Origin of the sequence: Rhizobium sp. R693, from assembly GCF_002211315.1 — a bacterium.
Lineage (GTDB): Bacteria > Pseudomonadota > Alphaproteobacteria > Rhizobiales > Rhizobiaceae > Rhizobium.
This window is the reverse complement of record NZ_LOKY01000023.1, coordinates 283,459-398,801: the sequence shown is the minus strand read 5'-3', so window position 1 is coordinate 398,801 and position 115,343 is coordinate 283,459. Positions and strand designations below refer to the sequence as shown.

The following is a 115,343-nucleotide window of genomic DNA, read 5'->3' as shown; positions in this document are numbered from 1 at the left end:
GCCTGATCAGCGATATTTCCGACGCCTCCCGCCTCGATGCCGAATTGGCGCGAGTCGATGCAGGCTCGGTCGATCTGGAAATCCTGCTTCGCGATCTTATCGACGTGTCGCGACAGATCCGCAGTCGCAAGAAAGAAGTGCAGATCGAGTTCGCCATCGAGCGCAAACCGGGCGTCAAGACACGCTTCGTGGTGAACGGCCACGACCTCCGGATCGGACAGATCGTTACCAATCTGATCGAGAACGCGCGCTCTTTCGTACCGGAGCATGACGGCAGGATCACCGTGCGGCTGGTCAGAACGCGCTCCCGCTGCATCGTTTACGTCGAGGATAACGGACCGGGCATTCAGGCGGAAAACATCGATCGCATCTTCGAGCGCTTCTATACCGATCGGCCTGAATCTGAAGGTTTCGGCCAGAATTCCGGCCTCGGTCTGTCGATCAGCCGCCAGATCGCCGAGGCTCATGGCGGTTCGCTGCGCGCAGAGAACATCATCGATCCCGAGAGCGAAAAGCTGCTCGGAGCGCGCTTCATCCTCGCCCTTCCCGCCAATACGACCGCATGACCGCCGCCCCTTCGAACATCCACGCAACCGCTATCGTCGTCGGCAGCACCGGTCTTCTTTTCATGGGCCCTTCGGGATGGGGAAAGTCGATGCTCGCCTTTGCCTGCATCGCCGAAGCCCAGCGCATGGGTATGTCGGCGATACTCGTTGCCGACGACCAGGTGCTGGTCTCGACACAGGCTGGAGCCGTGATGGCCACCTGCCCTGCCCCGATAGCCGGTTTGATCGAGTTGCGCGGCACTGGCATCGTGCAAGTGCCGCACGTCGCAAGCGCCGTCATGCACTATGCCATCCTGCCGGGAAGCGTGTCCGGAGAGAAACGACTGCCGCCCGAGGGCGAGCGAATGACTATTGTCGACGATATAGATCTGCCGGTCATTCGGTTGCTGGCTAATACTCCGGTACCGCTGGCGGCATTGCTGGCAAAGGCGCCGGATATCGGACGATAATGCCTGCGAAATCGGCAAATCCCGCCTGAAAAGTCGTATTTTTGTCTTGCACTTCGACTTTTCATCGCCAAGATGTGCCCCCACGGTGGACGCGATTGCTGCATTGCGATATTGGGCCCACCGTTTGCATACGCCACTAGGAGCAGTAATATCATGATCGGACTTGTGCTTGTCACTCATGGCAAGCTGGCTGAAGAGTTTCGTCATGCGGTCGAACACGTCGTCGGTCCTCAGAAATTCATCGAAACGGTCTGTATCGGTCCCGAAGACGACATGGATCAGCGACGGCAAGATATTCTGGAAGCAGTGTCCCGCGCCGACGACGGCCACGGAGTCGTCATCCTGACAGACATGTTCGGCGGTACTCCCTCCAACCTGGCAATATCAGTTATGAGCAGTGGCCACACCGAGGTCATCGCCGGTATGAATCTGCCGATGCTGATCAAGCTTGCAGGCGTGCGTGGCGAGAACAACATGGAAAAGGCGCTCGTCGAGGCCTCTGAAGCTGGACGGAAATACATCAACGTCGCGAGCCGCGTCCTTAGCGGCAAATAGTGAGCACACCGCGCCCCATGACGGCACTGTCCCGAGAAATTCTGATCATCAACAAGCGCGGACTGCACGCACGCGCTTCGGCAAAGTTCGTTCAACTCGTCGAGAATTTCGATGCTGCTATCACCGTTTCGAAAGACGGGATGACGGTCGGTGGGACTTCGATCATGGGATTGATGATGCTGGCGGCGAGTCCTGGTTCAAGCGTCCTTGTTTCGGCAAGCGGCAACCAAGCAGCACAGGCGCTTGATGCGCTTGACGAGCTGATCCAGAACCGGTTCGGTGAGGAAATGTGAGCTCCCTTCGGCTCATATAAACATATAAAGACTTCTTTATATCATTATTGCCTTCGCCATAGAAGCCTGCTAAACGGCCAGCATAGCCGCGCATGCCGCGTGGACGCTATCCGGCGCATACACGTGCGCTTTCGAATTTTGAGCCGCTTTTCAGCCTGGAGAACCCAATGAGCACTGAAAAAGATTATGTCGTCGCCGACATCGGCCTCGCGGACTTCGGCCGCAAGGAAATTACGATCGCAGAAACCGAGATGCCGGGCCTGATGGCCTGCCGCGCAGAATTCGGCGAAGCAAAGCCGCTGAAGGGCGCGCGCATAACCGGCTCGCTGCACATGACGATCCAGACGGCCGTTCTCATCGAAACGCTCGTTGCACTTGGCGCCGAAGTCCGCTGGGCTTCGTGCAACATCTTCTCGACGCAGGATCACGCCGCCGCGGCCATCGCCGCGTCCGGCGTTCCGGTTTTTGCCATCAAGGGCGAGTCGCTGGAAGACTACTGGGTTTACACCGACAAGATCTTCCAGTGGGCTGATGGCGGTCTTTCCAACATGATCCTCGATGACGGCGGCGACGCCACCATGTACATCCTGCTCGGCGCCCGCGCCGAAGCCGGCGAGGACGTGCTCTCCAAGCCGCATTCCGAAGAAGAAGAAATCCTTTTCGCACAGATCAAGAAGCGTCTTGCCGCTTCGCCGGGCTGGTTCACCAAGCAGCGCGACGCGATCAAGGGCGTAACCGAAGAAACCACGACCGGCGTGAACCGTCTGTACCAGTTGAGCCAGAAGGGCCTCCTTCCCTTCCCGGCGATCAACGTCAACGACTCGGTAACCAAGTCGAAGTTCGACAACAAGTACGGCTGCAAGGAATCACTGGTCGACGGCATCCGCCGTGGCACGGACGTCATGATGGCCGGCAAGGTCGCTGTCGTCTGCGGATATGGTGACGTTGGCAAGGGCTCGGCCGCTTCGCTTCAGGGTGCTGGTGCCCGCGTCAAGGTGACGGAAGTCGATCCGATCTGCGCGCTTCAAGCTGCCATGGACGGTTTCGAAGTCGTCACGCTGGAAGACGTCGTGTCTTCCGCCGACATCTTCATCACCACGACAGGCAACAAGGACGTCATTCGCATCGACCACATGCGTCAGATGAAGGACATGGCGATCGTCGGCAACATCGGCCACTTCGACAACGAAATCGAAGTTGCAGCGCTGCGTAACCTGAAGTGGACCAACATCAAGCCGCAGGTCGACCTGATCGAGTTTCCGAAGGGCAACCGCATCATCCTGCTCTCGGAAGGCCGCCTGCTCAACCTCGGCAACGCGACTGGCCATCCGTCCTTCGTCATGTCGGCTTCGTTCACCAACCAGACGCTGGCGCAGATCGAGCTGTTCACCAAGACCGGTCAGTACCAGAACCAGGTCTACATCCTGCCGAAGCACCTCGACGAGAAGGTTGCACGCCTGCATCTCGACAAGCTCGGCGTGAAGCTGACGCAGCTTTCCGAAGAACAGGCCGCCTATATCGGCGTCACGCCGCAGGGTCCGTTCAAGGCAGACCACTACAGATATTAATCGCCAGATCAATATCCACAACATCTAGAGGGCGCCGCATTGACAAATGCGGCGCCCTTATTTTTTGACACACATCTTCCCGCCGATTCCCTTCCGAAGTATTGTTTTAACACTCGATTCGTGGCCACGGACGTGTCCGTTTGCTTCGAAAATGGGATGTCTTGTCGTGATGCGGCACATTAAAGGACGGAGACATACCGCGCATGTCGGAAATGATGCACAGCCTGGTGGAACAGGCGGAGGATGGCGCTCACGCTGACTCCTGCCCGCTTTATCCAGGTGAACGGAAACCTGTCGGCAACTCAAAGACCATCGCCGAGAAGCCAGGAATACTGGCTCGTGTCGCACGGATTTTTGCTGCGGGCACCGCAATCGCATCGGTTGCGCCGCCGGTTTTCGCACAGGTCGAAGCTGAGGCTGTCGCATCTGCGCATCTTTTCACCTCGTCGCAGGTGGTCGGTCTCTCGGTCGTGATCGGTGTGATCTCCGCCGCGCTGCTTTCAACCCTCTGGGTTGTACGTCAGCGCGGCAACCTCGAAAGCGAGAGCCGCGAAATCCGCTCGGCACTCTCGGACGCACAACAACGCATCTCGCAATATCAGGCGCTGATCGCCGACAAGAATCGCCGCATCGTTATCTGGGATGGCAATGAGCGCCCTGAGCTTATTGGTCAGCTGCCGGCGGAAACCGGCGCGCCACAAGACAGCGAATTCCTTGCTTTTGGGCTGTGGCTCAAGTCGCGCTCCGCATCCGAGCTCGAGCGCGCGATCGATCGCCTGCGCGGCTCAGCTCATAGCTTCGACATGGTCGTTGAAACCCATCGCGAGGAAATTCTTGAAGCACAGGGGCGGGTTTCCGGCGGTCGCGCATTTGTCCGGTTCGTGGCGCTGAACAATCTCCGAGCCGAGCTTGCCGAGCTTAAGATCGAGCGGGACAGACTGCTGTCGTCCATCTCGGCGTTTCAGAGCATGCTCGATGCAATCGATCTGCCGGCATGGCAGCGTGATAGCGAAGGCCGGCTGACCTGGGTCAACCATGCCTACGGCGAAGCCGTCGAAGCAACCACGCCGGCGCAAGCGATCGGTGAGGGCCGGGAATTTCTGACGACCGTTGCCCGCGAGCGAATCCGCGCTGCCGCCACCACCGAGTCGCCTTTCCACGACAAGATTTCGACCGTAGTGCGCGGCAACCGCACTTTCTTCGATGTTGTCGATGTCAAAGTCCCAAGCGGCTCAGCCGGCATAGCCGTCGATGTTTCCGGCATCGAAGCCGTTCGCGCGGAGCTCGAGCGAACATTGAAGAGCCACGCCGAGACCCTTGATCATCTCGCGACCCCAGTGGCGATCTTCGGCGGCGACCGGCGGCTGCAGTTCTACAATCAGGCGTTCGTCTCGCTCTGGGAGCTCGATATCACTTTCCTCGAGAGCCGGCCCGACAACGCCGAACTGCTGGAGCGGCTACGAGCTGCGAAAAAGCTGCCGGATCAGCTGAACTGGAAATCCTGGAAGGAAGCCGCGCTTTCGGTCTACCGCGCGCTCGATACCCAATCGGACCTTTGGCACTTGCCGAACGGCCAGACGCTGCGGGTTTTCGCAACAGCGCATCCGCAGGGCGGCGCCACCTGGGTGTTCGAGAACCTGACCGAGCAGGTCGATCTTGAGACACGCTACAACACGCTTCTCAAGGTTCAAGGCGAGACGATCGACCATCTCTCGGAGGGTGTTGCCGTCTTTGGGCCAGACGGACGCATTCGCCTCTCGAATCCCGCCTTCCGTGCGCTCTGGGGAATCACCGAGGCTGAGGCGAAGCCCGGCACGCATATCCGCGCCCTTGGCGATGCATGCTCTCAATCCTATGACCGTCCAGACGGATGGAAGACCTTCGCCGAGTTGATCACCAGCTTTGACGACGAGCGCCGCTCCAGCCAGGGAACGCTCGAGTTGTTCTCGGGTCTCGTGCTTGACTACGCTGTCATTCCGTTGCCGAATGCACAGACGATGTTGACCTTCGTCAACATGACCGACAGCGTTCGCGCCGAGCGCGCGTTGACGGAAAAGAACGAAGCGCTACGCAAGGCGGACGAACTCAAGAACGACTTCGTCCAGCATGTCTCCTACGAACTGCGCTCGCCACTGACCAACATCATCGGCTTCACCGATCTGCTGCGCACGCCCGGACTCGGACCACTGAACGACCGGCAGGCAGAGTATATCGATCACATTTCGACCTCGTCTTCCGTCCTTCTGACGCTGGTCAACGATATCCTCGATCTTGCCACAGTCGACGCCGGGATCATGCACCTGAATTACTCGCCGATCGATCTCGGCGACCTGCTCGACGACGTATCGATGCAGATTGCTGACAGGCTGCAGGAAAGCGGCGTGACGCTAGAGATTACCGCCCCGGCGCATCTGGGCTCGATCATTGCTGACCCGCAAAGACTGAAGCAGATCCTCGTAAAGCTGCTTTCCAACGCCGCCAACTTCTCTCCGGAAGGCTCATCAATCGCGCTGGAATGCCGGCGCGACGGGACAGATTTTGTCTTCTCCGTCAGCGATCGTGGCCCAGGTATTTCGCAGGACATGATCGCCAACGTGTTCGACCGATTCGCCACCGGTGCAAAGAGTGGCAAGAGGGGCGGCGCAGGACTCGGGCTCTCGATCGTCGACAGCTTCGTCAGTCTCCACCACGGGACGGTCACCATCGACAGTCAACCAGGCAAGGGCACGATCGTGACCTGCCGGATTCCTTCGATCGATCTCCCGACGTCCGTCGCAGCCGAATGATGACTCCTGTCATTTCCCTCTTCCTAAAGGATGAGGCGGAAACAACCCGCTTTGGGGAGGATCTTGCGCTGGCACTGAGGCAAGGTGATTGCCTTGCGCTTTCGGGTGACCTCGGCGCCGGAAAATCTTCACTTGCCCGCGCGTTTCTGCGCGCGATGGCTGATGACGACGATCTTGAGGTGCCAAGCCCCACCTTCACCCTGGTGCAAAGCTATAACCTGCGCATACCAGTCGCGCATTTCGATCTCTACCGCCTCGGAGATCCGGCCGAACTGACCGAACTTGGCTTCGACGAGGCTCTCCAGGACGGCATCTGTCTGGTGGAGTGGCCAGAGATGGCGAGCGACGAGCTGCCGGCAGACCGGATTGCACTGAAGCTGGAGCACGAGGGCCAAGGTCGGCAGGTGACCATTGCGGCGCCGGACAAGCAGGCTGCCCGAATCCGTCGCGTCCTCGCGATCCGCGATTTCCTCGATGCCGCGGGATATCCCTTTGCGAAACGTCGTTTCCTTACCGGTGATGCATCTCTCCGCGCCTACGAGGCCGTTTATCCCGGTGATGGAAAGCGCCGCATTCTGATGGATTGGCCGCCGCTGCCGGAAGGGCCCCCGGTTCTGGACGGCAAGCCATATCCGAAGGTCGCGCATCTTGCAGAGAATGCCTATCCCTTTGTCGCCATTGCAAATGCGCTCCGGCAGGAGGGCTTTGCAGCACCGGAGGTCTACCGGGTCGACTACGACCAAGGCATTCTGCTGCTGGAGGACCTTGGCGTCGACGGCGTTCTGGACGTGCAGGGCCTGCCTATGGCCGATCGTTACCGGGCAAGCGTCGCCTGCCTGGCGCATCTCCACTCGCTGGCGATCCCGCAGGACATCCGCGTGACGGATAGCCATGTCCACCACATCCCGGATTTCGACCGAACGGCGATGAAGATGGAAGTGCGCCTCGTTCTCGACTGGCATCTCCCCTGGAAGCGTGGGGGTACTGCTGCCAGTGACGCGGAGCGCGATGAATACCTCGCCATCTGGGATGGTCTGATCGACGAATTGGAGACCTCCGAAAAAGGGCTTCTCCTTCGTGATTTTCACTCACCGAATATCATCTGGCGAGAGAATGAGGCGGGGATTGCACGCGTCGGACTGATCGATTTCCAAGATGCGATGATCGGCCCCACTGCCTACGACCTCGCGTCGATCGCGCAGGACGCGCGCGTCACGATCGCAGCCGATCTCTTCCAGCAATTGATGGACGACTATCTGACGCTACGCAGAGCACAAGGCGGCTTCGACGAGGCTCGCTTCCTGAAGAGTTGGGCCATCATGTCGGCACAACGCAACTGCAAGCTTGCCGGGCTATGGGTTCGCCTGATGCAAAGGGACGGAAAGCCGGGCTATATGAAGCATATGCCGCGCACGCTCGCCTATCTTTCCGTTGCGTTAGAACACGAAGCGCTTGCCCCCTTGCGCGACTGGCTCGTAAGGGCTGGAATAGTGCCAAGCGAATCATAATTTCTCGGATCAAATGAGCATCAAGCAAGCCATGGTCCTTGCTGCAGGTCTTGGAACCCGCATGCGGCCAATCACCGACACCATCCCGAAACCGCTCGTGAAGATCGACGGTAAGGCGATGATTGATTACGCGCTGGATTCGCTTGCGGAGGCCGGCGTGGAACGTGTCGTGGTCAATGTTCATCACCACGCCGACCAGATGCTGGCCCACCTGGCTTCCTACAAAGACCTCGAGATCATTGTTTCCGACGAACGCGAGAAACTGATGAACAACGGCGGCGGGCTTGCAAAGGGGCTGAAGCTGCTTGCGCCCGGCAAGGTGTTCGTTACGAATGCCGACCTTTTCTGGATCGGAGAGCGTCTGGGCGTTCCAAGCAATCTGACACGCTTAGCCGGATTCTTCCAGCCACAAAGTATGGACATGGCCATGCTCTGTGTAAAGTTGGAAGATACCACCGGGCATAACGGCAAGAACGATTTCAATATGGCCGGGGATGGCCGGTTGACGCGCTTTGCCGAATCCGGCCCCGGCCCGGTCGTCTATGCCGGCGCGATCGCCATGGACACATCGTTCCTCGATGACGCTCCGACCGAGCCATTCAACCTCAATCTCTATTTCGACAAGGCGATCTCCCGGGGACGGCTTTACGGCACAGTGCTCGAAGGACACTGGCTTACGGTCGGCACGCCCGAGGCGATCGGTGAAGCGGAGGAAACGATCCGGCGATACCGGACGTTTGCATGACCGATGGTCGAGCAGCACCGGCCGAGGGTTTTGACCATCCCAGCAGGGCTTCCCTTCCTGAAGACCCTTGCCGAAAGCCTCTGTGACGGCAGGCTGACGCGCCGTTTCAGGTATGATCCCGACGACCCTCTGTCGCTTTCAAAGATGACCATCTATCTGCCGACGAGGCGCGCTGCACGCGTGCTCCGCTCCGAGTTCGTCGACCTTCTTGGCGGCCGATCGGCAATTTTGCCGGTCATCCGGCCGCTTGGCGAAACAGACGACGACAGCGGGTATTTCGATGAAGCCCTGCCGGCGACTTTGGATCTCGCGCAGCCGCTATCGAACACCGCCCGTCTGCTCGAGCTCGCACGCCTCATCCTTGCCTGGCGAAACAAACTGCCGGAGATCGTCCGCAGCATCCATTCCGATTCGCCACTCGTCGCGCCCGCGAGCCCTGCCGATGCCATTTGGCTTGCGCGCAATCTTGCGGAATTAATCGACGCCATCGAGACCGAAGATCGGGATTGGAGCGAACTGTCTTGCCTGAACGCGAAAGACTATGCGCTCTGGTGGCAGCTGACCGCCGAATTCCTGCAGATCGCCAGTGCTTTTTGGCCCGAAAGATTGAACGAGCTCGGCAAGTCGTCTCCCGCGAGGCACCGCAACGCTATCCTTCGTGCGGAAGCAAATCGCTTTGCGACAGTCCCCCCGATGGGACCCATCATCATTGCTGGATCGACGGGCTCGGTGCCTGCGACAGCCGACCTGATTGCGGCGGTGGCCAGTCTTCAGGATGGCGTCATCGTGCTGCCGGGTCTCGACCTCGGCATGTCCAAAAGGCATTGGCGATTGGTGGCGCCGGAAGATCGGAAAGATCAGCTGGCGGATCCGGCAAGCCGCAGCCACTCGCAATATGGCCTCGCTCAACTGCTGAAGCGACTGAACCTTACTCGCGACGACGTGATGCCGCTGGCGGAGCCAGCCGAGGACTTGCGGCAGCGCAGTGAAATCCTCTCGCATGCGCTCTCGCCGGCCGAAGCCACCAGTGATTGGGGCACGTGGAAGGCGGGCCTGTCCGATACGGCCATTTCTTCGGCATTCGCGGACGTCTCGCTGATCGAAGCGGGCAATGAACGAGAGGAGGCCACTGCCATCGCCATCGCGCTCCGCCTGGCGCTCGAACGCCCCGGCAAGGACGGCGAGAGCCGCGCGGCATTGATCACACCTGATCGAAATCTGGCGCGCCGCGTAACCACGGAATTGTCACGCTTCGGCATCGTTGCCGACGATTCCGCTGGCACCCCCCTGTCAGCGACACCGCAGGGAACATTGCTGCAACTGCTGCTCGAGGCAACGCTTCGCCCGGGCGATCCTGTCGCCATCGTGGGCTTGCTCAAGCATCCGCTGGCACACTTCGGGCTGGAGCGCAGCGCGCTTGTCGAGGCGGTAACGGCACTTGAGCTTCTGGCGCTGCGCGGTGGCGTCGCCGACGTCGACATCGCCGCACTGGAGCCGCTTCTCGAGCAACAGTTGTTGGAGCAGGCTTTGGATCGCCATGCGCCGCAATGGCGCAAAGCGCTCCCCGCCGATGCCATCGACCGTGCGCGGGAGCTTGCCCGCCGGGTTGCCGCGGCCACCGAACCGCTGGCATCCGCGCTTGTCAGAAGCCTGCCCGAAGAACGTGGCCTGACGACCAGCTTCGCGCTTTCCGACTGGGCAAGACGCACCGGGCGCGCGCTGGAGGCGGTAGCGAGCGACGAGCGTGGCGACCTTGCCGGGCTATGGTCGGGCGAGGCCGGTGACACGCTGGCCTCAGTACTCGGCGAAGTCATCGAAACCGAAGGGCAGATCGACGCCAACGGTCCGCAGTGGATCGATATCGTCACGGCACTCTTGGCGGGACAGGCGGCAAAACCACGGGCGCTGAGCCATCCAAGACTGTTCATCTTCGGCACGCTGGAAGCGCGCCTCCAGAGTGTGGACACGCTCATCCTTGGAGGGCTGAACGAAGGATCGTGGCCGGGTCAGACGTCCAACAATCCCTTCGTCTCCCGCACGATGAAGACGGAGATTGGCCTGGAGCCACCGGAGCGGCGAATCGGCCAACTGGCTCACGATTTTGAAATGGCGAATGGGACGCGTCATCTCATCTACTCGCGCGCCCTCAGACAAGGTTCGACGCCGACGGTCGCGTCGCGCTGGCTGCAACGACTGCTTGCCTTTGGCGGTAAGGCGTTCGAAGCCGAACTCAAAAGCCGCGGTGACAGCTTTGTGCACTGGGCAAACCTGGTTGACCAAGGCGACCGACAGGCGCCCGCGCAGCGTCCAAGTCCGACGCCGCCGCGGGAGATGCAGCCGAAGTCGTACTCGTTCAGTGAAGTCGGGCGCTTGCGCCGCGACCCTTATGCGATCTATGCGCGCCGCGTTCTGCGGCTTGATCCCGTCGCGCCGTTCAACCGAGATCCTGGCGCCGCAGAGCGCGGAACGCTCTATCACAAGATCATCGACCGCTTCGTACGCGAAGGCCACGTCGCCGGAACACGCGCAGCGGAAACGGCGATGGAGATTATTCTGACCGAGCTTTTCGATACGGAGCAGCTCCCCGCGCACATTGATGCAGTTTGGCGTCCGCGTTTCCGGGAAGTTGCCCGCTCGTTTCTTGAGTGGGAGGCGGAGCGACAGCCAGGCATTCGAAGAACGCTGACAGAGGTGCGTGGCGGTGTCGAGTTGGAGCCCATCAATATCCGGCTCAGCGGCGTCGCCGACCGGATCGATATCACAGGAACAGGCACTGCGGACATCATCGATTACAAGACTGGGCATAATCCCTCGCCGGCTCAGGCACGTGCACTTCTCGATCCCCAGTTGGCGCTTGAGGCGGCCGCGCTCAACGCCGGCGCCTTCCGGGATGCGGGTAGTCTGGTTCCACAGGATCTTCTCTATGTGCGTTTGCGGCCGGGAAATCGATTCGACGTCGATAAGGTCAACAACGAGACATCGGCCAGGAGCGACAAGGCGAAGTCGGCGATGGATCTGGCCGCGGACTCGATCGACCAATTAGTAAAGTTCGTGTCGCTTCTACAGTCGGGCGAGAAGGGCTTCACCTCGCGGCTCGTGCCGGCACAACAGTTTGACTTCGGTGGCGACTACGATCACCTGGCACGCGTGTCCGAATGGTCAGCTGCCGAAAGCGAAGAGGCAACCGGCGATGAATGACGAACCATCATTGCCCGAGGACGACGATCCCCTCGCCTGGACGAGTTGGACGACGATCCAGCAATCGATTGCATCCGATCCGCAACGCTCCGCCTGGGTTTCGGCGAACGCCGGCTCCGGAAAGACTCACGTTCTGACGCAGCGCGTCATTCGGCTGCTGCTTGCCGGAGCGCGGCCGTCGGCAATCCTCTGCCTCACCTATACAAAGGCAGCGGCCTCGGAAATGTCGAACCGCGTCTTCGAGCGGCTCGCAGAGTGGGCCGTTCTGCCGGACGACGAGCTTGAAGAGCGGATCGCGCGGATCGAGGGCAAGGCGCCGGATGCCCTGAAGCGTGCGGAAGCAAGGCGGCTTTTTGCCAAAGCGCTCGAGACACCAGGCGGCCTGAAGATCCAGACCATTCACGCATTTTGCGAGGCCTTGCTGCATCAGTTTCCACTGGAAGCCAACGTGGCCGGGCACTTTTCGGTGCTCGATGATCGCGCAGCCGCAACGCTCTTGGCGGATGCACGGCGATCCCTCCTCACCGCGACGACACCAGGGGATGATTCGGCGCTCGCCGAGGCCTTTGGCTATGTCCTCAATCTCGGCGATGAATCGGGGCTGGAAAATCTGCTGGAAGAGATCATTGCCAATCGCAACGCGATCCAGACCTTTACGCGAGATGCAGAACGCAAAGGCGGTCTCGATGCCGTGCTGCGCAAGAAGCTTCGCCTTTCCGCCAATGACACGACAACTGGAATCGCCGAGGAATACTGGCCGCTTCCGGGCCTGCGCGGCAGTGTACTCGACCTGTATTTGGATGTTGCCGGCCAGAAGGGTGGCGCCAAGGCGCAGGATATCGCAGCCGGCTTAAGGTCGGCAGCACGCGAGCGCGAACCGACACGCCGCGCTTCGCTGCTGGAGAAGATCTTCCTGACTGGCAAGGGAGAACCGAAGGCGGATTCGCAGTTTGTCGTGAAGGCGATGTTGAACGAAGCGCCCGAACTCGTTGATGCTCTGGCAACGGCGCGAGCGCACGTCGTGTTGTGCCGAGATCGGTTGAAAACGGCGCGTATGTACGAGGCAACGCGCGCGGCGCTGATCCTCGCAGACCGTCTCAACAAGGATTATGACGACCTCAAGAAACAGCGCAGCCAACTCGATTTCGAGGATCTGATAACGCGGACCGCCGAGCTCTTGAACAAGAGCGATGTCGGCCCGTGGATCCACTACAAGCTCGACCAGGGCATCGATCATATTCTCGTCGACGAAGCGCAGGATACGAGCCCGATCCAGTGGAGCGTCATCCAATCGCTGGCCGAAGACTTCTTTTCAGGCGAAAGCGCCCGCAATGCGGTGCGAACCCTGTTTGCCGTTGGCGATGAAAAGCAATCCATCTACTCGTTCCAGGGCGCTCGTCCCGAGCGCTTCTCGGAGGAAAGCCAGCAGACGCGCCGGCGCGTCTCCCAAAGCGGACTCGCCTTCTCGACGGTCCGGCTTCCGCTCTCGTTCCGATCGACCTCGGATGTCCTCGCCGCCGTCGACCATATCTTCACGCCGGCCGAAAATGCTCGTGGGCTGAGCGCGACGGGCGAGCCGGTGGTTCATCGTTCCAACCGCATCGGCCACCCCGGCGCAGTCGACCTCTGGGAGATGGTCGCGCCTGAGGTGGCGATCAAGGAAGAAGACTGGACCGCACCTTTTGATGCGACGCCGGAGAGTGCCCCGCCATCCATTCTCGCGCGTCGCATCGCTCATGCGATTGGCAATCTGGTGGGTAGGGAAACCATTGTCGAGAAGGGCAAAGAGAGGCTGATCGAGGCCGGCGATATCCTCGTCCTCGTGCGCAAGCGCGACGCTTTCGTCAACGCATTGACACGTGCGCTGAAGCGGCGTGGCGACATACCGGTTGCCGGCGCCGATCGCCTGCGCCTGACAAGCCACATCGCAGTTCAGGACCTCGTGGCGCTCGGCCGCTTCCTGCTACTGCCCGAAGATGACCTTTCCCTGGCCGCGCTCATGAAGAGCCCGCTTCTCGATCTGAGCGAAGAGGACGTGTTTGCAGTTGCCGCGCTTCGTTCGGAGGGCGAGAGTGCGTGGGTGCATGTGCAGAAGTTCGCCGCCGACGGCAGTGCGCGCTTCGAGACGGCGGTCTCGCGCCTCAAGCTTTTCCTGGATGAATCCAAGAGCCTGTCGGTCCACGACTTCTATGCGCGCGTTCTCGGATGCCACGGCGGGCGACGACAATTCCTTGCCCGGCTTGGAACCGAGGTGAGCGATATTCTCGATGAATTCTTGACGTTCGCGCTCGATCACGAAAGTTCGGGCCTGCCCGGTCTGCAATCCTTCATATCGACGCTTGAGATCGAAGCGCCAGAGGTAAAACGCGAGCAGGACAAGGGTCGCAACGAGGTCCGGATCATGACCGTGCACGCATCAAAGGGCCTTGAGGCACCGATCGTGTTCCTTGTCGATGGTGGATCCAAAGCCTTCACGCACTCGCACATGCCTAAACTTCGGCTGCTGGAGCAGGAGCAGGGCGAACCGCCCATGCCAGCCTGGGTTCCGCTCGGCGATCTCAGCAACTCCCTCACCCAGGCCGACGCGACGCGCATACAGGCGTTGGCGGAACAGGAATACCGGCGCCTGCTCTACGTTGCGATGACCCGAGCTGCCGACCGGCTCACCGTCTGCGGCTATAGGGGCGTCCGGCCCAACACCGACACCTGGCATGCGATGATTTCCGCCGCGATGACAGACAGCCACCCGCACGTGTCGGCAGCGACATTTTCTGGACCGGACGGTAGCTGGGCTGGTATCGAATGGCGGGTTCCGCGAGTCGAGCGGAGCTTTGAACGGCTGGGACGCATCGAACAGACCGCCAGACAAGAGTCCATCCCGGCGGGCCTCGACAGGCCGCTGCCGTCGCGCAAGCAACTGCCTCGCCCGCTGAGCCCATCCGGTGTGGGAACGATCGTTGATGATGGGGCAGACGATCTCCTAGTCGCCTCCCCGCTTTTTGCTGAAAAAGCCAAGCCCGATCGCTCCCTGCAGAAGGGACGGCTTCTCCACCGTATGCTGCAGATGCTGCCGGACGTGCCGCATAGCGAGCAGGCGGATGCGGCCATGCGCTACGCCAGACGCGCCGCGTCTCGCTGGCCGGAGGCCGAGCGACAGCAACTGGTCGATTCAGTATTGAGACTGTTGCGTGACCCTAGCCTTGAGCCGGTGTTCTCTACCCATGCGCAGGCGGAAGTCTCGGTCATGGGCACGCTGGCGATCGGCGGAGTGGATCACGCCGTCTCGGGCCGCGTCGATCGGATGGCTGTGTTCGACGATCGCGTCGTCGTACTCGACTACAAGACCAATCGCGTCCCGCCGCAGACCGCAGAGACGATCTCTTTTGCCCACAAGGCGCAGCTCGCCATCTATCGAGAGATCCTGGCGCCGCTCTATCCTGGCAAGCGCATCGATTGCGTGCTCGTCTACACCGAAAACGGTTCCGTTCACACGCTGACGCCGGATGCTCTGGCGTCGGCGCTTGCGCAACTCGAGACAAAGTGAAATACCGGACATTGAAATTCCCGCACCGCACGCTCACATGTGCTTCAACAGGAATCCCTAAAGGAGCAGCCTATGGCTACCGTAAAAGTCGATATCAACAACTTCCAGTCGGAAGTTCTGGAATCCGCAGAACCCGTCGTCGTCGATTTCTGGGCTGAATGGTGCGGCCCGTGCAAGATGATCGCCCCCAGCCTCGAGGAACTCGCCGTCGAGTTTCAGGGCAAGGTGAAGGTCGCCAAGCTCAACATCGATGAGAACCCGGAACTTGCCGCTCAGTTTGGCGTCCGTTCCATTCCGACGCTTGCCATGTTCAAGGCCGGCGAAGTTGCTGACATCAAGGTTGGCGCTGCCCCAAAGACCGCTCTTTCGAGCTGGATCTCCAGCGCCGCCTAATTTGTCCATAAACAGAAGAAGAAGCCCGGCATTTGACCGGGCTTTTTTTATTTCGGGGGTGTGCCGTTGTCAGCAAGAACATCGCCGACGAGATAGAGAGAACCGCCGATCAGGATGCGCGGCGGATGGGCCTGTTCGAAAGCGCCTTCTTTGATTGCCTCCAACGCGTCGCTGACGGTCGACATCGGTTCCGCGACGAGGCCGGCATCATAGGCGGCATTCGCGAGGATAACCGGATCGATCATCGCGTCGCTGCCACGAATCGGCACGCAATAGACCTTCTCCGCCAAGCCCTTGAAAGCCTTGAAATAGCCCACCGGATCCTTGGTGTTGATCATGCCGATGATCAGAAAGAGCGGCCGCGGCTGCTTTTCCTCGAAATTCGCCATTGCTTCGGCGATGACTTCGCCGGCGCCGGGATTGTGGCCGCCATCGACCCAGATTTCCGCCTTTGCCGGAGCATTGGCCATCAGGTGTCCGTCGCCCAGACGCTGAAGACGACCAGGCCATTCGACCGACAGCAGCGCCTTTTCCATCATCGTTTCGGTGACCGTGAAGCCGGCAGCCTTGACAGCGCGGATCGCCGCAGCGGCATTGGCATACTGGTGGCGGCCGGGAAGCCGCGGCAGCGGAAGATCCGCGAGACCGAACTCATCCTGGTAGACGAGCCGCCCATACTCCTCGTGCGCCATGTAGTCCTGACCAAAGACGGCCGTCGGGCAGTTTAGCCGTTCGGCGGTCGACATCAGCACGTCGAGCGCGGCATCATATTCCTGCTTGCCGATGACAACGGGATGCCCGCGTTTCATGATGCCGGCCTTCTCCGCCGCGATCAGCTCAACGCGATCACCAAGGTAAGGCTGATGGTCTAGCGAGATCGGCATGATGACCGAAACGGCGGGATCGGAGATGACGTTCGTCGCATCGAACCGGCCGCCGAGGCCAACCTCGATAATGGCGGCATCAGCCGGATGCTCTGAAAACAAAATGAAGGTGACAGCCGTCAGGATCTCGAAAACAGTGATCTTCTGTCCATCATTGGCAGCCGCGACACGTCGCACGGCCTCGGCAAAAACGGCATCATCCACCAACTGCCCGCGACCGCCTGTGACACCGATCCTATAGCGTTCGTGCCAGTTTACGAGATGCGGAGAAGTATGGACATGGGCGCTGTAGCCGCCAGCTTCCAGCAGGGCGCGGCTAAAGGCCGTCACCGAGCCCTTGCCGTTCGTGCCAGCCACATGAATGACGGGCGGCAGCTTCTTCTGCGGATCACCAAGAACGGAAAGCAGGCGGGTAATACGGTCCAGGGACAGATCAAAGCCCTTGGGATGCAATCCCATGAGCTTATCGATTTCCTGCGCTGCTTCGCTCACTACGGCTTGGCCCCTTGGTATCATCGCGCGACCCGCCTAATTGGATCAGGCGCTCGCGGCTATCGCGAGCGTCCCGCTTTCCTTGTTGAGGTTTGCCGCAGGCTTCTTGGTCAGGATTTTCAGGACACGCGCCAGCGTATCCGGAATATCGTGGCGCTTGACCACCATATCGACCATGCCGTGTTCCAGCAGGTATTCCGACGTCTGGAAGCCTTCCGGTAGCTTTTCGCGGATCGTCTGCTCAATGACGCGCTTGCCGGCAAAGCAGATTTCCGCGCCAGGCTCTGCAAGATGCAGATCGCCGAGCATCGCATAAGACGCTGTAACACCACCCGTGGTCGGGTTTGTCAGAACGACGATGTAGGGAAGTCCCGCTTCCTTCAGCATGTCGACGGCAACCGTCGTGCGCGGCAGCTGCATGAGCGACAGGATACCTTCCTGCATGCGAGCCCCGCCCGAAGCAGGGAACATGACCAGCGGGCATTTTTCGGCGATGGCGCGCTCGAATGCCTTCACGATTGCCTCACCGGCCGCAATGCCGAGCGAACCGCCCATGAAGTTGAACTCATGAACAACAGCCACGAGCTTCAGGCCACGAACCTTGCCGACACCGGAAACGATCGTGTCTTCCTGCTCGGTCTTGATGCGGCTGTCCTTCAGGCGATCCGTATATTTCTTGGAATCGCGAAACTTCAGCGGGTCCTGCGCGACCTTCGGCTGGACAAGCGCTTCATAGGCACCGTCATCGAAAAGATCGGCAAGGCGAGCCTTCGCCGGCATCTTCATGTGATAGCCGGAGGCCGGAATGACCCACTTATTGTCTTCCAGATCCTTGTGGAAGACCATCTCACCCGTTTCCGGGCACTTGATCCAGAGGTTCTCCGGCACTTCGCGGCGGCCCAGCATGGAATTGATGCGGGGGCGGACGTAGTTGGTGATCCAGTTCAAGTCGAAAACTCCTGATTGACTCTTGCCAATGTGGGGAAACTATTCGGCAGCAACAAGGCGCGCCGAACGTGTACCCGTTGACAGTCCACGAACAAGCGTGGCGACGGCCTGGACGGTATCGGCGGTCGCCTTCCCATCCTTGGTGAGGCTCGTTGCCACCTGATTGACGATTGCGGTGCCGACAACGACGCCATCGGCCGAGCTGCCGATGACCTTTGCATGGTCGGCGGTCTTGACGCCGAAGCCGACGCAAACCGGCAGATTGGTATGCTGCTTGATGCGCTTGACGGCACCCGATACGAGCGAGGGATCCGGTAGCGCCGACCCGGTGATACCGTTCATCGAGACGTAGTAGACGAAACCGGACGTGTTCCGCAGAACGGTCAGCAAACGCTTCTCGTCGGTCGTCGGTGTTGCCAGACGAATAAAATTGATCCCCTTCTTGAGGGCGGGGATGCAGAGTTCGTCATCCATTTCAGGCGGAAGATCGACGACGATCAGGCCATCGATACCGGCCGCCAGCGCGTCATCCAGGAACTTCTCCACGCCATAGATGTAGATCGGGTTGTAGTATCCCATCATCACGATCGGCGTCGCGTCATCGGTCTTGCGGAAATCGGCGGCGAGCTGCAGCGTCTTCTTCAGCGTCTGGCCACTCTTGAGCGCGCGCTGGCCAGCCATCTGGATCGCCGGGCCGTCGGCCATCGGATCGGAGAAAGGCATTCCGAGCTCGATGACATCGGAACCCGCCTCCGGCAGCGCCTTCATGATGCCGAGCGAGGTTTCGTAGTCCGGATCACCGCCCATGAAATAGGTAACGAGTGCCGGCCGGCCTTCCGCCTTCAGATCGGCGAAGCGTTTGTCCATACGTGCGGTCATGACTTACTCACCCATTCCCAGAATCTTGCCGACAGTGAAGATGTCTTTGTCGCCGCGGCCGGAGAGGTTCATCAGGATGATCTCGTCCTTGCCCATCTTCGGGGCGCGCTTGATGACTTCGGCCAGTGCGTGCGACGGCTCCAGCGCCGGAATAATGCCTTCGAGGCGGGTGAGCGTCTGGAAGGCTTCAAGCGCCTCGTGGTCCATGATCGGGACGTATTCGACGCGACCGATGTCGTTCAGGTAGGAATGCTCAGGGCCGATGCCGGGGTAATCGAGACCAGCGGAAATCGAGTGGCCTTCCTTGATCTGGCCGTCGCCGTCCTGCAGCAGGTAGGTTCGGTTGCCGTGAAGAACACCGGGCGAACCCGCGGTGATCGAGGCGCAATGCTCGTCGCCACTCAGGCCCTTGCCGCCAGCTTCGACGCCGACAATCTTGACGCTTTCGTCATCAAGGAACGGATGGAAGATGCCGATCGCGTTCGAACCGCCGCCGACGGCAGCGATGACGAGATCCGGCAGGCGTCCTTCGGCTTCCAGGATTTGCTGACGAGCTTCCGTGCCGATGACGGCCTGGAAATCGCGGACCATTTCCGGATAGGGATGCGGGCCGGCGGCCGTCCCGATCAGGTAGTAGGTGTCGTCGACGTTGGTGACCCAGTCGCGCAGCGCCTCGTTCATGGCATCCTTCAGCGTGCCGTGGCCGGCAGTCACCGGCTTTACTTCAGCACCGAGGAGCTTCATTCGGAACACGTTCGGCGCCTGACGCTCGACGTCGGTTGCGCCCATGTAAACGACGCAGGGAAGGCCGAAACGGGCAGCGACGGTTGCGGAGGCAACACCATGCTGGCCGGCGCCGGTTTCGGCGATGATCCTCGTCTTGCCCATACGCTTGGCAAGCAGGATCTGGCCAATGCAGTTGTTGATCTTGTGCGAGCCGGTGTGGTTCAGCTCTTCGCGCTTAAAGTAGATCTTCGCGCCGCCGAGCTCAGCCGTCAGACGCTCAGCGAAATAGAGCGGGCTCGGGCGGCCAATATAATGGGTGCCAAGCTGCTTCAGCTCTGCCTGAAATTCCGGATCGTCCTTTGCCTTGTTCCACTCGTCCTGCAGGTCGAGGATCAAAGGCATCAGCGTCTCGGCGACGAAACGGCCGCCGTAAATGCCGAAACGGCCATCTTCGTCAGGGCCGGAACGGAAGGAATTCGGTTTTGGCGTCTGGTTCACTCTCAACTCCCTGAGGCCGTTTCGGGCTGACAGGCCCATTCGACCGCATCGAAAAACTCATCGATCATTGCCACGTCCTTGACGCCCGGCACGCTTTCGACACCGGAGGACGCATCGATCCCGGGCGCCTTTGTTATGGCGAGCGCCTCGGCAATGTTAGCTTTGTTCAAGCCACCGGAAAGCATGTAATCCACTCTGTCGTCAAGCCAAGAGAGCAGGCTCCAATCGAAGGAAACCCCGTTGCCGCCGGGTAAATCCGATCCCTTCGGAGGCTTGGCATCGAAGAGGAAACGATCGGCAATGCCGATATAGGCCTCCACTCGCTTCAGATCATCGGCCGTCCGCACGGAGAAAGCCTTCATGACCGGCAGCCCATACACCGCCTTGATGGTCAAAACGCGCTCCGGGCTCTCGTCGCCGTGCAATTGAAGAATATCGGGCTTCAAGAGTGCCACGATCTCATCGAGGTCGTCGTTGCTTGGATTGACGGTGACAGCAACGATCTTGGCTTTGCCGCGCGCCGGCTCCGCCAGCTTGCCCGCGATATCGGGCTCGACATAACGCGGGCTCTTTTCAAAGAAGATGAAGCCGATATGAGTGGCACCCCGCGCCAGGGCGCGATCGATCGTTTCGGCCGTCTTCAGCCCACAGATTTTGATATCCGGTTTCATGGCAGCGGAGTGACACGAAAAGCGCTTGGAGTCGAGCCAAATCGCGACAAAAGCTGAATTTTGCGAGGCTTTGGTCAGTCGAATTCGATGGCGTGAAGCTGGCTGCCATGGCGCTTCAACCAGGCCTTCGCCTCTTCCATGTGCGGACAGAGCTTCGTGCAGAGCGCCCAGAAGCGCGGTCCATGGTTCATCTCCCTGAGATGGGCCACTTCATGGGCCGCCAGATAGTCGACGACGGACGGCGGCGCCATGACGATGCGCCAGGAAAAGCTCAAATTTCCCTCCGACGAACAGGACCCCCAGCGGCTGCGGGTATCCTTCATGGAAATCGACCTGATCGGTGCGCTGATCGAACGGGCATGCAGCGTTGCCAGCCGTTCTAGGTCCGCCCTCGCCTCCTTTTTCAGGAAGGTTGCTATGCGGCGTCCGAGATGCTCGGGCATGCCACTGACCTTCAAGACAGGCTTGCCATCGACCACAATCGCTTCCGTCAGTCCGCGAAGGCTGCCCGTGTGATGAATATGGTGCGACACGCCACGAAAGAGGATGGTGCCTCCGTCATGCAAGCCGGAGTCCGCTGAGAACTTGGCAAGCTTGGTGAGCAACCAACCCTGATGACGGTCCAGAAACGCGTTCACCTCACGCTGAGCCAGTCCGCTCGGGATCGTCATCTTCAGAGCACGACCACCGGGTTCGATGCGCAACGTGATACGGGTCGCCCGCTCGTGCTGCTTGATCGTCAACGGCATCAGGCGGCCAGCCACATCGAGCGTCCGGGTCTCGGGCGGAGCGGGCTTCCGGGCACTGCGACGTGGCTTTGCAAGGAGCGGGAACATGGGAATTTTCTATATGATTCGCGGGAATTCTTTGCAAAGAAAAGCCGGCATCATCGATGCCGGTTCAAGTTTCAGTGCTGAACAGTGCTGGAATTAGGGAGTCTGGTATTCTGCTACCGGCCCGTTGTCGTCACGCTTGGCGTTCTTACGATCGCGCATGAAGCGGTCAAACTCTTCCTGGTCCTTGGCGCGGCGCAGCTCGCGTACGTAAGAATCGAATTCCTCACGCATCTCATCAAGCTTGCGGCGTTCCTCTTCCAGCCGGTCGAGCTCGGCCTTGCGCCAATCATCGAAAGCGACATTGCCCGTCGAGAAATGCGGGCGATAGCGGCCATGCGAACGTCGGCAGCCGGCAAAGAATCCATCGGCGGCGCTGTTGGCGTCGCGCTTGAAACCGCGCAGACGCTCCCCGAAGATGATGTAGGCGAGCATGGCGAGACCCAGAGGCCAGAAAACCACGAAGCCGAGGATCATCAGGGCAATGGTAGCCGGAGTCCAATCCGGGCGAAGCAATGCTGACTGGTTCATCGTGCGGTGTCCTCGCATTTTCCGCGTCCGGCGAGATACCGAACGCTGGAATCGATGTGGTTACACCCCTGGCCGGCTTCAAGGCGAGGCGTGTCCAAATCGGACAACGCATTGAAATGAAATCACTAATTCAGGCGACCCTAAATTAACTGGATTTTCCGCCCTTGATAACCCTCTTTACGACAGGCTTTCCTGTCCGCGCGTGTTCCTTCACGAAGTTGACGATGCGCGGCGCGATTTCCCTGCGGAAGCGAGAGCCGTTGAAGACGCCGTAGTGGCCGACATCGGGCTGCAGATAGTGCATGCGCATATTTTCGGGAATGTTGACACAGATCGTCTGCGCGGCCCTTGTCTGGCCGACGCCGGAGATATCGTCGTTCTCCCCTTCTACCGTGAGAAGTGCCACGTTGCGGATCGCAGTAGGATCGACGAGCTTGCCACGGTGGAGGAGTTCGCCCTTCGGCAGGGAGTGCTTGATGAACACCTGGTCGACCGTCTGAAGGTAAAACTCTGCCGTCAAATCCATGACGGCGAGATATTCGTCGTAGAAGTCACGGTGCTTTTCGGCCGGCTCGCCATCGTTCTTCACAAGGTGCATGAAGAATTCCTTGTGCGCTATCACGTGCCGATCGAGGTTCATCGACATGAAGCCGGACAATTGCAGGAAGCCGGGGTAGACCGGGCGCATGAAGCCCGGCTGCGGCCAAGGCACGTTCATGATGACATTATCCGCAAACCACTCCAGCGACCGTTCCTTGGCAAGCTGGTTGACAGCTGTCGGATTGATGCGTGTGTCGATCGGCCCGCCCATCAGGGTCATCGAGGAAGGCGAGAACGGGTCGTTCTCCGCTTCCATCACGGCAGCGGCCGCGAGGACCGGCACGGAAGGCTGACAGACCGCAATCACATGCGTATCCGGACCGAGGAAGCGCAGCATCTCGATGACATAGTCGACGTAGTCGTCAAAATCGAAGGTGCCTTCCGTCATCGGCACCATACGGGCATCTATCCAGTCCGTGATGTAGATGTCGGCGCTTGGCAGCAGCGCTTCGACCGTACCACGCAGCAGCGTCGCATAGTGACCGGACATGGGCGCCACGATAAGTATGCGGGGATCGGGTGCATGACCGCTTGGAACGTTGCGCGCGAAATGGAGCAGATTGCAGAAGGCCCGCGACCATACGATCTCTTCCCGCACCGCAACCTTTCGGTCGCCAATGACGGTATCGGTCAGATCAAACGAAGGCTTGCCGTAGCGACGGGTCGTACGCTCGAACATTTCGAGACTTGCCGCCACCGTACGCCCCCAGGGCGTCTGCGAAATTGGATTGAACGGATTGGCATAGACCATGCGCATGATATCGGCGAAAGCACGATATGGCGCCAATGCAGCATGGTTCAATTCATAAAGCTGATAAAACATGAGATGCGCCACCTTTCTCTAATCTGGAAGACGACGCCGATTGAAAAGGGCACGGGATTCCTTCCAACGACGTGCTGGCACCTTAACGCAGATTAACAGGTTTTTGTTGCGCAGCAACATTGCCATCCGCACCGCAAAAAGAAATGCCGAGGAAATCTCCCCCGGCATGATGGTGCGCTCGAATGTTTAATGATCGCAGAACGGACCTCAGCGATCGGCCAGGAAGGTCTGCTTTTGCGTGCCCAAACCTTCGATACCGAGCTCCACGACATCGCCAGCCTTGAGGAAACGCGGCGGCTTCATGCCCATGCCGACGCCCGGGGGCGTGCCCGTCGAGATCACGTCGCCCGGATGCAGTGACATGAACTGGCTGAGGTAGGACACCACAAAGGCTACGCCATAAACCATCGTTTTCGACGAGCCGTTCTGCATGGTTTCGCCATTAACCTTCAGCCACATGCCGAGGTTTTGCGGGTCGGCGATCTCGTCCTTGGTCACGAGCCAGGGGCCGATCGGACCGAACGTGTCGCAGGACTTTCCCTTGGTCCACTGGCCGGCGCGCTCGGTCTGGAAGGCACGCTCCGAGACGTCGTGGGAAACGCAGTAGCCGGCAACATAATCAAGCGCGTCGGCTTCGCTGACATACTTCGCTGTCTTACCGATGACGACACCGAGTTCCACTTCCCAATCGGTCTTCTCCGAGCCGCGAGGGATAAAGACATTGTCGTTCGGGCCCACGATCGCCGATGTCGCCTTCATGAAGATGACGGGCTCCGGCGGCACGGTAGCTCCGGTTTCGGCAGCGTGATCGGAGAAATTGAGGCCGATGCAGATGAACTTTCCGGTGCCGGCAACACAGGCGCCAATGCGACCCGGTGCAAGTTCGGGCAGGCCCTTCGGATCGACAGCCTTCAGCTTAGCCAGGCCCTCAGGTGAGATCGCATCGCCGCCAATGTCCGAAACGTGCGCCGACAGATCGCGGATCTTGCCATCGGAATCGAGTATCGCCGGCTTTTCGCGACCAACCTCTCCAACACGCATAAGCTTCATGACATTTCCTCCTCAGCAAGATCGACGCTTTATTGATCACCTATGAACGAGATATTCACCGGTGTCATTATGGCTTTTTGCCGAAGCGGTACGCTCCTTCAGAAAATTTCGCCCAGATCGGGTCCTGCCGGTACGATTCTCGTCGGGTTGAGGCTTTCGATCGAATAGTAGCCGCGCTTGATATGGTCGAAATTGACCGTTTCGGCGATACCCGGCCAGTCGAGCATCCGCCGGCAGAAGCGGCGAAGATTGGCGTAGTCGGAAAGACGCCGCAGATTGCATTTGAACAGCCCGTGATAGGCGACATCGAAGCGTGCCAGCGTCACAAATAGGCGAATGTCGCTCTCGGTCGGGTGATCGGCAAACAAGAAGGGCCGATCGCCGAGCTCTTTCTCCACCCAGTCGAGGCACTCGAATACGCCGGCAAACGCTTCCTCATAGGCAAGCTGTGTGGTGGCAAAGCCTGCACGGTAGACGCCGTTGTTGAGGCTCGAATAGATCCGCTCGTTGAAAGCATCGATCTCAGGACGATGAGCAATGGGATAAAGATCAATCGGATTGCGAGCAAGATCGTCGAAACCGTCATTCATCATCCGCAGGATGTCAGCTGACTCGTTGTTGACGATCGTCTGCAACTGTTTGTCCCAGAGCACGGGCACTGTCGCGCGCCCGGTAAAATCCGGCGCTGCGCTGGTATAGATCTCATGCATATAGGTTGCGCCCTGGATATGGTCCTGCGTTGCCCCCTGATAATCGCCGAACCGCCAGCCCTGCTTCGTCAATGCGGGCTCGACGATGGAAACCGAGATGGCCGATTCGAGCCCCTTCAGCTTTCTGCCGATCAGTGTTCGCGACGCCCAAGGGCAGATGTAGGCGACGTAGAGGTGGTAGCGCCCCGTCTCGGCTTTAAAGCCGCCTTCTCCCGTCGGGCCTGCAGCACCGTCCCGCGTTACCCAATTGCGGAAGCTAGACGTCTGGCGAACAAAGCCGCCCTTCTCATCCTTCGCCTGTACCGGCTGCCAATCTTCCGTCCATTTACCATTTACGAGCAAGACGCTTTCCTCTGATTGCTGATTTTGGGCAAACTTAGCGTGCTTTTACGCGAGCGGGAGGCCACCATTGTTGAAACAGATTGTCCACCGACCGCGGAGCAAAGCTCGCTTGCCAAGTCGATTGGATGGGGCCTAAGACAGGCGAGATGGAGCTTGATATGCCTGTTTCAACATCTACGGTCGCTACCACACACGCCAGCAAATATCTTCAGCAACTCTGCAAGCACTGGGGCCACAAGTTTGCCGTGGAATTCACGGCAGAGCATGGTCGCGTGCCCTTCAGTGACACCGCGGAGGTGACGTTTGTGGCCGATGCGGCTGCGCTTCATGTGACGCTATCGGTCGCCGAGCTGTCACAGCTTGAGCGATATGAGACTGTCGTCGCCGACCATTTGAAGCGATTTGCTTTCCGTGAAGAGCTCCAGATTACTTGGAATGCCTGACAAACCACACTCGGAAGAGCCATGACAAAGAGCAACAATCGCGAATCCCAATACCCAATCAATCCGTTGTTCCTGGAGCGGTGGTCGCCGCGTGCTTTTACCGGCGAAGTGATCGATGAAACAGAGCTTCTGACGATCCTGGACGCCGCGCATTGGGCACCGTCATCCGCCAACCAACAGCCCTGGCGATTCATTTATGCGCTCAATGGCTCCGAGGATTGGGACAAATTCGTCGGGCTCCTCGTCGAATCCAATCAGGAGTGGGCAAAGAATGCTTCGGCCCTGATCTACGTTGTCTCAAGGGGGTTCAACGGCGATTTCTCCGAAGGAAGGACGAGCTACACGCATTCGTTCGACGCCGGTACCGCTTGGGGGTATCTCGCGCTTCAGGCTCGGCTTTCGGGTTTCTACGCCCACGGCATGGGCGGTATCAAGCACGAGGAGATCCAAAAAACCTTTTCGGTTCCCGAGGGCTATCGGGTCGAGGCAGGCATCGCGGTCGGGCGCCTTGCTGACAAGAGCGTGCTTTCGGAGCGGAATCAGGAACGGGAAGTCCCGAGCCAGCGCAAACCTCTTTCGGAGGTGGCGTTTCGAGGCAAGTTCATCGCGAACTAGTCCTTGCGACAAGGCCCACGCGTCGAAGCGTGGGGCCTTGAAGACACGCATCTCGTGTTGCGTAGCTTAAATATCGAGGTTTGCAACGCTCAGTGCGTTGTCCTGGATGAACTCCCGGCGGGGCTCGACTTCGTCACCCATCAGGCGAGCGAACAGGCCATCAGCGTCCGTCGCGTCCGCGACCTTGACCTGCAACAGGGAGCGAACATTCGGATCGAGCGTCGTTTCCCAGAGCTGTTCGGCATTCATCTCGCCAAGACCCTTATAACGCTGCATCGTCAAGCCCTTGCGGCCGCTTGCAAAAATCACGTCCAACAGCGCCCGTGGGCCGGAAATCTCCACGTCGCCGTCGCGTCGGGAGAGAGACGGAGGTATCTGATAGATCTCCTTCAGGCGAGCCGATAGCTGGTCGAGAAGCCGCGCGTCCTGGGAACCGATCAACGCCATATCGAGCACGACGACTTCCTTCACGCCGCGAACCATGCGCTCAAGCTTGAGGCCGCCTTCGCTGGTCAGGCCACCTTCCCAACCGCGTTCGGTCTCCTCAGCAATCAGGTCGAGGCGTCTGGCAACGTCACCGGCGAGCTGTTCTGCCCTCGAGCGGTCGCTGACGGCTTCCGCATTGAGAGCACCGGCAATCGCTGCCTGTTCGACGGCAGCGCGATTGTAGCGTGAGTGCAGATTGTCGAGGAGCGCGCGAAGGCGCAGTGCATCGCTGATCACCTCGCCAAGGTCCTGGCCGGTTCGCACTTCGCCGCTCCCGAGCTTCAAGGCAGCGTCTTCCAAACCCTGACCGATCAGGTAATCCTCAAGGGCCTTCTCGTTCTTCACGTACTGGATCGATTTGCCGCGCGAGACCTTATAAAGCGGCGGCTGGGCGATATAAAGATGACCGCGCTCGATCAATTCAGGCATCTGACGGAAGAAGAAGGTCAACAGCAGCGTACGAATGTGCGCGCCGTCGACGTCAGCGTCGGTCATGATGATGATCTTGTGGTAGCGCAGCTTTTCGGCATTGAACTCATCCTTGCCGATGCCTGTGCCGAGAGCGGTAATCAGCGTGCCGATTTCCTGGCTGGACAGCATCTTGTCGAAACGAGCGCGTTCGACGTTGAGGATCTTGCCGCGCAGCGGCAGGATCGCCTGGTTCTCGCGCGACCGGCCCTGCTTGGCCGAACCGCCTGCCGAGTCGCCCTCGACGAGGAAGACTTCAGATTTGGCAGGATCGCGCTCCGAGCAATCGGCGAGCTTACCGGGCAGAGAGGCAATGTCGAGAGCGCCCTTGCGGCGGGTCAGTTCGCGCGCCTTGCGGGCAGCTTCGCGCGCCGCTGCAGCTTCAACCACCTTGCCGACCAAAACCTTGGCTTCCGTCGGATGCTCTTCCAGCCACGTGCTTAGTGCTTCGCTGACGAGGTTCTCGACAACGGGGCGAACCTCGGAAGAAACAAGCTTGTCCTTGGTCTGCGACGAAAACTTCGGATCCGGCACCTTGACGGAAAGAACGGCGGTCAAGCCTTCGCGGCAATCGTCACCGGTCAGCGTCACCTTTTCCTTCTTCGTGATGCCAGACGTATCGGCGTAGGAGGTGATCTGACGGGTCAGCGCGGCGCGGAAGCCAGCCATGTGCGTGCCGCCGTCGCGCTGCGGAATGTTGTTCGTGAAGCAAAGGACGTTCTCGTGGTAGCTGTCATTCCACCACATCGCGACTTCGACGGTAATACCGTCCTTCTCGCCGCGGATCGCCACCGGCTTGTCGACGAGCGGCTTCTTGGCACGGTCGAGATAGGAGACGAAGGCTTCCAGGCCACCGTCATAGATCATCTCTTCCTGCCTGACATCCGAATGACGCTTGTCGCTGAGCAGGATGCGAACGCCCGAGTTCAAGAACGCGAGCTCGCGAAGGCGATGCTCCAGCGTGCCGTAATCGAATTCGGTCATCGTGAAGGTTTCGGAACTCGGCATGAAGCTGACTTCCGTGCCGGTTTCATTGCCAGCGTCGCCTATCACCTTCAACGGCGCATCGGCTACGCCGTGCGTGAAGCTCATCTCGTGAATCTTGCCTTGACGGCGGATCTTCAGCCTCAGCCAGACGGACAGCGCATTGACAACGGAAACGCCAACACCGTGCAGACCACCGGAAACCTTGTAGGAGTTCTGGTCGAACTTACCGCCGGCATGCAGCTGCGTCATGATGACTTCTGCCGCCGAAACGCCCTCACCGCTATGAATGTCCGTCGGGATGCCGCGGCCGTTGTCGGTGACGGTGACCGAGCCATCGGGATTGAGCGTTACCGTCACGATATCGGCGTGGCCTGCGAGCGCTTCATCGATCGCGTTGTCGACGACTTCGTAGACCATGTGATGAAGACCCGAGCCGTCGTCGGTGTCACCGATATACATACCCGGGCGTTTGCGCACTGCATCGAGGCCCTTCAGAACCTTGATCGAGTCTGCGCCATATTCGGTGCTAACGCCGTTTTCCGTCGTGGGTATATCGGTCATACTTTTCGAGAATTTCCCTGTTGTCGGGGCAGAGGGGAGACTTGCGAATCACCTGCCTTTTACATGCCAGAATATAGGGTTTTGATCCAAGTTCCCAATGCCAGCACGCTCAAACTGGCTATAAATCAGGGGATTATGACCGTTTTCCGTCCGCTTTTCCGCCGTTTTCGAGAATGCTCCTCAGTTCGCCAAGCGTCGTTTGGTCAAGATCGCGTATACGCCCCGCAAGAAGGTTCGCAAATGCGGTATGTTCGGCCGACAATCCCGACGTATCCACGACCACGCGGGGGTCCGAGGAGCGGGCCAAAAGGAAGAGTTCTTCCGCCTCATCCCAGATAATGTTGAAGTAGCCGGCGATACGCTGCAGCAAATCGAACGTCGGCAAACCGCGTCGTCCGTGTTCGAGTGCCGACAGATAGGCTGGGGACACATTGAGAGCCGCCGCCATCTGTTTTTGCGAGACGCCCTTGCGTTCGCGTAACTTACGGACAGCCTCACCGAACGGCGTCACGATCTCTCTCCGTGGCGGCGTGACAACCGGATGTAGAGGGCGCCCTCGCCGCCGTGATGGTGGGCTGCCGTTTCATAAGACGAGATGAAATACCGAAACTCCGGCTTCGAGAACCACATCGGGACGGCGCGCTTCAGAGCACCTTCGCTGCCGAGTGAACTGCCCTTACCGGTAATCACCAGGACATGTCTCATCCCTCGCTCGTGGGCTCGCATCAGGAATTCGAGAAGCAATATATGAGCTTCGCTTTGGACCAGCCCATGCAGGTCGATTCGAGCTTCCAATGGCAGTCGGCCTTTGGCGATCTTGCGCTTAACCGGCCTTTCAAGCGGGTGGTGGACACCGGACCGTGTTTTAGGAGCTACCGGAGTAGCCGGCTCGGCCTCACCTTCGGAAGGTTGCTTCGGGCTTGCTGCGGTCTGTTTTTCAACCTCTGCCTCTGTCAGAAACGCGTCGAGTTCGGCCAGTTCATCCTTCTTGCCGGGCATTGGGCGTGTGCTCCGCGCGACCTTGCCCCAAAGTATCCTTTCGTCGGTGTTGAGCTTCCGATCTCGTGCCATCAAGCGAACCTCGCTGCGGCTGCATTGGGAAGCAGGACGACGAAGTCGGCATCATGGCGCACCGTTCCAGCGAGCTCTCCTGCCTGATCCCCCGATCCGGTGAAAATATCACCCCTCGCCGGCCCGACGATGGCGGAGCCGGTGTCGAGAGCAAGCATTAATCGCGCGAACGGCTTGCCTCCATCGAGATCGACGAGATCTTCGGAGCGAATGAAAAACGGGAAGCCAAAAGTGTGAATGAGCCGATCGACGGCCAGCGAACGTCCGGCAATCAGCGGTACTTTTGCCGCAGCAACAGGGCCGGCGTCCAGATCTGCTGCCGGGACCTCACGGAAGAAAATGTAGGAGCGATTGTGCCACAGAATCTCGTCCACCTGATGCGGATGGGCGCCGAGCCACCGTCGAATGGTCTGCATTGAAATCTCGGATCGTTCGATTTCTCCGCGCTCGATGAGTAGTTTGCCGATCGCCGAGAAGGGATGTCCCGCCTTCCCGGCATAGGTGATACGTCCGATGCTCCCGTCAGGGTAGCGCAGGCGCGCGGCACCTTGAACATGGACGAAGAAGACATCGACCTTCGACTTCGCCCAAGCAATCTCCAATCCTCTACCCGCCAGGAAGCCCTCATCGATCGCGCGCCGATCCGGATAGGCTTGGATGCTGCCGTCGCTCAACCGCCCGAAGGCGTAGCTTTCGGGCAGACACGCAGGACGATTGCCCGCATCAAGATCGATCAGATCATCAGGGCGGCGATAGAAGGGAAAGCGATATTCATCATCCGGCATAGCCGAGACCATAATCTCGGGCTCGTAGAAGGCGGTGACGAAACCCGAATTGCCATCGGCGCGGAGTATTCTGAACGGTCGACAGTGTGACTGGAAGAAGGCCCGGGCATCGGATGCCGACGAAATACTCTCGCTCCGCGCTGCTTCGAGCAACGGCAAAAGGTGCTGCGCTGTCAAGCCGAGTGAGCCTGTCCGATACGGCTTGATCTCAATGATCTGCCGCCGGCATGCTTCCATCGCTTCAAAAAGGCCGGAGGGATCATCATCCATCCAGCCTTCCAGATGATCGAAGCGTATTGCTTGAAGGGCAAAGCCCGGAGTGTCTTCACTCATGTTCCGATTCGGTGGCCACGAGTTTCCAGTTGGGATCGCGGGAGCGAGTATCGCGCGCGAACGTCCAGAGATCATTGACCTCAGCAACGTTCTCCGCGTCGCCATCGATGAGCTTGTCGCTCTTGTCGTAGGTGGCCGAGATCAGTTGGCTGACGATACGGACGGTAATCTGGACTTCCGTGCCCTTGATCTCGGCGCTGGCAATCTCCGCCTTATCGATACCAACGAAGGTCGACTTCACCTTCTCACCCTTAGACTCACGATCAGAGATGGCGGCGTCGAAGCCGTCATAGACCTCGCGCGACAGGAGATTCTTCAGTGTCTTACGATCACCATCCGCAAACGCCATCACGATCATCTCGTAGGCCATTCGTGCACCGTTGACGAATTCCTTCGGATCGAAAGAGGCGTCGGCCTTGTTTATTTCGCGGAGAGACGCGTTGAGCGCGGTGCCAGCCGGAGCGATAGCATCGATCGCGGCGAAGCGATCGTCTTCTTCGCCCGATGCGTCGCGCCGCGGCAGTGTCACCACTTTTCCAGCGTCGGGAGACTCCGGCCCCATAGCATCGCGCGGCGTATAGAGATCGCGTGGAGGCTTCTCATTGCCCGTACGGCGGCCGAGAACACTGCGTAGCTGCAGAAAAATCAGCACCGCCGCGACAAGAAAAAACAATGTGATGAAGTCGTTTGAACCCATATCCCGCCGCAGCCGCTGTTAACTTCCCTGATTTGTACTCCCATATAGTCCGCCTATACAGATGATTCAAATAGGGTCGGCAACACGACCCTCCAACGGAGTCCGGCTCAGGCCGGAGTAAGACAATGCCTTTGAAGATCTTGCCTGGTTTTCTGCTGCTGCTTCCGCTCGCCGAGATTGCCGGTTTCGTGCTTGTCGGAAAGGCAATTGGGCTTTGGCCGACGCTAGCGCTTGTCATTTTGAGCTTTATGGTCGGCATGACCTTGCTCAGACGCCAAGGCATCGGGATCCTTCGCCGTATGTCGGCCGAGGGGCAAAACGGCATGGTGCCGGGCCGCGAACTGCTTCGCCCAGCCATGTTCGTGATCGCCTCATTGTTGTTGATGGTCCCCGGTTTCATCACCGACATCATAGCGTTGCTGATCTTCATTCCAGCCGTGCGTGATCTCGCCTGGCAATATGTCAGCCGCCGTTTCGTTGTCGTCGGTTCAACAAGCGGCTTCAAAGCGTCAAGCCGCGCCAAAGACTCCAAGATCGTCGACCTTGACGACGAGGATTATCGACGCGAACCCAACGACAATTCTCCCTGGTCAGGGAAGCATCTCGGCGAGTGACTTAACGCGCGAGCCGCCCGATGTCCCAGGGTTGTAACACCATGCCCGAAATGATAGAGCGGCACCATCCAATGCCCTCGAGGAAAAGCCAATGGCCGACGAAAACAGCAATAACGGTGCAACGAGCCCGAGCCTTACCATCCTTGCCCAGTACACCAAGGATCTCTCCTTCGAAAATCCGGGTGCTCCGCGTTCGCTGCAGGCACGTGACAAGGCTCCGGCCATCAACATCAATGTCAACGTCAACGCCAATCCGCTCTCCGATACGGATTTCGACGTTGTTCTGTCTCTGAACGCCGAAGCCAAGGATGGCGACAAGACGGTCTTCCATACCGAACTCGTCTATGGCGGCGTCTTCCGGATTGCCGGCTTCCCACAGGAGCACATGCTGCCGGTTCTCTTCATCGAGTGCCCGCGTATGCTCTTCCCATTCGCACGTCAGATCATTGCCGACGTCACGCGCAATGGTGGCTTCCCGCCGCTGATGATCGATCCAATCGATTTCTCTCAGATGTTTGCGCAGCGCGTTGCCGAAGAGCAGGCGCGTGCCAAGGTTCAGGCGACCACGAACTGACCGCGCGCACGTCGCACGCTGAACAAAATGAAATGCCCGGGTCACGCCCGGGCATTTTTAGTTTGTGAGATCGTATTTTCCCCAAATGCCCTTCGCGCCGAGTTTGGCAATCAGTGCGTCATGGGCTTGCTGCTCGGCTTCGCTGAGACGCGGCGCAAGGGGGCGTGGTCGTTCGAGCGTGGCGATGATCATCTCTTCGACCGCGACTTCCTGACCGGCCGTGCTTACAGCGTTTCCGAGCCCAAGGGCGGCCTGACGACCGCCGATCATTTCGATGTAGACGTCGGCAAGCAGTTCGGAGTCGAGAAGCGCGCCGTGCTTCGTTCGATGTGTATTGTCGATGCCATAGCGACGGCAAAGCGCATCGAGTGAATTGGGGCCCATCGGATGCTTGCGGCGCGCCATCGACAGCGTATCGAGCACGCGGTCGGGCAGGATCGGCGGCAAATCAAGTCGGGCTAGTTCCGCGTTTATGAAGCCCATATCGAATGTGGCGTTATGCGCGATCCACTTCGCGTCGCCAAAGAAATCGATAATTTTTTGCGCGACATCTGCGAACGACGGCTTGTCCTTCAGGAACTCATCGGTGATGCCGTGCACGGCAAGCGCATCCGGGTGCACTTTCTGGTCGCCCGGATTGATGTAGATGTGGATCGTATTGCCGGTCGGGAAATGATTGAAAAGCTCAATGCCGCCGATCTCGATAATGCGGTCCACACGGTTGTCCAGGCCCGTGGTTTCCGTATCGAAGATGATTTCACGCATTCCGGAAGTCCCCGTTGGCGAGCCGCTGCTTCAAGTCCGAGACGATCTCCGCGACCCGCTTTCTGGCCGTTTCGATGCTATGCCCAGTATCGATCACATAGTCGGCCCTTGCTCGCTTTTCCGCATCTGGCGTCTGGCGCGCAAGAATCATGTTGAATTTTTCCACTGTCATACCCGGCCGCGCAAGCACGCGTTCCCGCTGTATCTGTGGATCACAGCTAACGACCACGATCACATCGATCCTGCTCTCGGCTCCCGTTTCAAATAATAGCGGGATATCAAGCAGCACCATCGGCGAGCCGCGTTGCCGTTCGCGTTCAATGAACTCCGCCTCACGCTTTCTGACGAGCGGGTGGACGATGGCTTCAAGGCGCTTGAACCCATCAGAGCTTCCAACCAGCTGGCGAGCCAGTTCCTGCCGATCGACAGCACCGTCTTTCATTGTTCCGGGAAAGGCAGCATCGACGAGGGGCGCCGCCTCCCCCGCATAGAGATCATGGACTACGGCATCGGAATCATTCACAGGCACTCCCGCTTCCGCGAAAAGCTTTGCCATGGTTGATTTGCCCATCCCAATCGAGCCGGTCAGTCCGATCCGCAACATCAATGCTTGTCCATGTCCTCGATAATGAGCGCACGCAGTTTCTCGTCGACCTTGGGACGATGTCCGAACCATTTCTCGAAACCTGGAACGGCTTGATGCAACAGCATGCCAAGACCATCGATAACGGCAAATCCTTGCCGTTCGGCTTGGATAAGGAAAGGCGTCTTCAGAGGCACATAGACGATATCCGTTACAACTGCGTCGGACAGCAGCGGCGAAAAGTCGATCTCTGGCGCATCCTCACCGTCCATGCCCAGCGAAGTCGTGTTCACGAAAAGACCGGCACCGCGCATGACTTCCGACAGAGCCGCCATCGAATGCGCGTTTACACTCGGCCCAAAGCGATCTGCCAATTCCTTGGCACGTTCGACCGTCCTGTTGACCAGATGAATTTCCTTGATGCCTCGATCGCGCAGCGCCTGGATGATCGACCGGCTCGCGCCACCGGCACCGAGGACCACAGCCGACTGGGCCTTGTCCCAGCCTGGATGCCGCTCGTCCAGATTTGCAGTGAAGCCGCGTCCATCCGTGTTCGTCGCCTTGAGCCGGCCCTCCTCCATCCAAAGCGTATTGGATGCACCGAGCTCCTCAGAAAGTGCATCCGGATCGTCGGCGAGCTTGAATGCCATTTCCTTGTGCGGGATGGTGACGTTGCCGCCTACGAAGCCCGAGTCGCCGCTCTTCATCGACGCGATAAAGGCTGGAAAATTGGCCGGTGCTACTTCATGGGCGCGGTATGATCCTGGGAGCTCAAGCGTCTTCAACCAGTAATCATGAATGAGAGGCGACCGGGAATGCTTGATAGGAAAGCCCGTAACGAAGGCCTGTGGCCCAAGTGTTTCACGTGAATCATCCATCAATCGCACCCAATTCTCTCAGCTTCTCCAACAACGGTAACATCGGCAGTCCCAGGATTGTAAAATAGTCGCCCTCGATCCGCGAAAACAATTGAAGCCCCTCTCCCTCGAGTTGGTAAGCACCAACGCTCGCAAGCGCTTTCTCTCCGACGCGCATCAAATGCCGTTGGATGAAGTCGGCATCGAGCGAGCGCATTGTAAGCTCGGCGTGTGAGACATGCTCCCAGACGATGTCGCCGTCGTAGGCGATCGCAATCGCGCTGTTCAGCCGGTGCGTCTTGCCCGACAACACTCGAAGGTGGTTCGCGGCATCGGCCATGTCCTTAGGCTTATGAAAGGTCTGTGGGCCGAGAGACATTGTTTGATCCGAGCCGATCACGAAGGAGGCAGGAAACCGATCGCTGACCTCCTTGGCCTTCGCCTTGGCAAGAACGAGGGCGACGGCATCCGGCGTTGCACCTTGGCGTTCGAGAGGTGCTTCGACAGCGCGCTCGTCGATGTGGGCAGCATGAGCCTCGAACGCGAGACCAGCGTTTTGCATCAGCATACGGCGGAACGGGCTGGAGGATGCGAGAACAAGTTTGGGTGTCATGGAGCCTCGAACGGGTCTGGTGCCGCTGCGCTTAACGCAGCTTCGGACGGAGAGCAACAATTGCAGCAGCCGTCTCCTCGATGGAGCGCCGCGTCACGTCGATGAGTGGCCAATTGTGCCGGGCGCAGAGCGATCGCGCGTATTTCAACTCCTCTGATATAGCGGCTCGGTCAGTATATTCCCCGCGATCAAAACCCGGCGTTGCTCCGAGGATACGGTTCTCACGGACTTGCGAGATGCGATCAGTCGTGGCGATCAGGCAGACGACCAACGGCTTGGTCGCGGCGAACAAGCTTTCTGGGAGCGGTACGCCATAAACGACCGGGATATTGGCGGTCTTGATGCCGCGATTGGCAAGGTAGATGCTCGTCGGCGTTTTAGACGTCCGACTGATGCCGATGATTACAACATCAGCGTCGTTATAGTCGTCCGGCATCTGACCATCGTCATGATCCATCGTGAAGTTAAGCGCTTCAATGCGGGCGAAATAGCCTGCGTTCATCACGTGCTGGGCGCCAACGCGCCGACGCGACGGCGCACCGAGATAGATCTGGAAAGCGTTCATGACCGGTTCCAGCACGTTCACCGACGCAACACCCATCTCTGCGCAGCGTTGGTCAATGAAAGTCGCGAGCTCTCGGTCGACAATCGTGTAGAGAACGATACCCGGCTGGCTGTCGATCGATTGAAGAACCTGCAAAAGCTGCTTGCGATTGCGGACAAGCGGATAGACGTGCTCGATCGGCTGCGCGGACTTGAATTGGGCCGATGCTGCGCGCCCGGCGGAAATTAGCGTTTCGCCAGTCGAGTCAGAAATCAAATGCAGATGGAAGAAGTTCGTGCGGTTCTCCACGCTATTTTCCGTGGCCTGTTGAAAAGACTGGACAACGGAGAGCTAAGAGACCCGGTGGGTGTTAGGCAAGGGAAAACATGCCACCTTTTCCACAAATCGAATTTCATCGGAGCTGACAAACGCGGCTTGTTGGTTCTGTGGATAGCGGCTGCCAATTCGAACACGATCTATGTTTTTTCCACAGCTTGACCTCGTCTGCGAGGCTTTTTATCCTGTTGGAATAATTCGTATTTTCTGACTTTTCCACGATCCAACGCAAAGAGGCCGCCACTCAATTGCCGCGGGCTGGGGGAGGCGCGACAAAAGGCTCCGGCAGTGGATGAATTTTAATCCTTGATAGAAACAGACTCTAAGAAATAGAAACCTTTTAAAATATCTTAGATTTTTTATAGGGAAGAAGCGCGTGGGTGAAAGCCGCCGGAAAATCATGAGGGTCTTGGATGGCGAAACGCTCAGCCCTCCCCCAATATGGCTGATGAGGCAGGCAGGACGATACCTTCCTGAGTATAGGGAGACGCGGGCGAAGGCCGGAAGTTTCCTTGATCTCTGTTATTCTCCTGAGCATGCTGTGGAGGTTACTCTCCAGCCCATTCGCCGCTACGGCTTTGATGCGGCCATTCTCTTCTCTGATATCCTGGTGATCCCAGATGCAATGAAGCGCAACGTTCGCTTCACGTTGGGGCATGGACCGGAGATGGATCCAATCGATGAAAGCGGAATCGATAGGATCGAGACAGATCACGTCATCGACTACCTCAAGCCTGTTCTCGAAACGGTGGAGCGCTTGCGGCGCGAGTTGCCTGCCGAGACCACTCTCCTGGGCTTCTGTGGCGCTCCGTGGACGGTTGCGACCTACATGATCGCCGGCCATGGCACACCCGACCAAGCTCCCGCACGGCTCTTTGCCTACAAGCATCCGAAGGCCTTCGAACATCTGCTTGCCGTCCTGGCAGAGGTTTCGGCCGACTATTTGGTCGCGCAGATTGATGCAGGGGCCGATGCCGTACAGATCTTCGATTCCTGGGCCGGTGTTCTCGGGGAGCGGGAGTTTGAGGCGTTCGCGGTGAAACCTGTTGCGCGGATGATCGCCTCCATCAAGGCGCGTCGGCCTAATGCTCGGGTCATCGCCTTCGCCAAGGGTGCCGGCTTCCTGCTGAAGGATTATCGCCGGAAAACGAACGCCGATGCGATCGGACTTGATTGGTCCGTGCCTCTGGATTTCGCAGCTGAGCTGCAAAAGGACGGAGCCGTCCAGGGCAATCTCGATCCGATGCGGGTCGTTGCCGGCGGCTTGGCGCTCCAGGAAGGTATCAATGACATCCTCGAGAAGCTTGGTGACGGCCCGCTGATATTCAATCTCGGGCATGGCATCACGCCCCAGGCCGACCCTCAAAACGTCCAGCTGCTCGTCGAGCATGTCCGCAGCTGGAGGCGATAGCTGATGGAAAAGCAGACTGACGAAAGGCCTGGCGTCTATGCGCGTCGTCGCGCGCATTTCGCGATCCTGTTCTTCGCATTTCTGGCTGTTGGGCTATTTCTCTGGAATCCTGATGATCTCTATCTCTGGATCAAGGCGCTTCACATTATCGCGGTGATTTCGTGGATGGCCGGCCTCTTCTACATGCCGCGGCTTTTCATCTATCATACCGATGCGGAACCGGGTTCGACGCAGTCGGAGACCTTTAAAGTGATGGAACGTCGCCTGTTGAAGGTAATCATGAATCCGGCAATGATGCTGACCTGGATCTTCGGCCTTTATCTCGCCTGGTCGGTCTATGGTTTTCATGGCGGCTGGCTGCACGCGAAGCTAGGTCTCGTGGTGCTTCTGACCGGCATTCACATCTTCTTCTCACGTGCGGTCAAGACCTTCGAACGCGATGAAAACCGCCGGTCAGCACGGTACTGGCGTTTCATGAATGAAGCGCCGACCTTATTGATGATCGCGATTGTCATTCTGGTCGTGGTCAAGCCGTTCTGATGAAAGGTCGTTCGGTTAAATTTGCTTGATTTTAAGCAGCCCTCTTGCGGTGGTGAACCTTACTCGCTATTTTCGCTCCACCTCATCCTTGTGGCATGTATGTAAAGTTCGATCGTCTGCGATCCCTTCGCAGACCGATTACAGCCCTCGACATCGCCTTCCCCCCTAGAATTTAAGAGTAATGGTCACTTCATGGCTGAAATGAAGCTTCAAGAACTTAAGAGTAAGTCCCCGACGGATCTGCTGGCATTCGCCGAATCGCTCGAGGTCGAAAATGCGAGCACGATGCGCAAACAGGAATTGATGTTTGCTATCCTGAAGGTACTTGCCAGCCAGGATGTGGAGATCATCGGCGAAGGCGTTGTTGAAGTCCTCCAGGACGGTTTTGGTTTCCTGCGGTCTGCTAACGCAAACTACCTTCCAGGCCCGGACGATATCTATATCTCGCCCTCGCAGATCCGCCGTTTCTCGTTGAAGACGGGCGACACGGTCGAAGGCCCAATCCGCGGGCCCAAGGAAGGCGAGCGCTACTTCGCGCTGCTGAAGGTCAACACCATTAATTTCGACGATCCCGAGAAGATTCGTCATAAGGTTCATTTCGACAACCTGACGCCGCTCTACCCGAACGAGCGCTTCAGGATGGAATTGGATGTTCCCACCTCAAAGGACCTGTCGCCACGCGTCATCGATCTTGTCGCGCCGCTTGGCAAGGGCCAGCGTGGATTGATCGTCGCGCCGCCACGTACCGGTAAGACTGTTCTCCTTCAGAACATTGCGCACTCGATCACTGCGAATCATCCCGAGTGCTACCTGATTGTTCTCCTCATTGACGAACGCCCGGAAGAAGTCACGGACATGCAGCGCTCTGTCCGCGGTGAAGTCATCTCCTCGACCTTTGACGAACCGGCTGTGCGCCACGTCCAAGTGGCCGAAATGGTCATCGAGAAGGCGAAGCGTCTTGTCGAACACGGGCGCGACGTCGTGATTCTGCTTGATTCGATCACGCGTCTCGGCCGGGCCTACAACACTGTTGTCCCGTCCTCCGGTAAAGTGCTCACCGGCGGTGTCGACGCGAACGCTCTGCAGCGCCCGAAGCGCTTCTTCGGCGCCGCCCGCAACATCGAAGAGGGCGGGTCGCTGACGATTATCGCGACGGCTCTTATCGACACCGGCAGCCGCATGGATGAAGTCATCTTTGAAGAGTTCAAGGGCACCGGTAACTCTGAAATCGTTCTCGACCGCAAGGTTGCCGACAAGCGTATCTTCCCGGCGATGGACATTCTGAAGTCCGGTACGCGCAAGGAAGACCTGCTGGTGCCGCGCCAGGATCTCCAGAAGATCTTCGTCCTGCGCCGCATCCTGGCCCCGATGGGAACAACCGACGCGATTGAGTTCCTGATCGACAAATTGAAGCAGACGAAGAACAATCCGGACTTCTTCGATTCAATGAATACGTAATCCTTAGCCGGATTCGTCAACAAAGCCGGTCACCGATGTGGCCGGCTTTGTCATTTCAACGAACGTTCCCTTCAGCCTTGAACTGGAGAAGGAAGATGCTGCCCCACAAGGAAACGATATTCGCTCTGTCGAGTGGCGCTGTACCGGCTGGTCTAGCCGTCATGCGAATCAGCGGAGCGGACGTTCCGGCTGTTCTTGCCGCTCTGATTGGGAGCCTTCCGCCCCCGCGGCAGGCGACATTACGATCGATTCGGACTCGTAATGGTCTGGTGATTGACACCGGCCTCGTCCTGCTCTTCCCGGCGCCGCATTCCTTTACCGGCGAAAATGTCGCGGAACTGCATCTCCACGGAGGTCGTGCGGTTGTCGACGCCCTACACCGCGAACTCGCTGCGTTTCCGAATTTGCGACCTGCCGCACCGGGAGAATTCTCGCGGCGAGCCTTTGAAAACGGAAAGCTGGATCTGATCGAGGTCGAGGGTCTGGCGGATCTTATCGCTGCCGAAACGGAGATGCAGCGCCGTTTGGCCGTCGAGCAGAGCTCGGGAGGCCTGTCCTCGATCTACTATGGCTGGTCAGAGAGACTGACCCGCGCCCGTGCGCTGATCGAGGCTGAGCTGGACTTTCCCGATGAGGAGGATGTTCCGGGTTCAGTCTCGGATCAAGTTTGGGCGGATGTGTCGCGCCTGACAGAGGAGCTTGCCAGCCATCTCGAGCAGCTGGAGGCCGGCGAAATTATCCGCGATGGCTTCAAGGTCGTTATCGCCGGCAAGCCTAATGCCGGCAAGTCCAGCCTTATGAACGCCCTAGCCAGGCGCGATATTGCGATCGTCACCGAGATCGCTGGTACAACCCGCGATGTGCTGCAGGTTGACCTGAGCATGGACGGGTACCTTGTCAAACTCTACGATACTGCTGGTCTTCGAGACACCGATGAGATCGTCGAACGTGAGGGTATTCGCCGTGCGGAGAAGATCATTACAGAGGCGGACCTGCTGATCTTTATCGAAGACCTATCGATAGACAGCGTGACGGAAGAGCCTCCTGAAGGTGCGGTTTTGGTGGGCACGAAATCCGATCTTCCAAGTCGAAGCGTGAGGCAATATGATCTCGTCATTTCCACCAAGGACGGCGTGGGACTGGAGGCGCTTCGAGGCTTAATCGTACAGCGTCTAAAGGCAAAAGTGCAGCCTCAATCGATGGCCATCCCGAGCCGCGCTCGTCATAGAGAGGCGCTTTCAAGGTCATTAGCGGCTTTACAGGCATCCCTTCTTTCCCCGGGCCGTGGTCTGGATTTGCGGGCCGAGGATCTCCGTGTTGCCGGCGATGCCTTAGGACGCGTAACCGGACGTGTTGATGTCGAAAACCTGCTTGATGTGATCTTCGGTGAATTTTGTATCGGAAAATGATTCACGTGAAACATCCGATCCCAGGCGTGGTAGTCAGGTTTCACGTGAAACGCCTTGACTCGCCTGACAACATCGCGCATCACCTGACCATCTCAGGAGCTTGAAGAATGGTTACCTCACGGTTCGATGTCATTGTCATCGGCGGCGGGCATGCGGGATGCGAAGCCGCTGCCGCTGCCGCGCGTCTTGGCGCCAAGACGGCGCTGGTGACGCATCGACGCGATACCGTCGGGGTCATGTCTTGCAATCCGGCAATTGGTGGACTTGGAAAAGGTCACCTGGTTCGAGAGATCGACGCAATGGATGGGCTCATGGGTCGCGTCGCTGACGCGGCCGGCATCCAGTTTCGTATGCTGAACCGGAAGAAAGGCCCAGCAGTGCGCGGCCCACGCACGCAAGCAGATCGTAAGCTCTATCGGCAAGCGATGCTCGCGGAGATTGAGGGTATTCAAAATCTCACCGTGGTGGAAGGCGACGCGTTTGACCTGTCGATAAGGGATGGTCGAGTTACCGCCGTTGTTATGAAAGATAGCCGGATTCTGGCGTGCGGGTCGGTCGTGCTGACGACCGGCACCTTCCTACGAGGGCTCATTCATATCGGCGATCAAAAGATTCCAGCAGGTCGTGTCGGCGAGGAACCATCCGTTGGCCTCTCTCAAACGCTGCTGAACTTTGGGCTGCGTCTTGGACGTCTGAAGACCGGGACGCCGGCGCGACTGGATGGGACGACCATCGACTGGCAGAGTGTCGGCCGCCAGGGCGCTGATGAAGATCCGGTTCCCTTTTCCTTCATGACCGATCGCATCGTGAACCCGCAGATTGATTGCGGCGTTACACGGACAACGGAGGCGACTCATCGCATCATCGTTGAGAATCTAAAACGCTCTGCCATGTATTCCGGCCAAATCGAGGGCGTCGGCCCCCGCTACTGCCCGTCGATTGAGGATAAGCTTGTTAAATTTGGCGAACGAGACGGGCATCAGGTCTTCCTTGAGCCGGAGGGACTTGATGATGATACGGTCTATCCAAACGGCATCTCGACGTCGCTGCCCGCCGAGATTCAAGACGCCTTCATTCGCACGATTCCCGGCCTCGAACGGGTCGTCATTCTGCAGCCTGGTTATGCGATCGAATACGACCATGTCGATCCGCGGGAGTTGAAACCAACGCTTGAAGTCAAGAAGATGCAGGGCCTCTTTCTGGCCGGGCAGATCAATGGAACCACCGGCTACGAAGAAGCAGCAGCGCAGGGCCTTGTCGCCGGTATTAACGCGGCGCGGCTCTCCGGCGATCAGGACGAGATCCGCTTCAGCAGAACGGATTCCTATATCGGCGTGATGGTCGACGATCTGACCTCGCGTGGTGTTGCCGAACCGTACCGGATGTTCACCTCTCGCGCCGAATACCGCCTATCGCTGCGCGCTGACAATGCGGATATCCGCCTAACGCCTCTGGCGATGCGCATAGGAGCGGCTTCCTCCAAGCGCCGTGATCGCTTTGAGGCATACAGCGATGCTTTGGACGCGGGTCGCGCTAGGCTGAAGTCACTCTCAGTGACGCCAAGTGAAGCTGCGGGCTTTCGTTTGAAGCTCAACCAGGACGGCCAGCGCCGATCGGCTTATGATCTTCTTTCCTACCCCGATTTTAGTCTCGCGGATCTTGAGCGGATTTGGCCCGAGCTAGAAGAGATCGGCGGTCGCGTGGCTGAGGCCTTGGAGATTGAGGCGAGCTACGCCGTCTACATGCAGCGGCAATCTGCCGACATCGCGCAGGTCAAGCGGGATGAAGATCGTGTAATACCGGATGACTTCAACTTCAACGCGCTCTCCGGCTTGTCCAATGAACTCAAGCAGAAGCTGCGTGTTGCGCGCCCGTTTAATGTCGCACAGGCGGCGAAGATTGACGGCATGACGCCCGCTGCTATTTCGTTGCTGCTCGTTCACTTGCGTCGCAACGCGATTGACGTCGCGGCGTCGGCCTGAAAATCATCTTATTGCAATCTGCGAGAGTCCTACAATGCAACTGAACGGTCGACGTGTTTCACGTGAAACACAGGAGCGTCTCGAACATTTCGTGGCGCTCTTTCAAAAATGGGCGCGGTCGATCAACTTGAGTGCGCCGTCGACCCTGGATGATGCGTGGAACCGCCACATCGCCGATTCGGCTCAGATTTTCCAACTCCAATCAACCCCCCTTCGCTGGATCGATCTAGGCAGCGGAGGTGGCTTTCCCGGGATCGTCACGGCTATCATGTTGGCCGAGCTTGGTGCAGGGTGGGTTCATCTCGTTGAGAGCAATCATAAGAAGGCAGCATTCCTGCGCACGGCCCTCCGCGAAACCGGCGGCAGAGGGTCTGTACACCCGGTTCGGATCGAGGATGCTCCATCGATCGTGGAAGATTGTGATTTCGTGTCCGCGCGGGCGCTTGCTGATCTCGAGAAGCTCTTTGGTTATATTGAACCGTGGTCGAAACGGAACGCAAAACTTCGCGCCTATCTTCATAAAGGCCGGGATTACCGGAGCGAGCTCAATAAAGCGCATGGTGGCTGGGGATTCGATCTGTTAGAACATATGAGCGCTGTCGAGCAGGATTCTGTCATTTTGGAAATCTTCAATCTCCAGCGCGTGGCTTAACAGATCGGGCTTTGGCTATGGCTGGCGAACGAAATCGGATAATCACCATTGCAAATCAGAAGGGCGGCGTCGGTAAGACCACGACGGCGATCAATTTAGCGACGGCGCTTGCAGCAATCGGTGAGCGGGTCTTGATCGTAGATCTCGATCCTCAGGGAAACGCCAGTACTGGTCTAGGCATCGACCGAAAGCATCGCCGGCTATCTTCCTATGATCTGTTGCTGGGCGATTACGGAATTGAAGAGGTGTCGCAGGAAACTGCCGTTCCAAATCTCCATATCGTGCCGTCGACGATGGACCTCCTCGGTATTGAGATGGAGATCGCGAGTCAAAGCGATCGTGTTTTCAAGTTGAAGAAGGCGCTGGCGAAGGAAACGGCTTTTCGCTTTTCTTATATTCTCGTGGACTGCCCTCCCTCCTTCAATCTGCTCACCATGAACGCTATGGCAGCCGCGCATTCCGTGCTTGTGCCGCTGCAGTGCGAGTTTTTTGCGCTGGAGGGCCTGAGTCAGCTGCTAGAAACCGTCGACCAGGTGCGGCGCACGGTCAATCCCCACCTTGATATCCAGGGGATCGTACTGACGATGTTCGATTCCCGTAACAATCTGGCGCAACAGGTTGTTAACGATGTCCGTACGCATCTTGGCGAGAAAGTCTACCATACGTTGATTCCACGGAACGTTCGCGTATCGGAAGCACCGTCCTACGGCAAGCCGGCGATTCTCTACGATCTGAAGTGCGCAGGGAGTCAGGCATATCTCCAGTTGGCGTCGGAGGTTATTCAACGCGAACGTCAACGTCTTGCGGCGTGATTTGAAAGAGATAATGGCGAGTTAAGACATGAACGATGACGTCTCGAAAAGAAGACTTGGGCGCGGTCTGGCCGCATTGATCGGTGAGATGGATCAGCCGATGCCTGTTGACGCGCCCAGTCGCGGAGTAAGCGCCGATCAAATGGTGCCGATCGAGTTCGTCAGTCGTAATCCGCGCAACCCTCGGCGGTTCTTCGATGATGGCGAATTGCACGAGCTTGCAAGTTCTATTCGGCAACACGGCATCGTTCAGCCCGTTGTCGTCCGGACTCTGGCAACCAACCAGTACGAGATCATAGCCGGCGAAAGACGGTGGCGTGCGGCGCAGCTTGCCGGCCTCGTCGAGATTCCTGTGATCGTGCGCGATGTCGATGACAAGACCGCTCTCGAAATTGCGATCGTTGAAAACGTTCAGCGCACCGACCTCAATCCGCTGGAAGAGGCGCTCGGCTATGAGCAACTCATCGCGGAATACGGCTATACCCAGAACGATCTCGGTGAAATCATCGGCAAGAGCCGCAGCCATGTGGCGAACTCGTTGCGGCTTCTGAAGCTGCCGGAGCCTGTCCGAGATCTCTTGGCCGCTGGAAGCCTTTCGGCCGGTCATGCCCGCGCTTTGGTGCCGACCTCTGATCCGGTCGCCCTCGCCCGAACGATCGTATCAAAGGGCATGTCGGTACGTGACGCCGAACGTTTGGCTCAAAATGATATCAAGGCTCAGTCCGAGCCGAGACCCTTGGCGCATCAAAAGGATCAGAAGGATTCAGATACGTTGGCCTTGGAACGGACCCTAACCGATGCACTCGGTCTTGATGTGACGATCAATCACAAAGCAAGCGGCGGTCAGATCAGAATATCCTATAAGTCGTTGGAGCAGCTGGAGGAAATCTGCCGTCTTCTCGAGCGCCGCTGAAGGGAAACGCTACCGGCGCGCCGACTGCAGTGTGGTTGAAAGTAGTGTTTGGAGCGCGATACTGTCTTCGAGGGACGCACGCTTGCGGGTCTGCAAGATGGCGGCCTGCAGACGATTGGCTTCTCGTGCTATGGCCTCTGTAGACCAAGTTCGAAGTGCTTGTTCGATAATTGGCTTTCGTCGAAAATGCAGATGACGGCCGAGCGTCTGCATGACTTGCGCGGACGGCAATCGCTTCTCTTCCATTTCGGTCTTCATGGCATCCAGCAACTGAAATTGCTTCAGACAGGCCTGGATAACGAGAAACACGGCAGTCTTGGACGACATGATCTTCTGCATCGCGTGCAGGAAGCTGGTTGGATTGCCGCTCAGCACCGCATCGACGGCGTCATCCACCGAAATTGCGCTGGCGTCGCCTATAATTTCCGTAACTTGGTGCTCTTCTATCGTCGACTTACCGCGGCAGTAGAGTGCGAGCTTTCTAAGTTCGTTGCGAGAGGCAATCCGGTCCCCACCAATAAGCTCCAGCAAGGCCTGGCGCGCAGCTGGCGTTATGCCGAGACCGGCGCTTGAAAGTTCACTGTCTATCAAGCTGTTAAGCGCGCGCGCATCGTCGGAGTAGCAAGGTATCGCCATGACATTGCGGGCGGTCTCGGCGCCTTTGCGCAGGAGCGAGCCCTTCTTGAGGTCCCCAGCCTCGATGATGACAAATGTGCCCTCCGGCGTGCTCGCCGAAAGAGCCTGCAGGGAATCCACAAGATATTTTTCGTTGGCGGCTCCCCGGATCCAGATAAGCTTATCGCCCCCGAAAAGACCGATCGCCCCAGCCTCGTCCAAGAGCCGGCCCTGGTCTCGCTGCAAGTCGGCGATATCGAGCTTGATCAGTGAAAATGGGTCTTCCAGCGAAACGCCTGTCTTGCCGGCAAGCAAGGTCGCGCGCTCCGATACAAGGCCACGATCCGGTCCATAGATTACGAAGAGGCGGTAGTTGCGGGCGGATCGCTCAAGAAAGCTCTCAAACTCGTGCGATTTGATCTCCGCCATACAATCCGCTCCTTAGCGGCCAAGCGCAGCCGCAATATCGGCACCAACAAATTCGGCAGCCTGCCGTGCGGCGCGGTTCTCGGCGTCGCGGATGGCGCGCTGCTTGGCAAACTCCTGGCCTGGAAAGTCAAGCAGGGCCGTCGCATAGCGATTGCCGGCCTTGATGACGTGGCCATCCTTCGTCGACTTCAGGGTGTAGTCAACGCTGACAGTCGCGCGTCCGGCCAGAGACTCATCTGATGACGCGACAAGCAGAGTGCTGATGACGTTTGATCGAACACTGAGTTCGACCTTATAATCTGGGTTCTCGGGCTCGCCACCACCGCGTGAAGCGATGAAGATCAGTCGATTGCGAACTTCTTGCTCGACGCGGCTCGTCGCTTCCGAGAAGCCGACAGACGCGAGTTTACCCGCGACGCCGGAGCTTTCGGAATAAAGAGGGCGAACCTGGCAGGATGCAAGAAAGGCCGTGGATGCAACGATTGCGGCCATGCCCGAGCCGCGTAGCAGCTTAAAAGCGATATCAAACGACAATGTTCACAATCCTTTGCGGAACCACGATGATCTTCTTAGGCGTCTGACCGTTCAGAGCCTTCTTGACATCATCCAATGCGAGCACACTTTCGGTAACGGCATTCTGATCTGCGTCGCGAGAAATTGTCAATTCGGCGCGCTTCTTGCCGTTGATCTGAACCGGCAAAACCACATCGTTTTCAACGACAAGGCCCTCGTCATAACGTGGCCAATCGGTGTGCGCCAGCAAACCGTCGTTACCCAGCACTGCCCAGCACTCTTCGGCCAGATGTGGCGTCATCGGTGCTACCAGCTGAATAAGGATCTCCGCGGCGTTGCGCACGGCGGCGCGATACGCCATATCGCCCTCACCTGCGGCGACGCGGGTCAAGGGTGAGGCCAATGCGTTGACGAGCTCGTAGATCCGCGCAACAGCCTTGTTGAACCAGAGACGATCGTAGTCGTTCTGGACCGCCTTCAGAGTCTTGTGCGCGATTTGCGAAATAGCCTGAGCTTCCCCATCCTTAGCCGGAGTCGGCACCACTTCTCGCAGATTATCCGATGCCTCGGCAATCAGACGCCACAGTCGCTGCGTGAACCGGTGAGCGCCTTCGACGCCTGCTTCCGACCAGATGACGTCGCGCTCCGGCGGCGAATCCGAAAGCACGAAGAAACGGGCGGTGTCCGCGCCGTAAGAAGCGATGATATCGTCCGGATCGACGACATTCTTCTTCGACTTCGACATCTTCTCGATCGATCCGATCGCGACTTCCTCGCCGTTGGAGAGGTGATAGGCGCGCCGTTTCCCTTCCAGTTCCTCGATGCGAATGTCCGCCGGTGCGACCCACTCGCGGCTCATACCCGTGCCGCGGCTGTATGTCTCGTGCACGACCATACCCTGCGTGAAAAGACCCTTGAATGGCTCCTTGGCGTCGACGTGGCCTGTCTCGCGCATCGCCCGAGTGAAGAAGCGGGAATAGAGGAGGTGCAGGATCGCGTGCTCGATGCCGCCAATGTACTGATCGACCGGCAGCCACCGATTGGCAGCGCTCGGGTCGGTCGGCTTGGTTTCCCAAGGCGCCGTGAAGCGCGTGAAGTACCAGCTTGAGTCGACAAAAGTATCCATCGTATCGGTTTCCCGTCGCGCGTCCTCGCCGCACTGCGGGCAAGCGACATGCCGCCAGGTCGGATGACGATCGAGCGGATTGCCCGGCTGGTCGAAGGTTACATCTTCCGGCAGCTTTACCGGCAGGTCCTTCTTTGGAACGGGAACGACACCACAATCATCACAATGGATCACTGGGATCGGGCAACCCCAATAGCGCTGACGCGAGATGCCCCAATCGCGCAAGCGGAAGTTCACCTTACGCTCGCCTTGTGAAGCATTACCGAGCGTCATCGATGACAGACGGTCAGCGACGATTTCGAACGCCTCGCTGGTGGACTTTCCGTCGAGGAAGCGTGAGTTGATCATGACGCCGTCGCCATCATAGGCGACGTCGCCGACACTGAAGGTCGCAGCATCACCATCTGCCGGCATGACAACTGGAACTACAGGCAAACCGTACTTCCGCGCAAAATCGAGGTCGCGCTGGTCACCGGACGGGCAGCCGAAAATCGCACCGGTGCCGTAGTCCATAAGGACGAAGTTTGCGATGTAGACTGGCAACTCCCACGAAGGGTCGAGAGGATGTCTGACGCGAATGCCGGTATCGATGCCCCTCTTCTCTGCAGTTTCCAGCGCAGCAAGCGAGGTTCCGGCGCGGCGGCATTCTTCGCAAAAGGAATCGATAGTCGGATTCTTCGCGGCGGCATCCTTGGCCAGCGGATGGTCGGCCGCGATCGCCAGGAACGACGCGCCGAAAAGTGTGTCCGGCCGTGTCGTGTAGACCTCGATCTCGGTTTCTCCGGCTGGAGCTGTCTCCTGCACGATCTCCCAGCGCAGCATCATGCCCTCGGAGCGGCCGATCCAGTTCTTCTGCATCAGTCGAACCTTTTCCGGCCACTGATCAAGCGTATCCAACGCCTCGAGCAGATCCTGGCTGAAGTCGGTGATTTTGAAGAACCACTGCGTCAATTCCCGTTGCTCAACCAGTGCGCCGGAACGCCAGCCGCGTCCGTCAATCACCTGTTCGTTGGCGAGCACCGTATTGTCGACCGGATCCCAGTTCACCTTCGACTGCTTGCGATAGACGAGCCCTTTCTCGAGGAAGTCCAGGAAGAGATGCTGTTGGTGCTGATAATAGGCGACATCGCAGGTCGCGAATTCGCGGCTCCAGTCCAGCGAGAGGCCCATCGCCTTCAACTGGGACTTCATTGACGCGATATTCTGGTAGGTCCAGGATGCCGGATGCACGCCGCGCTCCATGGCAGCATTCTCGGCCGGCATGCCAAAGGCGTCCCACCCCATGGGATGCAGCACGTTATAGCCGCGAGCGCGCTTGTAGCGGGCTACGACATCACCCATTGCGTAGTTCCGCACATGGCCCATGTGGATGCGGCCGGATGGATACGGAAACATTTCGAGGACGTAATACTTCTCGCGCGGATCGCTGTTGTCGGTCTCAAAGACCTTCGCTTCGTTCCATTTCTGCTGCCAGCGAGGTTCAGCATCGCGCGGGTTATAACGTTCGGTTGCCATGGTATTCGTATTTCCGAAAAATCAGGGGAAGTTGGTGGTGACCTTCACCATGAAACCACCGTAGCGTCAAGTTTTACGGGTGCGGCAGGCGTCCGATCCCGATCTGTCGGCCAAGATTTCCGGTGTGTGGGCCTTGGCAAGCACAGCCCGGGCGTTTAGTGCATGGCCATCTTCCCATGCGGTCATGTCGAGGGCGAGTGATGGATCTTGAAGAGCGATTGAACGATGTGCGCTCGCGTATCTCTGTGGCTGAACAACGGGGCGGACGGCCCGACGGTTCGGTTCAGCTTGTCGCCGTTTCAAAGACATTCGACGCAGACGCGATCCGCCCCGCGCTTCAGGCCGGGCAGCGGATCTTTGGGGAAAATAGGGTTCAGGAAAGCCAGGGAAAATGGCCTGAACTGAAAGCCGAAACGCCAGGCATCGAACTCCATCTCATCGGCCCATTGCAGTCGAACAAGGCGGCCGAGGCAGTCGCGCTATTTGATGTCATTGAAACCATCGACCGCGAAAAGATCGCCCGTGTCCTGGCGGACGAGATGAAGCGTCAAGCGAGGACCCCTCGGCTCTATGTTCAGGTCAACACCGGGCTTGAACCGCAGAAGGCTGGGATCGCGCCGGACGACGTCGTGATGTTTGTGGCTTTCTGTCGTGACGAACTCGGCCTCACCGTCGAGGGATTGATGTGCATCCCGCCCGCGGATGAAAATCCCGGCCCACATTTCGCGTTGCTTGCGAAGCTTGCAAAGGACTGCGGCGTCGAGAAACTCTCGATGGGAATGTCTGGCGACTATGAAACGGCCGTTGCCTTTGGGGCGACCAGCGTGCGCGTCGGGTCCGCGATCTTCGGCGCCCGTTGATACGCTGCTTTCGTCGGGCTTCCTCTCCCGGCAGACCTCTCCTAGATTGATAGGATAACTTGCATGTCCTGGGGAGGAGCAGATGCAGGGAAGCTATCGCCAGACCTACGCCAGCTGGAGGAGCGATCCGGAGGCCTTCTGGCGCGAGGCAGCCGCGGATATCGACTGGTTCAAACAGCCGACCCGGACTTTCTCGCCGGAGTATGGCCCCTATGGCCGTTGGTTTGCTGGAGGCGAAACCAATACCTGCTTCAATTGTCTTGACCGCCACGTTCGGTCTGGCCGCGGCGACGATACTGCCTTTATCTACGATAGCCCGATTAGTGGTGCGAAGACTGCATTTACTTATGGCGAAGTCCTTGCCGAAGTGAGCGCCATTGCAGTGACGCTGCACGAGCGCGGAATTGCCAAGGGCGACCGCGTCATCATCTATATGCCAATGGTGCCGCAGGCGGTCTTTGCCATGCTCGCCTGCGCCCGCATCGGCGCAGTTCATTCCGTTGTGTTTGGCGGCTTTGCGGCAAATGAACTTGCCGCACGAATCGACGATTCGGGAGCGAAACTAATCCTCACCGCAAGTTGCGGGCTCGAACCGGGGCGAGTGGTGCCCTACAAGCCCCTGGTCGATCTGGCGATCGCCATCGCGAAGTCGAAGCCGGCCCGTTGTCTTGTCCTGCAGAGGCCGCAGCTCGTGGCAGAGCTGGTTGATGGTCGTGACGAGGATTTCGAAGCCGCCGTCGCGAGAAATCGCGGTGTGAACGTCGAATGCACTCCCGTCGAGGCGACGGACGAACTCTACATTCTCTATACATCAGGCACGACCGGCCAGCCCAAGGGCGTTGTGCGTGATAATGGCGGCCACATGGTCGCCCTCGCCTGGTCCATGGCGAATATCTTCGGCATCAAGCCTGGTGAGGTGTTCTGGGCGGCTTCCGATATAGGTTGGGTCGTTGGCCATTCCTACGTTGTCTATGCGCCGCTTCTCGTGGGCGCTGCCAGTGTGATTTTTGAGGGAAAGCCGGTTGGCACGCCTGATGCTGGTGTCTTCTGGCGCATCGCGTCGGAGCATGATGTTCGTGTTCTTTTTACCGCGCCCACGGCGTTTCGTGCCATTCGCCGCGAAGATAGCGATGGTATCCATATCAAGGCATACGCAATGCCGAATTTTCGTGCGCTGTTCCTCGCAGGAGAGCGTGCCGATCCGGAGACGCTGAAATGGGCCGAGCGGATGCTTGATGTTCCCGTGATCGATCATTGGTGGCAGACGGAAACCGGATGGCCGATGGTGGCGAACCCGCTCGGCCTTGAGGCTTTGGCCGTGAAGCACGGCTCGCCATCTGTGGCCATGCCCGGCTACGGCATCCACGTACTCGACGATGCCGGGCACCCGGTTGGGCCGGGGACGCTTGGAAACATCGTTGTCGAGCTTCCCCTGCCCCCCGGTTGCCTGCCCACGCTGTGGAATGCCGACGAGCGCTTCCGTTCAGCCTATCTGGCGGAATTTCCTGGCTATTACAAAACCGCGGACGCCGGCTACATCGACGCAGATGGTTATCTCTTCATCATGTCGCGGACCGACGACATCATCAACTGCGCTGGCCATCGTCTGTCCACGGGGGCAATGGAGGAGGTTTGTGCGATGCATCCGGATGTCGCCGAATGTGCGGTGGTCGGAATTGCTGACCAACTGAAGGGCCAGGCACCCTGTGGCTTTCTCGTTCTGAAGAAGAATGTTTCACGGGAAACATCGGCGATTGAATCTGAGGTCGTGCAGTTGATCCGTGACTCGATCGGCCCGGTGGCCGCGTTCAAGACCGCGATAACCGTCGATCGCCTTCCCAAGACCCGCTCCGGCAAGATCTTGCGCGGCACAATCCAGAAGATCGCCGATGGCGTGCCGTGGAAAATGCCGGCAACGATCGACGATCCCATTATTCTCGAGGAAATAGCCGAAGCGCTGCGCAAGCGTGGGTTCGGTTCCCTGCCGATGTAGGCGCAAACGAAAAGGCCCCGCTTACGCAGGGCCTTGAGTGTCGATCATCTGAGACAATCAATACTGATCGTCTTCGTCCTCGTCCTTCGGGGAAGACTTCAGAGACTTGAGCTTTGCGAAGACGGCATCGGCGTCGATTTCCTTCTCCTCTTCGCGCTCATGGCCCGTCAGACGCTCGGTTTCGTGGGCCGACTGCAGGGTTGCGCCAAGCTCGGCGGCGGTCGGCAGCGGACGGCCCTTCGCCGCCTTTTCGACTTCCATGTCGAGATCGATCTGGCTGCAAAGGCCGAGTGTTACCGGGTCCATCGGCGCGAGGTTTGCGGAGTTCCAGTGAGTACGTTCGCGAATTTGCTCGATCGTCGACTTCGTGGTGCCGACGAGGCGGGAAATCTGCGCATCCTTCAGTTCCGGATGATTGCGCACCAGCCAGAGAATGGCATTCGGGCGATCCTGACGCTTGGAAACCGGCGTGTAGCGTGGGCCGCGGCGCTTGGATTCGGGCACGCGAACCTTGGGCTCGGAGAGCTTCAGCTTGTGCGCCGGGTTCTTTTCTGCGCGGGCGATTTCGTCGCGCGAAAGCTGACCGGTGGCAATCGGATCGAGACCCTTGATGCCTTGCGCGGCTTCGCCGTCGGCAATTGCCTTCACTTCGAGCGGATGCAGTCTGCAGAACTGCGCGATCTGGTCGAATGACAGGGCTGTGTTGTCGACGAGCCAGATGGCAGTCGCCTTCGGCATGAGCAATTGTTGAGCCATGGATATAGTCCTTCTGTCGTCCGCGCCGGTGTCGCGGTCCGTGGATTGTCACCACTATGTCCGGGAAATATGGCGCTATATAACCGCAGTGACGCAGAATTGCAATTGATCACGAATGAAATGACCTTTGTCTAATTGCCGGGCAGATGCGACCTGCTATGAATGCCTAAAGCCAGTCAGGGCTGCTTCGCTTTTTGGCCGCCCGGTATCCGAGTGAGGAGGAATTCCATGTCCGAAAAGATCTACCCGGTGCAAAAGCCGGTGAAGAACCATGCGCTTATCGATAAGGCCAAGTACGAGCAATGGTACGAGGAAAGCGTCGAGAACCCCGATAAGTTCTGGGGCAAGCATGGCAAGCGGATCGATTGGTTCAAACCTTACACCAAGGTCAAAAACACGTCCTTCAGAGGTAGGGTCTCGATCAAGTGGTTCGAGGATGGGCAGACGAACGTTTCTTACAACTGCATTGACCGGCACCTGAAGACGAACGGCAACCAGGTGGCTATCATCTTCGAGGGCGACAATCCGTACGTCGACAAGAAGATTACCTACAACGAGCTCTATGAGCACGTGTGCCGCATGGCGAACGTCATGAAGAAACATGGCGTCAAGAAGGGCGATCGCGTTACCATCTACATGCCGATGATCCCAGAGGCGGCCTATGCCATGCTCGCCTGTGCCCGCATCGGTGCGGTTCATTCGGTCGTGTTTGGCGGTTTCTCGCCGGAAGCGCTGGCAGGCCGTATCGTCGATTGCGAATCCACCTTCGTCATCACCTGCGACGAAGGCGTGCGCGGCGGCAGGCCCGTGCCGTTGAAGGACAATACCGACACGGCAATTCATATCGCCGCTCGTCAGCATGTCATCGTCGACAAGGTTGTCGTGGTGCGGCGTACTGGCGGCAAGACAGGATGGGCGCCCGGCCGCGATCTCTGGTACCATCAGGAAATCGCTACGGTTAAGCCGGAGTGCCCGCCCGTGAAGATGAAGGCGGAGGATCCGTTGTTCATCCTTTACACCTCTGGCTCGACTGGAAAGCCCAAGGGTGTGTTGCACACGACGGGCGGCTATCTCGTCTACGCGGCAATGACCCACGAGTATGTCTTCGATTACCACCCGGGCGATATCTACTGGTGCACCGCCGACGTGGGCTGGGTCACCGGGCACTCGTACATTGTTTACGGTCCGCTTGCGAACTGTGCGACGACGCTGATGTTCGAAGGTGTTCCGAATTTTCCGGACCAGGGCCGGTTCTGGGAAGTCATCGACAAGCACAAGGTCAATATCTTCTACACGGCGCCAACGGCGATTCGCTCTCTGATGGGTGCCGGCGACCACTTCGTCACGCGCTCGTCGCGCTCCAGCCTTCGCCTGCTCGGCACGGTTGGCGAGCCGATCAATCCGGAAGCGTGGGAATGGTATTATAACGTCGTTGGCGATAAGCGTTGCCCTGTTATCGATACCTGGTGGCAGACGGAAACCGGGGGTCACATGATCACGCCACTGCCGGGCGCCACTGACCTTAAACCGGGGTCCGCGACGAAGCCGTTCTTCGGCATCAAGCCGCAGTTGGTCGACAACGAAGGCAATGTGCTCGAGGGTGCTGCCGATGGAAACCTCTGCATTACCGACAGTTGGCCGGGACAGATGCGCACCGTCTATGGCGACCACGAGCGCTTCATCCAGACATATTTCTCGACCTACAAGGGCAAGTATTTCACCGGCGATGGCTGCCGACGGGATGAAGACGGCTACTACTGGATTACCGGTCGCGTCGATGACGTGCTGAACGTTTCAGGCCACCGTCTGGGTACCGCCGAGGTCGAATCGGCGCTTGTTTCGCACAACCTCGTCTCGGAAGCCGCCGTCGTTGGCTATCCGCACCCGATCAAGGGTCAGGGCATTTACTGCTATGTCACGCTGATGGCGGGCAATGAAGGCTCGGACGATTTGCGGCAGCAACTGGTCAAGCATGTTCGCAGCGAAATCGGCCCAATCGCGGCACCCGACAAGATCCAGTTTGCACCGGGGCTTCCGAAGACCCGTTCGGGCAAGATCATGCGCCGTATCCTGCGCAAGATCGCCGAGGACGACTTCGGCTCGCTGGGTGATACCTCGACGCTCGCCGATCCGGCTGTTGTCGACGATCTGATCGCCAACCGGCAGAACAAGACGGCCGCCTAAGAAAAAAGCCGCTCCGAGCGATCGGGGCGGCTTCAGTTCTCTGCCGGGCATGTTTCTCGCGGTTTTCGGCCGCCGTCATGGGCGCGCACGATTCCTTCTTCCAAAAGGTCTTGAGCCGGATTCTTGCCATCCGAAAGGGTGACGTTGGCCAGGATACGACCGAAATACTTGTCGCCGGCAATCTGCGTAAGATGGATCTCGGGTGATCCGGATGTCAGGTTTTCCAGAGCGTGGCGAGCGTCGATCCCCGCACACCTTATTTCAGCACAGTTGGAGTGCATCTCAGGGGCGTCGATCCCGCGAATCCGAACGTAGACTTCCATTGTCTGCTGCGGCCAAGGGCGCGCTTCGACCAGCAGAGTGTCACCATCGATCACTCTCAGGATTTCAGCGAATACTGGTCCCTCTATTTCGTCGCAAGCAACGGCCGTTACCGGCGTCGCAGCGAGGGCCAGCGCGACAAAGGAAACAATCTTTCTCATGAAAGGAATAAATTCCGATCTCAAGGGGAAGTCAATAGGAATATTTACTTAGAAATCGATCGCTCTGCCGTTGATTTCCCAGTCTCCAAAGCGGGAAGGATCTGCACCGCCGCGGCCACCTATCTCGGGCGGCATTTCGACTTGCTTCTCGTTTCGCCGACGCTCTTCGGCCTCGGCAAGCGCACGCTTGGCAGCCGGCGACAGCAACTTGCGAGGACCCTCGGCGGCTTCAGTCGCCAGGGTTTCGTTGTTGTCATTGTCCGCTGCTTGCATCACGCGATTCCGCCCGAAAAATATTGAAAATGGCTGGTGAATGACCAAATCATAGAGCGCTGGCGCCGCAATTGAAACCCTATAACCTTGCGCGGTCCGCTTAGGCGTACTTTGGAGATAGCGATGAACCTCGTCCGTACAGCCATGTTGCTCGCCTTCATGACCGCATTGTTCATGGCCGTCGGCTTTCTGATTGGCGGGCGCGGCGGCATGATGATCGCGTTCGTGATTGCCGCTGGGATGAACTTCTTTTCCTATTGGAATTCCGACCGCATGGTGCTGTCGGCCTATCACGCGCAGGAGATCGACGAGCGCAATGCCCCGGAGTTCTTCGCGATCATCAGGGATCTGGCGCGCAATGCCGGCCTGCCCATGCCGAAGGTCTATCTCTACGATAGCCCGCAACCAAATGCTTTCGCAACAGGTCGCAATCCCGAGAACGCCGCCGTTGCCGCGTCCACAGGCCTGTTGAGCGCACTGACGCCGGAAGAAGTGGCTGGCGTCATGGCCCATGAGTTGGCCCACGTGCAAAACCGTGACACCTTGACGATGACGATCACGGCGACCCTAGCCGGCGCGATTTCTATGCTTGGCAATTTTGCGTTCTTCTTCAGTGGCAACCGGGGAAACAACAACAATCCGCTGGGTTTCATAGGGGTATTGCTGGCAATGATTGTCGCGCCGCTTGCCGCGATGATGGTTCAGATGGCCATCAGTCGTACGCGCGAATATTCGGCCGATCGCCGAGGTGCAGAAATTTGCGGCAATCCGCTGTGGCTTGCCTCGGCACTCGGCAAGATTGCACGTAGCGCCTCGCATGTGCCGAACTATGATGCTGAGCGCAACCCGGCGACGGCCCATATGTTCATCATCAATCCGCTGACAGGTGCTGGCATGGACAATCTGTTCTCTACGCACCCGAACACGGAAAACCGGATTGCAGCTCTGCAGGAAATGGCACGTGGCGGCATGAATGTCTCGACGGCGACGGCGCGCGCTGATAATCCGATGCGCAAATCGCGCTCGGTTCCGAATACCGGTCTTGATCGCGGTGGCTCACAACCGCCGAAAGGTCCGTGGTCTTGAATTCAGACGGCAAGAAAAAGCCATTTCGCAAACCAAAGTCATCCAATCAGGGGTCTGTTCCTGGTCCAACAAAACCCGGACTGCAGGTTCGCGCTGCGGCTGCCAAGATCCTGGCGGCCGTCGTCGACCGGAAGCTTTCACTTGACGGCGCCTTGGACAATGAACATGGCAATCCGGTGTACAAGGCTCTCAACGAGGGAGACCGCGCCCTGGTGCGCGCCATTCTCAATACGACGTTGCGGCATTTGCCACGGATCGATGCCGCGATCTCCCGCCTGCTTGAATCGCCGCTTCCCGAAGGTGCAAGGGCGCTGCACCATGTGCTTGCGATCGCTGCCGCGCAGATTCTCTACCTCGATGTGCCGGATCATGCGGCGGTCGACCTCGCGGTCGAGCAGTCAAATCAGGACCCGCGGAATCGTCGTTTTGCGAAGTTGGTGAATGCCGTTCTGCGGCGTCTTGGACGCGAGAAGGACCATATCCTTGCCGAGATCAGCTCGACCCCGGTGATGCCGGAATGGTTTCTCGACAGGCTCGAGAGGGCCTATGGCAAGGAAAGGGCACAATCGATCTCTGAATCGCAACTTGAGCCGGCCGCAATCGATCTTACGGTCAAAGACGACGCGCAGGGATGGGCGGGACGTCTGGGCGGCTTTGTGCTGCCGACCGGTGGTGTTCGGCTTGCCGCCTTCGAGGGTAGCGTTCCCTCATTGGAAGGATTTGCGGAAGGCGCGTGGTGGGTTCAGGACGCAGCCGCCAGTATCCCTGCTCAGCTGTTTGGCGACCTGGCGGGCAAACGCGTTGCCGATCTGTGCGCAGCTCCCGGCGGAAAAACGGCCCAGCTGATCCTTGCTGGAGGCAAGGTTACCGCCGTCGAGCAGTCCGAAAACCGCATCAAGCGACTGCGAGCGAACCTTGATCGGCTTGGATTGAATGCCGAGACGGTTGCCAGCGACCTCACCAAATACGAGCCGGTGGAGCTTTTCGACGCCATATTGCTGGATGCGCCCTGCTCATCGACGGGGACGACGCGCCGGCATCCGGATGTACTTTGGGCCAAGGGGCCGGAGGACATCGCGAAACTTGCTGCGCTTCAGGAGCGATTGCTGCGCCACGCTATAACCCTGTTGAAGCCCGGGGGCACGATCGTCTTTTCCAATTGCTCGCTTGATCCGGCCGAAGGAGAGGATGTGGCCGCTCGCGTTCTTTCGGACGCACCGATGCTCGAGCGCGTCGCCATTGAGGCCGAGCACTGGCCAGGCCTGGAGTCTGCCATCAGCCCTCTTGGAGAGTTCCGGACGACACCCGACATGCTCGAGGTTCCCTCCGGTTTTGCGGGTGGTCTTGACGGCTTCTACGCCGTCGTGATGCGCCGTGTTGCCTGATCGAATGGCAACTGGCATAGTTAAGCACCTGTCATAATTTGATACGTAAGTGTCACTGATTCCGGGCTTATTCACTTATTCTTAACGACGCGGGTCAATAGACAATAAACATGTGGTCCGGGTTCTCGACTCTTTACGTGGGAGAGGCTTGGCGGCGCGCGCTGTGCCGCGGAGCAATTCTGCGGCTGCGTCTCTTCCGCCATACGGTTCACGCCCCGGAACGCTTAATCGTCGCTCCGACCGACCTGCGTGCAGTTGATCCGCATGTGGCCGAAGAGATTTTGAACGGCCGCTTCCCGCTCGCCGGTCGGCTCCTCGAGACCGGCGGCAAGTCGCCCTTCAATTTCAGCCTCCCGTCTCGAGCTTTCGCGCTGCGGCTTCATAACTTCGGCTGGCTCCGCCACATGCGAACCAAGAAGAGCGACCTTCATTCAAGCGTTGCCCGCTCCATCGTCAACAACTGGCTGTCGCTGCATGGTGGCCGCATCGAGGGCATTGCCTGGGAGATCGATGTTACTGCGCAACGCGTGATTTCCTGGCTCTCGCATTCGCCTGTTGTTCTCCACAATGCCGATCGCGGCTTCTATCGCCGCTTCTTGCGCTCGCTCGCCTTTCAAGTGCGATTTCTGCGTCGAATGGCAAAATACGCGCCTCCCGGTGAGGTTCGCTTTCGATTGCGGATTGCTCTCGCGATGGCCTCCATTGCGATGCCAACGCGCGCAGGCGCCCTTCGACGCGCTGCCGAGGCATTGGACCAGGAGTTCGATAGCCAGATTCTGCCTGACGGAGGTCATATCTCGCGCAATCCACGCGTCGGGTTGGAATTGCTCCTTGATCTCCTTCCGCTACGGCAAACCTACGTCAATCTCGGTCATGACCTGCCGCAGAAGCTGATCTCGGGTATTGATCGCATGTATCCGGCCCTGCGCTTTTTCAGGCATCAGGATGGTGATCTCGCGCTTTTCAATGGCGCGACGTCGACTCTCGCGACGGAATTGATGTCGTTGCTTCGGTATGACGAGACCGCGGGCGATCCCTTCAAGGCAATGCCCCATTCGCGCTATCAGCGGCTGGCGGCGGGAAGAACCGTAATTATTGCCGATACCGGACTGCCGCCTGCCGGGAGCCTGTCCCGCACAGCGCATGCCGGGTGTCTGTCGTTCGAGATGTCCTCCGGACGTCACCGTTTTATCGTTAATTCTGGGTCGCCGAAATTCGCCGGGCGGCGCTACGTACAGATTGCTCGAACGACCGCTGCGCATAGCACCGTCACTGTCAATGACACCTCATCAAGCCGTTTTGCACCGTCCGAGTTCGTTGCGAATGTGATTACTGATGGCGTGAAAGCCGTGAATGTTGATCGCGCGCTCACCGATGACGGCCGCGACGTGATCAAGGCAAGCCATGATGGCTACCTCAACGCCTTCGGTATCCTGCACGAGCGCGAACTGACCCTGAACGCCACGGGATTGATCGCCACGGGCTGTGATCGACTGGTTGCGCCGGAAGGCAAGGTCGATGAGGCCGTGCGCGCAGTGGCACGCTTCCATGCCCACCCTTCTATCAACCTAAAGCAAATCGACAAAGAGTCGATCATGATGACGGCACCCGATGGAGAAACATGGCTGTTCTCCACGCCCGGCAACGAAGTGCTGATTGGCGAGGACGTCTTCTTTGCCGACGCGTCGGGCATTTGCGGATCCGACCAGATCGAGATCGCCTTCTCCTATCCCGACAGGCCGGAAATACGCTGGTTTTTATCGCGCAAGAGCTAGCGACTGTTTCCGCGGGCGCAAAGCTGTGCTAACGCGGCGCCATCATCCGCTTATCCCTCGCCGGATATCTCCTGAAAACCAAATGGAGAAGCCTCATGGCCGTTGTTTCCAAGAAAATTCCCGCACCCGACAAGGTCGCCGTCAAGACCGCGTTGCTTTCGGTATCGGACAAAACTGGTATCGTCGAACTCGCGCGTGCGCTTGTCGACAAAGGCGTTCGCCTCCTATCAACGGGCGGCACTCATAAGGCAATTGCGGCGGCCGGACTTGCCGTGACCGATGTTTCCGACGTTACAGGTTTTCCTGAGATCATGGATGGTCGAGTGAAGACCCTGCACCCGAAAGTGCATGGCGGCCTACTTGCCATCCGCGATGATGCGGAACACCAGGCGGCGATGAAGGCGCACGGTATCGAGGGTATCGACCTTGCTGTCATCAATCTCTATCCATTCGAGGACGTCCGTGCTGCGGGCGGTGACTATCCGACAACCGTCGAGAATATCGATATCGGCGGTCCGGCGATGATCCGCGCATCGGCCAAGAACCACGCCTACGTAACGATCCTGACCGATCCAGCGGACTATTCCGAACTGCTCGAGCAGATCGCTTCGAATGCCGGCCAGACCGCTTACGCATTCCGCCAGCGGATGGCAGCCAAGGCCTTCGCTCGCACGGCAGCTTACGACGCCATGATCTCCAACTGGTTTGCCGAGGCTCTTTCGATCGACACCCCGCGTCATCGCGTCATTGGCGGTGTGCTCAAGGAGGAGATGCGCTACGGCGAGAATCCGCATCAGAAGGCGGCATTCTATGTGACAGGCGACCGTCGTCCCGGCGTTGCCACCGCGTCACTGCTTCAGGGCAAGCAACTCTCCTACAACAACATCAACGACACCGATGCGGCCTATGAGCTCGTTGCCGAGTTCCTACCGGAGAAGTCGGCGGCCTGCGCGATCATCAAGCACGCAAATCCCTGTGGCGTGGCGACGGGTTCCAGCCTGCTCGACGCTTACAAGCGCGCGCTTGCCTGCGATTCCGTCTCCGCCTTCGGGGGCATCATTGCGCTCAACCAGACTCTTGATGCGCAAACCGCTGAAGAGATCATCAAGCTCTTTACCGAAGTCATCATCGCGCCCGACGTCACCGAGGAGGCGAAAGCCATTGTTGCACGCAAGGCAAACCTTCGGTTACTGACTGCAGGCGGCCTGCCGGATCCGCGCTCTGCTGGTCTGACGGCGAAAACCGTCTCCGGTGGCCTGCTCGTGCAGAGCCGCGACAACGGCATGGTCGAGGATCTTGAACTGAAGGTGGTTACCAAGCGTGCGCCGACCCAGCAGGAACTCGAAGACATGAAATTTGCCTTCAAGGTTGCCAAGCATGTCAAGTCGAACGCCGTGGTCTATGCCAAGGATGGACAGACAGCCGGCATTGGCGCAGGCCAGATGAGTCGTGTGGATTCTGCCCGTATCGCCGGCCTGAAGGCCGAGGAAGCGGCCAGAGCTCTCGGGCTCGTAGAACCGTTGACGCGCGGCTCGGCCGTGGCCTCGGAAGCCTTCCTGCCCTTTGCCGACGGCTTGTTGTCGATGATTGCAGCCGGTGCGACGGCGGTTATCCAGCCGGGTGGATCGATGCGCGACCAGGAAGTGATCGACGCCGCCAACGAGCACAATGTCGCGATGGTCTTTACCGGTATGCGGCACTTCCGCCACTAACCGGTGGCCTCTTCCGTTACGCCCTGTCCGCGGGATAGGGCGTACGGACAAGTAGGATCAGTCCTGCAGCGAGGAAAAGTACGAGTGTTGCCATTCCAAGCCGTGACGAGCCGGTCACATAGGTCACGACGGAAAAGAACAGCGTCGCCATGAAGCTCGTAGCGCGCCCTGAAAGCGCATAGATGCCAAAATAACGGCCTGCCTCGTGCAGGCTTACGCTGCGTGCGAGGTAGGAGCGGGACGAGGCCTGCACGGGGCCGAAGGCGAGTCCGATCAACAGGCCATAGGCAATATAGGCTTTCTCGGCTGCCGTCCCGAAAAGGCCGCCGGAATCGGCGGTTGGCAGCTCAAGCAGGCCAAAGAGTGTGTATCCAGGCCCAGTCGACACTATGCCGATGGTGGCGAGCAGCAACATCGTCAGGCTGATGACGATCGTTGATTTGGAGCCTATGCGCCGATCGACGCGACCGGCAATGATACAGCCGAAGATCGCAACGACGTTGAGTATAATTCCGTAGATCCCTATCTCGATCGTCGCCCATCCAAACATTCCGGCGGCAAAAGCGCCGCCGAGGATCAGTAGTCCGTTGACGCCATCCTGATAGATCATCCGCGCGATCAGGAAGCGAAGAATGCCATGGCGTTGCTTGAGCTCGCCAAGCGTGCTTTTCAACTCGGTAAAGCCGGTCCGCACCGCGGCACCGAACGGGAGCCCCTTGCTGATGTCGGGCGTAAAAAAGAACATCGGGAGAATAAAGATCAGGTACCAGACGGCCGAAATCGGCCCCGTGATGCGGGCATCCTCTCCCTGGTGCGCATCGAGACCGAACAGGGGCTCAAGACCGAGAATTGTTTTGCCGGATTCGAGATTGCCGGCGAGCAAGACCACTACCGCGATCAGGACAATCATCCCGCCGAGATAGCCGAGGCCCCAAGCCGTATTGGATAATTTTCCGACCTCGTCCTTGCTGACGAGCCGCGGCATCATGGAATCGTTGAAGACGATAGAGAACTCGGCCGCGATCGAAGCCAGGATCATGAAGATCATGGGATAGATCAGCGGCGAACCAGGGGCCGCAAACCAGAGGCCGAAGAGGCTCGCAATCTTGATGATCGCAAAGAAAGCGATCCAGGGCTTTCGGGCGCCGGACTGATCGGCGATCGAACCGAGGACGGGCGACAAGATGGCGATGATCACCGAGGAGATCGTCGCCATGTTGCTCCACATTGCCTGGGCGGAGACCGGATCGGCCGTCAGACGCGACACGAAGTACGGGCCGAAGATGAAGGTCGTCACAACAGTGAAGAATGGCTGGGCTGCCCAGTCGAAGAGCATCCAGCCCCAGATGCCCTTCTCCGATGCCCTAGCCGGCTGCGTTCCCGTCCAGTCGATGCGATTCACAATCCGCTCCTGATTCCGAGCGGAACTGTCTCACCTCGCCCCGTCGCGCGCAAGATCGCTCAACAGGCCAGCAGCCACGGTGATGCGGGCAAGGTTCGGGTCGCCGCTGTCGCTCAGCCCGGACAGTTCTTCTGCTATCCGGTTGATCCTGATGCGATCGCCGGCATGCCAAGCTTGGACTGGAAGCTTATCCTTGCCGTGGTTGGCAAGTGCCGAAATGACGATGTCGCGTCGCGCGCTGGCGATCTGGTCGATACTGCGGGCCAGCGCCAGGTTCTCGTAATGGTCAGCTGTGATGATCCGTGAGCCGGCGGCAAGCAAGCGCCCGATCCGGAAGGTCTGGGAGACGGCAAAATAGCTTTCCGCCGCGCGCGCCAGCGGTTCGCCTGTGCGCTCGGCGATCTGCATGATCTCAGGCACGAGCGCAAAGCCGAGCAGCCCAGAAATCTCGGCGGCCAGCTTATCGGGCACACCGGCCTCGCGATACTCCTGCTGGCGTGCCTCGAGCTCGGGCACTGTATGGCTGGCGAAGATCGGCTTGAGCTTCTTCAGGGCTGTCTGGAGCCCCTCGATCGTAGCCGCCATATCGCCCTTGGCCATCTGTGTCTTCAGAAGCAGACGCGTCAACACCGTGAAGGTGTGGCTGATCTCCTCGTAGATGCGGTTCTGCATCTGGCCGCCGATCTTGCCATCCAAGGCATCCGTTTCGGTCCAGAGCCGCCCGAGATCGAAACCGTCACGGGCTATGATCGCAGCTCGAACAACTTCCGGCGCGGATGCCGCGGTGGCATCCATCATGCTGACGGCGAAGCCGGGGCCGCCACGATTGATCGCTTCGTTGGCGAGTACGGTCGCAATGATCTCGCGTTTCAGACGATGGGAATCGATGTCGGACGCGTTCGTCTTGCGCATTTTTGCAGGGAAGTAGTTCGAAAGCGTTGTATTGAAATATGGATCATCGGGCAAATCGCTGGCGGCCAGGGCATCGAACAGCACGATCTTGGCATAGGAAAGCAGAACGCCGATCTCGGGTCGGGTCAGTGGCCTGCCTGCCGCATAGCGCTCAGCAAGGACAGTATCGTCAGGAAGCGTTTCAACCTTGCGGTTCAGTTGCTTGGCACCTTCCAGTACCGTCATAAGGCGCGCGAGTTCCAGCCCGTTGGCCGTGCCTTTGTGCTCCGTCAGCGAAATCGCCAGGGATTGCAAATAGTTGTTCCTGAGCACAAGCTTCGCGACCTCGTCCGTCATCGATGCGAGGAGCTGGTCGCGCTTTGCCCGCGTGAGGCGATTGTCATGCATTGCAGCGGCAAGCGCGATCTTGATGTTGACCTCGACGTCCGACGTGTTGACGCCGGCCGAATTGTCGATCGCGTCGGAATTGCAGCGTCCGCCTCTCAGGCCGTAGGCGATGCGGCCCTTCTGCGTGACGCCAAGATTTGCGCCCTCGCCGATCACCTTGGCACGCACATCTTCCGCCGCAACACGAATGGGGTCGTTGGCACGGTCGCCGACCTCGGCGTCGGTTTCCGACGGCGCTTTGACGTAGGTGCCGATCCCGCCGAACCACAGCAGATCAACCGGGCTCTTCAGAATAGCCGTCATGATCTCAAATGGCGTTGCTACCGTCTTGTCGATACCGATCGCAGCCACCGCTTCCGGCGTTAGTGTGACGGACTTTGCCGATCGGGAAATGATCATGGCGCCCTTCGAAAGAACGCTCTTGTCGAAATCCTGCCAGCTCGACCGCGCCAGGTTGAAGAGCCGCTGCCGTTCTGCGAGCGTCTTCGCCATATCCGGATCCGGATCGATGAAAATGTCGCGGTGGTCGAACGCGGCGATCAGCCGGATCTTTGGCGACAACAACATGCCGTTGCCGAATACATCGCCGGACATGTCGCCAACGCCGGCAACGGTGAAGGGCGTCGTCTGGATGTCGATGTCCATTTCACGGAAGTGGCGCTTTACCGTTTCCCAGGCGCCGCGGGCGGTGATGCCCATCTTCTTGTGATCGTAGCCGGCCGAGCCGCCCGAAGCGAACGCATCGTCCAGCCAGAAGCCAGCCTCCTGAGCTAGCGCGTTGGCGGTGTCCGAGAAGGTAGCGGTGCCCTTGTCGGCGGCCACGACGAAATAGGGGTCGTCGCCGTCAAGCCTGACCGTGTCCTTCGGCGGCAAGATATCGGCGCCACTGATGTTGTCGGTAATGGACAGCAGCGTACGGATATACGTCTTGTAAGCTTCACGGCCGGCGTTGAAGATCTCGTCGCGGCTGCCGCCGACCGGGAGTTTCTTCGGATAAAAGCCGCCCTTCGCGCCAACCGGCACGATCACCGCGTTCTTGACCTGTTGTGCTTTCACAAGCCCCAGCACTTCGGTTCGATAGTCTTCAGCACGGTCCGACCACCGCAGACCGCCACGCGCCACCTTGCCGAAGCGCAGGTGCACGCCTTCGACTTCGACGCCATAGACGAACATCTCGCGGAAGGGTCGCGGTTCGGGCAATCCGTCCACCTGATGCGGATCGAGCTTGAAGGCCAGCATAGCCCTCGGCGAGCCGTCTTGATTGCGCTGGAAGTAGTTGGTTCGCAGTGTCGCATCGACGACGTTGACGTAGCGGCGCAGAATTCGATCGTCGTCGAGACTTGGCACATCGGAGAGAGCCTTCTCGATCCTTTGGTGATGTTCGGTCGCCTTCTTGATCCGCGCCTTCTCGGAAATTTTCGGATCGAGCGCGTCGTAGAACAGCCGGAAGATCATCGCCGCGATGACCGGATACTTGTCGAGCGTCGTAGCGATATAGTCCAGTGAGTATGGAATGCCGGCCTGCCGTAGATAGCGTGCATAGGCACGAAGGACGCTGGTTTCACGCGCAGTCAGACCCGCCGAGATGATCAAGCGGTTGAAGTTGTCATTGTCGATCACGCCGCTGAACGCTGCGAGGAACGCTTCTTCCAACATCTCTCCATGACGATGGAGGTCAATTTGAATGCCTCCGCGAGGCTCGAGTTCCATATCATGCAGCACCACCAGTGTTTCGGGGCCACCGTGGAGGGTTACATCGATGTCGAATGTTCCCTCGCTGATGACGTTAAAGCCGAGGTTCTCGAGCAATGGCACGCGGCGAGACAAAGCGAGCTGGCCGCCGGAATGGAAAATCTTCAGGCAAAGCAGCTCAACGCCGTCTTTTTCTCGCGTGTAGAACGCAATGCGGATTGGTTCTCCGGCTGCGCAAGCGGCGATATCCTCGAGATCGTAAAAGGTTTCTTCCGGCGGGAAGAGATCCTGGAAGGCGTGGCTCACGCGCAACTGGGGAGCCTTGGGTCCAGCCAGAGCCTCGAAGCGGTCATCCCAGCGCGCGGTGATGGCACGAATTGCCTCTTCCAGCTTTGCCTGTGGCACACGCGGGGTTTTGCCACCGGACCGGCCGATGATGAAATGGACGCGGGCAACGCCGCCTTCAGGAAAGGCCGGGTAATAAGCCGAGACGCGGCCGTCATAGACCGTTTTCAGATGAGTTCCGATCTTTTCTCGCACGATCGAGTCGTATTCTTCGCGCGGCACATAAACGATCACTGAAACGAAGCGGTCAAAGTGATCGATGCGTGGCAGCGCGCGCACACGCGGCCGGTCGGCCAGATCATTGATCTGCTCGGCAAAGCTCGCCAGAAGCGTCGTGTCGATCTGGAAAAGGTCGTCGCGCGGGTAGGATTCCAGCGTGTTGTCGAGCATACGGCCCGAGTGACTCATCGGGTCGAAGCCGAAATGTTCCTTCACCCGCTCGATCTTGGAGCGAAGTAGAGGGATATCGCTGGCGAGAGACGTATAGGCGGTTGAAGTGAAGAGACCGACAATGCGCAGTTCGCCGGTAACATTCCCGTCGGCATCAAAGCGCTTCACGCCGACATAGTCCATATAGGCGCGGCGATGGACGATCGATTTCACGTTCGCTTTGGTGACAATCAGAAAATCCGGTCCATCGAGGAATGCCAGAATTTCAGGTGTCGTCGTTACGGCATCCTTGCCGGTGCGCAAAACGAGCACGTCGGGGTTTGAAAGGATGCCGAGACCGGTGCCTTTGTCACGCTCTACCTTCGCGTTCGCGCCTCTGCCCGAGTAGACGTACTCGCGCATCCCGAGGAAAGTAAAGTTTGCATCGCGCAGCCACGTCAGGAAGGCGAGCGCTTCATCCCGTTCCGCTTTCCTGCGGCTGGCATTGTAGGCGGAAAGCTCGTCAATGACCGTTCCGAGCTTATCGAGCATCGGCTTCCAGTCGGAAACCGTCACGCGCACCTGTTCGACCACGGTCTTCACCCGTTTGACGAGGTCGGCTGCCTGGGCCGTCGTCAGCGGTGCAAGGTGCAGCTGAATATGGCTGACGCGATTGGCCGGCTCACTCGGGAGGTCGGCAGTATAAAGTTCCGGCGCTTTGCCGTCCTCCATCACAAGGATCGGATGCACGGCCATATAGAGGTCGCGATAGCTGCTGGTGACCTCTCCCATCACCGATTCATACAAGAACGGCATGTTGTGGTCGGTGACCGAAAGAATGGACACGGCAACGCCGTCAGGCTCCACGTCAGGGATGGTGTCGATGGTGATGCGCGCCGAATTGCCTGCCCAGGCTGCAAGTTCTTTCGCTGAATGCGCGGCGGAAAGCGCCAGCATCTCCGGTGTGTAGCGTTCCAGGTCGTCGCCGCTGGCGCGCCCGAACAGGAACTCGGGATCGAGGAAGGTCTCCCCGGTTGCGGCCGCGATTTTGGTTGCGCTCTCGAGCTGTTTTTCTCGCTTCGGATTGTTTCGACCGGCCATCTCAGATACTCCCTCATCTCCTCGATTTGGCGCAAGTTAGCAGAAGATTTGACGAAAGAATCTCTAAAAGAGCGCTTTGCGAGGCAGCTTTCATGCGTTTTTGGCCATCGGGACGCAAATTTTCGAAAGATTTTGCTTCGTCGTACAGATTTCTGAATTTCTTGCAGCCGACGCTTTCATGTCTGCGTGAAGAGCAGTTGACAGTGGAGCTGCAAAAAGGAGATCAACGGGCATCGAAGGCCGAGTAGAGCATCATGTCAGATAATGCCGCAGGAACCGTCATTGTTATCTCCAGCCACGTTGTGCGCGGGTCCGTCGGAAACCGTGCGGCGGTCTTTGCGCTAGAGACCCTCGGTCATCAGGTTTGGGCGCTGCCGACGATCGTGCTGCCGTGGCACCCCGGCCATGGCCGGTCTACACGGCTCGCGTTTGCCGAAGCCGATTTCGACGCGGCGATCGACGATCTCATTCGCGCGCCTTGGATTGGCGAGGTGAAGGCTGTTCTATCGGGGTATTTCGGCAATGCCGCGCAAGCGCGCTCGGTTGCCCGCCTCGTGACGGCTTTGCGCGAGCAGAAGCCAGAGCTGCTTTACGTTTGCGATCCGGTTATGGGGGATCTGGGTGGCCTTTACGTCCCGCAGGCAACGGCCGAGGCAATCAGGGATCATCTGATACCCCTCGCTTCGCTTGCGACGCCTAACCGATATGAGCTCGCCTGGCTCGCTGGCGCGCCCCTTGAAGACAATACCTCGATAATGGAAGCGGCCCTATCGCTGGGGCCGTCACGTATGCTGGTGACCTCAGCCGTACCGATGATGGCAGGAGGCACGGGGAATCTTTACCTCACAGGGCGACATGCGCTGCTGGCGGAACACCGCCTTATCGATAGACCGCCAAATGGCCTCGGTGATCTTCTCGCCGCGCTGTTTCTGTCGCGGCTTCTTTCCGGCATGGAGGACGAGAAGGCGCTTCAGCTTGCAACGGCAAGTGTCTACGAGGTGCTTGCCCGCGCCGTGAAGCGAGGGAGTGACGAATTGACGCTGGCAAGCGACGCGTCAAGCCTCGCAACGCCCATGGCGATGGTGCATATGCGGCGCCTGATGCATCCCGTGCAAAGGCGCAAGGGCTGACACCACGACTAGGCTCGCGATCTTGCAGTGCGATATTGATCTTGTTTGGCGCAGGCTGTAATCGAAGATCATGCAGCGTTTTCCAAACATCCTTCTTGACGGTTATCGTAACTTTATGAATGGGCGTTATGTGGACGCCCGTGATCGCTATAAAGCGCTGGCTGAACACGGCCAGAACCCAAGCACGCTGGTGGTCGCCTGTTCGGACTCACGTGCTGCGCCCGAGTTGATCTTTGATGCGGGTCCCGGCGAACTATTCGTTATCCGCAATGTCGCCAACATGGTGCCGCCTTACGAGCCGGATGGCCATTTCCATGCGACCTCAGCCGCGCTGGAATTCGCGGTTCAGGCTCTGAAGGTTACGGATATCGTTGTCATGGGCCATGGGCGCTGTGGTGGCATCAGGGCAGCCCTCGATCCGAACGCCGAGCCGCTATCGCCTGGCGACTTTATCGGGCGCTGGATGTCGCTCGTCAGGCCGGCGGCGGAGCAGATCGGCGCCAATGACGTGATGACTCCCGCCGAGCGCCAAACCGCCCTCGAGCGTGTCTCGATCCGCAATTCGATCGAGAACCTCCGGACGTTTCCGGACATCAAGGCCCTGGAAGACGCCGGCAAGATTGCACTTCACGGTGCCTGGTTCGATATTTCGACGGGAGAACTGTGGGTCATGGACGCCGAGACCCGCGACTTCATTCGTCCAGAAATCTAAATTAACCAAACAAAGAGCGCGCCGAACCTCGGTTCGGCGCTCGTGGTTTGCGCTGACTTATTCTTAGTTTCCGTCGATCTGCTGGCCGATGTAAGCGATGGCCTGCTGATAGACCGTCGCCGCGTTCCAGCCGGCGATCGCTGCGAAGTTGGGTTCGCCGGGCTGATAGCCGGCACCGGCCTGCCAGCCATGGCCTTTCAGGAAATTGGCAGTCGAGGCGAGCGCGTCAGCGCGCGAGCCGACCATATCGACGCGGCCGTCGCCATCGCCATCGGCGCCGAAGCGCACGACATTGCGCGGCAGGAACTGCGTCTGTCCGATCTCACCATGGGCCGCACCGCGCGCCTGCGGATTGAGGTAACCCTCCGAGACAAGCTGCAATGCCGCATAAAGCTGATCGGTAAAGTAGTCGGAACGTCGGCAGTCGTAGGCGAGGGTCGACACCGCCGACAGCGTATGCTGATTGCCCATATAGCTGCCGAATCCGGTCTCCATGCCCCAAATCGCGATCAGCGGACCAGCCGGTACGCCGAAACGGCGTTCAATCGACGCAAAGAGAGCAGCATTGGCACGCTTCATATTCTTGCCGCGCGAAATGATCGCCGCACCACCGCGCTTCTGCATGAAGGCATCAAAGGAAAGCTTGAAGCTCTTCTGGCCGCGGTCGGCAGCAATCGTCGGTCTGTTGTAAGAGACGTTTGCAAATGCGCGATCGAGAACGGAGGGGCTGACACCGTTTGCGGCCGCCTCTTGCTTGAATTCGCCAACCCAGGCCTCGAAACCAGCGCCGTTGTTGCCGCACTGGGCTGCCTTGGCTGCTGCAGGAACTGCGTGGAGAATGCAGGCGGCAGCAGCTGCCAGCAAAAATTTCGTCATGCGCATGGAGATATCCCGATCTGACTGGCCTTCAAACCGGGCCATCGGCCCGCTTTCGGCAATATTGTCACCGTCTTTGATTTGGCAAGCGCGGGAAGCCGTAAACGGCGAACCCGCGCCAAGAAAAGCCCTTACCTTATTAAGCCGGGCTTAACAAACCATAGTTAACAATTGGTTCAGGCTGCCTGCTTGCGCGGCTTCACAAGTCCGCGATTAATAAGCAGCTCGGCGATCTGGATCGCGTTGAGAGCAGCACCCTTCCGAAGGTTGTCGGAAACCACCCACATGTTCAGGCCGTTCTCGACCGTCGCGTCCTCGCGGATGCGCGAGATGTAGGTCGCATCTTCACCGGCAGACTCATAGGGCGTGATGTAACCGCCGTTCTCGTGCTTGTCGATGACGAGGCAGCCGGGAGCTTCCCGCAGGATGTCGCGTGCCTGGTCGGCCGTGATCTCGCTTTCGAACTCGATGTTGACCGATTCAGAATGGCCAATGAAGACCGGAACGCGAACTGCCGTGCAGGTCACCTTGATCTTCGGGTCGAGCATCTTCTTGGTCTCGGCGAGAACCTTCCACTCTTCCTTCGTGTAGCCGTCTTCCATGAAGCTGTCGATGTGCGGAATGACATTGAAGGCTATGCGCTTCGTGAACTTCTTGTTCTCGATCGGATCCGCGACGAAGACGGCTCGCGTCTGGTTGAACAGCTCGTCCATGCCATCCTTGCCGGCGCCGGAAACGGACTGATAGGTCGAAACGACGACACGCTTGATCTTGGCGAAGTCGTGAAGCGGCTTGAGCGCCACCACGAGCTGCGCAGTCGAGCAGTTCGGGTTGGCGATGATGTTGCGCTTGCTGAACTGGGTAACGGCGTCCGGGTTCACTTCAGGAACGATCAGCGGCACGTCCGCGTCGTAGCGCCACGCCGACGAGTTGTCGATGACGACGCAGCCCTGGGCACCGATCTTGGGCGACCACTTCTTGGAGACCTCGCCGCCAGCCGACATCAGGCAGATATCGGTGTCGGAGAAATCGTAATTCTCGAGGTTTGCGACCTTCAGCGTCTTATCGCCGTAAGAAACCTCGGTACCCTGCGAGCGCGCGGATGCAAGCGCGACGACTTCATCGGCGGGAAAACCGCGCTCGGAGAGGATATTGAGCATTTCCCGGCCAACATTTCCGGTCGCTCCCGCAACTGCAACTTTAAAACCCATTTCTCAAGCTCTCTTTCTCTTCTCTCCTCTTATCCGGTGAGGGGGAAAGCGCGAAAATATCGCGGCTTCCTTGTCCCCAGCCGAGCCGGGGAGAGAGCGGCAGGCCAGAGACGTCAGACGGTTTTCGTCGTCGTTTTGGCCTTGGTTTTGGAAGAAACCGGAACGGCAATATCCATCCCGGCACCTTGTGCCCGGTCATTGCATGCAGCAATGGCGTGTTCGTCGCGAACCATGGATATTCCTTTTCCGCCGTTGCTCTTAAAAGGTTTTCCACAGGAGTCAAGGTTTTTGCGATCAGATACGAAGGGGTGACGATGGGCCGACAATCGCAGCAGACTGATGCCGCTGGCGTCTAGCGCCGATCCCGCGATCGATCAACGCGTACAGGAACCGGCACCATCCCTCGGCTGGGCAACCTGTTTCGGTCGCCTGCCTCGAGCTTGCGCTTGCGTTCAAGATGGTAGGCGTAGGCGAACTGGATGGCGATGCCGATAACCACAAGGACTGGCCCGATGATCCGGTCGTGGTTGTTGATGTAGAGCACCACCTGACCGACCATCGCCAGGATAGTACCGGCGACAAAGATGTTCAGCGAGTGGCGGCCGAGAACGGTCAGCGGATGGTCCGCTGACCGGCGCAGCAGGCGTGAGATTGCCGGAATATTGATGACGAGATACGTCAGCGCCAGAACGTGCAACAGCCTCGGCAGAGACAGAAATGTTTTGTCGAAACCTGTCAGTACCGGCGGCAGGCCGAGCGCTGCCAACGCAATTCCGAAGCTCCAGAGTTGGCCGACCACCCAGGCAAAGGACAATACGACGTAAGCCGCTGCAGCGGCAAAGAGGATCGGGTGCTGAGGCAGTTTGCCTCCACGGCGCACATGCATCATGCCAACGATGCCGATCGTGAAGAGGAATTGCCAGGACAGTGGATTGAGGAACCAATAGCCCTCAATCAGCATGTTATGAGGCGCAATCTCATATACGCCCGCAAACAGCCAAACCGTGCCGGAGACGGCCAGCGCGAGAAGAGGGCTTGCCGCGTTAAGCAGAAGGATGACCGGCACCATCAGCATCAAGGCCCCGTACATCGGCAGGATGTTGTTGTAGCCAATCTGGTGTCCCAACAGCACCAGCGAGGGAATGCCAGCCTTCAGATTGGTCAAGACGGCGAGGATGTTGATCTCGCACAGCAGGCCAGGTCGGTGGAAGATCCAAGCGCCGGTAAGGAACAGGGCGAGCGTCATGAACGTCGTTATCATGTGAGCCAGATAAAGCGTAAACGCCCGCTTCGTGGCCTTGGCCGTCGTCAGCAGCCATGCGCTCGGCTCAAAGCGCGTACCATAGGCCAAGCCGACCGCAATGCCCGAGATCAGAACGAAGGCTTCGGCCGCATCTGAGAAGCCGAAATTCTTGGTTGTAAGATTCTCGAAAATCTGACCGGGAACATGATTGATGAAAATCGTGATGAGCGCCAGTCCGCGTAGAACGTCCAATCTCGTATCACGTTTCGGCGTCGCTACCGTCACAGAACGTTGCTTGGCGCCAATCGTCCCCTCGAGCGCTATTGCCATGGACTTCTCCTGCTTTTCCGATTTGCAAACGCAGTTGCGGCCAAAAGGTTTCCCTTTTGGCCGCAACGAAACGCCGGATGATTAGCTAGGAAAAATGCTGTTATCCGACCGGATATCCCTCGTCGGGATCGGTGACTTCGCGTCCGTTGATGGTCACATCGTAACCTCTCGGATGGGACGATTTTGAGACCGAAATGAGGTATTTAGCACCTGCGTGCTCAATCTCGGCGGAGAAGCCGTCCCAGGCACTCGCCAGCGCTGGACGCACGTACAAGCGGCCATCCCTCACCCTGATGCCGAGGATGCCCTCGATGACCGCGCGATAGAGCCAGCCTGCGGATCCTGTATACCAAGTCCAACCACCGCGACCGCTCAGCGCGCCCTCACCGTAGACGTCAGCTGCGATGATATAGGGTTCGACGCGATAGCGTTCCGCCGAAACCGGGTCGCGGGCATGACTGATTGGATTCAGCAATTCAAAGCAACGCAGGGCATCGTCGCCGCGGCCAAGTTCAGCCAGCGCCAAGACAACCCAAGTCGCGGCATGGGTGTATTGGCCACCATTTTCTCGAACGCCTGGCGGGTAGGCCTTGATGTAGCCAGGATCCTTAGCCGAGTTCGCAAAGGGCGGTGTGAAGAGCCGAATGATCCGTGCCTCTGGATCGACCAGCTTATCCAGCACGGAGTTCATCGCCTTCGCCGAATGCGCCGGATCCCCCTCCCCGGACAGCACGCTCCAGGACTGGGCGATCGAATCGATCTGGCATTCGAGGCTTTCCTTGGAGCCAAGCAAGCTGCCATCATCGAACGTGCCGCGCCGGTAGTGGGCGCCATCCCAGGCGACGGTTTCGAGCGCTGCCTTGAGCGCGGCCAGGTGCTGGGTCCACCGCTCAACGCGTGCCTTGTCGCCACGGTCCTCCGCATATGCCGAGAACGAACGCAGCGCGCCCGCCAGGAACCAGCCGAGCCAGACGCTCGTTCCCTGTCCGCCAATGCCGACACGATTCATGCCGTCGTTCCAATCGCCTCCGAGGAAGAGCGGCAGGCCGTTCTTGCCTGTTCGGGCGATCGCGAGATCCAGCGCGATGGCAGCGTGTTCGTAGACGCTCGCCTTATCTTCGGAGACTTCGGGCAGATAGAAGGAGTCGTGCTGCCCCTCGAGGAGTGCCGGCCCTTCCAGGAAGGCGAGTTGTTCGTCGAGGACGCTCTTGTCTCCCGTAACGCTGCAATAGTGATGGATCGCATAGGCGAGCCAAACCACGTCGTCCGAAATCATCGTCCGGACGCCAGCGCCGGTGCCCGGCAACCACCAATGCTGAACGTCGCCCTCGCGGAACTGGCGCGAGGCGGCATTCAGGATTTGCTTGCGGGCAATCGACGGCTCATGGATGACGAATGCCAACGTATCCTGCAACTGATCGCGGAAGCCGAAGGCACCGCTTGCCTGGTAGAAGGCCGTACGCGCCATGATGCGGCAGCCCAGGCTCTGGTACGGCAGCCAGGTATTGATCAGGTTGTTCATGCTCTGATCGGGCGTGGAAATCTGCAGCTTCCCGGTGAAACTCTGCCAGAACGCACGGTTTGCCTGGACAACGTCCTCGAAGGCAACCTTGCGGATATCATTGATTAACGCCCGCGCCTCGGCCTTCGTCTTGGTATCACCGAGGAAGAAGCAGACATCGCGCTCCTCGTCCGGTCCGATCTCGATATCGATCGCGAGAACCGCTGCCGGGTCGCCGTCGAGCTCCGTCGCGCCGGAAAGGCCGGCTCCCGAATTCAGGGCGTGCGGCGCCTGAATCGTACCTGTCTTGCCGATAAATTCGCGGCGGCTGGCCGTAAAGCTGGACGGCTTCTCACCGGCAACAAAGAAAGCGACCCGACCGGAATAATCGATGCTGTAGTTGTTGCTTGCAAACAGTGCGCCAGTCTCCTCGTCGTGCTCCGAGAGGATGAACGGTGCAGACTTCTGCGCATTGTTGCCCAGAACCCACTCGACGTACCCGTAGATCCGCAGCTTCCTTGGCTTGGAGCTGGCATTGCGTAGCCGGATTCGCTGCAGCTTGATCGGCTTTTCGCGATCAACCGTCTGCGTCACCTCAAGCGCGATTTCGTTCTGTACGCTGGAGAATACCGAATAGCCCAGACAATGTCGTGCTTCGAAGCGGATATCTTGCCGCGTCGAGAGGTTTGCGAACGGAGTCAGTACCGCGCCACTGTCCCGATCGACGACGTAGATCGCTTCACCAGGGCGGTTGATGACTGCGTCATTCGACCACGACGTCAGCTGATAGTCGCGGGAGTTTGTGCTCCAGGTGAACCCCGCTCCTTCTGCCGACACATGGAAGCCGAATTTTTCATTCGAGATGACATTGATCCACGGGTGCGGCGTCGCGTGACCTCCGGGAAGGCGGACGACATATTCGCGCCCATCGCCGGCGAAGCCGCCGATACCGTTCCAGTAATTGAGATCGCCTTCTTCCTCGACCACGACCTTGGATGGTCGTGAGGCTGGCGTCGGGGCGATCCGCTTGACCGGTGACTTCGCGCGGTCGGCACGCTCCAGCTCCTGCTGCTCTTCTTTGCTTGGGGAAAACAGCGCGACGGCACGATTGATCTGATCGATAATCTTGCCGTTCTTGGCATGGAGCGTGACGCGGGAGGCCGAGATCAGTGCATGGTACGTTGATTCTTCCATCAGATCCTTGCGGACCGTGAAAATGTGCTGGCGCAAGCCATCGGCCTGTCCCATGCGGCGAACATTCTCCGCCATCTGATCGACTGCGTGCTGCATGTCCTGCGCATAGGATGACGCGCGCTCGTTCATGATGACCAGATCGGCGGTGACGCCTCGCGAGCGCAGGTATTCCTGCGCAAGCAGCGCTTCCCTGACGATGTCGAGATCCATGTCGTCGTTTACGCGTAACGTGAAGATCGGGAAATCGCCGGAGATCGCCAGCGGCCAAAGTGATGACTGCGACTGCATGCCTGCGGCGACTGCGGCCGCATCGGCGCGCAGATACATATCCGGATAAACCAGATGGCGACCCAGATGCTGGAAGGCTGCCGCCTGCTGGGACGTCACGCCGACATGGCGCATCTGAATCTGCGTGCGGGTCCAGGCCTGGACGAGCTCGTGGTTGAAAGCGTCCGCGTGGCGATACCGGTCAACGGCCTGATCCGCCTCGTTGCGGCTCGGCGCAGCGATAGTCCAGAAGATGACGCTGACTTTCTTGCCGGGCGGTACACGCACGGTGCGGCGAAGTGAGACAACCGGATCGAGGGTGAAGCCGTCAGTGCCGGAAAGGGTTGAGCCGGGATCGAAGGCGGCAGCGTTCGCGAGGCTGCGCCCACGGCCGAGGAACTTGCGGCGGTCCGTTTCGAACTCGGTGTGGCGCGAAGAGCCGGAGTTGTCGACGATGAGGTGGGCAACGGCCATGTTCGGCTCGTTCGGATCACGCTTGTTGCGCTCGACGCGGATGACGTCCCCACGCTTGCCGATCTCCGTCTTGACGAACATGCGAGCGAATGCCGGATGGGCGTTGTCGACGTCGTCTGTCGCAAGGACAGGCTCGAGATAGGAAGTTACCTCGATAAATCGATCCTCCGTCCCCGAGTTGATAAGCGTCAGTCGGCGTGCTTCGGCGTCATGCTCGGTGGCGACAATGCATTCGACCTCGCTCGTGAGGTCGCCCACCGTCTTGGTGAACTCCGCCTTTTCGTCGGCGAAGAGAACCTTGACCTGCTCGCCCTCGACACTCTTCGGCTCCGTGGTTGCCGACCACCATTCGTTGGTCGCCGTATCGCGGAGGAAGATGAAGGTGCCCCAGCGATCCTCGGTCGGATCGGCTTTCCAGCGGGCAACCGATTGGCCGTTCCACCGTGAATAGCCGGCGCCCGTTGCGGTCAGCATCAGCGAGTAGTGGCCGTTCGAGAGGAAAACCAGCTCACGATCGCGCGAGGCCGGATCATAGATCTTGCGCAGTTCAGGACGCAATAGATCGTCCTGAATGCTGGCTGGCGTATCGGACTCGTGTTTACCGCTCATGACCGGAATATCCCGCGGTGCCTTCTCTTGCAGAAGGAGTTCGGCAGCCTCGATCACCGGATCCGAGTGGAAGAGTTCGCGCAAGTGGCCATTGAAGGCGACGTTCGCGACGGCCGCGATCGACATGCCATGGTGGTGAGCATAGTAGTTATAGACGACCGCGCAAGTCTTGCCTTCAGGCAGGCGGGTCGGCGTAAAGTCGACGGCGTCGTGGAAACCGAACTTGCCGAGTGCGCCGAGTTTGCGCAGGCGCTGGAGATTTTCAAGCGCCGCGTCGGGATTATACTGGCTGGCAAGGATGGAAGCGTAGGGCGCGATAACCGCATTGTGGCCGAGGCCCCGCTTCAGGCCGAGCGACGGTACGCCGAAGTTCGTGTACTGGTAGTTGAGGTTATGGTCGCGCGCATTGAACGCCGCTTCCGAAATACCCCACGGAATCCCCAGCTTGCGGGCATGGTTCATCTGCTCGACCACGACCAGGTTGTTGGTCTGGTTGAGGATACCTCCACCGCGTTCCTGCATGACGAGCGGCGGCATCAGGTACTCGAACATCGAGCCGGACCACGAGACAAGCGCACCACGCGAGCCGACTGGAACGACCTGGCGGCCGAGACGGTACCAATGTTCCGTCGGCAGATCGCCCTTGGCGATGCCGAACAGGCTGGTGAGGCGGCATTCCGAGGCCAGCAGGTCGTAGCAGGCCTGATCGAGCTCGCCGCTTTCCACGCGGTAGCCGATCGAGAGCAGGCGCCTTTCGGGCCGGAACAGGAAGCCGAAGTCCATCGAGAAGGCGAGGTCGCGGGCCTTGTCGCGCAAGGCAATCAGGCGCGGACGCAGCGCATCGATGTTGGACAGATCGAAGGTGCTGTCCGAGATGTGGGCTTCGCAAACCTTGACAAGAGACTCGGCCCAGCGCGTGACCTCGACGCTCAAGGCGGACTTCACCTCATGATCGAGGTTGGCAGCGAGCTTTTGAATGTCGCGCGCGAGAACGGCGAGGTTGATGATGCGGATCGATGCGAACTCGTGCTCGCGCTTGACCGCTGCCAGCGCGTTCTGGAAGCCGATGATACGCTCTTCCAGACGACGACGCAGCGGGCGGACCGTCTTGCGGTCGTCCGGCAGTTCCGACAGCACTTCCGCGAGGATGCCTGCGGTGTCGCCGACACCATCGAGATTGCCTTGCATATGGGCGGAGGGCGCTTCCGCCCAGTTGCGGCAGGCCGATGAGATCGCGATCAGGTGGCCGGCGAGGTTACCACTGTCGACCGCCGAAACATAGCGCGGCCCGAGCGTTTCAAGACTATCCGTGTGGTACCAGTTAAAGAGGTGCCCGCGGAATTTCTCCATCTTGTCGATTGTCGCGATCGTCTGTTCCAGCCGATCGATGGTTTCCTCGAAGGAGAACCATCCGAAATGCCGGCCAGACACGACGGACAGCAGATAGACGCCGATATTGGTCGGGGAGGTGCGCGTCGCGACGATTACGTGCGGCGTCTCCTGTATGTTGTCCGGTGGCAGATAGTTCTGTTCGGCGGTGGTGAACGTCTCGAAATAGCGCCACGTGCGGCGGGCGATCTTGCGAAGCTCGCTGGAAACGGAATCGGCGACTTCAAGCCGGTCTTCCGTCTCTGCCGACTGGCTGACATAGTAGGCGACCAGCGGTGAGAGGATCCAGAGAAGCGCGAAGGGAACGCCGACGAGATAGGCCTTGTCGCCGGAGAGCGCCGCAAAAGCCAGTGCAAACAAGGCCAGCACCGGCGCATGCCACATCGCCCTATAATAAGAGAGGATCGTTCCCTGCTTGCCGGCCTGGACGCTGGCAGCCGTTCGCCATTGCAGCATCAGCTTGTGGCTGACAAAGAGGCGATAGAGCGAGCGGCCGATAGCATCGGCCATCATGCATGCGGAATCGGCGATGAAGATAATCCGAAGAGCGACCTGCGCGTTGGCGGCACGGATATCGGACCAGACGGTGTAGAGATGGGCGCGGGCGACGATATCGCTGGTCCGCGGGATGATGCCGTTGATGAGGGAGAGCGTCGGGGCGACGAACAGGCAGAAAATCAATAGGATCTGCCACACGAGCGCGCCAAGCGGGGCCATGAAATACCAGCCAAGCACCGAGGCGAAGAACCATGCGATTGGCGTCAGCGATCGGCGGAGGTTGTCGAACATCTTCCAGCGCCCGAGCCCGGTGACGCCGTGCTTCGGATTGAACATGTATGGCAGTAGCTGCCAGTCGCCACGCGCCCATCGATGCTGGCGCGAGGTTTCGACCTCATAGCGGGTCGGGAAATCCTCGACGAGTTCCAGATCGGTGACGAGCGCGCAGCGGGCCATCGAACCCTCTAGCAGGTCGTGGCTGAGTACCGAGTTTTCATCGATACGGCCCTTCAGCGATGCTTCGAAGGCATCGACATGATAGAGGCCCTTGCCGGTGAAGGTGCCCTCACCCGCCAGATCCTGATAGACGTCGGAGACGGTAAAGACGTAGGGGTCGAGACCACGGTTGATCGAGAAGACTCGCTGGAAGACCGAGGCATCCTTGCCTGTCGTCAGCGACGGCGTGACGCGCGGTTGCAGCACGCCATAGCCGCTTTCGACGCGACCGCTGGCCGGATTGATCACCGGACGGTTGATGGGATGATAGAGCTTACCGGCGAGCTTGGTGACCGCATCGCGCATGAGGCGCGTGTCGGCATCGAGCGTCATCACGTACTGAACGTTTGCCGGTACGATATTTGCGCCCGGGAGATAGGTGGTATCGCGGTCGCCGCGGAGCAGCAGATTCAATTCATGCAGCTTGCCGCGCTTGCGCTCCCATCCCATCCAGGCGCCTTCGGCTGGATTGTAGAGTCGACGACGATGCAGGAGGTAGAAGCGCGTCTTGCCATCGAAGGCATAGCGCGCAGAGAGGTTCGCAACTTCGCGGCGGGCATAGTCCAGCACCTCGAGATCGGCGGATGTTTCCTCGACCTGGCTGTCCGGCCAGTCGCTGAGAAGCGCGAAGTAGATTTCACCACGTGGGTTGGCGAGGTAGTGAACTTCGAGATTGCGGACGAGTTCATCGACGCTGTCGCGGTTGGAGATGAGGCAGGGGACGACCAGTAGTGTCCGGGCTTCCTCGGGAATGCCCTCCTTGAACTCGTAGCCGACCAACCGGGCCGGTGTCACGAAGAACGACAGCACCGTATTGAAGAGACCAGTTGCTCCTTCCGAGGCAGGGAGGGAGAACATGACCAGTAGGATCGCGATCTCAAGCGGCCCCATGCCGGCATTGGCCATGAACTTGCCGACGATTGCCATGGCAATGATGGTGAGCAGGATGACCGGTGCGGCAATCGAAAGCCAGTTGAAACGGCGGACGGTTCGGACGAAGTGCTGCGTTGCGGTCGGGCTATAGTTCGCGCGCGCTTCGAGCTTTGGCCTCTGAGCGCCCGTCAGGAAGCCGCCGACATTCGGTTCGTGCGGCTGCGTCTCGCCGGAGGTCTTCGCCTCCTCAGTCATGTCGAGCGCCAACTGGGCGATCTCCATTTCCGACAGGGGCGAGCGCTTCGCAAGCTTTTCAATCTGCTTGCGGTACTTGTTGCGCGAACCGGAATCGAGATCGCCGTAGTCTGAATGATCCCACAGCAGCTTGTCGACATGGCTGACTTGTTCGACCCAGACCGACCATTCCGTGTCGTCGATCTCGCGCAGACCGCGGATGATGTTACCCATCGTGACGTTACCGGAGGACAAGCGGCTGTGCTCCGCCATCGTCGTCTCGTCGGTGTCGCGACCGAGGGCTTCAAGGCGTTCATCGAGCCAAGCGATCGCCACGCTCGATGCCTGCGACCCATCGCGCATGCGGTAGAGGAATTGTGTTGCGAAGGTATTGTCTTCGGCAAGAGACTCGAGCGACCTGAGATACTCGGCCGCCTTTGCCGGGTCCGTCAGCCGCACAAGCTCATCTGCAGCCTCGTTGGCACGCCGGCGTAACCGGCGGCTGCGCTCGACGCGGATCGAAATGCGACGCAGATTTTCCACGAGCACATAGCGAACAAGCGACGGCAATGCCCAGAGTTCACCGATCCTTAGTGTTTCGCTCTGCTGGAAGCCATCGACCAGGGCCGTCAGGCTTTCCTGCGAGATCGAGCTGTGGGTGTGGGCGACATAAAGCCATGCGAGTGCCAGAGTGCGTGGGATCCGTACACCGCCGACGTCGATCGTCGGCAGTTCTCGGTAGAAGCGCCGCGGGAAATCACGACGGATTTCCTGGATCGCTTCCTCGACGATATAATGGTTGTCGAGCAGCCATTCAGCTGCGGGAGTGATCGTTTCACCCGATTCCACGTCCGTTGCCGTCGTGCGGTAAACCCGCAGGATTTCCTTCTCGTTTTCCTTGTGCCGCGCGAAGAAATCGAACGGTGCAAAAGCGGGCAGCGAGTCGACGCCGTGGGCGGCGACGGAGGCGCCTATTCCCCTGATATCCTCGATGGAAAGATAGGTTGAGCGGATCGAGTCATTGTGATCGATCTGCTTCGTTTCGGACTCGCGGGACGGGCTCGGAGACGTGGCGGAAATGGACATGGGTTCGGTTCTGGATCCAAGCAAAGTTATGATGATTTGCGTAGCCTTTTGCACTGCCAAATATGACTACCACATGAACAGCGCCGAGGTTTCGTGATCTCGGACAGCAAGATCGAAACGGCAATCAATCGACGATGCGAAACGGTTTAAACGCGACGTGTGCAGGCTACGCGCGAAGACGGCTCCGTTGCGCCCTCCACCCTTTTGGAGCCATTTTCGAGAAAGTTGGACACCATTGCGATAATTCAAGTCAAGATGTTTCAAAGGATGCAATCCGGCGGCGTGCGGATATCACCTGCGGTCGAAAGGAAACCGGCGCTCAGGCAAGCGCCGGTTTGCGATTTCACATCAGCGTTTTTTCGTCAGGCGCGCCGCATGAGGCGCATGACCAGCGAGACAACGAACAGGATTATGAAGATGAAGAAAAGCACCTGAGCGATGGATGCCGAAGCACCTGCAATGCCGCCAAAGCCCAGTACGCCGGCAATCAGCGCTACAACGAGAAATACAAGTGCATAATAAAGCATGGCGATCTCCTTTGTCTTTGCTGATCAAATAACGGGAGGTCGCCCTATTGGTTCCGTTGGAGGTCCAAGGTCTGGTTCAGCCAAATAGAAAAGGCGCGTCCAAATCGACGCGCCTTTGAAAATACCGGCAGCCAAACGTGGTCTGGGGCAGCATCCTTCGTCTGCCGCAACTCTACGTACTCTTTGGCTTAACTTACGATGCCAAAGACGAGGGCTGCGACGAAAACAAATGCCGCCGTGACAAGGGTTGCGTGAACTGCAAGCTGGATCTTGCTACGGGTCGTGCCAGGCTTCTTGGTCTGGACGGAACCATACTGATTCACATGAGCGTGCGAGATACCCAAGTCTGCCATGTGCTACCTCCGTTTCTCCGCGCTTCTTTTTTCGTTAGAGCGTTTTCTTATTTTCTCTATCTGATAGGTAGAGATAAAATTCTGTCCTGCCAGGGGGACGTTAAAAAATCCGTCCCTTCAGCGATCAGACGAGAGTTCTCCACGCCCAGAGCAAGGAACGATCCTCTCCGCTACCCTGACGGATCTTGGCCGGCGCTTCGGGTGTTTCGAGGAGCCGCCGGTCTTTCTCTGCGGGAATGGAAGTCGAGACCGGAGCTTCTCTATCGGTTTTGGCCGGTGGATGCAGATATCCCATGGTCATGCCGCCGAGAAAAAACATGCCTGATCTCCATGATCACGAAAATTAACGGGCGTTAACCGGATCATGACAGAAGTAAGGCAAGTGTCAATAGTCTAGTTGAATGGTCGTGTTTTAGTCGATCGTTAAGGCTGAGGCCCGGAGAGTCCCAGCGAAATCAATTCGTTGAAAGAATTGCCCTTCAAGCTTTGACAAAACCCTTGCTGGCGACCATCAAATTTCGCGTGTAATCCTCGGTTACTGCTGCCTGCGCCAGTTGGGCCGAGGTTAAGCGCTCGACGACGGCCCCGTTTCGCATCACCGCCAGTTGATCGCACATGTGGGTGACGACGCCGAGATCATGACTGACCATGACGAAGGTAAGGCTGCGATCTCGCCGCACCTGCTCGAGCAGGTTCAGAACCTCCGCTTGTACGGAAGCGTCAAGAGCCGAGGTCGGCTCATCAAGCAAGAGGATGGACGGTTCGACGATCAGTGCGCGGGCAATCGCAACGCGTTGGCGCTGGCCACCGGAAAGCTGATGCGGGTAACGGAAGCGGAAACCGTTTCCAAGCCCGACCTCATCGAGGGCGCGGGCAATCCGCGTGTCGCTATCGCCGATGCCGTGTATCGCCAGCGGCTCGAGCAGCAGGCGATCTATGGTCTGGCGAGGGTGCAGGGATCCATAAGGATCCTGGAAAACCATCTGCACCTGTCTGTAGAAGGCCTTTGATCGCTTCGAGCCGGCGAGCGGCTCGCCCTGAATTTTGATGGAGCCGCTTGCCACCGGTGCCAAGCCGGCAACGGCACGAAGCAGCGTCGATTTTCCCGATCCGGATTCACCGACCAGGCCGAATGACTCGCCGGTTTCGATATCGACACTGACATCCTTCAGCGCGTGGAAGTGATCATAGATCACACTCAGCTTGTCGACTGAAAGTGCAACGCTCATGCGGCCCACTCCGGCTTGCGATCGAGGACCGGCAACGGATGCCTGCTTTCGCCAATTTGGGGCATGCAGTTCAACAGGCCCTGCGTATAGGGATGGCGCGCATTCTTAAGCTCGGATGCCTTGAGTTCTTCGACGACCTTGCCGGCATACATAACGATGACGCGGTCGCAGAAGGATGAGACGAGGCGCAGGTCGTGGGATACGAAGATCAGCCCCATGCCGCGTTCCGACACGAGCCGATCCATGATCCTGAGAACGTCCAGCTGGACCGTGACATCGAGCGCGGAGGTTGGTTCGTCGGCGATTAACAACTCCGGATCGGCAATCAACATCATCGCGATCATGGCGCGCTGGCCCATGCCGCCCGAGACCTCGTGAGGATAGAGGTCGAATACTCGTTTCGGATCGCGGATCTGCACGGCCTCCAACATGGCAAGAGCCCGGTCGCGCGCCTCTGCCTTGCCGACGTTTTCGTGAGTCCTCAGCGTCTCGCAGATCTGCCGACCAATCGACATAACGGGGTCCAGTGAATATTTCGGATCCTGCAGAACCATCGCGATGCGTTTGCCACGCAACCGGCGGCGTTGCTTGGCGGATGCGGCGAGAAGATCAATGCCGTTGAAATCGAGCTTGTCGGCCGAAACGATGCCGTGCTTCGGGGTCAGACCCATGATGGCGCGCCCCGTCTGGGATTTGCCGGAGCCGGACTCGCCGACGATGCCGAGGCGTTCCTTGCCAAGTGTAAACGAGACACCGCGGACGGCTTCGATCACGCCGGTGCGCGTCGGATAACTGACCTTGAGGTTTTGGACGGTGAGGAGATCCGTCATTGGCCGCTCTCCTTGGGGTCGAGCGCATCGCGCAAGCCGTCGCCGAGCAGGTTGAAGCCGAGGCTCACGATCAGGATGGCGAAACCCGGCATGGCTGCCACCCACCACTGATCCAGGATGAAGCGCCGCCCAGACGCAATCATCGCGCCCCATTCGGGAAGCGGCGGCTGCGCGCCGAGACCGAGGAAGCCGAGGCCGGCAGCCGTCAGGATGATGCCGGCCATATCGAGCGTCACGCGAACGATGAGCGAGGAAAGGCAAAGCGGCATCACGTGCCGGACCACAATCCGCAAGGGTGATGCGCCCATCAGCTTGACCGCAGAAATGTAGTCGGATCGCCGCACGGTTAGCGTCTCCGCACGTGCGATGCGCGCGTAGGGCGGCCAGGAGGTGATCGCAATCGCGATGATTGCGTTCTGTATGCCAGGTCCAAGAGCCGCGACGAAAGCGAGGGCAAGCACCAGCTTGGGGAAGGCGAGGAAGATATCGGTAACGCGCATCAGCGTCGCATCAACCCACCCGCCGGCATAACCCGACACCGTTCCAACGATCAGGCCGATCGGCGCCGAGATGGCCGCGACGAGAACGACGACGAGTAGTGTCAAGCGGGAGCCGTAAATGAGACGCGAATAGATATCGCGGCCCTGATCGTCCGTGCCCAGCATGTAACCCTCGGTGCCGGGCGGCAGCAGACGAGCGTTCTTCAGGTCGCCCACGATCGGCGAATGGGTTGCGAGCAAGTTCGCAAAGGCAGCCACAAACACGAGGGCGATGATGATCACGAGACCTACGACGGCCAGGCGGTTTGCGGTGAATTGCCGCCAGGTCACGTAGGCTCGGCCCAAGCGAGCCTGCGTGCGTGACTGCGGCCGATCGGAAAGCAACCACTCACGGCGGCTCAGCGGTGCTGATTGATTTGCGGGAACCGTCATCGGCTTCGCGTCCTAGGGTCAAGCGTCCGGTAGAGAAGGTCGGACAGAAGATTGATGCCGATGAAGACCGTGCCAATGACGATGGTACCACCGAGGACAGCGTTCATATCCGCGTTCTGAAGGGAATTGGTGATGTAGAGTCCGATACCTGGCCAGGAGAAAACCGTCTCCGTGAGCACCGAACCCTCAAGCAAGCTGGCATACGAGAGTGCGATGACGGTGACGAGGGGTACGGCGGCGTTGCGTAGCGCATGACCCCAGATCACCCTGGTTTCCGAGAGCCCCTTGGCGCGCGCCGCAACCACATATTCCTGGCTCAGTTCGTTGAGCATGAAGCTGCGGGTCATGCGGCTGATGTAGGCAAGCGAGAAGTAGCCGAGCAGCGAGGCGGGCAGAATGATATGGCGGAAGACGTCGTAGAAGACGTCCCATTGGCCCTGCATGGCGCTGTCGAGCAGATAGAAGCCGGTTATCGGCGTGAAGCTGTATTCGAAGACGATATCGATGCGGCCGGGGAAGGCAACCCATCGCAATTGCGCGTAGAAGATCACAAGCGAGATGAGCGCTAGCCAGAATATCGGCACGGAATAGCCGATCAGGCCGATCACACGGACGATCTGGTCGGCCATGCTGCCTCGGCGAACGGCGGCCAGCACACCGAGCGGCACGCCGATAACCGAGCCGATGATCGTCCCGAGCGTTGCGAGCTCGATCGTTGCGGGAAAAACGCGCCTAATGTCGACCATCACGGGGTTGGTGGTCAGAACGGAGGTTCCGAAGTCACCCGAAAGAATGCTCTTCAGATAAATGTAGAACTGCTGGTAGAGCGGCAGGTCGAAGCCGAGCTCGCGACGGACACGTTCAACGACATGCGCGGGCGCGCGGTCGCCGAGAATCGCAAGGACTGGATCAATCGGCACGACGCGGCCAATGAAGAAGGTCACGGCCAAAAGGCCAAGATAAGTCGTGACAGCGGCGACAAGAAATCGCCCGACCGCTTTGGCAATGGGAACGGCACGGCCCTGTTTGGGCCGTGCCTCCATCTTTGTTTCAACGATGCTCAACGGATCAATCCTGCCGGATTATTCCTTGCCGATCGGGCCGACATAGTTGGTGTCGAAACTCGGGCCGAGTTTGAAGTCCGTCAGGCTTTTGCGGGCGCCTGCCACTTCGATCTGCTGGAAAATGATCACGAAGGGGCTGTTGGCGAGGAACTTCTTCTGAATGTCCTCATACATGGCAGCGCGCTTTGCGCCGTCACGTTCGAGCAAGGCAGCCTTCGTTTCCTTCTCGAGTTCGGGCGCTTCCCAGGTATTGCGCCATGCGAGCGTCTTGACCGTACCGGCGTCCGAGTTGTCCGGGTTGGTGGTGAAGGTATCGGCATTCGAGTTCGGGTCGAAGTAGTCCGAACCCCACTGGCCGATGTACATGTCGTGCGTACGCGCACGGAACTTCGTCAGGGTCTGCTTGCCGTCGCCGGGGATGATTTCCATCTTGACGCCGGCCTGGGCGAGCGACTGCTGCATGGATTCCGCAATACCAGTTACCGGCTGCGTGTTGCGGACGTCCATCGTCACCGAGAAGCCGTCCTTCAGGCCGGCTTTCGCAAGCAGTTCCTTGGCCTTGGCCACATCGAGCTTGTACGGATTTTCATCAAGCGCACCGAGCTGGCCCTTCGGCAGGAAGGTCTGGTGGATTTCGCCGATGCCCTTGATGAGGGTCGAGCCAATCGCATCGTAGTCGACGAGGTATTTGAAGGCTTCCTGAACTTCCGGCTTCTTCAGGTTCTCGTTCTTGGAGTTGAGGCTGACGTAGTAGACGGTGCCCTTCGGCGCGCTGACGGTCGTCAGGTCGGCATTCTTGGAGACTGCATCCAGATCACCGGGTTCCAGGTTGCGGGCGACGTCGATATCGCCTGCTTCCAACGCAAGGCGCTGCGCCGAGCTTTCCTTCATAAAGCGATAGATGACGCGGTTCAGCTTCGCCTTATCGCCATAGTAATTGTCGTTGCGTTCCATCACGACAACTTCGTTGGCACGCCACTCGCGCAGCTTGAAGGCACCGGAGCCGGCGTAACCGGTCTTCAGCCATTCGTTGCCGAAATCGTTGTCATACTTGTAGTCGGCGCTCGGCGTCACGGACTTGACGTGATCCATGACCAGCTTCTTGTCGACAACCGAGGCAACGGTTGCCGTCAAGCAGTTTAACACGAAGCTCGGCGCATAGGGCTTGTCGACGGTGAAGACGAAAGTGCTTTCATCCGTCGCCTTTGCCTTCTCGGTGACGTTGTCGCCATTGATGCCGAACTGGGTGATGATGAATGCCGGGCTCTTGTCGAGCTTGACGGCTCGCTCGAAGGACCATGCGACGTCTTCGGCGGTGATCGGATTGCCGGACGCGAACTTCATCCCGGGCTTCAGCTTGAACGTATAGGTCAGGCCATCGTCGGAAACCGTCCAGCTGTCGGCGAGGTCGCCCTTGACCTTCGACGTGTCGCTCATGTCGAGACGGACGAGCAGGCTATAGGTGTTGCTCGTGACTTCGGCCGTCGACAGCTCGAACGCCTCGCCGGGGTCCATGGTGATAATGTCGTCGATGGCGAAGCCTTCGACCAGCGTGTCCTTCGGCGTTTCCGCGAAGGCAGCGGGTGCGGCGGCCATCATGATCGACAGAGCGGCGCCTGCCGAAAGCAGACGGAAAGTGCGGTTAAATTTGCTGACTATCATGGTTTTTGTTCCCCTGTTTTCCATTTCAATGCAAAGCGATAGGCAAGCTTAGGCGGCCTCTTCTCCCCACGCCGAAGCCAGAATTCTCAGCCAGTTCCCGCTGGCCAATTTTTCGAGATCTCGTGCACAATAGCCAACACGCTGGAGGGCGACAATCAGCTTCTGGTTACCTGCGGCATCCCCGATTTCTTCGGGAATGGTCGCGCCGTCAAAGTCCGAGCCGAGCGCGACGCAGTCGATGCCGACGCGCTCGACGAGATAGTCGATGTGTCGCACCATGTCGCTGAGCGGTGTGTCACCATCGGAACGACCGTCGCTACGCAGCATTGCAGTCGCGTAGTTCACGCCAACAAGGCCGCGCCTTTCTCTGATGGCGTCGAGCTGCTTGTCGGTGAGGTTGCGGGCAACCGGCGTCAGCGCGTGAGCGTTGGAGTGGCTGGCGACGAGCGGCTGATCGGTCGTCTTTGCGACATCCCAGAAGCCCTTCTCCGTGATGTGCGCCAGATCGATCAGAATGCCGAGCCGGTCGCATTCGCGTACCAGGGCAAAGCCGGCCTCCGTCAGGCCGGGCGCGGTGTCCGGCGACATGGGGAAGGCGAAGGGCACGCCGTGGCCGAAGATATTGTGACGGCTCCACACAGGTCCCAGCGACCGCAAGCCGGCGGCATGGAATACTTCGAGTGCCGCCAGGTCCGCCCCGATGGCCTCGCAACCTTCCATGTGCATGACGGCCGCAAAGACGCCATCGGCCATTGCCTGGCGGATCTCCTTGACAGTGCAGCATAGGCGCCAGGCGCCAGCGCGGTCCAGGCGAAGCGCGATCGCGGCCATTTCCGTGGCGATCCTCAGCGAGGAAAGCGGCTCCAGCGGAGCGGCAAGTGGCGTGACGTAGTGGCCATTCTTGTCGGGATCGGCAAAAACGAGATCACCGGAGGGCACGTAAATTGCGCAGAGCCCACCTGCCAGTCCGCCAGCCTTGGCGCGCGGGGCATCGATATGGCCCAGATCGATGCCGTCTGAGAATTCAGCGACCGGATCGCCGCCATCCCGTTCATGTGTCCAAAGCCGGAGGAGGACGTCGTTGTGGCCGTCGAATACCAATTGCATCTGCGTTCCTGTGTGCCCGGGCGGGCGATATGAAGAGCGCAGAATAGAAAAGCTAGCGGAATACGCTACCCTTTTTTTCAGAAATCTTCCTGTTCCGTATCGATGGTTAGCGGAAACGAAAAACGGGGGCCGAGGCCCCCGTTCCGAATTGCTTTCGTCAATGCTTCGCGCGTTTCTTTTGTCGATAAACGTCGATCACGACGGCGGCCACAATGATCAGTCCTTTGACGATCTCCTGGTAATAGGCATCAACCCTAAGGAAGGTGAAGCCCGAGGTCATCACGCCGAGAATGATCGTGCCGATAACTGTGCCGGTGATACGGCCGACGCCGCCTGTCAGAGACGTGCCGCCGATAACGGTCGCGGCAATGGCGTCCAGTTCGTACATGACGCCCATGCCAGCCTGCGCGGTCTGGGCGCGGGCCGCCGTGACCACGCCGGCAAGACCCGCCAGCAGACCGGCGATCGCGTAAACCTTGATCAGGTGGGCTTCGATATTGATACCGGATACGCGTGCGGCCTGCAGATTAGCGCCGATTGCGTAGGTGAACTTGCCGTAGCGGGTATAGCGCAGAGCAATATGGAAGATCAGCGCAACGACGAGGAACACAATCACGGGCCAAATGCCTGTCCCGATGAAGTTGAACTGGTCGGTGAGACCGGAGACAGGTTGACCCTTGGTATACCACTTGGAAATGCCGCGTGCCGAGACCATCATGCCAAGCGTGGCGATAAACGGCGGGATCTTGGTCCTTGCGATCAGCTGCCCGTTGATAAAGCCCGCTGCGAGGCCGATGAGGAGACCGACGCCGATCGGGATGAAGAATGGCAGGTCCGTCAGCGAAGGATAGAGCGCCCGCGGCCAGGTCGATGCCTGCGCAAAGCTTGCCGCAATCATCGCCGTCATGCCAACGACAGAGCCGGATGACAAGTCGATGCCGCCGGTGATGATGACTTGTGTCACACCCACCGCGATGATGCCGATGACGGAGACCTGAAGGATCATGATCGTCAGGCGCTGCGAATTGAACAGGAAACTCTGGCCGATAAAGATCCAGCCGAGAATTTCATAGATAAGCGCAATGCCGATCAGGACGAGAAAAATACTGAGCTCGGGCGGAACGCGCCGTCTGCGAGCGCGCGTTGCGAGTGGGGCTGTGGCCTCAGCTGCGTTTGTATTCATGAATATCCTCCCTTCGGTTCCCGAGCCCGCGCGTCACTGCGCTGCAAGCTCCATCACCTTGATCTGCGTTGCTTCGTCGCGATTGAGAAAACCGGTTACGCGTCCTTCATGCATCACCATGATGCGGTCGCTCATGCCCAGCACTTCCGGCATTTCCGACGAGATCATGATCACGGCTACTCCGCTTCTCGCCATTTCCGTCACCAAACGATGGATTTCGGCCTTGGCGCCGACATCGATGCCGCGTGTCGGCTCGTCGAGAATGAGGATCTTCGGATTGGTAAGCAGCCAGCGACCAATCAGGACCTTCTGCTGGTTGCCGCCGGAAAGGTTTTCCACGCGCTCGTCGAGATTGGGCGTCTTGACCCGGAGTTTCTTCGCCATGTCTTCGCAGGTTGCTTCGATCGAGCCTTCCTGCACAAAGCCACCCTTGACGAACCTATCCTGGAGAACGGCGATCTGCATATTCTCGAGAACGCTCAGAATCAGCAGGCAGCCCGTGTCCTTGCGGTCTTCGGTCAGGAACGCCATGCGGTTCTGGATCGCAACGGTAGGCGAGACGATGTCCGTCTTCTTGCCGAAGAGTTCGATCGTGCCTGAGGTCGCCGGCGTTACGCCGAACAAGGTCTCCGCGACATTCGATCGGCCTGATCCCACAAGTCCGGCGACGCCAAGGATCTCGCCCGATCGGACATCAAAGGAAACGTCATGGAAAACGTTGTTCAGTGTGAGGTTCTTGACCGAGAGCACGACGTCGCCGATCGGGACCTCCTCTTTCGGAAACATCTGGGTAATCTCTCGGCCAACCATCATGCGGATGATGTCGTCGCGCGTGACATCTGTTGACGCATGGGTGCCGATATAACGGCCGTCGCGGAACACAGAGAACTCGTCGGCGATCTCGAACAGCTCGTTCATCTTGTGTGTGATGTAGACGATCCCAATGCCCTGAGCCCTGAGGTCGCGAATGATCCGGAAGAGATGCTCAACCTCGCGCTCGGTCAGCGCCGATGTCGGTTCATCCATGATCAGGACGTCGGAATTGTAGGAGACCGCCTTGGCGATCTCGACCATCTGCCGATTGGCGACGGAAAGTTCGCGAACCTGAATCTCCGGGTCGATGTCGATATTCAGTCGTTGAAACAGCTCGTCCGTCTGGCGGAACATTGCCGCGTGATCGACGAAGCCGAACCTGTTCTTCGGCTCGCGCCGGATCCAGATGTTCTCGGCAACGGTCATATAGGGCATCAGGTTCAGCTCCTGATGGATCATCGCGATACCATTTTCCAACGCATCGAGCGGTGATTTTAGCTGAATCTCGACGCCCTTGAGGCGCACCTCACCCTTGTCCGGGATATAGATGCCTGCGAGGATTTTCATCAGCGTGGACTTGCCGGCGCCGTTTTCGCCCATCAAGGCGTGCACGGTGCCGCGTTTCAGCTGGAACTGGACATCGTCGAGTGCAACAACGCCTGGAAACTCCTTGCGCACGCCTTCGGCGCTCAGCAGGTATTCCGCATTCGGAACAGCGCCGCTGTGACGCACTGCGGCCATTGTAGACGGGCTGACAACCATCTCATCTCCTCCCGAACACGGATTGAAGCTTGGGATGCGGAACCGTATGTCCCGCACCCCATTTTTCCGACGTTAGTTCTTCGCGACGAAGTCCTTGACGTTTTCAGGCGTGACGAGTTGGAAAGGAATATAAACCTTCTTGTCCACCTTTTCGCCCTTCGCGAGCTTCAGAGCCGCGTCGAGCGCACCCTTGCCCTGCCCGGCTGCATCCTGGAAGACCGTCACGTCGAGGTCGCCAGCCTGCATCGCGGCAAGTGCGTCCTGCGTGGCATCAACGCCGCCGATCACGATCTTGCTGAGATCCTTGCCGGCTGCCTTGAGAGCCTGAATAGCGCCGATGGCCATTTCGTCATTGTTCGAAATGACGGCGTCGAACTCGATGCCGCTGGAGAGCCAGTTCGTCATCAAATCCGAACCTTCTGTGCGCGACCAGTTTGCTGTCTGCTCCTCAAGGATCTCTATACCCTTGCAGTTGTCGGTGGCGACAACATCATGGACATCCTTGGTGCGCATGCGAGCGGCTTGATTGGAGAGTTCGCCCATCAGGATGACGGCCTTGCCCTTGCCGCCAAGAAGACGGCAAACTTCCTTCGTTTCAAGCGTACCGGATTCCTGCTCGTTGGAAGCGACGAAAGCCTGCTTGTCCGGAAGGCTATCAACGTTGACCGGCTCGCGGTTGACGTAAACCAGCGGAATGCCGGCTTCGGCTGCGATTTTCGACATGGCCGCCGTGGCGTCCGTGTCAACCGGATTGACGATAATCGCGTCGACCTTGGATGCGATGAAGTTCTGGATCTGACTTTGCTGCTTGGCGACGTCGTTCTGGGCGTCTTCGACCTGCAGTGTCACGCCGTTCAGAGTCTTGGAGTAGTTCTGCATTCCGTTGCGCAGAACGGTCAGGAAGTTGTCGTCGAATTTCGACATCGAGACGCCGACGGTTTCGGCATGAGCGGCCGTCGACAGGACGAGCGCCATGGCAGTACCCATGATAAATTTCTTCATTCTTCTTTCCTCCAAAGCGGTGTCCGGCTGCACCCTCCTCACGCCGGAGCTTCGGGCCGAGCCCAAAAGCCAGTTTTTTAGTTCGCCTGGGCCGTCTCCTGCTGGCCGTCCGTCAAGAAACGGAACAAACGAACCGTAAAATCTGTATCGCGGAATATTCATTCCATTTTCTACTGAGGGCGTCAAGTCCATTTCATTGGCGAGGTCGCGAGCGCTCCGTGAAAATCTCGCGAAGATGCTTGCGCTGGCGCTGAAAAGCGCGATGCCGCGAACTATATGAACGGTCTAGCGGCGGCGGTTTCGCCGTCTTTAAGGGAGAAACTGATGCCTATTTCGATGTACCGACTAACAGTTCCCGTCTTTCAGCACGGTCTTGAAACGTTGAAGACCTACCTCGATAAAGCCGAGGCCTTCGCGAAGGAGAAAGGCATCGATAGCGCGGATCTCGTCGCCGCGCGGCTGGCTTCGGACATGTTGCCGTTCTCGGGCCAGTTTCAGCGCGCGACCGACACCGCCAAACTGGCGATTGCGCGGCTGACCGCCAGCGAAGCACCGAAATTCGAGGACAATGAAGCGACCATCGCCGAATTGCGCGAGCGTGTTGCCAAGACGGAAACCTACCTCCGCACAGTCGCACCGGCTGCACTTGAAGGGACGGAAACGCAGGAAATTACCCTTTCGCCGGGGGGTAACAAAATCACGTTCCGCGGCGACGAATATGTCGTGACCTTCGCGCTACCGAACTTCTTCTTCCACCTTGCGACGGCACACGCGATCCTGCGCAATCAGGGCGTTCCTGTTGGCAAGCTGGACTATCTCGGGCGCCTCGCCTGATAAGCTTAGGGCCGACGCCTGATCGGCCCTTTTTCCGTAAGTTCGGTGAAGGCTAGCGTTTGATCCAGATGACGGGCACGCATCGAGAGAAGCTTCTCGGCATAGGAAAGCCTGGTCGACATACAGGCTGGGTCCGACGCGAGGTTGTTCAATTCCATCGGATCGGCCTGCAGGTCGAATAAGAGTGGTGGCAGTGCTGCGAAATGCACGTATTTGAAGCGTTCATCTCTGATGACGGCAAGGTTGCATTCGTTTGACTGCAATCCGAAATGAGCTTCTGGTTCCTGGTTGACAATATCGCGGAAGTCGAATTCCCAGAAGGCAGCATCGCGCCAGGTTCTCGGCGCCTCCCGCTCCATGAACGGTAGCAGGGACTGGCCATCCAGGGCGTTTCTGGGTTCGATATGCAGGCGATCGCAGAGCGTCGCAAAGATGTCTGCCGCAGACGTGAACCGGTCGACCACCCTGCCCCGCATGACGGCTTGCGGGTCGCGGATGACAAGCGGGATGTGATAACTGCCATCGAAGAAACCGCCCTTGCCGAGCGTCCAGTGATCGCCTGCCATCTCGGCGTGGTCGGAGGTGAAGATGATAAGAGTGTCGTCCCACACCCCTGCTTCCTTCAGCGCGCGCCAAATGCGCCCAAGCTGCGCATCCACCTCCGCGATCATGCCATAGTAGATGGCTCGGATCGCGGCGAAGTCGCTGGCTTGCCACTCGCTAAGCGAGCCGGTCGCACCATAGATGAAGCCGCCCTTTCCTGCCCTCGGCATGGCATAGGACAGATAAGGGTGCGATCTCTGTTCCGTTTCGTGGTTTTCCGCCCGGGCGAAATGCGAACCGTCCTCCGGGCTGAACAGATCGTTGTATGGAGACGGCGCCGAAAATGGCGGATGCGGACGAAGGAACGAAACATGTGCGAACCAGGGCGCATCCTGCTCTCCCAGCCAGCGGATGAACTCTCCCGCGAGAAACGCCGTCTGCGTTTCGTCCTTCGAATAGGTCGTTGCCGCGTTCGAGATCTCACCGCGCCGCGCGCCGACGGGGATGTGAATGTCGCGACTATCCGCATCCGGGTGTCCACGCTCGCGCAACCAGGACAGCCATTGCCTTTCATGCTCGGGAAGCAGTTGTCGGGCCGTAAAGCCGGGTAGCAATCCTTCATAAGTTGTCAGGTGCGGGTCGTTCGCGTTCATGCCGCGCGGGTCGGGTGCGGTATCAGTATAGCCGAACAGCGTCGGATCATAACCCGCCCGCCGGGCCGCCAGCGCCAGATTATCAAATCGCGCATCGAGGGGTGAGCCGTTGCGGCAAACCCGGTGGTTCATCTGATAGAGGCCGGTATAGAGCGTGGCGCGCGCCGGTGAGCATGGCGCGGCGCCAGCGTAGTGGCGGGCAAACAAGACGCCTTCCGCCGCCAGCGCATCCACATTCGGCGTCCTGACGCAGGCATGTCCGGTCGCCGACAGGCAATCACCGCGCCACTGGTCCGCGGTGATCAATAAAATGTTCGGTCGACCGGTCATGGATGTATTTCAGTGCTGGTTTGATTTTGCGTGCCAGTTCCACGCCGATCGAATGATCTGAGACAAATCATACTGCGGCGCCCAGCCTAGAATCTCCCGCGCCTTGTCATTGTTGGCAACCAGCGTGTGCGAGTCGCCTTCGCGGCGGCCGACATATTCCACAGGAAACGGTCGCTCCGACACGCGCTCGATGGCGCCGAGCAACTCCTTCACCGTTGTTCCCGTGCCGGTGCCGAGATTGAGCGCAACAGATTCCCCGCCCCGCAGCAGATGCTCTACGGCGCGGACATGCGCATCGGCGAGATCAAGCACATGGATGTAGTCGCGGACACAGGTGCCGTCCCTCGTCTCGTAGTCGGTACCAAACACCTTGAAGCCTTCACGACGGCCAAGAGCGGCATCAATCGCGAGCGGTATGGCGTGCGTTTCAGGCTGATGCCACTCGCCGACCCGTCCCTCGAAGTCGGCGCCGGCTGCGTTGAAGTAGCGAAGCACGACCGATCGAAAGCCGGTGTATTTGTCGTAGTCGGCAAGCGCCTGCTCGACGATGTATTTTGTACGGCCATAGGGATTGATCGGCACCTGACGATGCGTCTCATCGAGAGGTACGCTTTGCGGCAGGCCGTAGGTCGCGCAGGTGGACGAGAAGACGAATGCCTTGACGCCCGCCGCCTGAGCGGCAGCCAAAAGTGTCAGCGTGCCGATGACGTTGTTCTCGTAGAAGGCAACCGGATCCTTGACCGATTCGCCGACCTCGATGAGGGCGGCAAAATGCAGGATGGCAGCTGGCTTGTGCTTGGCCAGAACCTCGTCAAGGCGAGCCCGGTCCCGGATATCCCCTTCCTCGGCAGGCCCCCACTTCACGAATTCGCGATGACCGTTGGAGAAATTGTCGAAAACGACCGGTTGGAACCCCTTGTTCGCAAGATCGAGACACGTATGGGAGCCGATATAACCAGCGCCGCCCACGACCAGAATCGTTTCACCTGCCATGCACCACCTTTAATTCTCGTTTCGGATGTAGAAGACTTAGAGCAGGTCGATGGCGAGAAAAAGAACGAAACGAAGGTGGCGCGGATGTCGCTCTCTTTTTGTTGATGACGGCATTAGCAAATTGATTTGCCGAAGATTTTCCATGGAATTGACTGTCCACCAGGACCCGACAAACGCAGCGCTCGAAATAACATCGCAATCTTTATTCAACAATGATTGCCACAACCAGTCGTACCTTTAAATACTGCCGGTACGTCATTTTAAATGGAATTGACTTTTGTTCTTATTCTCTGCGAAGAATTGTTCCCTTCGGTAGTTCTCATCGTGAAACTGAAGGCCGAAACCAGATGGATTCGTCGATCAGAAAGTTCATATTCCATGATCTTCAGGCGATCGAAGGATACATTGATCCGCCCGACGCTCTGGTATTTCTTGCGGTTTTGCTATCCCAGCAATCAGCCTCCTTGCGAGGCAGCCTCGCCGAGATCGGCGTTTACTATGGTCGTTCCTACTTTCTGTTGCGGAAGATCTGCGGAGACACGGAGAAGATTGTGGCCATCGATCCGTTTGATATCGTGAATCCGGATCACGGCGCGACGCAGTACGAACGTTTCGCGGCGGGCGGCCGTCAACTTGGCCTTTCCGTGGACGCCGAATGCGTCATCAAGAGCGACAGTACGCTGCTCCGGCCGGAGAACATTACCGAAAGAGCAGGGATGGTCCGGTTCTTCAGTATCGACGGTGGCCACATGTTGCACCACGTCGCGGCCGATAGTCGTCTTGCTGCCGCGTCGCTTGCGGAGCACGGAATCATCGTTTTCGACGATACGTTCAATCCGGCTTGGCCCGAGGTAACCGCCGGCGTGACCGACTTCCTGCGTGAAGAAGCTGGTCGCTTTTCCGTTTTCTGCCTAACGAAATACAAGACTTATGTTTGCCGACAAGCGTTTCGCGAGTTTTACGCGCGTGCGATCAGGACTTCGCCTGAACTCAAGGCGTTCGATCACATCGAAACCGAGTTTCTCGGTTCGACCGCCATTCGATTGCACAATCCTATTCGCCGGCGCATCGCTTACGAAGTGATGGTCGGGCTCGGTATGCGCGCACTATCGGAGCGCGTCTATCGATAACTAGCCTGTTGGCGGATCCGCTTCTTTCAGTCTGTACCCGACACCGGTTTCGGTGGTGATATATTGCGGCTGGTCCGGGCTCTGTTCGATCTTCTGGCGCAACTGTCGAACATAGACCCTTAAGTACTGCACGTCGGCGGCCGGTCCCCAGATCTGCTTCAGCAGGAACTGGTGAGTCAGAACCTTGCCGGCATGCTGGGCAAGAACCCTGAGGATATCGTATTCCTTCGGCGAGAGCTTGATTTCCCTGCCGTCGATCTTGACGATGCGTTTGACCAGATCAATCGACAGGCCGCCGGCCTGAAAGATCGCCCGCTCCCCCTGCTGCTGCAAGCGATGGCGTAAGGCAACCCGCAGCCGAGCGCCGAGTTCGTTCATGCCGAACGGCTTCGTTAGATAGTCGTCGGCCCCCGCTTCAAGAGCGTTGACGATGCCAGTTTCATCTGTGCGGCTGGAAAGGATCACGATAGGCAGGGTTAGACCCGCGTCTCTCCATTCCCGCAACAGTTCGTGGCCCGATTTGTCCGGCAGGCCAAGGTCGAGCACGATCAGATCAGGCGGTTCGTCCTTTGCCGACTGCAGGGCTGAGGCGCCGTTTGGCGCCTCATGTACCTCGTAGCCTTGCGCGGTGAGGCCCACGCGAAGGAGCTTGCGAATTGGAGGCTCGTCGTCCACGACGAGAATTTTTACGGCTGAACCTGTCATTTTAGCTCATCCAATTTCGGAATTTCATTTGGTCTTGGAAGACGGATAGTGAAGACGGCACCGGAATGATCGGAGCGATTTCCGGCTGTGATCGCGCCACCCATCGCTTCGACAAAACCTCGGCAGATGGAAAGGCCGAGGCCCGTGCCGGCGCGCACCTGATCTCCTTTGCGCACGCGATAGAAAGTATCGAAAACGCGGTCCAGGTCGGCCGGCTGAATGCCAGGGCCTTCGTCCGAAACCTGGATCATCACGTTGTATTCATCCGCCCGTCCATCGATACGGATCGACGATCCTTGCGGAGCATATTTGGCAGCATTGTCCAGCAGGTTGAAAAGCACCTGCTCGAACAGCACCGGATCGACACGGACCATCGGCAGATCTGCCGGAATGGTCATGATGGTCTTGTGATGCGCGAGAATTTTCTCAGCGCGGCGCAGCGCGCTTCCCGCAATGTCGCCGGGATAGTGGAGCGCATAGTTCGGCTCCATCGCCCCGGACTCGATTTTCGTCATGTCGAGCAGGTTGGCGATAAAGCGGTTGAGCCGCTCCGATTCGTCGACAACGGTCGACAGAAGATCCATGCGGTCTTCCTGTGCCATGGAATCGAGGTAGTCACGCAAGGTGCCGGCGGCGCCAAGAATGGCTGCGAGCGGCGTCTTGAGGTCATGCGAGATGGAGGTCAGGAGGGCAGAGCGCAAACGGTCGGCTTCCGCTGCGAGCCTTGCACGATCGACATCTGCCACGAGTTGAATGCGCTCGATCGCAAGGGCCGCCTGGTCCGCCAACGCATCGAGAAGGCGTTGCTGCTCGGGTGTCAGGAGAGGGCCGTCGCGTCGGTCATTGTCGAGGCCGATCACGCCGACGGCTGCGCGCCCGGTTCGCAGCGGCACATAGAGGCGTTTGGCGCCGGGCAGGGTATCGGCGCCGCGGCCGGCGGCGTGATTATGCTCCCATGCCCACCGGGCAGCGGCAATATCAGCCTCGTCGAGCGTGTCGTCCGGCGGATAGCCGGCCTTGACGGAGATCGTGCCTTCCTCCGGCAGCAGAAGCACGACGCGGACCTTGAGCATCGATGCCAGCTGAAAGGCGGTGGCCCAGAGGACGTCGTCGAGCGTGCCGGTGCCAGCCAATTTCTTGGAGAACAGGTAGAGGTCTTCGGTCGTCCTGGCACGCTGCCGGGCCGCCGCCGCCTGGCGTTGGACCGTTGCCGTGAGATTGCTGGCAATGACGGCCACGCCCAGGAAAAAGAACAATGCAAGCACGCTCTCCGGATCGCTGATCGTCAGCGTGTAGCGAGGCGGCAGGAAGAAGAAGTTGAAAGCCAGCGCGCTGAGGATGCAGGTGTAGAGCGCTGGACGAAGCCCGTGGATCACCGCTGACGTGAGTACTGCCATCAGGAACACAAGGGCAAGGTTGCGGACATCCAGCACCTGATCAAGTACGACGCCAGCGACGAGCGCGATTGCCACATAGGCCGTTGCGGAGAGATATGCTTGGATTTTGAACGCGGGCGAGGACGGGGCAGCTTTCATGCTGCGCGCGGATGCCTCATCTTTCTCGTTGCCGGAGATCACATGGACGCTGATGTTGCCTGACGTTCTGATCAGATCGTCGGCGATGGAGCGGTGAAACCAGTCACGCCATGTCGGCCTGCTGGGCGCTCCGATGACGATATGGGTGACGTTATTGGCCGCAGCGTGTCGGACCAGCTCTTCCGAGACCTCGCGGCCGGGAATAGTGATTGCCTCGCCGCCGAGTTGTTCAGCCAGCCGGAGCGTCGCTGCAATCGTGTCGCGGTCAGATTCCGTCAAGCTGATCGAACGATTGGTCTCGACGTAGACGGCTGCCCACGGTGCTCGCAGTCGCGAGGCCATTCGAGACGCGTAGCGCACGAGCGAAGCTGATCGTGGATGCTGATCGACAGATACAAGGACCCTTTCACCTGCAGCCCAAGGACCAGCGATGGCGTGTGCCTGCATGTGGTTCAGCAGCTGGTCATCGACACGCTGCGCGGTCTTGCGCAATGCGAGTTCGCGCAGGGCGGTCAGGTTGCCGGGGGTAAAATAATTGGTCAGCGCACGTTCGGCGGTCTTGGGAATGTAGACCTTCCCGTCATGCAGCCGTTTGATCAGATCGTCCGGCGTCAGATCAATGATCTCAACGTCATCTGCCATGTCGATGATCGAGTCAGGCACAGTCTCGCGGACGCGGACGCGAGTGATTTGAGAAACGACGTCGTTCAGACTCTCAACATGCTGGATGTTCAGGGTCGAATAGACGTCCATGCCGCGGTCGAGCAATTCCTTCACATCGAGGTAGCGCTTGGGGTGACGGCTTCCTTCGGCGTTCGTATGGGCAAGTTCGTCGACTAGGACAAGGTCGGGTCGGCGCGCAAGGATGGCATCGATATCCATCTCCTCGAGAGGACGGCCCTTGTAGTCGATCTTGACGCGCGGGATGACTTCAAAGCCCTCGACGAGGGCCTGTGTTTCCTTGCGGCCATGGGTCTCGACGATGCCGATCACCACGTCAACGCCATCGGACAGTTTGGCGCGGCCCGACTCCAACATCTCGTAGGTCTTGCCCACGCCGGGCGCGGCGCCAAGGAATATCTTCAACCGGCCGCGCGTCTCCTGTCGTGCCTTCTCAAGCAGTGCATCGGGCGAGGGCCTGCCAACCTTATCGCGGTTGTCTTCCGGCATGCTTTTCATCTTTCCCTGACGAGGAAGCCCCGGTCGCATCCAAGCGGCCGGGGCTTTCCACCCTACTCAGACATAGAAGTATCAAGAGACTGGTTCAATGCCAGAACATTGACCGTGCGCTCGCCGAGAAACCCGAGTTCGGGGTGATCGACGGCGGCGTCGACAATCGCCTTCAGCTTGGCTTCATCCATGCCGCGCGCCTTGGCAACGCGAGGTATCTGGAAGTAGGCCGCCTCGGGCGAGATGTGCGGATCGAGGCCGCTGCCAGAGGCCGTCACGAGATCGATCGGCACCTGGGCATTCGGGTTGGCGGCCTTGGCTGCCTCATAGTCAGTCTTTACGCGATCGAGCAGCTTCTGACTCGTGGGGCCAAGGTTGGAGCCGGAAGACGAGGCAGCGTTGTATCCATCGCCTGCCACCGAAGGGCGGCCATGGAAGTACTTGTCGCTGGTGAATGCCTGACCGATCAGTGTCGAGCCGATCACTTTGCCGTCCTTCTGGATCAGGCTGCCGTTCGCTTGCGCCGGGAAGAGCGCTTGCGCGGCTCCCGTCATGGCGAGTGGATAAAGCAGACCAGTGATGGCGGTGGTGGCAACGATCATGACGACTGCCGGACGAAGTTCTTTCAGCATGATGTCAACTCCTTAGGCGAGACCGATGGCCGTGATGACCATGTCGATCGCCTTGATGCCAATAAACGGGACAATGATGCCTCCGACGCCATAGATGAGCAGGTTGCGGGAGAGCAGCGCGCCGGCGCCGATCGCACGGTATTTCACGCCCTTCAGCGACAGCGGGATTAGCGCCACGATGATCAGCGCGTTAAAGATGATCGCCGACAGGATGGCGCTCTGCGGGGTGGCGAGCCCCATGACGTTCAGGACGCCGAGTTGCGGATAGAAGGCCAGGAACATCGCCGGGATAATGGCAAAGTACTTGGCGATGTCGTTGGCGATCGAGAAGGTGGTCAACGCGCCACGGGTCATCAGCAGCTGTTTGCCGATCTCGACGATCTCGATGAGCTTCGTCGGATCGCTGTCGAGGTCGACCATGTTGCCGGCTTCGCGGGCGGCGACCGTGCCGGTGTTCATGGCAACGCCGACATCGGCCTGGGCGAGGGCGGGTGCGTCGTTCGTGCCGTCGCCGCACATGGCAACGAGCTTGCCCTTGGCCTGTTCCTCACGGATCAGGGACAGCTTGTTCTCGGGTGTCGCCTGGGCGAGGAAGTCGTCGACGCCGGCCTCGGCCGCGATAGCGGCTGCCGTCATCGGGTTGTCGCCTGTTATCATGACGGTCCGGATGCCCATCCGGCGCAGTTCAGCGAAGCGCTCGCGAATACCGCCCTTGACGATATCCTTGAGCTGGATGATGCCGAGAAGTTTGCCGTCGCGGGCGACCGCGAGCGGCGTGCCACCCGCCTTGGCGATTTCATCGGCAATCGCCTGCAGTTCCCGAACGGTCTCGGTGTTGGTGCGGAGGGCGACGGTCGTATTGCCCGAAGCCGGTGCCGACGCGGCCCCGACATAAGCGAGCACGGCATCGACGGCGCCCTTGCGAATGGACGAGCCTTCGACATCGACGCCGCTCATGCGGGTCTGGGCGGTGAACGGCACGAAGGTGGCGTGCAGGCTTCCCATCTCGCGGCCGCGGATCGCGTATTTTTCCTTGGCGAGCACGACGATGGAGCGGCCTTCCGGTGTTTCGTCGGCGAGCGACGCCAACTGCGCGGCGTCGGCTAGTTCCTGTTCGGTAACGCCGCGAACCGGGCGGAAGGCGGTTGCCTGACGATTGCCGAGCGTGATCGTGCCGGTCTTGTCGAGGAGCAGCGTGTCGACGTCACCGGCTGCTTCGACGGCGCGGCCCGACATCGCAAGCACGTTAAAGCGCACGAGACGGTCCATGCCGGCGATGCCGATTGCCGAGAGGAGCGCGCCGATTGTGGTCGGGATTAGCGTCACGAAGAGCGCGACGAGGATGATAATCGGGATAGAGCCGCCGGCATAGCTTGCGAAGCTCGGGATCGTCGCCGTGGCCAGAACGAAAATCAGCGTCATGCCTGCAAGCAGGATGTTAAGAGCGATTTCGTTCGGGGTCTTCTGCCGCTCCGCACCTTCGACGAGCGAGATCATGCGGTCGAGAAAGGTGTGTCCCGCGGCGGCAGTGATGCGGACGCGAATCCAATCGGACAGGACCTGCGTACCGCCAGTCACGGCCGAGCGATCGCCGCCGGACTCACGGATGACTGGGGCGGATTCACCTGTTATCGCGGCCTCGTTGACCGAGGCCACACCCTCGACGACCTCGCCGTCCGAGGGAATGATATCGCCGGCCTCGACGAGGACGAGATCGCCGACCTTTAAGCTCGTGCCCGGAACGAGGCGATAGCCGCTGCCGTTGTTGGCCGTCAGCAGCTTTGCCTGGGCTTCGGTACGGGCCTTGCGCAGCGAGTCCGCCTGTGCCTTTCCGCGCCCCTCGGCAACTGCTTCGGCGAAGTTGGCGAAAAGCACGGTGAACCAGAGCCAGAGGTTGATCTGGAAGGAGAAGCCGAGATTTCCGCCGCCGGTAACGAGGTCGCGGACGAACAGGATCGTGGTCAGCGCCGAAACCGTTGCAACGACGAACATGACGGGGTTCTTGGCAAGGGTGCGCGGGTTCAGCTTCTTGAAGGCGGCACCCACGGCCGGAATGAGAATGCGAGGATCCATGATGCTCGCTGATTTTGCCTGGCTCATAAGAGACTCCAGCTTGAAAAGAGTAAGGCGACCGTGATGCGATCAGCCGTGTAGAATCCGAAATACCGCGACGATGACGAGGAGGCCGGCCAGCATCACGAGGATGATGTCGGAGGCGCGGGTCATCCGCTGGCTCTCACGTCCCGGCAAACCGGGACGCGCATTGAAGGATTTGCGAAGCCTGTGGCGAAGGATCATTGCTTCACCTCAGAAAGTCTGGCCGGCGATCATGACCAGGTGTTCGATGACTGGACCAAGCGCCAGCGCCGGGAAGAAGGTCAGGCCGCCGACGATCAGGATCGTGCCTGCCAGGAGACCCACGAAGAGCGGGCCATCCGTCGGGAAGGTGCCGGCGGAGGCCGGAACGGTCTTCTTGGCGACGAGCGATCCAGCGATCGCGAGCGCCGGGACGATGACCAGGAAGCGACCCATCAACATGCCCACACCGAGGGTGATGTTGTACCAAGGCGTGTTGCCGGTGAGGCCGCCGAAGGCTGAGCCGTTGTTGGCCGCAGCGGAAGTATAGGCATACAGGATCTCCGAGAAGCCGTGCGGGCCGGCCGTGCCGATAGAGGCAACGGCGGACGGCAGGACGCTGGCAATCGCCGTGAAGAGGAGCATCGCGAGCGGCAGGCAAAGAATGGCCAGCACCGCCATCTTCATCTCCTTGGCTTCGATCTTCTTGCCAAGATATTCCGGTGTGCGACCGACCATTAGCCCCGCGACGAAGATCGCGATGATCACGAAAAGCAGGATGCCGTAAAAACCTGCGCCAACGCCCCCGACGATGACTTCACCAAGCTGCATGTTGATAAGCGGGATGAGACCGCCGAGTGCCGTGAAGCTGCCGTGCATCGCATTGACCGCGCCGCAGGAGGCAGCGGTTGTTATGACGGCAAAGAGCGAGGACATGGCGACGCCAAAACGTACCTCCTTGCCCTCCATGTTGCCGCCCTCGAGGCCGAAGGCATGCATCAGCGGATTGCCTGCTGCTTCCGCCCAATAGGTGACACCGACGCCGACGATGAAGAGAAGGCCCATCGTCGCGAGAATCGCCCAGCCTTGACGCTGGTTGCCTACCATCCGGCCAAAGACGTTGGTGAGGGCCGCGCCGATCGCGAAGATCGATACCATCTGGATCATGTTCGAGATGTTGTCAGGGTTCTCGAAGGGATGCGCGGAGTTGGCGTTGAAGAAGCCGCCGCCGTTAGTGCCAAGCATCTTGATGGCAAGTTGCGAGGCAACTGGGCCGAGCGCGATCGTCTGCTTGGTGCCTTCGAGCGTCGTTGCGTCGACATAGGGGCCGAGGGTTTGCGGCACGCCAAGATAGACATAGACCAGCGTCAGCACGATGCAGATCGGCAGCAGGACGTAGAAGGTCGCGCGGATCATATCGACCCAGAAATTGCCGATCGCCTTGCCCGAGGCGCGCGCAAAGGCACGAATCAGGCCGACAGCAATGGCGATACCGGTTGCTGCCGAAACGAAATTCTGCACGGAGAGTCCTGCCATCTGCGTCAGATAGGACATGGTGCTTTCGCCACCGTAGTTCTGCCAGTTTGTGTTTGTTACGAAGCTGACGGCGGTGTTGAAGGAGAGTTCAGCTGGAACGGCGGGCATGCCGGCCGGGTTATAAGGCAAAACCGCTTGCAGGCGCATCAGCGCGTAAAGAACGAGAACGCCGAATAGATTAAAGAGCAGCATGGCAAAGGCGTACGAGGTCCAATGCTGTTCGTTGCGTTCGCTGGTACCGGCAATGGCATAAAGTCCCCGTTCGATCGGAACGAGGACCGGTGAGAGAAATGTGCGTTCGCCATTGAAGACGCGTGTCATGTAACCGCCGAGCGGTTTGACGAGCACGATGATAATCCCGCAGTAAAGCAGGATCTGAAGCCATCCGTTGAGGGTCATGGGAGGTAACTTTCAATACCCGGTTGGTTCCGCCTGTCGCGCAATCCCGGTGAGGGCGCGATGCTAGAAGCGCTCGGGGCGAATGAGAGCGTAGGTGAGGTAAACCGTTAGAAACACGGTGACGGCACCACTGAGAATATAGTCGAGGGTCATGGCGTTTCCTCCGGCTAGAGCCGGTCGCAGGCTTTGGTGTAGGCAAAGCACAGGGCGAAAAATACGATTGTTATGGCGAGTAGACCTATGTCCATCATCGATCGTGACTCCTGTTGTTCTTCTGGAGTCAGACAAGACAAAGGGCGCCATCCCATCGGGTGGCACCTATGCTTTCTGGCGTGGAGATGATCCTTGGATCTCTCGGACATCAATATGCGGCCGAAGCGCATAAGCGTTCGAGATCGGCGGCAGGGCGCGGATATAAAAATCTTATAAATAGGAGAAAAGAAAAATGCCTCGCCGAAGCGAGGCTAGTCCTAGGCCGCTTCGGGGAAAAGAAGAAGCGGCGTCGTTGTTCTATTGCCCGGCCGCGCGGCTGCAAAGCGCACTTTCCGGCTTTTCGGTACGCCTGAGGCGGATTGAGCGACGTGCATCAATTGCCCGCGCGGTCAGCCTTCAGATTTCGAACGACGTTTTTGCCTCGGCGCAGCGCCGTGAAGGCAGCGCCGACGGCGATCAGCCAGAGTGCCGCGAGCAGGACCTGGTTATGCCCGTCCCACAGCGGCTCGAGGATCGATAGAAGTGCCGCGGCCGTAATTGTCGCCATCCGGTGCTGCTTTGCCATCGGGCCTGAGAAGTCGCTCGGCATTCCCGTCGCTCGTCCGAGCTCGCGAACATAGGCTGTCAGCACGGCAAAAGATGCCGCTGCCCAACCAAGCCCAGGCGATCCGATGCCATATCCCACGCCAGCCAGGATCAGTATATCGGCGATACGGTCGGGGAATTCGTTCCAGAATGGTCCATCGGCTGTGCCCTTGCCACCTTCGACGGCGACCATGCCGTCAAAGAGATTGCAGAGCAGCCGCAATTGGCAGAAGGCGGCCGCAAGGACTAGGAGGACTCCTCTGCTCAACCCGTCATCTCGTCCGGCGAGGAAAAACATGCCGCCCGCCAGGGCTGCGGCGATCATGCTCACTTGCGAGATCTGGTTCGGCGTAATCGACCGCGCTGCCAGCGATTGTGCAATGCGCTTTGCCCATTGTGTGTCTCTGCTTGCGAGTGGCCGCCGATCGCCCGTTTCCGTCATATCTCGATCCTCTGTTGATAGAGAAAGTAATTGTAGACCGCTGCGTAGCTCGTCGAGACAGCCAGCGGCACCGCTATGGTTTTCAGGATTTCCGGCGTGCCGCTCAGTGCGTGGATCGAGATCAGTGCGGCAGTGGAAGCAAGACATGCGATCAGCGGTGGCGCCCACAGACCGGCGCGCCCTTTGAACTGTCTCGAGAGCCGTTCAATGACCGTCTTGAGAAAAAAGGTGAGGCAGGCCGAGAGTCCGCCCTGCACAACGCCAGCCAGCAAGGCTCGCGGCAGCGGGTGGTTGCTATTGACGAGAAGCGCCCAACCACCCATGGCGACAAACGCGAAGAGAACGTGCGTCACACTGCTCTGACCCAGGCGACGTATCAGCGCCATCATGTGACCGACCACCAGTAGCGGACAATGTGGAAGAAGATCGGTGCGGAAAAGACCACGGAATCAAGCCGGTCGATCAATCCGCCGTGTCCTTCGATCAGGTTGCCCCAATCCTTGACGCCGCGATCTCGCTTGATTGCTGACATGACGAGGCCGCCGAAGAAGCCCATCATTGTGATGACAAGGGCCAAGACGCCGGCCTGAAGCGGCGTGAAAGGCGTGATCCACCATAGGGCAGCACCGATCAATGTTGCGCTCACTACGCCGCCGACAAAGCCTTCCACAGTCTTCGAAGGGGACAGGCTTGGCGCGATCTTCGTTCGACCGAACAGCTTGCCCCAGACATATTGGAGGACATCGCTGAGTTGCACGATGATCACCAGGAAGGCGATCAGGAGAACGTTGCGGCCTTCATAGCCCGGGATCGTCAACGTCAGCAGCGCGGGGACATGTGAGGCGCAGAACACGCAGATCATCAGAGCCCACTGCACTTCGGCAATGCGTATCAGGAAACGCTCGGTATCGCCGCGCAGTACCGAAATGATCGGCATCAGCAGGAACGCGTAGATGGGAATGAAGATCGAGAAGATGCCGTATTGTCGCTCCCACAGCAGCCAATATTGCAGCGGCAGCACGACGAAGAAGGCGGCTGCGAGGGCCCAATGGTCGGCACGTTTGGTGTCGGTCAGGGTGATGAACTCGCGTAGCGCCGCGAAAGAGCAGAAGCCGAAGAGCAGCAGCACACCAACGCGACCGGCAAGAAAGGCGAGCCCGATCAGGATGACCATGATCCACCATGCCTTGATGCGCGCATTCAGATTCTCGATCGCGGCATTCGACTGACCGGCAGGCAGGCGCCGCTGCAGCAGGTAGCCGATGGTCGAGGAAACGACGAGGATCGTGAAAATGCCGAGGACGAGCATCCACAGGTCGGAGTTTGCGTTCATTGGTCACCGCCCGGGTGCTTTGGTGACAGATCGAGCAACGCTCTGCGCGCCCTGTCAAGGAAGGTTTCCTTGTTCTCACCGGCTTCGATTTGCATGGCGTCGCCAAAGGTCACGGTGCAGATGAGGGGGATCGGAACAATCTCGCCCTTTGGCATGACGCGATTGAGATTGTTGATCCAGACCGGCACGAGTTGAACGTCCGGCCGGATCGAGGCGAGATGAAAAAGCCCGCTTTTGAACGGCAATAGCTGGGCATCCGTCTGGTTGCGGGTGCCTTCAGGAAAGAGGATCAGTGACGCTCCGGAATCGATGACCTCGGCCATGACTTCAATCGGATCGCGGGTGCGCTTATCGCGATCCCGCTCGATAAGCACGGCGTCGAAGACATCGCGGCCGATAAAACGGTTGATCGACGACTTTAGCCAATATTCCGCGCCGGCGACGGGGCGTGTCCGCCGCCGCAAGCTCGGTGGCAGGACCGCCCAGACCAGAATGAAATCGCCATGGCTGGAATGATTGGCAAAATAAACGCACTGGCCCTGGGGAATGCCCTCATTCGGCCAGATGGCGCGCACGGCAGTAATTGCGCGCGCGAATACCACGATGGCCGCCGCGACAGGCTTCGCAATTACCCTTCTCACCGATTTCAGCCCCCTCGCTGCATCGACAAAGCAGCACAGAAACCTAGCTGCATTTTTGATGGTTCGGAAGTCCTGCTTGCGATGGAAGGCCACCCCTCAAAATTGCCCGCCCCGACGCATCGCCGAGATTCGCGAGAGATCGAACTGGCACGTTTATCTGAGGTGAAGAGGAAAGCGTTAACCATGGTCGGCTAGGAATGAGTCGGACGCAACGGAATGAGTCGATGCCAGTACAGTCAAACAAAACTCTGCAAGCAATGACGACGAGCGAAATCGTGCTTTTCCCGGTCGCTTCGCGCGCCGGTGACATTGAACGGTGCGCGGCCGAACTGGATCGCCGCCACGGCGAGGATGCAGTCGCCTTCTGGAAGACGGAGTGCCGCCGACTGGCTGCTGAGCTGACGTCGCTTGGCTGCTCCGACGATGAGGTCCGCAACCAGGTCATGACATTCCAAGCCGAGGTCCAGGCCGAGCTGGTTCGCCGCCATCAAGTTCGGGCAATCGCCGAAAGCCGCAGCGGCCGCGCCATCAAGCGCTAATCACATCACGATCGGTTCCTGCCGCCATTTGGGCTGCCGCTTTGTCGGACAGCCCTCGAGCGGTTGAACGCGTCGTCCCGCCGACGAAATCTTTCCATATTTTGCGCCAGACGAACCGTCTTGGTTCAGAAATTCCGCGCGCCCGGTGCTAGCATCCCTTCGTTCTCGCGCGGATCTGCAGAGATCCGTGCGTATTCAGGTCGTTGCCTATCTCGGGAGGAAGGGCAGATGCTGGCGGAAGATCTATCCAATATTCGCCGGAGCAAACTGGCGGTCAGAAATGTCTGGCCGACCGGAAAAGCTTGCCATTTTCGTGTTCTTCAACGAAATTTATCGGGCCAACCGGCAGTGGAGGAGCTGCCGACAAGATAAGCGCGTGAAGAACAATGACGGGAGAATCACGACACACGCATACCGGATGCTGCGCTAGTCGCGCGCCGGACTTGGGAGGGAAGGCATGTATTCCGGTGGTTTGAGATTTGGCCTGGCGGACGAGATCGAGGCGCTCCGCGACAGCGTTCGACGATTCGCGACGGAGCGCATCGCACCGCTCGCCGCAGAGACGGACAGCAACAACAGTTTCCCAACGCCGCTCTGGCGCGAGATGGGTGATATGGGGTTACTTGGGATCACGGCCGAGGAGGCCTATGGCGGCGCCGGCTTGGGATATCTGGCCCATTGCGTCGCGATGGAGGAGATCAGCCGTGCTTCGGCATCCGTTGGGCTCAGCTACGGCGCCCATTCCAACCTTTGCGTCAACCAGATCAGCCGCAACGGAACGGAAACGCAGAAGTCTCGGTATTTGCCGAAGCTCATTTCGGGCGAAAACATCGGCGCACTCGCCATGTCTGAGCCGGGCGCTGGGTCTGATGTCGTTTCGATGAAGCTTCGGGCGGAGAAACGAGGCGACAGTTACGTTCTCAACGGCAACAAGATGTGGATCACCAACGGTCCGGATGCAGACGTTCTGGTGGTCTACGCCAAGACCGACCCGGAAGCGGGACCGCGGGGCATCACGGCGTTCCTCATCGAGAAGACCTTCAAAGGCTTTTCAACCGGCCCGAAGCTCGACAAACTCGGCATGCGCGGCTCCAATACCTGCGAGCTGATCTTCGAGGACTGCGAGGTACCCGCGGCAAATGTGCTTGGCACTCTCGGTGGCGGTGCGCGCGTTCTGATGTCTGGGCTCGACTATGAACGTGTCGTCCTTTCCGCAGGACCGATCGGCATCATGGCGGCCTGCATGGATGTCGTCGTGCCCTATCTCCACGAGAGAAAGCAGTTCGGTCAGGCGATCGGCGAATTCCAGCTGATGCAGGGTAAACTCGCCGACATGTACGTGACAATGAACACGGCACGTGCCTATGTCTACGCGGTGGCGGCCGCCTGCGATCGCGGCGAGACGACACGCAAGGATGCTGCCGGCTGCATTCTCTATGCCGCCGAGAAGGCGACGCTTCTTGCCCTTGAGACGATCCAGGCACTCGGAGGCAACGGCTACACGAACGATTATCCCGCTGGCCGGCTACTGCGTGACGCGAAGCTCTACGAGATCGGTGCCGGAACCTCTGAAATCAGACGCATGCTGATCGGCCGCGAACTCTTTGCGGAAACGGCCTGATCCGAACGTTCATCCGACAACCATCCTGGTGACCAATGACGGTTTTGAAGTCGCAGATTTCGACGAATTCGGAGAACTTCAGGACAAATCGCGCGGCGATGTCCGAAGCGATCCATGTCATTGAGGAGGCGGCTATGAGTGCCGCAAACGGTGGCGGACCTGCAGCGCGTGAACGTCATGTTGCCCGCGGCAAGATGCTGCCACGCGACCGTATCGCCGGTCTGCTCGATCCGGCCACACCGTTTCTGGAAATCGGATTGACCGCAGCCCACGGCATGTACGGCAACGAGGCTCCCGGCGCTGGCCTGATTACCGGTATCGGCCGCGTTTCGGGGCGCGATTGCATGATCGTCTGCAACGATGCAACCGTCAAAGGTGGCACCTATTTTCCGATGACGGTGAAGAAGCATCTGCGCGCGCAGGAAGTTGCTGCCCAGAACAATTTGCCCTGCATCTACCTGGTGGACTCGGGCGGTGCGAATTTGCCGAATCAGGACGAGGTGTTCCCGGATCGCGATCATTTCGGCCGGATATTTTATAATCAGGCCAATATGTCGGCAGCGGGAATTCCGCAGATTGCCGTGGTGATGGGTTCGTGCACGGCGGGCGGTGCCTATGTGCCTGCCATGTCCGATGAGGCGATCATCGTCGAAGGCCAGGGGACGATCTTTCTTGCCGGTCCTCCACTGGTCAAGGCCGCGACCGGCGAAGTCGTCTCCGCGGAAGATCTCGGCGGTGGCGATGTGCATACAAGGCTCTCCGGCGTCGCCGACCATCTCGCTCGTGACGATGCACACGCTCTCGCGCTGGCGAGGCGCGCTATCGCCAATCTCAATCGCTCAAAGGTCGGCGGCGTCGCGCGTCAGCCGGTTGAGGCGCCGCTGTTCGATCCCTCGGAAATAGCAGGTATCGTTCCGGCCGACCTGCGCGTGCCCTACGACGTGCGCGAAGTCATTGCCCGCATTGTCGATGGCTCGCGTTTCGATGAATTCAAGGCACGCTACGGGACGACCTTGGTCTGCGGCTTCGCCCATGTCCATGGTATACCGGTGGGCATTGTCGCCAACAACGGCGTGCTGTTTTCGGAATCGGCCCTGAAGGGCGCCCATTTCGTGGAACTCTGCTCGCAGCGCAGGATACCGCTCGTCTTCCTGCAGAACATCACTGGTTTCATGGTTGGCCGCAAATACGAAACCGAAGGCATCGCGAAGAACGGCGCCAAACTCGTGACCGCGGTCGCGACGACCGGCGTGCCGAAGGTAACGATGCTGGTTGGCGGCTCTTTCGGTGCGGGCAATTACGGCATGGCAGGGCGTGCCTTCTCGCCGCGCTTTCTCTGGACATGGCCGAACAGCCGCATCTCGGTCATGGGTGGAGAGCAGGCGGCGGGTGTCCTTGCGACCGTGCGGGGAGAAGCGCTCTCTCGCGCCGGCACCCCTTGGACGCCGGAGGAGGAGAGCAGTTTCAAGCAGCCGGTGCTTGATCTCTTCGAACGGCAGAGCCATCCGCTCTATGCGTCAGCACGTCTGTGGGACGATGGGGTGATCGACCCGGCTAAGAGCCGTGATGTGCTCGGTCTCTCTTTGTCTGCGGCGCTGAATGCTCCGATTGAAGATACGCGCTTCGGCCTGTTCCGGATGTGAGGTAGCGATGTTCCAGAAAATTCTCATCGCAAACCGTGGCGAGATAGCCTGCCGGGTAATCCGAACCGCCAGGCGCATGGGGATCGCGACGGTGGCGGTCTATTCGGATGCCGATGTCGGGGCACTGCACGTCGAGATGGCGGACGAGGCGGTTCGCCTTGGGCCGGCCAGTGCGCAGGAAAGCTATCTCTCGATCGAACGGATCCTTTCTGCGGCGGAGCGGACTGGTGCCGAAGCCATTCACCCCGGCTACGGGTTCCTCTCGGAGAATGCCGATTTTGCTGCAGCTGTAGAGGCCGCCGGCATTGTCTTCATCGGACCGCAAGCCTCCTCCATTCGTGCCATGGGACTGAAGGACTCGGCAAAGGCGTTGATGGACCAGTCGGGCGTGCCCGTTGTCCCCGGCTATCATGGCGAAGAACAAAATGACGGTTTTCTGGCTGATCAAGCGACCCTGATCGGTTACCCCGTGCTCATCAAGGCCCGCGCTGGCGGCGGCGGCAAGGGCATGCGCCGTGTCGATAGTGAAGAGGATTTTCCCGAAGCCCTCGCTGCCGCACGGCGCGAGGCGAAAGCCGCCTTCGGCGACGACGCCGTGTTGATAGAGCGCTATCTCATTCGCCCGCGCCACATCGAGGTTCAAATCTTCGGGGATCGACATGGCAACGTCGTGCATCTTTTCGAACGCGATTGTTCGCTTCAGCGCCGCCATCAGAAGGTGATCGAGGAGGCGCCGGCTCCGGGGATGACGCCGGAGATGCGCCGCGCGATGGGCGATGCCGCGGTGCGTGCGGCGCGTGCAATCTCCTATCGTGGCGCCGGCACTGTGGAGTTCATCGCGGATGTATCGAATGGCCTTTGGCCGGATCGTTTCTACTTCATGGAGATGAATACCCGCCTTCAGGTCGAGCATGCGGTCACCGAGGCGATCACCGGGGTCGATCTCGTCGAATGGCAATTGCGTATTGCCGCCGGCGAGCCGCTGCCGAAGAAACAGTCGGAGCTCGAAATCTACGGTTGGGCATTCGAAGCGCGAATTTATGCCGAGGATGCGGCCAAAGGCTTTCTGCCTGCGATAGGAACGATCAGGCATCTGGATTTTCCTGACGTTACGGCGCGGATCGATGCCGGCATTCGTCCCGGCGACACGGTCTCCGCCCATTACGATCCTCTGATCGCAAAGATGGTTGT

General features: G+C 59.0%; 96 protein-coding genes (2 of these 96 only partly in view). 38 read left to right on the top strand and 58 right to left on the bottom strand.

The features are described from left to right. The 11 genes from ATY79_RS19515 to trxA all read left to right on the top strand — a co-directional run. Positions 1–566, top strand: the 3' end of a protein-coding gene (locus ATY79_RS19515; RefSeq protein WP_245306847.1) for a sensor histidine kinase. 1,198 nt of this gene lie to the left of the window's left edge; the window shows 566 of its 1,764 coding nt (coding positions 1,199–1,764); its start codon lies beyond the left edge, outside the window; it ends in the stop codon at positions 564–566. Continuing rightward, positions 563–1,015, top strand: coding sequence for a serine/threonine protein kinase (locus ATY79_RS19510; RefSeq protein WP_088704630.1), 453 nt, complete (start codon positions 563–565; stop codon positions 1,013–1,015). The genes ATY79_RS19515 and ATY79_RS19510 overlap by 4 nt, the downstream gene beginning before the upstream one ends. Before the next feature lie 153 nt (positions 1,016–1,168). Next, entirely contained in the window at positions 1,169–1,570 is a 402-nt protein-coding gene (locus ATY79_RS19505) for a PTS sugar transporter subunit IIA (protein ID WP_007528763.1), read from the top strand. Positions 1,571–1,587: 17 nt separating this feature from the next. Then, positions 1,588–1,863: an HPr family phosphocarrier protein gene (locus ATY79_RS19500; RefSeq protein ID WP_007798031.1), complete on the top strand. Its 276-nt coding sequence runs from the start codon at positions 1,588–1,590 to the stop codon at positions 1,861–1,863. A gap of 167 nt (positions 1,864–2,030) precedes the next feature. After that, on the top strand, positions 2,031–3,431 hold the full coding sequence (gene ahcY, locus ATY79_RS19495; protein ID WP_088704645.1) for an adenosylhomocysteinase: 1,401 nt from the start codon (positions 2,031–2,033) through the stop codon (positions 3,429–3,431). A 203-nt stretch (positions 3,432–3,634) separates the two neighbouring features. After that, positions 3,635–6,217 (top strand): PAS domain-containing sensor histidine kinase, encoded by a 2,583-nt coding sequence (locus ATY79_RS19490; protein ID WP_088704629.1) that lies wholly within the window; start codon positions 3,635–3,637, stop codon positions 6,215–6,217. Continuing rightward, positions 6,217–7,725 carry a tRNA (adenosine(37)-N6)-threonylcarbamoyltransferase complex ATPase subunit type 1 TsaE gene (gene tsaE / locus ATY79_RS19485; RefSeq protein ID WP_189637163.1) on the top strand — a complete coding sequence of 503 codons (1,509 nt, stop codon included), beginning with the start codon at positions 6,217–6,219 and terminating at the stop codon, positions 7,723–7,725. The genes ATY79_RS19490 and tsaE overlap by 1 nt, the downstream gene beginning before the upstream one ends. Before the next feature lie 13 nt (positions 7,726–7,738). Further along, positions 7,739–8,470, top strand: a complete 732-nt coding sequence (locus ATY79_RS19480) for a nucleotidyltransferase family protein (RefSeq protein WP_088693203.1) — start codon at positions 7,739–7,741, stop codon at positions 8,468–8,470. A gap of 3 nt (positions 8,471–8,473) precedes the next feature. Then, positions 8,474–11,668, top strand: a complete 3,195-nt coding sequence (gene addB / locus ATY79_RS19475) for a double-strand break repair protein AddB (protein WP_088704628.1) — start codon at positions 8,474–8,476, stop codon at positions 11,666–11,668. Next, positions 11,661–15,212: a double-strand break repair helicase AddA gene (gene addA, locus ATY79_RS19470; protein ID WP_088693201.1), complete on the top strand. Its 3,552-nt coding sequence runs from the start codon at positions 11,661–11,663 to the stop codon at positions 15,210–15,212. The genes addB and addA overlap by 8 nt, the downstream gene beginning before the upstream one ends. A 72-nt stretch (positions 15,213–15,284) precedes the next feature. Beyond that, on the top strand, positions 15,285–15,605 hold the full coding sequence (gene trxA / locus ATY79_RS19465) for a thioredoxin (protein WP_007528746.1): 321 nt from the start codon (positions 15,285–15,287) through the stop codon (positions 15,603–15,605). A gap of 47 nt (positions 15,606–15,652) precedes the next feature. On the opposite strand, the gene ATY79_RS19460 is transcribed toward trxA, so the two are convergent. From ATY79_RS19460 to ATY79_RS19415, 10 genes are all read right to left on the bottom strand, one after another. Further along, on the bottom strand, positions 15,653–17,005 hold the full coding sequence (locus ATY79_RS19460) for a folylpolyglutamate synthase/dihydrofolate synthase family protein (protein WP_088693200.1): 1,353 nt from the start codon (positions 17,003–17,005) through the stop codon (positions 15,653–15,655). 21 nt (positions 17,006–17,026) lie between these two features. Beyond that, entirely contained in the window at positions 17,027–17,929 is a 903-nt protein-coding gene (gene accD / locus ATY79_RS19455) for an acetyl-CoA carboxylase, carboxyltransferase subunit beta (RefSeq protein ID WP_088693199.1), read from the bottom strand. Positions 17,930–17,968: 39 nt separating this feature from the next. Further along, positions 17,969–18,808, bottom strand: a complete 840-nt coding sequence (gene trpA, locus ATY79_RS19450) for a tryptophan synthase subunit alpha (protein WP_088693198.1) — start codon at positions 18,806–18,808, stop codon at positions 17,969–17,971. Between the two features lie 3 nt (positions 18,809–18,811). Continuing rightward, positions 18,812–20,032, bottom strand: coding sequence for a tryptophan synthase subunit beta (gene trpB / locus ATY79_RS19445; protein WP_088693197.1), 1,221 nt, complete (start codon positions 20,030–20,032; stop codon positions 18,812–18,814). Between the two features lie 2 nt (positions 20,033–20,034). After that, complete coding sequence (locus ATY79_RS19440; RefSeq protein ID WP_088693196.1) at positions 20,035–20,703, bottom strand: phosphoribosylanthranilate isomerase; 669 nt, start codon at positions 20,701–20,703, stop codon at positions 20,035–20,037. A 74-nt stretch (positions 20,704–20,777) separates the two neighbouring features. After that, positions 20,778–21,539: a SprT family zinc-dependent metalloprotease gene (locus ATY79_RS19435; protein ID WP_088704627.1), complete on the bottom strand. Its 762-nt coding sequence runs from the start codon at positions 21,537–21,539 to the stop codon at positions 20,778–20,780. Positions 21,540–21,632: 93 nt separating this feature from the next. After that, on the bottom strand, positions 21,633–22,067 hold the full coding sequence (locus tag ATY79_RS19430) for a DUF2852 domain-containing protein (RefSeq protein WP_088693194.1): 435 nt from the start codon (positions 22,065–22,067) through the stop codon (positions 21,633–21,635). A gap of 145 nt (positions 22,068–22,212) precedes the next feature. Further along, positions 22,213–23,490: a polyhydroxyalkanoate depolymerase gene (locus ATY79_RS19425; RefSeq protein WP_088693193.1), complete on the bottom strand. Its 1,278-nt coding sequence runs from the start codon at positions 23,488–23,490 to the stop codon at positions 22,213–22,215. A gap of 207 nt (positions 23,491–23,697) precedes the next feature. Beyond that, complete coding sequence (locus ATY79_RS19420; protein WP_088693192.1) at positions 23,698–24,540, bottom strand: fumarylacetoacetate hydrolase family protein; 843 nt, start codon at positions 24,538–24,540, stop codon at positions 23,698–23,700. Between the two features lie 98 nt (positions 24,541–24,638). After that, positions 24,639–25,592 carry a glutathione S-transferase family protein gene (locus ATY79_RS19415; RefSeq protein ID WP_088704626.1) on the bottom strand — a complete coding sequence of 318 codons (954 nt, stop codon included), beginning with the start codon at positions 25,590–25,592 and terminating at the stop codon, positions 24,639–24,641. 146 nt (positions 25,593–25,738) lie between these two features. Here ATY79_RS19415 and ATY79_RS19410 point away from each other — a divergent pair, with 146 nt between their 5' ends. Both ATY79_RS19410 and ATY79_RS19405 read left to right on the top strand, forming a co-directional pair. Beyond that, positions 25,739–26,035, top strand: coding sequence for a DUF2218 domain-containing protein (locus tag ATY79_RS19410; protein ID WP_088693254.1), 297 nt, complete (start codon positions 25,739–25,741; stop codon positions 26,033–26,035). Between the two features lie 21 nt (positions 26,036–26,056). Next, positions 26,057–26,650, top strand: coding sequence for a nitroreductase family protein (locus ATY79_RS19405; protein WP_088693190.1), 594 nt, complete (start codon positions 26,057–26,059; stop codon positions 26,648–26,650). Between the two features lie 66 nt (positions 26,651–26,716). On the opposite strand, the gene gyrB is transcribed toward ATY79_RS19405, so the two are convergent. The 5 genes from gyrB to ATY79_RS19380 all read right to left on the bottom strand — a co-directional run bounded on the left by gyrB (position 26,717) and on the right by ATY79_RS19380 (position 32,038). Further along, complete coding sequence (gyrB, locus tag ATY79_RS19400; protein ID WP_088693189.1) at positions 26,717–29,152, bottom strand: DNA topoisomerase (ATP-hydrolyzing) subunit B; 2,436 nt, start codon at positions 29,150–29,152, stop codon at positions 26,717–26,719. 133 nt (positions 29,153–29,285) lie between these two features. Beyond that, positions 29,286–29,663 (bottom strand): helix-turn-helix domain-containing protein, encoded by a 378-nt coding sequence (locus ATY79_RS19395; protein ID WP_088693188.1) that lies wholly within the window; start codon positions 29,661–29,663, stop codon positions 29,286–29,288. After that, on the bottom strand, positions 29,660–30,223 hold the full coding sequence (locus ATY79_RS19390) for a Smr/MutS family protein (protein ID WP_088693187.1): 564 nt from the start codon (positions 30,221–30,223) through the stop codon (positions 29,660–29,662). The genes ATY79_RS19395 and ATY79_RS19390 overlap by 4 nt, the downstream gene beginning before the upstream one ends. Further along, positions 30,223–31,341 (bottom strand): murein transglycosylase A, encoded by a 1,119-nt coding sequence (locus ATY79_RS19385; protein WP_088704625.1) that lies wholly within the window; start codon positions 31,339–31,341, stop codon positions 30,223–30,225. The genes ATY79_RS19390 and ATY79_RS19385 overlap by 1 nt, the downstream gene beginning before the upstream one ends. Continuing rightward, complete coding sequence (locus ATY79_RS19380; RefSeq protein ID WP_088693185.1) at positions 31,334–32,038, bottom strand: Tim44/TimA family putative adaptor protein; 705 nt, start codon at positions 32,036–32,038, stop codon at positions 31,334–31,336. The genes ATY79_RS19385 and ATY79_RS19380 overlap by 8 nt, the downstream gene beginning before the upstream one ends. 125 nt (positions 32,039–32,163) lie before the next feature. On the opposite strand from ATY79_RS19380, the gene ATY79_RS19375 reads away from it, so the two are divergent. Together ATY79_RS19375 and secB are read left to right on the top strand one after the other, a co-directional pair. Continuing rightward, the gene (locus ATY79_RS19375; RefSeq protein WP_088693184.1) at positions 32,164–32,652 is read left to right on the top strand and encodes an FxsA family protein; all 489 of its coding nucleotides are present in this window, start codon (positions 32,164–32,166) and stop codon (positions 32,650–32,652) included. Between the two features lie 91 nt (positions 32,653–32,743). After that, positions 32,744–33,226, top strand: a complete 483-nt coding sequence (secB, locus tag ATY79_RS19370; protein ID WP_016556856.1) for a protein-export chaperone SecB — start codon at positions 32,744–32,746, stop codon at positions 33,224–33,226. 57 nt (positions 33,227–33,283) lie between these two features. On the opposite strand, the gene dnaQ is transcribed toward secB, so the two are convergent. Genes dnaQ through ATY79_RS19345 form a run of 5 tightly spaced genes read right to left on the bottom strand, consistent with a single transcriptional unit; the run spans position 33,284 to position 36,897 of the window. Next, the gene (dnaQ, locus tag ATY79_RS19365) at positions 33,284–33,991 is read right to left on the bottom strand and encodes a DNA polymerase III subunit epsilon (protein WP_088693183.1); all 708 of its coding nucleotides are present in this window, start codon (positions 33,989–33,991) and stop codon (positions 33,284–33,286) included. Continuing rightward, positions 33,984–34,595: a dephospho-CoA kinase gene (coaE, locus tag ATY79_RS19360; RefSeq protein ID WP_088704624.1), complete on the bottom strand. Its 612-nt coding sequence runs from the start codon at positions 34,593–34,595 to the stop codon at positions 33,984–33,986. Before coaE ends, dnaQ begins: the two co-directional genes overlap by 8 nt. Further along, positions 34,595–35,452 (bottom strand): shikimate dehydrogenase, encoded by an 858-nt coding sequence (locus ATY79_RS19355; protein ID WP_088693181.1) that lies wholly within the window; start codon positions 35,450–35,452, stop codon positions 34,595–34,597. Before ATY79_RS19355 ends, coaE begins: the two co-directional genes overlap by 1 nt. Then, entirely contained in the window at positions 35,445–36,044 is a 600-nt protein-coding gene (locus ATY79_RS19350) for a Maf-like protein (RefSeq protein ID WP_088704623.1), read from the bottom strand. Before ATY79_RS19350 ends, ATY79_RS19355 begins: the two co-directional genes overlap by 8 nt. A 31-nt stretch (positions 36,045–36,075) precedes the next feature. Further along, the gene (locus ATY79_RS19345; RefSeq protein WP_088693179.1) at positions 36,076–36,897 is read right to left on the bottom strand and encodes a pyruvate, water dikinase regulatory protein; all 822 of its coding nucleotides are present in this window, start codon (positions 36,895–36,897) and stop codon (positions 36,076–36,078) included. A gap of 403 nt (positions 36,898–37,300) precedes the next feature. Here ATY79_RS19345 and hemE point away from each other — a divergent pair, with 403 nt between their 5' ends. The 8 genes from hemE to ATY79_RS19305 all read left to right on the top strand — a co-directional run bounded on the left by hemE (position 37,301) and on the right by ATY79_RS19305 (position 46,101). Continuing rightward, positions 37,301–38,335: a uroporphyrinogen decarboxylase gene (gene hemE / locus ATY79_RS19340; protein ID WP_189638043.1), complete on the top strand. Its 1,035-nt coding sequence runs from the start codon at positions 37,301–37,303 to the stop codon at positions 38,333–38,335. 3 nt (positions 38,336–38,338) lie between these two features. Beyond that, positions 38,339–38,875 (top strand): protoporphyrinogen oxidase HemJ, encoded by a 537-nt coding sequence (hemJ, locus tag ATY79_RS19335; protein ID WP_088704621.1) that lies wholly within the window; start codon positions 38,339–38,341, stop codon positions 38,873–38,875. Positions 38,876–39,067: 192 nt separating this feature from the next. Further along, positions 39,068–40,333, top strand: coding sequence for a transcription termination factor Rho (gene rho / locus ATY79_RS19330; protein WP_007528691.1), 1,266 nt, complete (start codon positions 39,068–39,070; stop codon positions 40,331–40,333). A gap of 95 nt (positions 40,334–40,428) precedes the next feature. Next, entirely contained in the window at positions 40,429–41,742 is a 1,314-nt protein-coding gene (gene mnmE / locus ATY79_RS19325; protein WP_088693176.1) for a tRNA uridine-5-carboxymethylaminomethyl(34) synthesis GTPase MnmE, read from the top strand. Positions 41,743–41,849: 107 nt separating this feature from the next. Further along, positions 41,850–43,724 (top strand): tRNA uridine-5-carboxymethylaminomethyl(34) synthesis enzyme MnmG, encoded by a 1,875-nt coding sequence (gene mnmG / locus ATY79_RS19320; RefSeq protein ID WP_088704620.1) that lies wholly within the window; start codon positions 41,850–41,852, stop codon positions 43,722–43,724. 34 nt (positions 43,725–43,758) lie between these two features. Then, on the top strand, positions 43,759–44,376 hold the full coding sequence (rsmG, locus tag ATY79_RS19315) for a 16S rRNA (guanine(527)-N(7))-methyltransferase RsmG (protein WP_088704619.1): 618 nt from the start codon (positions 43,759–43,761) through the stop codon (positions 44,374–44,376). A 17-nt stretch (positions 44,377–44,393) separates the two neighbouring features. After that, positions 44,394–45,188, top strand: coding sequence for a ParA family protein (locus ATY79_RS19310; protein WP_088704618.1), 795 nt, complete (start codon positions 44,394–44,396; stop codon positions 45,186–45,188). A 28-nt stretch (positions 45,189–45,216) separates the two neighbouring features. Then, positions 45,217–46,101, top strand: coding sequence for a ParB/RepB/Spo0J family partition protein (locus ATY79_RS19305; RefSeq protein ID WP_088704617.1), 885 nt, complete (start codon positions 45,217–45,219; stop codon positions 46,099–46,101). A gap of 9 nt (positions 46,102–46,110) precedes the next feature. On the opposite strand, the gene holA is transcribed toward ATY79_RS19305, so the two are convergent. Genes holA through leuS form a run of 3 tightly spaced genes read right to left on the bottom strand, consistent with a single transcriptional unit; the run spans position 46,111 to position 50,299 of the window. Beyond that, the gene (gene holA / locus ATY79_RS19300) at positions 46,111–47,145 is read right to left on the bottom strand and encodes a DNA polymerase III subunit delta (RefSeq protein WP_088704616.1); all 1,035 of its coding nucleotides are present in this window, start codon (positions 47,143–47,145) and stop codon (positions 46,111–46,113) included. A 12-nt stretch (positions 47,146–47,157) separates the two neighbouring features. Continuing rightward, entirely contained in the window at positions 47,158–47,679 is a 522-nt protein-coding gene (gene lptE / locus ATY79_RS19295) for an LPS assembly lipoprotein LptE (protein ID WP_088704615.1), read from the bottom strand. Beyond that, a complete protein-coding gene (gene leuS, locus ATY79_RS19290; RefSeq protein WP_088704614.1) occupies positions 47,669–50,299 on the bottom strand; it encodes a leucine--tRNA ligase in 2,631 nt (876 codons plus the stop codon). The genes lptE and leuS overlap by 11 nt, the downstream gene beginning before the upstream one ends. Before the next feature lie 200 nt (positions 50,300–50,499). Here leuS and ATY79_RS19285 point away from each other — a divergent pair, with 200 nt between their 5' ends. Both ATY79_RS19285 and ATY79_RS19280 read left to right on the top strand, forming a co-directional pair. After that, entirely contained in the window at positions 50,500–51,159 is a 660-nt protein-coding gene (locus ATY79_RS19285; protein ID WP_088704613.1) for a YggS family pyridoxal phosphate-dependent enzyme, read from the top strand. Positions 51,160–51,241: 82 nt separating this feature from the next. Beyond that, positions 51,242–53,152, top strand: coding sequence for a propionyl-CoA synthetase (locus tag ATY79_RS19280; RefSeq protein ID WP_088704612.1), 1,911 nt, complete (start codon positions 51,242–51,244; stop codon positions 53,150–53,152). 57 nt (positions 53,153–53,209) lie between these two features. Here the strand turns inward: ATY79_RS19280 and ATY79_RS19275 are convergent, their stop codons facing one another. Then, positions 53,210–53,908, bottom strand: a complete 699-nt coding sequence (locus ATY79_RS19275; protein ID WP_088704611.1) for a DUF1013 domain-containing protein — start codon at positions 53,906–53,908, stop codon at positions 53,210–53,212. A 228-nt stretch (positions 53,909–54,136) separates the two neighbouring features. Between ATY79_RS19275 and acs the strand changes: the two genes are divergently transcribed. Further along, positions 54,137–56,092: an acetate--CoA ligase gene (gene acs, locus ATY79_RS19270; RefSeq protein WP_088693165.1), complete on the top strand. Its 1,956-nt coding sequence runs from the start codon at positions 54,137–54,139 to the stop codon at positions 56,090–56,092. Between the two features lie 32 nt (positions 56,093–56,124). Here the strand turns inward: acs and ATY79_RS19265 are convergent, their stop codons facing one another. Then, entirely contained in the window at positions 56,125–56,574 is a 450-nt protein-coding gene (locus tag ATY79_RS19265; protein WP_088704610.1) for a thermonuclease family protein, read from the bottom strand. Positions 56,575–56,622: 48 nt separating this feature from the next. Beyond that, entirely contained in the window at positions 56,623–56,847 is a 225-nt protein-coding gene (locus ATY79_RS19260; RefSeq protein WP_088693163.1) for a DUF1674 domain-containing protein, read from the bottom strand. Between the two features lie 123 nt (positions 56,848–56,970). Here ATY79_RS19260 and htpX point away from each other — a divergent pair, with 123 nt between their 5' ends. The 4 genes from htpX (at position 56,971) to purH (ending at position 62,805) form a co-directional block, all read left to right on the top strand. Next, positions 56,971–57,933, top strand: a complete 963-nt coding sequence (gene htpX / locus ATY79_RS19255; RefSeq protein ID WP_088693162.1) for a zinc metalloprotease HtpX — start codon at positions 56,971–56,973, stop codon at positions 57,931–57,933. Continuing rightward, positions 57,924–59,318 (top strand): RsmB/NOP family class I SAM-dependent RNA methyltransferase, encoded by a 1,395-nt coding sequence (locus tag ATY79_RS19250; RefSeq protein ID WP_189637161.1) that lies wholly within the window; start codon positions 57,924–57,926, stop codon positions 59,316–59,318. Before htpX ends, ATY79_RS19250 begins: the two co-directional genes overlap by 10 nt. Positions 59,319–59,428: 110 nt before the next feature. Continuing rightward, the gene (locus ATY79_RS19245; protein WP_088704609.1) at positions 59,429–61,093 is read left to right on the top strand and encodes a heparinase II/III family protein; all 1,665 of its coding nucleotides are present in this window, start codon (positions 59,429–59,431) and stop codon (positions 61,091–61,093) included. 95 nt (positions 61,094–61,188) lie between these two features. Next, entirely contained in the window at positions 61,189–62,805 is a 1,617-nt protein-coding gene (gene purH / locus ATY79_RS19240) for a bifunctional phosphoribosylaminoimidazolecarboxamide formyltransferase/IMP cyclohydrolase (RefSeq protein ID WP_088693160.1), read from the top strand. 16 nt (positions 62,806–62,821) lie between these two features. Here purH and ATY79_RS19235 read toward each other — a convergent pair whose 3' ends face one another. Both ATY79_RS19235 and ATY79_RS19230 read right to left on the bottom strand, forming a co-directional pair. Then, positions 62,822–64,210 (bottom strand): MFS transporter, encoded by a 1,389-nt coding sequence (locus ATY79_RS19235; protein WP_189637166.1) that lies wholly within the window; start codon positions 64,208–64,210, stop codon positions 62,822–62,824. 27 nt (positions 64,211–64,237) lie between these two features. Beyond that, on the bottom strand, positions 64,238–69,013 hold the full coding sequence (locus tag ATY79_RS19230; RefSeq protein WP_088704608.1) for an NAD-glutamate dehydrogenase: 4,776 nt from the start codon (positions 69,011–69,013) through the stop codon (positions 64,238–64,240). 254 nt (positions 69,014–69,267) lie between these two features. Between ATY79_RS19230 and pdxY the strand changes: the two genes are divergently transcribed. Then, the gene (pdxY, locus tag ATY79_RS19225; protein ID WP_088704607.1) at positions 69,268–70,143 is read left to right on the top strand and encodes a pyridoxal kinase PdxY; all 876 of its coding nucleotides are present in this window, start codon (positions 69,268–69,270) and stop codon (positions 70,141–70,143) included. Positions 70,144–70,213: 70 nt separating this feature from the next. Further along, positions 70,214–70,855, top strand: a complete 642-nt coding sequence (locus ATY79_RS19220; RefSeq protein WP_088704606.1) for a carbonic anhydrase — start codon at positions 70,214–70,216, stop codon at positions 70,853–70,855. Positions 70,856–70,918: 63 nt separating this feature from the next. Here the strand turns inward: ATY79_RS19220 and ATY79_RS19215 are convergent, their stop codons facing one another. From ATY79_RS19215 to ATY79_RS19140, 17 genes are all read right to left on the bottom strand, one after another. Continuing rightward, positions 70,919–71,737 (bottom strand): lytic murein transglycosylase, encoded by an 819-nt coding sequence (locus tag ATY79_RS19215; protein ID WP_088704644.1) that lies wholly within the window; start codon positions 71,735–71,737, stop codon positions 70,919–70,921. A gap of 170 nt (positions 71,738–71,907) precedes the next feature. Beyond that, positions 71,908–72,942, bottom strand: a complete 1,035-nt coding sequence (locus tag ATY79_RS19210) for an aspartate-semialdehyde dehydrogenase (protein ID WP_028747250.1) — start codon at positions 72,940–72,942, stop codon at positions 71,908–71,910. 113 nt (positions 72,943–73,055) lie between these two features. Further along, complete coding sequence (locus ATY79_RS19205) at positions 73,056–73,268, bottom strand: hypothetical protein (protein ID WP_088693155.1); 213 nt, start codon at positions 73,266–73,268, stop codon at positions 73,056–73,058. A 26-nt stretch (positions 73,269–73,294) separates the two neighbouring features. Further along, on the bottom strand, positions 73,295–74,515 hold the full coding sequence (gene opgC, locus ATY79_RS19200) for an OpgC domain-containing protein (protein WP_088693154.1): 1,221 nt from the start codon (positions 74,513–74,515) through the stop codon (positions 73,295–73,297). Positions 74,516–74,615: 100 nt separating this feature from the next. After that, positions 74,616–83,135 (bottom strand): glucoamylase family protein, encoded by an 8,520-nt coding sequence (locus tag ATY79_RS19195; protein ID WP_088704605.1) that lies wholly within the window; start codon positions 83,133–83,135, stop codon positions 74,616–74,618. Positions 83,136–83,497: 362 nt separating this feature from the next. After that, positions 83,498–83,662, bottom strand: a complete 165-nt coding sequence (locus ATY79_RS19190; protein WP_088693152.1) for a DUF1328 domain-containing protein — start codon at positions 83,660–83,662, stop codon at positions 83,498–83,500. A gap of 188 nt (positions 83,663–83,850) precedes the next feature. Continuing rightward, positions 83,851–84,015, bottom strand: coding sequence for a hypothetical protein (locus ATY79_RS30955; protein WP_189637160.1), 165 nt, complete (start codon positions 84,013–84,015; stop codon positions 83,851–83,853). Positions 84,016–84,139: 124 nt separating this feature from the next. Then, entirely contained in the window at positions 84,140–84,334 is a 195-nt protein-coding gene (locus tag ATY79_RS19185; RefSeq protein WP_088704604.1) for a hypothetical protein, read from the bottom strand. 160 nt (positions 84,335–84,494) lie between these two features. After that, the gene (locus tag ATY79_RS19180) at positions 84,495–85,244 is read right to left on the bottom strand and encodes an ABC transporter ATP-binding protein (RefSeq protein WP_088693150.1); all 750 of its coding nucleotides are present in this window, start codon (positions 85,242–85,244) and stop codon (positions 84,495–84,497) included. Next, positions 85,241–86,074: an ABC transporter ATP-binding protein gene (locus ATY79_RS19175; protein ID WP_088693149.1), complete on the bottom strand. Its 834-nt coding sequence runs from the start codon at positions 86,072–86,074 to the stop codon at positions 85,241–85,243. The genes ATY79_RS19180 and ATY79_RS19175 overlap by 4 nt, the downstream gene beginning before the upstream one ends. After that, complete coding sequence (locus ATY79_RS19170) at positions 86,071–87,006, bottom strand: ABC transporter permease (protein ID WP_088704603.1); 936 nt, start codon at positions 87,004–87,006, stop codon at positions 86,071–86,073. Before ATY79_RS19170 ends, ATY79_RS19175 begins: the two co-directional genes overlap by 4 nt. Continuing rightward, positions 87,003–88,070: an ABC transporter permease gene (locus ATY79_RS19165; RefSeq protein ID WP_189637159.1), complete on the bottom strand. Its 1,068-nt coding sequence runs from the start codon at positions 88,068–88,070 to the stop codon at positions 87,003–87,005. Before ATY79_RS19165 ends, ATY79_RS19170 begins: the two co-directional genes overlap by 4 nt. 18 nt (positions 88,071–88,088) lie before the next feature. Then, a complete protein-coding gene (locus ATY79_RS19160) occupies positions 88,089–89,732 on the bottom strand; it encodes an ABC transporter substrate-binding protein (protein ID WP_088693146.1) in 1,644 nt (547 codons plus the stop codon). A gap of 48 nt (positions 89,733–89,780) precedes the next feature. Further along, complete coding sequence (locus ATY79_RS19155; protein ID WP_088693145.1) at positions 89,781–90,839, bottom strand: dipeptidase; 1,059 nt, start codon at positions 90,837–90,839, stop codon at positions 89,781–89,783. A gap of 157 nt (positions 90,840–90,996) precedes the next feature. Beyond that, the gene (locus ATY79_RS19150) at positions 90,997–92,022 is read right to left on the bottom strand and encodes an ABC transporter permease (protein ID WP_088693144.1); all 1,026 of its coding nucleotides are present in this window, start codon (positions 92,020–92,022) and stop codon (positions 90,997–90,999) included. A 33-nt stretch (positions 92,023–92,055) separates the two neighbouring features. Then, on the bottom strand, positions 92,056–93,597 hold the full coding sequence (locus ATY79_RS19145; RefSeq protein ID WP_088704602.1) for a sugar ABC transporter ATP-binding protein: 1,542 nt from the start codon (positions 93,595–93,597) through the stop codon (positions 92,056–92,058). Between the two features lie 72 nt (positions 93,598–93,669). After that, positions 93,670–94,599 carry a sugar ABC transporter substrate-binding protein gene (locus ATY79_RS19140; RefSeq protein WP_088693142.1) on the bottom strand — a complete coding sequence of 310 codons (930 nt, stop codon included), beginning with the start codon at positions 94,597–94,599 and terminating at the stop codon, positions 93,670–93,672. A gap of 324 nt (positions 94,600–94,923) precedes the next feature. On the opposite strand from ATY79_RS19140, the gene ATY79_RS19135 reads away from it, so the two are divergent. Then, complete coding sequence (locus ATY79_RS19135; RefSeq protein ID WP_088693141.1) at positions 94,924–95,433, top strand: DUF1993 domain-containing protein; 510 nt, start codon at positions 94,924–94,926, stop codon at positions 95,431–95,433. A gap of 5 nt (positions 95,434–95,438) precedes the next feature. Here ATY79_RS19135 and ATY79_RS19130 read toward each other — a convergent pair whose 3' ends face one another. Further along, positions 95,439–96,959 carry an alkaline phosphatase family protein gene (locus tag ATY79_RS19130; protein ID WP_088704601.1) on the bottom strand — a complete coding sequence of 507 codons (1,521 nt, stop codon included), beginning with the start codon at positions 96,957–96,959 and terminating at the stop codon, positions 95,439–95,441. A 9-nt stretch (positions 96,960–96,968) separates the two neighbouring features. Beyond that, positions 96,969–97,952: a UDP-glucose 4-epimerase GalE gene (gene galE, locus ATY79_RS19125; protein ID WP_088693139.1), complete on the bottom strand. Its 984-nt coding sequence runs from the start codon at positions 97,950–97,952 to the stop codon at positions 96,969–96,971. A gap of 347 nt (positions 97,953–98,299) precedes the next feature. Between galE and ATY79_RS19120 the strand changes: the two genes are divergently transcribed. Then, positions 98,300–99,082, top strand: a complete 783-nt coding sequence (locus ATY79_RS19120; RefSeq protein WP_088704600.1) for a class I SAM-dependent methyltransferase — start codon at positions 98,300–98,302, stop codon at positions 99,080–99,082. Here ATY79_RS19120 and ATY79_RS19115 read toward each other — a convergent pair whose 3' ends face one another. The 11 genes from ATY79_RS19115 to ATY79_RS19070 all read right to left on the bottom strand — a co-directional run bounded on the left by ATY79_RS19115 (position 99,083) and on the right by ATY79_RS19070 (position 110,349). Then, positions 99,083–99,787: a response regulator transcription factor gene (locus tag ATY79_RS19115; protein WP_088693137.1), complete on the bottom strand. Its 705-nt coding sequence runs from the start codon at positions 99,785–99,787 to the stop codon at positions 99,083–99,085. After that, positions 99,784–102,492 (bottom strand): sensor histidine kinase KdpD, encoded by a 2,709-nt coding sequence (locus ATY79_RS19110; protein ID WP_088704643.1) that lies wholly within the window; start codon positions 102,490–102,492, stop codon positions 99,784–99,786. Before ATY79_RS19110 ends, ATY79_RS19115 begins: the two co-directional genes overlap by 4 nt. A gap of 62 nt (positions 102,493–102,554) precedes the next feature. Further along, on the bottom strand, positions 102,555–103,124 hold the full coding sequence (gene kdpC, locus ATY79_RS19105) for a potassium-transporting ATPase subunit KdpC (RefSeq protein WP_088704599.1): 570 nt from the start codon (positions 103,122–103,124) through the stop codon (positions 102,555–102,557). A gap of 12 nt (positions 103,125–103,136) precedes the next feature. Continuing rightward, positions 103,137–105,224 (bottom strand): potassium-transporting ATPase subunit KdpB, encoded by a 2,088-nt coding sequence (gene kdpB, locus ATY79_RS19100; RefSeq protein ID WP_088704598.1) that lies wholly within the window; start codon positions 105,222–105,224, stop codon positions 103,137–103,139. Between the two features lie 42 nt (positions 105,225–105,266). Then, positions 105,267–105,422 (bottom strand): hypothetical protein, encoded by a 156-nt coding sequence (locus tag ATY79_RS30950; protein WP_189637158.1) that lies wholly within the window; start codon positions 105,420–105,422, stop codon positions 105,267–105,269. 9 nt (positions 105,423–105,431) lie between these two features. Next, on the bottom strand, positions 105,432–107,135 hold the full coding sequence (gene kdpA, locus ATY79_RS19095; protein ID WP_088693134.1) for a potassium-transporting ATPase subunit KdpA: 1,704 nt from the start codon (positions 107,133–107,135) through the stop codon (positions 105,432–105,434). 63 nt (positions 107,136–107,198) lie between these two features. After that, complete coding sequence (locus ATY79_RS19090; protein ID WP_016556800.1) at positions 107,199–107,288, bottom strand: K(+)-transporting ATPase subunit F; 90 nt, start codon at positions 107,286–107,288, stop codon at positions 107,199–107,201. Between the two features lie 433 nt (positions 107,289–107,721). After that, positions 107,722–108,375, bottom strand: a complete 654-nt coding sequence (locus ATY79_RS19085) for a CDP-alcohol phosphatidyltransferase family protein (RefSeq protein WP_088704597.1) — start codon at positions 108,373–108,375, stop codon at positions 107,722–107,724. Next, on the bottom strand, positions 108,372–108,764 hold the full coding sequence (locus ATY79_RS19080; protein ID WP_088704596.1) for a hypothetical protein: 393 nt from the start codon (positions 108,762–108,764) through the stop codon (positions 108,372–108,374). Before ATY79_RS19080 ends, ATY79_RS19085 begins: the two co-directional genes overlap by 4 nt. Then, positions 108,761–109,708: a phosphatidate cytidylyltransferase gene (locus tag ATY79_RS19075; RefSeq protein WP_088704595.1), complete on the bottom strand. Its 948-nt coding sequence runs from the start codon at positions 109,706–109,708 to the stop codon at positions 108,761–108,763. Before ATY79_RS19075 ends, ATY79_RS19080 begins: the two co-directional genes overlap by 4 nt. After that, a complete protein-coding gene (locus ATY79_RS19070) occupies positions 109,705–110,349 on the bottom strand; it encodes a lysophospholipid acyltransferase family protein (protein WP_088704642.1) in 645 nt (214 codons plus the stop codon). The genes ATY79_RS19075 and ATY79_RS19070 overlap by 4 nt, the downstream gene beginning before the upstream one ends. Before the next feature lie 224 nt (positions 110,350–110,573). Here ATY79_RS19070 and ATY79_RS19065 point away from each other — a divergent pair, with 224 nt between their 5' ends. The 4 genes from ATY79_RS19065 to ATY79_RS19050 form a co-directional block, all read left to right on the top strand. Next, a complete protein-coding gene (locus tag ATY79_RS19065) occupies positions 110,574–110,888 on the top strand; it encodes a DUF6074 family protein (RefSeq protein ID WP_088693130.1) in 315 nt (104 codons plus the stop codon). A gap of 457 nt (positions 110,889–111,345) precedes the next feature. After that, the gene (locus tag ATY79_RS19060; protein ID WP_088704594.1) at positions 111,346–112,509 is read left to right on the top strand and encodes an isovaleryl-CoA dehydrogenase; all 1,164 of its coding nucleotides are present in this window, start codon (positions 111,346–111,348) and stop codon (positions 112,507–112,509) included. A 35-nt stretch (positions 112,510–112,544) separates the two neighbouring features. Next, on the top strand, positions 112,545–114,152 hold the full coding sequence (locus ATY79_RS19055) for a carboxyl transferase domain-containing protein (RefSeq protein WP_088704593.1): 1,608 nt from the start codon (positions 112,545–112,547) through the stop codon (positions 114,150–114,152). 7 nt (positions 114,153–114,159) lie between these two features. After that, a protein-coding gene (locus ATY79_RS19050; protein ID WP_088693127.1) for an acetyl/propionyl/methylcrotonyl-CoA carboxylase subunit alpha crosses the window boundary here: on the top strand, positions 114,160–115,343 show its 5' portion. 802 nt of this gene lie beyond the right edge of the window; only the first 1,184 of its 1,986 coding nucleotides appear in the window; the start codon lies at positions 114,160–114,162; the stop codon falls past the right edge of the window.

What these genes read in the sequence shown, in the direction of transcription:
- ATY79_RS19425 (WP_088693193.1), bottom strand. Translation starts at nt 23,490, where the DNA reads ATGTTTTATCAGCTTTATGAATTGAACCATGCTGCATTGGCGCCATAT.
- ATY79_RS19210 (WP_028747250.1), bottom strand. Translation starts at nt 72,942, where the DNA reads ATGGGTTTTAAAGTTGCAGTTGCGGGAGCGACCGGAAATGTTGGCCGG.
- ATY79_RS19155 (WP_088693145.1), bottom strand. Translation starts at nt 90,839, where the DNA reads ATGCAATTGGTATTCGACGGCCACAACGACGTCCTCCTCCGGCTTTGG.
- ATY79_RS19265 (WP_088704610.1), bottom strand. Translation starts at nt 56,574, where the DNA reads ATGAGAAAGATTGTTTCCTTTGTCGCGCTGGCCCTCGCTGCGACGCCG.
- purH (WP_088693160.1), top strand. Translation starts at nt 61,189, where the DNA reads ATGGCCGTTGTTTCCAAGAAAATTCCCGCACCCGACAAGGTCGCCGTC.
- galE (WP_088693139.1), bottom strand. Translation starts at nt 97,952, where the DNA reads ATGGCAGGTGAAACGATTCTGGTCGTGGGCGGCGCTGGTTATATCGGC.
- tsaE (WP_189637163.1), top strand. Translation starts at nt 6,217, where the DNA reads ATGACTCCTGTCATTTCCCTCTTCCTAAAGGATGAGGCGGAAACAACC.
- ATY79_RS19305 (WP_088704617.1), top strand. Translation starts at nt 45,217, where the DNA reads ATGAACGATGACGTCTCGAAAAGAAGACTTGGGCGCGGTCTGGCCGCA.
- mnmE (WP_088693176.1), top strand. Translation starts at nt 40,429, where the DNA reads ATGCTGCCCCACAAGGAAACGATATTCGCTCTGTCGAGTGGCGCTGTA.
- ATY79_RS19430 (WP_088693194.1), bottom strand. Translation starts at nt 22,067, where the DNA reads ATGAACCAGTCAGCATTGCTTCGCCCGGATTGGACTCCGGCTACCATT.
- ATY79_RS19440 (WP_088693196.1), bottom strand. Translation starts at nt 20,703, where the DNA reads ATGAAACCGGATATCAAAATCTGTGGGCTGAAGACGGCCGAAACGATC.
- ATY79_RS19380 (WP_088693185.1), bottom strand. Translation starts at nt 32,038, where the DNA reads ATGGGTTCAAACGACTTCATCACATTGTTTTTTCTTGTCGCGGCGGTG.
- addA (WP_088693201.1), top strand. Translation starts at nt 11,661, where the DNA reads ATGAATGACGAACCATCATTGCCCGAGGACGACGATCCCCTCGCCTGG.
- addB (WP_088704628.1), top strand. Translation starts at nt 8,474, where the DNA reads ATGGTCGAGCAGCACCGGCCGAGGGTTTTGACCATCCCAGCAGGGCTT.
- ATY79_RS19060 (WP_088704594.1), top strand. Translation starts at nt 111,346, where the DNA reads ATGTATTCCGGTGGTTTGAGATTTGGCCTGGCGGACGAGATCGAGGCG.
- coaE (WP_088704624.1), bottom strand. Translation starts at nt 34,595, where the DNA reads ATGTTGCGGATCGGACTGACCGGCTCGATTGGGATGGGCAAATCAACC.
- ATY79_RS19375 (WP_088693184.1), top strand. Translation starts at nt 32,164, where the DNA reads ATGCCTTTGAAGATCTTGCCTGGTTTTCTGCTGCTGCTTCCGCTCGCC.
- ATY79_RS19160 (WP_088693146.1), bottom strand. Translation starts at nt 89,732, where the DNA reads ATGATAGTCAGCAAATTTAACCGCACTTTCCGTCTGCTTTCGGCAGGC.
- ATY79_RS19220 (WP_088704606.1), top strand. Translation starts at nt 70,214, where the DNA reads ATGCAGCGTTTTCCAAACATCCTTCTTGACGGTTATCGTAACTTTATG.
- ATY79_RS19135 (WP_088693141.1), top strand. Translation starts at nt 94,924, where the DNA reads ATGCCTATTTCGATGTACCGACTAACAGTTCCCGTCTTTCAGCACGGT.
- ATY79_RS30955 (WP_189637160.1), bottom strand. Translation starts at nt 84,015, where the DNA reads ATGGCAGACTTGGGTATCTCGCACGCTCATGTGAATCAGTATGGTTCC.
- ATY79_RS19145 (WP_088704602.1), bottom strand. Translation starts at nt 93,597, where the DNA reads ATGGTTGTCAGCCCGTCTACAATGGCCGCAGTGCGTCACAGCGGCGCT.
- trpA (WP_088693198.1), bottom strand. Translation starts at nt 18,808, where the DNA reads ATGACCGCACGTATGGACAAACGCTTCGCCGATCTGAAGGCGGAAGGC.
- ATY79_RS19260 (WP_088693163.1), bottom strand. Translation starts at nt 56,847, where the DNA reads ATGCAAGCAGCGGACAATGACAACAACGAAACCCTGGCGACTGAAGCC.
- ATY79_RS19230 (WP_088704608.1), bottom strand. Translation starts at nt 69,013, where the DNA reads ATGGCCGGTCGAAACAATCCGAAGCGAGAAAAACAGCTCGAGAGCGCA.
- ahcY (WP_088704645.1), top strand. Translation starts at nt 2,031, where the DNA reads ATGAGCACTGAAAAAGATTATGTCGTCGCCGACATCGGCCTCGCGGAC.
- kdpC (WP_088704599.1), bottom strand. Translation starts at nt 103,124, where the DNA reads ATGCTGAAAGAACTTCGTCCGGCAGTCGTCATGATCGTTGCCACCACC.
- ATY79_RS19140 (WP_088693142.1), bottom strand. Translation starts at nt 94,599, where the DNA reads ATGAAGAAATTTATCATGGGTACTGCCATGGCGCTCGTCCTGTCGACG.
- ATY79_RS19115 (WP_088693137.1), bottom strand. Translation starts at nt 99,787, where the DNA reads ATGACAGGTTCAGCCGTAAAAATTCTCGTCGTGGACGACGAGCCTCCA.
- ATY79_RS19085 (WP_088704597.1), bottom strand. Translation starts at nt 108,375, where the DNA reads ATGACGGAAACGGGCGATCGGCGGCCACTCGCAAGCAGAGACACACAA.
- ATY79_RS19175 (WP_088693149.1), bottom strand. Translation starts at nt 86,074, where the DNA reads ATGACGGATCTCCTCACCGTCCAAAACCTCAAGGTCAGTTATCCGACG.
- ATY79_RS19510 (WP_088704630.1), top strand. Translation starts at nt 563, where the DNA reads ATGACCGCCGCCCCTTCGAACATCCACGCAACCGCTATCGTCGTCGGC.
- opgC (WP_088693154.1), bottom strand. Translation starts at nt 74,515, where the DNA reads ATGGCAATAGCGCTCGAGGGGACGATTGGCGCCAAGCAACGTTCTGTG.
- ATY79_RS19480 (WP_088693203.1), top strand. Translation starts at nt 7,739, where the DNA reads ATGAGCATCAAGCAAGCCATGGTCCTTGCTGCAGGTCTTGGAACCCGC.
- ATY79_RS19435 (WP_088704627.1), bottom strand. Translation starts at nt 21,539, where the DNA reads ATGTTCCCGCTCCTTGCAAAGCCACGTCGCAGTGCCCGGAAGCCCGCT.
- ATY79_RS19410 (WP_088693254.1), top strand. Translation starts at nt 25,739, where the DNA reads ATGGAGCTTGATATGCCTGTTTCAACATCTACGGTCGCTACCACACAC.
- acs (WP_088693165.1), top strand. Translation starts at nt 54,137, where the DNA reads ATGTCCGAAAAGATCTACCCGGTGCAAAAGCCGGTGAAGAACCATGCG.
- dnaQ (WP_088693183.1), bottom strand. Translation starts at nt 33,991, where the DNA reads ATGCGTGAAATCATCTTCGATACGGAAACCACGGGCCTGGACAACCGT.
- ATY79_RS19460 (WP_088693200.1), bottom strand. Translation starts at nt 17,005, where the DNA reads ATGATACCAAGGGGCCAAGCCGTAGTGAGCGAAGCAGCGCAGGAAATC.
- htpX (WP_088693162.1), top strand. Translation starts at nt 56,971, where the DNA reads ATGAACCTCGTCCGTACAGCCATGTTGCTCGCCTTCATGACCGCATTG.
- ATY79_RS19490 (WP_088704629.1), top strand. Translation starts at nt 3,635, where the DNA reads ATGTCGGAAATGATGCACAGCCTGGTGGAACAGGCGGAGGATGGCGCT.
- rsmG (WP_088704619.1), top strand. Translation starts at nt 43,759, where the DNA reads ATGCAACTGAACGGTCGACGTGTTTCACGTGAAACACAGGAGCGTCTC.
- hemJ (WP_088704621.1), top strand. Translation starts at nt 38,339, where the DNA reads ATGGAAAAGCAGACTGACGAAAGGCCTGGCGTCTATGCGCGTCGTCGC.
- ATY79_RS19075 (WP_088704595.1), bottom strand. Translation starts at nt 109,708, where the DNA reads ATGAACGCAAACTCCGACCTGTGGATGCTCGTCCTCGGCATTTTCACG.
- ATY79_RS19390 (WP_088693187.1), bottom strand. Translation starts at nt 30,223, where the DNA reads ATGGCACGAGATCGGAAGCTCAACACCGACGAAAGGATACTTTGGGGC.
- ATY79_RS19150 (WP_088693144.1), bottom strand. Translation starts at nt 92,022, where the DNA reads ATGAATACAAACGCAGCTGAGGCCACAGCCCCACTCGCAACGCGCGCT.
- ATY79_RS19500 (WP_007798031.1), top strand. Translation starts at nt 1,588, where the DNA reads ATGACGGCACTGTCCCGAGAAATTCTGATCATCAACAAGCGCGGACTG.
- holA (WP_088704616.1), bottom strand. Translation starts at nt 47,145, where the DNA reads ATGGCGGAGATCAAATCGCACGAGTTTGAGAGCTTTCTTGAGCGATCC.
- secB (WP_016556856.1), top strand. Translation starts at nt 32,744, where the DNA reads ATGGCCGACGAAAACAGCAATAACGGTGCAACGAGCCCGAGCCTTACC.
- ATY79_RS19080 (WP_088704596.1), bottom strand. Translation starts at nt 108,764, where the DNA reads ATGATGGCGCTGATACGTCGCCTGGGTCAGAGCAGTGTGACGCACGTT.
- ATY79_RS19195 (WP_088704605.1), bottom strand. Translation starts at nt 83,135, where the DNA reads ATGTCCATTTCCGCCACGTCTCCGAGCCCGTCCCGCGAGTCCGAAACG.
- pdxY (WP_088704607.1), top strand. Translation starts at nt 69,268, where the DNA reads ATGTCAGATAATGCCGCAGGAACCGTCATTGTTATCTCCAGCCACGTT.
- ATY79_RS19110 (WP_088704643.1), bottom strand. Translation starts at nt 102,492, where the DNA reads ATGCCGGAAGACAACCGCGATAAGGTTGGCAGGCCCTCGCCCGATGCA.
- ATY79_RS19185 (WP_088704604.1), bottom strand. Translation starts at nt 84,334, where the DNA reads ATGTTTTTTCTCGGCGGCATGACCATGGGATATCTGCATCCACCGGCC.
- trxA (WP_007528746.1), top strand. Translation starts at nt 15,285, where the DNA reads ATGGCTACCGTAAAAGTCGATATCAACAACTTCCAGTCGGAAGTTCTG.
- ATY79_RS19180 (WP_088693150.1), bottom strand. Translation starts at nt 85,244, where the DNA reads ATGAGCGTTGCACTTTCAGTCGACAAGCTGAGTGTGATCTATGATCAC.
- ATY79_RS19505 (WP_007528763.1), top strand. Translation starts at nt 1,169, where the DNA reads ATGATCGGACTTGTGCTTGTCACTCATGGCAAGCTGGCTGAAGAGTTT.
- ATY79_RS19310 (WP_088704618.1), top strand. Translation starts at nt 44,394, where the DNA reads ATGGCTGGCGAACGAAATCGGATAATCACCATTGCAAATCAGAAGGGC.
- ATY79_RS19245 (WP_088704609.1), top strand. Translation starts at nt 59,429, where the DNA reads ATGTGGTCCGGGTTCTCGACTCTTTACGTGGGAGAGGCTTGGCGGCGC.
- ATY79_RS19065 (WP_088693130.1), top strand. Translation starts at nt 110,574, where the DNA reads ATGCCAGTACAGTCAAACAAAACTCTGCAAGCAATGACGACGAGCGAA.
- rho (WP_007528691.1), top strand. Translation starts at nt 39,068, where the DNA reads ATGGCTGAAATGAAGCTTCAAGAACTTAAGAGTAAGTCCCCGACGGAT.
- ATY79_RS19405 (WP_088693190.1), top strand. Translation starts at nt 26,057, where the DNA reads ATGACAAAGAGCAACAATCGCGAATCCCAATACCCAATCAATCCGTTG.
- ATY79_RS19285 (WP_088704613.1), top strand. Translation starts at nt 50,500, where the DNA reads ATGGATCTTGAAGAGCGATTGAACGATGTGCGCTCGCGTATCTCTGTG.
- kdpA (WP_088693134.1), bottom strand. Translation starts at nt 107,135, where the DNA reads ATGACCCTCAACGGATGGCTTCAGATCCTGCTTTACTGCGGGATTATC.
- ATY79_RS19350 (WP_088704623.1), bottom strand. Translation starts at nt 36,044, where the DNA reads ATGACACCCAAACTTGTTCTCGCATCCTCCAGCCCGTTCCGCCGTATG.
- ATY79_RS19280 (WP_088704612.1), top strand. Translation starts at nt 51,242, where the DNA reads ATGCAGGGAAGCTATCGCCAGACCTACGCCAGCTGGAGGAGCGATCCG.
- ATY79_RS19385 (WP_088704625.1), bottom strand. Translation starts at nt 31,341, where the DNA reads ATGAGTGAAGACACTCCGGGCTTTGCCCTTCAAGCAATACGCTTCGAT.
- ATY79_RS19130 (WP_088704601.1), bottom strand. Translation starts at nt 96,959, where the DNA reads ATGACCGGTCGACCGAACATTTTATTGATCACCGCGGACCAGTGGCGC.
- ATY79_RS19420 (WP_088693192.1), bottom strand. Translation starts at nt 24,540, where the DNA reads ATGAAGCTTATGCGTGTTGGAGAGGTTGGTCGCGAAAAGCCGGCGATA.
- ATY79_RS19055 (WP_088704593.1), top strand. Translation starts at nt 112,545, where the DNA reads ATGACGGTTTTGAAGTCGCAGATTTCGACGAATTCGGAGAACTTCAGG.
- ATY79_RS19190 (WP_088693152.1), bottom strand. Translation starts at nt 83,662, where the DNA reads ATGCTTTATTATGCACTTGTATTTCTCGTTGTAGCGCTGATTGCCGGC.
- ATY79_RS19355 (WP_088693181.1), bottom strand. Translation starts at nt 35,452, where the DNA reads ATGGATGATTCACGTGAAACACTTGGGCCACAGGCCTTCGTTACGGGC.
- ATY79_RS19120 (WP_088704600.1), top strand. Translation starts at nt 98,300, where the DNA reads ATGGATTCGTCGATCAGAAAGTTCATATTCCATGATCTTCAGGCGATC.
- ATY79_RS19275 (WP_088704611.1), bottom strand. Translation starts at nt 53,908, where the DNA reads ATGGCTCAACAATTGCTCATGCCGAAGGCGACTGCCATCTGGCTCGTC.
- ATY79_RS30950 (WP_189637158.1), bottom strand. Translation starts at nt 105,422, where the DNA reads ATGATCCTTCGCCACAGGCTTCGCAAATCCTTCAATGCGCGTCCCGGT.
- ATY79_RS19215 (WP_088704644.1), bottom strand. Translation starts at nt 71,737, where the DNA reads ATGCGCATGACGAAATTTTTGCTGGCAGCTGCTGCCGCCTGCATTCTC.
- leuS (WP_088704614.1), bottom strand. Translation starts at nt 50,299, where the DNA reads ATGGCAACCGAACGTTATAACCCGCGCGATGCTGAACCTCGCTGGCAG.
- ATY79_RS19170 (WP_088704603.1), bottom strand. Translation starts at nt 87,006, where the DNA reads ATGACGGTTCCCGCAAATCAATCAGCACCGCTGAGCCGCCGTGAGTGG.
- ATY79_RS19090 (WP_016556800.1), bottom strand. Translation starts at nt 107,288, where the DNA reads ATGACCCTCGACTATATTCTCAGTGGTGCCGTCACCGTGTTTCTAACG.
- kdpB (WP_088704598.1), bottom strand. Translation starts at nt 105,224, where the DNA reads ATGAGCCAGGCAAAATCAGCGAGCATCATGGATCCTCGCATTCTCATT.
- gyrB (WP_088693189.1), bottom strand. Translation starts at nt 29,152, where the DNA reads ATGACCGATATACCCACGACGGAAAACGGCGTTAGCACCGAATATGGC.
- mnmG (WP_088704620.1), top strand. Translation starts at nt 41,850, where the DNA reads ATGGTTACCTCACGGTTCGATGTCATTGTCATCGGCGGCGGGCATGCG.